Source organism: Bacteroides sp. AF20-13LB (assembly GCF_003603065.1).
GTDB lineage: Bacteria > Bacteroidota > Bacteroidia > Bacteroidales > Bacteroidaceae > Bacteroides > Bacteroides uniformis.
Genome location: NZ_QTMH01000012.1, coordinates 1 through 85,044, shown reverse-complemented (window position 1 = coordinate 85,044; position 85,044 = coordinate 1). Strand labels below are relative to the sequence as shown.

Genomic DNA, 85,044 nt, shown 5'->3' with positions numbered 1-85,044 from the left:
TGACCATATTGGGCAAATTTAATACATTATAGGTAATTGTACTAATTCCCTTGTTTAAATCTTTAGTTAAATTTCCATTGGAATCGTAAGTGTATTCGTTCGCCTGCTTCACGCCGTCCTTGAACTCGAAGCCGCCACCGTAGGCGGAAGCCGCTGCCGCATCGTCCACGCGGTTCAACAGATTGCCACCGAGGGTGAAAGTCAGGTTATCAATCAGTCCGTAACCGGAAGCGGCGGTCTGACCGTAACGTTGCAAGGTCTTGATGTTGCCGTTTTTGTCATAGGCGGTTACATTCTCACTGAAACGGTTGGTGTTTGTATTGATGCCGGCTGTTTCGCCGTAAGTGGCGTTCATCAGACGGCTTAATCCGTCGTAAGTGAACTTATAGCCACGGATAGTGCTCTCATTTCCAGCCTTCCACGTCATGCTGCTGATGCTGCCGTTGTATTTGGCGGTGCCGGTGCCGGTGTTGTAGTACAGATTCTGTGTAAACTTGCTTCCACTAATTCCCGTCAGCCAGCCACGGACATTATAGGCATACGTCAGCTTGTTGGTGGCACTTCCGTGCAGAGACTTGGACTGCAGTCTGCCCAAGTTGTCATACGCATAGTCGGCAAGGGTTATCTTGGTGCCGCCTAATGTATGCTCTACTTTCAAGAGTCTGTCCGCGTGGTTGTAGCTGTAAGTATACATTTCAGTACGAGTGGGCTTTCCGCTTGCAGTATGCGTATGCGTTACAGTAGCGGGCTTATCGGTGAAGGTATATATGGTAGCCGTCACATCATAGCCCCCCAAGAGATTGCTTTGCACGGTCTTTGCCACACGTCCCTTGATGTCATAGTAGTATGCGGTATAAATCTTGTTACTACTACCAAGTACCGTTGCCACACTTGCAGTCAAGGCACCTTTTCCATTGCCCGAAGCATCATCAGGGAAATTGCTGTTATTGAAACCTGCTTGCGAACGGAAAGCGTAACTGTCATAGAAGTGCTGCACAAGTACATTCGTTCCAGAAGTGGTCACTTTGTTGGTACAAGTCCCCTGTTCCGTCAGGCGGTTCAGCCCGTCGTACTTGTAGTACGTCCAGTTACCGGATGTAAGGGCACGCTGGTTGCCGTCCTGCGAGAATACCAGGCGGTCGGCATTGTCATACACCATTTCCATATATCCCGCACCGGGAAGCTTCTTCCAGATACAGCGGTTGCGTCCGTCGTATTTGTACTGAAAAGCATACAAGTCGAGATTGGCCGAGCTCTGGTACATAGGCTGGAGTACGAAACAAAGATTACTTTTGTCGTCATACACATAGTAAGTGTCGTGCGTTTCACTGCCTTTCATCTGACGCGTCAATACAACATGTCCCATCTCATCGGTAAAGGTGTAGCTCACGTTCAGGTCTTCATCGGTGGTTTTAATAACCGAAAGCTGACCGGAAAAATTGCGTATAGAAAGCAAAAGGCAGATGATTCACGAAGCCAAACTGAAAAACAAATTCCCTGCTTATATTCAAAAGACATAAGCAGGGAATCATTTAGTTTATTGAATCAGAGATTCGGGGACTTGGGAACAATGGGGGAAGAACATACACTGAAACAGAATATTTTATCTTATCAAGAAACGTCCAAATATAAAATACCATTCTTCAGAAAGTGCATTATTCGTTTTTTGCCAACTTCCTTCAGTGGATAGGAGTATTTTTTTTATTAACTTATCGTAATTATACTTGGAGTTATTATACCCTGCCCTTTTCACAATTTTTATTTCTCTAATTTTAAGTTTTCTGTCAAAAAGAATAGTGTATAAACAAGAGGCATTCTGTTCATCACCATTGTAGTTTTCCCAATAAAGACTATCTTGGTATTTCCTTAATGATTCGTTTCCACCAATATAAGAAATTTCCGTTGAGACTTCTCGCAACCGCTTCCTAAAATAATAAGAAGTATACATTTTAGAAGATCTTGCAGTATCCAATATCAATTCAAAAACTGGTAAGTTGGTCTCAGTATCAAAAAAGATAGTTTTTTCTATCTTCTTTTTATAGGAACTTATATCACTTGAATATATTATACTTTCTTCCACCAACTTATTTTGTCCGTACAATAATGGCGGAAGCATAATAAACATGAAAAATAGTTTTAATTTAATAGTCATATCCTAATCGTTTTGACATTACATCAGCTCTTTTATTGTATATAAAATTATTGACCCCTGGCTGTCCGTGGCTAAACGGTACATTCCTCAAGTATAAAATAACATGCCCAAATTCGTGTGCAATCCCAACTGTTCGATGATTCAAAGTGCCATTCTTATTAATTATGACTTGTACATGGCTATTGGTTGAACTCTTACCGGAAGCTAACCTCTTGTCAGGTACTAATGTCTGACCTAAATTTCCTTGAATATGTTTTCCAAAAGGGACTCCAGCCTTTGAATACTCTTCTTTTTGATGAGCAGGTATTTCGCTATCATCATCGTCATAAGGAGTACCAAAAGTTTCTTCTACAGTCTTCCCATTCATTTTATATGTATTCTTATCAGATAATGACAGTTCTACCATTTTCTCACTATTGGCAATCTCAAATAAGTCTTTCAGAAAGAAATCATTACTACTATTAGCTTGTTTCGCAATGGAAGTTGGATCCAATATACCATTATTGAATTGCATCTTTATGTTACTACCATCCTGCAAACCATTGTAAATAGCTTCAATAGCTGCTGGAGTTACAATAAGCAAGCTATCTCCATTGATGTCAATGGTATTCACTGGATTATTCGCTCCATACTGATACGGAGACAATGAATGATACTTCTCAGCAAATCTGTCATTTGTCGTAAACCTCCCCAACGCCGCATCATAATGCCTTGCACCGTAGTCATACCAGTTCAACCCTTTCTTCGCATCAAGCTCCTTGCCGTTATACTTGTAAGGCTGCACATTGCCTGTACTTGCAAACACACCACCGAACGGATAGTAATGGTTCGTCTCCTCTACAGTGCCGCTCTGGTTGATGACTACCCGGTTGTTCCCCTGGTGCAAGTAGTAATGATACTTGCCGTCGCTCAAAGTAACATAGCCCTCATCGGTCAGCAACAACTTCCGAACACCGTTCTCATAGACCACGTTTCCGCAATAGTCCGTCGTGGTGGTAGTACTGCCTGTCTTATGGACAGTTTTCAGCTTCGTGCCGTCGGCACCGTATGTATGACTTATCCTACTGCCGTCACTGAAAGTCACCGTACTTGGCAAATTTAAGCAATTATACGATATGTTGCTAATTCCCTTGTTCAAATCTTTAGTTAAATTTCCATTGGCATCGTAGGCGTACTCATTTGCCTGCTTCACGGCATCTTTGAACTCGAAACCGCCACCGTAGGCAGAAGCCGCTACCGCATCGTCCACACGGGTCGGGCGGTTGCCCGCAAACGTGAAGGTGAGGTTTTCAATCAGACCGTCGTAAGTGAGCTTAGAAATTCTTATCATAGAAATAATACTATATGAAATTCCCTGCCTACATCGCTGTATGTAAGCAGGGAATCATTTAGATTATTGAATCAGAAGATTCTGATATTCAGAAGTAGTAAACAAATAACATCCGTTACAACAAAATTTATCTGATTACTAAACTATAATTTCTAATTTTTGAGAGTAGCGCTTCTATTTATATATATATCACCTGATTCACAATCTCTTCTAACAGATAAACCATGTTGCAATAATACATAAATAACATACCTTTGTTCCGATAAACTTAATACACTATTCTCATTATAACACGGAGTAAACCATATATCATCAAAATAAGCTGAAAACAAACCTTTTATTCCTTCACGTTTACAAATAGAATCTATACGATATTCCGGAACAACGACATAGTCTTTCAATTGTATATACGAGAGACTGTCCATTATTAAAGTGTCTTTATCAGATAACTTGATAAAATTTTCATAAAAAGGTTTCGTTATATAGTCCTCTTCATCTATAACTGATACCAATTCAATCTCATCTAATACAACCTTACAAATAGAATCATGCCACGCTATATTAGTTGTTATCATACAAGGCGCAGTAGTAATTAAGTTATTAGAATCTATCGTAGCTTTTTCAGAATAATCATACTTTATGTATAAATATAAAGATATCCCTCCGATAATAATTACTATTAAAATCAGCATCCTACTCCAATAATTCTTTCGGTACTTTTTGGGTTCCATACATCGTTCTTTTAGGTTCACCTATTACTTTTCTTATTCGGTTCTCGGTATTGATAGCGCGTATATCCATTAATAAAATACCGTTTTTCGTCCTTTCATAAGTAGCCACCTTCTTATCAACATCAAATGAATGTTGAAGTTCATGAGCTAAACCTATTCTTGGTGTTCTCATGTCGCTGTCATTTCGGCCTCTTCTCCGATTATAGGGGTTATAATAAATTTCACTACCTTGTGAAATATTCTTTTTTACCTTGTCTGCATTAAACCCAGTAGAGTTATACTCTCCTTTTTTAGGCATTGTGATATAATGTATATTCTTACTCTCTTCTAATTTTCCAATAATATCAGCTACCTTTTTATCATCTTGTTTAAGTTGGAAAAGATCTGCTTTTACATCTTTTTGGAATTTTGTATCATACCCAAAGAGCACTTTTATCTGATCAATTATTCCATTCGCATTAGGTTTAATAATTATGCTATCCCCATTCACATCAATATTCCCAACTGGACTATTCGCCCCATACTGATACGGAGACATCGAATAATATTTCTCGGCAAATCTGTCATTCGTCGTAAACCTACCCAATACCGCATCATAATGCCTTGCACCATAATCATACCAGTTCAAACCTTTCTTCGAGTCATACTCCTTGCCGTTATACTTGTAAGGCTGCACATTGCCTGAGCTTGCAAACACACCACCGAAGGGATAGTAATGGTTCGCTTCCTCTACCGTGCCGCTTTGGTTAATCACAACCCGGTTATTACCCTGATGGTCTTTCAAGTAGTAATGATACTTGCCGTCGCTCAAAGTAACATAGCCTTCATCGGTCAGCAGCAACTTCTGAACACCGTTCTCATAGACCACGTTTCCGCAATAGTCCGTCGTGGTAGTAGTGCTGCCTGTCTTATGGACAGTTTTCAGCTTTGTGCCGTCGGCACCATAAGTATAGGCAATCGTACTACCGTCACTGAACGTGACCATATTGGGCAAATTTAATACATTATAGGTAATTGTACTAATTCCCTTGTTTAAATCTTTAGTTAAATTTCCATTGGAATCGTAAGTGTATTCGTTCGCCTGCTTCACACCGTCCTTGAACTCGAAACCACCATTGTAGGCAGAAGCTGCTGCCGCATCGTCCACACGGCTCAACTGATTGCCGGCGAGGGTGAAAGTCAGGTTATCAATCAAACCGTAACTGGAAGCAGCGGTCTGACCGTAACGTTGCAAGGTCTTGATGTTGCCGTTCTTGTCATAGGCGGTTACATTCTCACTGAAACGGTTGGTGTTCGTATTGATGCCGGCTGTTTCGCCGTAAGTGGCGTTCATCAGACGGCTTAATCCGTCGTAAGTGAACTTATAGCCACGGATAGTGCTCTCATTTCCAGCCTTCCACGTCATGCTGCTGATGCTGCCGTTGTATTTGGCGGTGCCGGTGCCGGTGTTGTAGTACAGATTCTGTGTAAACTTGCTTCCACTAATTCCCGTCAGCCAGCCACGGACATTATAGGCATACGTCAGCTTGTTGGTGGCACTTCCGTGCAGGGACTTTGATTGCAGTCTGCCCAAGTTGTCATACGCATAGTCGGCAAGGGTTATCTTGGTGCCACCTAGCGTATGCTCCACCTTCAAGAGTCTGTCCGCATGGTCGTAGCTGTAAGTATACACTTCCGTGCGGGTTGTTTTTCCGCTTGCCGTGTGGGTATGGGTCACTGTAGCAGGCTTGTTTGTAAAAGTATAGACGGTAGCTGCTACATCATAACCACCCAAAGGATTACTTTGTACAGTCTTCACCACACGTCCCTTGATGTCATAGTAGTATGCGGTATAAATCTTGTTACTACTACCAAGTACCGTTGCCACACTTGCAGTCAAGGCACCTTTTCCATTGCCCGAAGCATCATCAGGGAAATTGCTGTTATTGAAACCTGCTTGCGAACGGAAAGCGTAACTGTCATAGAAGTGCTGCACAAGTACATTCGTTCCAGAAGTGGTCACTTTGTTGGTACAAGTCCCCTGTTCCGTCAGGCGGTTCAGCCCGTCGTACTTGTAGTACGTCCAGTTACCGGATGTAAGGGCACGCTGGTTGCCGTCCTGCGAGAATACCAGGCGGTCGGCATTGTCATACACCATTTCCATATATCCCGCACCGGGAAGCTTCTTCCAGATACAACGGTTACGTCCGTCGTATTTGTACTGGAAGGCATACAAGTCGAGATTGGCCAAGCTTTGGTACATAGGCTGGAGCACGAAACAAAGATTGCTTTTGTCGTCATACACATAGTAAGTGTCGTGCGTTTCGCTGCCCTTCATCTGACGGGACAATACAACATGTCCCATCTTGTCGGTGAAGGTGTAGCTCACGTTCAGGTCTTCATCGGTGGTTTTAACGACCGAAAGCTGGCCGGAAGCATAGCTGCCGTTGCTCGTCAGTGCGCCTGCACTGCTTACGCCATAGTTGATGCAGTTCAACTGCGCGTTAGCCGTACTGTTGGCCAGATAGTCCGTATTGACGGAATGCCCGCCATGCCATGCGGCTCCCGGTCCGTATTCCTTGACGGTACGGTTCAGCGGAGAAGCCTCGTACACCGGCTGGCCGTAAGGACGCGAGTCGTTGCCATAGTTGCTGGGCGCACTGCTCTTGAATGCAGCAGGCGCCACATACTCGGCAGACGAGACTATCGGCAGCCAGGAATTCACGGCACGTCCTGCAACGTCGTACTCCTGCAGCGTCACCAGATTGCTGTTGCTTGCCGTCACCTTCTTCAATACCGTCTGGAACGGACGTCCCAGGCCATCAAAATACTCCACCTTATCCAGGTATTTACCTCCCATTTCATCCAGCATGCTACGGGTACGCACATAATTGTGGCTGGCATCCTGCGCCGCTGTTGTCAGTGCATAGCACAGCAACGCCATGAACATATATTTTCGTTTCATACAATTCTTTCGTTTCATTGGGGTTTGTAATTATACTGATATTCATTCACTACCTTTCCATTATGCTCCTTAACCTGGAACAAGCGGTTGAAGTCATCATAGGTAAAGGTCGCTTTCTCTTTATTCGGTTCTACAATTTCCGTAACACCCACAAGCGGGCGATAGAGATAGGTAGTAACCAAAGCATTGTCGTTGGCAAGCCCGTTTCGCACTGTGTTCAGGACAGCTGTAATGGACGCAGTATTCGCATTGGCCGGCAGTTGGCTGATGCTCGCCGACGAGATTTTCTCTACAGCCTCATACGTCTTTCCTTCTATCTTGGCCACCGGATAAAGATTGTTATAGGCCCATAGGAAGCTCACCGGCAAATTGTTGCGTATATAACCCAGCAGCCGGCCTCTTGAAGTGTACTTGCCAAACCAAATATCCTGCACATAGGCTCCCGCATAATCGGCCAGTGTCTTGGGAGTAGTAGAGCTGAATTTCAACGTACGTTTGGGCAATATCATGTTGAGCGTGTCTTTATATTCCGTCTTCGACGCATTCACCACTTTGCCGGCAGAGAGTTCGACGCGTTCTATGGGTATGCCCACCATATATTTCCCTTTCATCTTGACGGAAACGGCATCCGTAAAGCTGTTTGCATATTTAAACTGCTTTTCTTTCTCCACCCCGTGCTTGTTGCTCTTCAAGGAAGAAAGTACCCCATAGTCAGTATAGGCATATCTCTCTTCGTCCACTATATTGCCTTCAGCGCGATAGTCGGTAGTCACTTTCTTGCTGAGATAGTACGATTGTGCCCACAGATTGTAAGGCTGCATGGTACGGGTAGGATGGGAATAATCCGGATTGAAATAATAGTTGCGTATTTTCGGTGCCCAAACCTCTTCCGAAGAAGAAGGTGAGTAGGTGTACTCCTCTCTCTTCAGCAGTTTATGATTTTTATCCCTATATTCTACCGACGAAAGTTTACCGTTCTCATAGTCAGGCACCGTAGGAATGCCGGCCAGGTATATATCAGTAACCTCATCCGGAACGTTATGGTATCTGTAAGTGGTATATCCCTGAGTATCCATGTCGCCATATGATTCACTGACCGCCGTATATCCCACAAGGTTTCCTCTGGAAAGATTCGTCAAAGGGATATAAGGAGCAGATTGAATCAGTTCATAGTAAGCATTCATCCAGTTTCCCGCCCAACTTTGCATTTGTTCTACATAGACCGGTGCGTTGAATACCGGCTTCACCATCAGCTTTGCATCCTGATATTCAAACTTACGCCAACTCTGGTTACCGTTGCCGTCCGTATTCGTGATGGACTTGATGCGCAGCCCGGCACCCAGGTAATCCTTATCCAAGGGAGCATTCGTTTTGCCTACTATCTCTACCGAAATATTGATAGGATACTCCAACCTTACATTCTGCACTGCCAATGTCACACGATACGTACCTCTGTCCAGTTGCTTTTCAGTGTCATCAGGCCAGGGCTCCATCACATCATAATCGGGAGAAGAGAACAAGGTTCTATAACCATTACCCTCTTTCTTTTCGAGTTGTGTTGTGTAAGTAAGCGACGAAGCAAGATGTTCACTGGGATGAGGTTCGTCATGTCTTCTGCGGATGATAATCTTGGGATTGGCATCGTCCACTTCAAAAGGCTCGCCAATATACATAAGGACAGGAGCTCCGGGTGCCACGGGCGGCATACCGTTGTCTACCAGGTTAAGGGTTCCTTCGCGCAAGGGGGGCATCATAGGCAAAGTTTCAAAACGATGTCCTTCATACTCAAAGGTAGTTGTGCCACCCGTAGGATAGGTGATAGTGCGCAGCGTCCCTATCTTGCACAACGCCTCATTGAATGAACGGTCCATACCTTCTTTAAACAAACTCGTCTTACTGCTCGGCTTTATCGACTCCGACCAATAAATGCTGGGGCTAATCTTTAAAGAAGCAGTCATTGGTGACGCACCGTTGTAGAATCCCCAGGCATCTACAGACAGAGAGCGTTTGGGCGGCAATTTCCCCATATTGTAATCCATGGTATATACATTGTTCTTCTTCGAACCAGCCACATCATATACCTTCGACAATAACAAACGGTCATCATAACCATTGGTAGTGGCAGCCATTCCGCTAAGCAGATATTTATACTCCAGCATGGTGGTCTTGATAAGGTTACCGGCAGTATCACTCACCTTGATACTCGACAGCTTCTGTACCTTTTTTCCGGTTTCCGCACTCTCTATATCCTCACGATCAGTTGTACCGAATTCTACTTTACCCCCTTCAAAAGTAATAGCCGACAATGTCCATTGCTCTATCTTGGAGTATGAGTAATTGTAGTTGAACTTATTGGTGAAATACTGCGGAGATTGTGAAGACAATTGGCCATTCACTATTTTAGACAAAGATATAACGTCTTCTGTAGTAGAAATGGGAGTAAAAATACTTTCTTTTTTGTAACTAAACGTAATCTTTCCACCGTTGGGAGATGTCACAGAGTCAAGCATCCAGGCTGTTACAATCTGCGGTTCGTTATAGTATGGAAATATATGACTTCTAGTTATATCTGTTTGAAAAAAATCAATGGTATTTAAGAAATAGTATGTGATTTCTTTTGTCGAGAAGGAATAGACATATCCTTCCAAGTCCGTCATGGTCCATGTTTTGTTACTTGTATTGTATACCATCTTTACCACTTTTTCTTGTGTTTGGATGGTAGGGACGGCATTCAGTTGTCGGTTGTTCTTCAATACGTCGAAATACATGGAGCCCGAATGTCCGCCTGCATTGAAGTAAAACATATCAGGTTCGGCATCATAGTCACCTTTGAAATAACCCATATACTTCTCCAAATTCTGGTCGGTCACTTCAAATCTGGGATTGGTCAGCCACGGAGCATCAGTAAGGTTATAGCATCCACGTGCTGCAAAGTCGTCCGTACCCTGCACTTGTCTGACGACGCACCCTCCTGCCTGGAGGGTCCATCCAAGGCCAATCCAAGTAGCTTCTTGTGCAACACGTGTTCCGTCCGTATGGTACGATAGTGCAATGGGGAACTTCTTTCCGTCAAGGTCAATCTCGTAAATGGGAATGCTGATTCGGGCTTGCCCCACATAATTGTCAGTAGGTATCAGTCCATACGTTCCCAATGAAGCTGCATTGGGAGATACCGGAACAATCCGGAAGTTGGTTTCAGGATGGCCATCCTGCGAATACATAACCGTTGCCTTCAGTAAAAGGAACAGTAATAAAAACAAGGATATTCTTTTCATGATAAATCGTTGTTATTAGAAAAATTATTCAATATGTTTTGCGGGATAAGGGATGGGGGAGGCTGTTTTCCAAGCCTCTCCCATTCCCTTGCTGGCTTTTCAGCCTCCTACAGTGGCATCGCCTGCACGCCCAGCACACTGGCTATGGTGGCAATGATGGTGCCCACAATTTTCAAGATATCTTTCCAGGTTTCTTTGCTTATTTTCATAATTCCATGTTTTAAGGATGATTGTTTTAAAATTCTTTACTTACCTCGAAGCACGGACACTGCTTCACCCACTCCCACGGCTCCACCGTCCCATCTCCGTCCAAATCGGGACTGAGGTCGCGGTGGCCGCATACACGGGCATTCCGGAACTGTTGTAGCAGCTGGTACACCAGCAGGTGCAGGGCCGAACGCTGCTCCGGCGTACGGGTATCCTTCGGATTTCCCCGGGCATCCAGCCCGCCTTCGTAGCAGATACCTATCGAATACTTGTTGTGACCGCGGCAATGCGCACCGGGCAGTTCCAAGGAACGGGTTCCGAGCACAGTACCGTCTCTCCGGATATAGTAGTGATAGCCCGTCGTGCGGAAGCCACGGCGGCGGTGCTCTGCCTCCAGAGCCTCGGAAGTAAGCGTACAGCCCTCCCGCGTGGCGCTGCAATGCACCACGATGTAGTTGATTTTTCGCATAAGATTAGTTAGTGATTAATGATTGAAGATTAGTAATTTATGATTTGACGATTTACGATGTACGATTACTTTTCGTATCATAAATGCCTGCATAGGCGCGGTTATTTAGCAGTACGAATTTCAATCGTACATCGTAAATCGTCAAATCGTAAATGGCCTTATCCCAACGGATTTTCACCTTGGTCACCGTCGTTACCGCCCGAGCCACCGTCGTTGCCGCCCGAACCTGCCGTGTCCTGAAGGTCGAAGCGCACGCACTTCACCCCGGTCACCAGCGAACGGGTAGACACCGTATGGTCCAGATTACGCTTGGAGGTGGGCAGAAAACGCACTCGTAGTGTGGACTGGGTAGCCGATACCTTCAGAGGGTCTTCCACACCGTTCATGGTGGACTTCATCGTAAGGCGGAAAGTACCCAGACCGTCCAGCGTCACGCTCTCGGAAGACTGCAGGTGGCGAGTCATCACGGTCACCAGGTTGTCGATGACATTCTTCGAGTCACCCGTAGAGAGGGAAGACAATTCCGCAATCTCCTTGGCCACCTGCTCGGTGTCCACATTCCCCGTCAGCACCACGCGGGGATAGAAAAGCTTCTTGCCCTCTTTGTTGGCAAGAACCGACTGAAATGATTTGTAAATTACTGGCATAGTAGTTTTGTTTTAAAAATTAATAGTTTGTCTTGAAATTCAAGGATTCGTTTTTTTCAAATGAAACAGCATTGTTTTATTTTTGTGTATTAAGCTTAACCACATTGCAAAGATAACGCTATCCGGAAAAGTGTGCAAATTAAAAAAACCGTTTTTCTTCATGAATTTATTCACAAATCGAAAACTTTACTTACAGCACAGGCTCAGCAGGTATCGCCCCGGTTGCCGTATCTTGCCATGACTCTCGCGCAAGGCATAGAAGCCCTTCCACAAAGGGTGGCCGATAGCACCGAAATTACTTTTGAGGATAATGGCATACTGCTCTTGCGGAGGAATATGGAACTGCTTCAGATTGAAAAGCAACCCGTCCAGGTTGCGGTCCGTGCCATCCTGCGGCGGTTGCAGTTGCTCTATTTTCCGAAGATATTCCCCCTCCGCGGATGGCACATCCGCGCCCTCAGTGCCCCCGGTTCCGGGGGAACTATGGAGGAGGGGATTTTCTTTGCTGTGTTGTGATGTGCTATGCTCTGCTGTGCTATATGTACCCGATGTCGCATTTTCGGGCTTAAATGCTGCACTTTCGGCAGCGGACGGCACGCTTCCATTGGCAGACGGCACTCTCCCGGCGGCAGTCGGCGCGGCCTCGTCATCGCTCTGAGAATCATCCACCAGACAATAACGTGTGTCTATGGCGGAAGATTTCCGGCGCTTGGTACTGAACAGATACTGCCGCTGTATCTCAGCAGAAGTCAAGATGGCGTATTTGCCGAAAAGGGCGGCATTGAAAATGCCGTACTCCACAGCCAGGGCAAGAATGCGCTTCACGTCGGCAGCCGTCTTTTCATAGAGGCAGGCGGAAAGGTCTTCGTAGAAAAGCTCGTCGGCACACACGTAATAGCCTTCGTCGGCATAAATGCAGGAGAGGGCGCCCAGCAGAATGGCAAAGGAGCCGTCACCCTCACGTTTCATGATGCGGCGCACCAGACGGTCGTGCATGAAGTCTGTGTTCAAGGGGAAATAGTCAAGTCCCCGTTTTTTGATTCTGGACATGGTTTGATGATTAGGGGTTAGTGATTAGGGGGAGAGAGCGGCTTGTATCATTCTATATCACCTGCTTCGCATAGGCGTTTCCGCTTGCGGAGCACGCTTTCGCGCACTACCTTCAAAGCATTCAGAATAAGATACATACGAAGGGTACAGTCCGAAATTTCAGTGATGACCGGATAACGGAGGGGATTGCTTGCTGGAAGTGAGCGACGGTAGCGGGCGTTGCTCATCGCCCTACGGCATTCCTTGCAATAATTGTCGGGGGCAAGCGTACGCTTGTCTACATAAAAAGAATCAACGGGCAGTTCTCTGTGGCAACATCCACAGAAACGAACATTTTTTTCAATAATCTGTTCCATAACCATTTTTTGTTAAGAATTAGTACAATAATATTTTTTCGGCACGCCCCTGCCAAAGATGCTTGTAGGGGCTGTTTGCTGGAAGTATATATCCAGCGTATTCTATCTATACATCCAGCGCGTTGCATCTATACTTCCAACGCACCTCATCTATACATCCGGCAAGGCGGATGCCCATTTTTTCAAATTCGTAAGTATTTTTGCTAAATTCGGATGCTTCCGGATAAAAGACCAGATGTGTATTTTCCATAAATCCCTCCCTTTTATTTGCATTTATAAAACATGATATGTATTTTTGTCCCAACAAAGATAATGCTGTTTTCATTTACAAAACAAACAAATCGGGAATTAAATTCTTAAATAAGACGTAAGACAGTATAAATGAGGAGATAATATTTTCTGAATAATTTACACGTAAAAACTGAAGAATATGGCGAATGACAAAGACCCGGTATTTTGTGCGGCAGACATCATAAAACGTGCCAAACTGGCGAAAGAATTCAAGACAGACAGCGAACTTGCCGCCTTTCTGGGTATATCACGCTCCACACTGAGCAACTGGAACGCCCGCAACAGCATCGACTTCCCCCTGCTGCTGGGCAGCCTGGACGACGTGGACTACAACTGGCTGCTGACGGGAAAGGGCTCGCCTGCACATCATTCAAAATTCTGTGACAATGACTTGGTACAAGGTGAAGTGGAAATACTTCACACACCGAAAACAGCCGACCCTATGGACGACCGTAGCGTGACCCTCTATGACATCTCTGCCGCCGCCAACCTGAAGACACTGCTGGCTGACCGCCCGCAGTACGCCTTGGGGCGGATTGTAATTCCCAATATCCCTGTGTGCGACGGTGCCGTCTACGTCTCGGGCGACTCGATGTATCCCATCCTCAAGTCCGGTGACATCGTAGGCTTTAAGTCCATCCGCGACTTCACCGACGTCATCTACGGTGAAATGTATCTCGTCTCCTTCGAACGGGGCGGCGACGAATACCTGGCAGTGAAATACGTCAACCACTCGGAACGGCCGGACTGCATCCGTCTGGTGAGCTACAACAACCACCACGACCCCATGGACCTGCCGCTGGCGGCAGTCAATGCAATGGCCATCGTGAAGTTCTCGATAAGGAAGAATATGATGATGTAGAGGGCGGCATTATCACCGGAAATTTCGTAAGAAAGCTCCTGGCAAGGACTATTTAACAAGCAAACAGAGAAATTATACAAAAAAAGCTTGTAATTTATTCTTTTATCTTATTTTTGCGATGCCATAGGCATAATAATAAGTATCCGGAAAAAAACATGCTTATTCCATCCAATAGAACAAAGAGGGAGTGCATTCTTTCAAGGTTATGTTTTCTAGTGCTTTCAGTATGGGTGTTCCTACCTTCCGCAGCACAGAACAATCCCTACAAGATAGACGATGCACTCTACCCCATCTACCAGCGGGCTTCCAAGCAGGCACGCCAGCAGGAGGGGTTGCTGGTGGCCGACACTTTGTATCAACAGGCTCTGAAGCTCGGTGACAAAAAAGCACAATGCCTGGCATACATCATCCCCCTGCAGTTCTATATATCCCAAAAAGATGATAGCAAAATAGAAAAGGCATCCACTGACCTGAAAGAGATTTCACGTGCCAATAACTATCTGCAATATTATTATCACGCTTGGAGCAGCGAAATCATCTACTTCCTGAACCAACAACGCTCATTGCTCGCCTTGCAGAAAGCGGAAAAAATGAAAAAGCAAGCTTTTGCCGACAGATACCCTTACGGTATCTTCAGCTGTATCCGAACCATGGGCCATATCTACAAATCACGCGGAAACTTCGACCTCTCCGCCCAATACTATCAGGAAGCCTTGGACTATATGCTGAAGAATATGCCCGACCAAGATCCCAGCCAACTATACTCAAGCCTTGCCGAATATTACCGTAACACCCAAAAAGATTACGCCACCGCACTGGACTATTGCGAAAAAGCCTTGAAGAGCGCCAAAACAGAACGGAACATAGCCCAAGCCATGATAGAGAAATGCCTGGTACTATTCCGGCAGGGACGTATAGATGAATTCAACGACTGCTATAAAGAAGCCGTACAAATGGCGGACCGTTGCAAGCTCTCTGCCAGCGTTTCCCTACTGATAGCCCACATCAGCAAGAACATACTGGACAAACAGTATGAGCAGGCCCATGCCCACGCTGACCAATTGTCCGAGAAAGGCTTGCAACAACATGCCTACATTTACGAATGCGCCAAAGACTATCCCAATGCCATCAAATATCTGAAAAAATACCACCAGCAGTTGGATTCGACGAACAATCTCCTGCAACTGTCGGACATCGCCGAACTGAACACCCAGATAGGCGCCGAACGTCTGAAAATGGAAAACATACAGGCCACCTCGCGCTACCGCATCACTCTTTTCAGCATTGTCACCGGCTTTTTGCTGTTATCCCTGCTTTTCCTGATGCTCTACCTCCACCGCAAACGTAAAGTCAACCTCGAACTATGCCACAAGAACGAGGAACTTTCCGAAGCGCGCGACCAAGCCGAAGCAGCCAACAAGGCAAAGAGCATCTTCCTGCAGAACATGAGTCACGAAATACGGACACCGCTCAACTCTATCGTGGGCTTCTCACAACTCATCACTTCCCCCGACGCGAACCTTTCCCAAGAGGAAAGGCAGGATTTCTGCCATCTCATACAGCACAATTCCGACCTCCTCCTTACACTGGTGGGGGACATCCTCAGCGCAGCCGAGTTGGAAAGCAACAGATACACCATGAAGATAGCGCCGCACAGTTGCAACAAGCTCTGCCGGGAAGCCATAACCACCGTTGAACACCGCAAGCCCGAAGGCGTGAAGCTCTACTACACCTCCGAAGTGGACGACTGCTACGAACTGAGCACCGACGGGCAACGTGTGTGCCAGATACTCATCAACTTCCTTACCAATGCAGAGAAACACACCACACAAGGCGAAATCCGCCTGCACTGCTCTCTCACAGAGAATCCCGGATACGTCACCTTCTCCGTCACCGATACCGGTACCGGCATTCCCCCGGAATACTCCGAGACCATCTTCGAACGCTTTGAAAAGGCCGACAGCTTCGGGCAAGGCACCGGTCTGGGACTCAATATCTGCCGCCTCATCGCCGAACGGCTGAAAGGGAAAGTGCTGCTGGACAAGGAGTACAAGGAGGGGGCAAGGTTCGTGTTTGTACTGCCGGTGGAGGAAAAAAATAAGAGTTATCTCAAAACTTGAAAGAATAGGTCAGCGAAGGGACGATGCCATAAAGATACAGTTTATAGATACGCCCGTTTCCTACAGAAAAGTGCCCTTGCCTCCCTGCATAAATAGAGAACACATTTTTCCGGCTATAAGCATTGATGATGGAAAGGCTCAAGTTGCGGTCTTGCCTGATACGCCACGTCGCCGAAAAGTCCAACTGGTGGAAAGCCGGAGCACGATAACCGTTCCGGGCAGAATAAATATAGACCAGTACATGTTCCGATTCATACTTTCCAATGGGGAGCGTAAGATTCATCCCCGATGCATAGGAGAAAGTGGAAGACAGAGACCAATGTCTGTTCATTTCCCAGTTTACGAACAATTTCAGGTTATGGGGACGGTCGTACACCGGTCTGTACTCCTCTCCTCCTATACGGTTACGCGCACGAGAGAGAGTATAACTAATCCATCCGGTCACGGCTCCTTTATTCTTTGACAAGTAGAATTCCAATCCACACCCTCTGGCAGAACCGGTTTCGACTTCATCCTCTATCCAGTCATTCTGAAAAATATCGGCATTTTTCCGATAATCCACCACATGGCTTGTCCGGCGCATATATGCCTCCAGCGACAATGTATATTCCTTATCAGGAAAATTGTACTCATATCCCAATGCCAGTTGGCGCATGACGGAGGGCTTCAACAGTGCATTGGCAGGCATCCACATGTCCGAGGGGATACCTACCGAAGAGGTGGTGAGCATGTGTATGCTCTGTGCCGCTTGTGTATACGATGCAGAAAACCGGTGCGAGGCATTCGGAATAAAAGAGAGCTCGGCACGGGGTTCGGGCATCACAAATGTCTTGGCTGCATAATAGGCAGAGGCCGGTGCATGCAGTACGGACAGCCTGACCCCGGCATTCAGAAGAAAACGGGGCAAGAATTTATAATTTGCCTCTGCATACAATGCCGCATCCCACAAACTCTTGCGCGGCATTTGCGAAGGAGTGATGTTAGAATCCTTACCGGACTTGCCCACCTCACCGGGCATCGTAGTGAAATAATGTAGGTTCACCCCTCCCTTCAAGGTCAGCAGATTGTTCTGATACCTCTCCCAATCCGACTTCAACTGATACGACTGCATGTTCGACTTCCACACATATCTCAATCCGTCCGACAACGATTTATACTTATAATAATAGTTGCTGAAGACAGCACTCGTATTCACATTCGTCTTATCATTCAGTATATGGTTCCAACGTATGGTAGCCGTGGCATTTCCCCAATCCATCCCATAGCCTTTCACCAGCTTGTTGAACACGGTATGGTCGCCTCCGCTATACAAGGAAAAGAACATCCGGTTCCGAGCATCCAGCGTTCTGTTCACTTTGGCATTGACATCATAAAACCACATCTGCGGTTTGGATGTCAGATTACTTCCCAACAGTCCGGCTACTACCCCCGGATATCCAAACCGGCCGGAAAGCAGATAAGACCCTTCTTTCTTCTTCAAAGGTCCCTCCAACAGCACTTTCGAGGCTATCAACCCCAAGCTGGCACTCCGTTCACGTTCCTTGCTGTTGCCTTCGCGCATACGCACGTCTATGACGGATGAAGAACGACCGCCATACTTCAGCGGGAAGAACGATTTGTACAAGTTCACCTCACGGATAGCATCGTTGTTGAACACCGAGAAGAAGGACAATACATGGCTGGGGTTATAAACTACAGCCTCATCCAGCAAGACCAGATTTCCCCATTGGTTACTGCCCCGTACAGAAATATTGTTTGCCCCTTCATTGCCACTCTGCACTCCGGGTAGAAATTGCAATGACTTCATCAAATCCGGTTCTCCTCCCACAGATGGCAATGCTTGTATTTCCTTTGCTTCTAAAGCAAATTGTCCGCTATGCTTGCGGCTTCCCACTATCTCGATACCTTTCAGCCAATAATCATCGGGAGTCAATGCGATATTCACCACCATGTTTCCTGATAAAGTCAAGGTATCCCTCCAAGTAACATACCCCAACATGGAACATTGCAATATACATTCCCCCTTGGGAAGTAATATGGAATAAAGTCCGTAAGCATTGGTTGCCATTCCCGTTCCCGACCTTCGTTCCAGCACATTGGCATCCGAAAGAATCTCACCCGTTTTGGCATCCGTCACACACCCTCGTACAACAACCTTTTGGGCAACCACTGCCTGACAGCTCAAAAACAAAATACAGAAATAAATCAGCGACCGTTTCATTAGCTTTATCTTCTTACGATTACAAAACAACACATCATCTTTCCCCCGTTGCAATGCCTTTTTCAGAAACTGCACTCACACGGAAGCAACCATACGCCCCGCCACTTATATTGCTGCCCACCGATGACGGTGCAGGCGTATAAGCACCACCATCCGACCGAAACTGGCGTATCATCTGGTCGAAAACGTCATAACAACTCTTGGAAATGGTCTGCGCCCATACATATAGGGAATCTCCCATGGGATAATCCCAACCCGGAGGATAACCCAAAGGATTTTCTCCGTCGTCAATCAGAAAATCAACCACATTCTCTTCAAGATACTCATCGCTCAAGATAGAATATCCCCAGAATTGGCCACTACTTAATAGAAACTGAGGATGCTTAAGAGAATAATTTGTATAACTATTTGCATTCAATTGAAACAGATAGTAATTGTCTACTCCAAAGGGATTGATAAAACTGATACAAGGTGCCCATGTATGCCCTTTCTCGTTAAAGTCAAAACGCTTCAATTTCATATCAGTAATAGGCAATGCAGATTCCATTCTTTGAATATCAGACTTATAATGTTTTCCTCCATAAAAAATATCCAACTGATAAGAATGCCCTTCTATACCATAAATCTTGGTAGTGGCATACATACCCCGGCAAGAAATATTATCATGCCCGGGATTCACTGCCACACGTGCAGACTTCTTCTGATAATAATCGTAATAGTCATAAAAGACCCCACCATAGTCATCATACGGATGAAGCACCTGCATTGTGTCCTTAATGCCATCCGTACAATCAGTCACTATCATAGTAGCATCTTCTATTCCTTCGTATTGTCCGTCTTGACCCGATATTAAAGCAGGTTTTCTCAAAAGGAAAAAGTAAGGTGGATTCTCACTGGTTATCACCCCGTTAAAAACAATTCCATCAAGCATAGAATCTGGAATATCAACATCAAACTCCTCCTCACAACCTGACAAAAGAAAAAGCAGACACAACGTCCATATAATACTGAAATACCTCACCATAATAGCCAAGATTTATTTTACAGTTCCAATTCCTGCTTCAAGAGTCTAGTCAGCTCTTCATAAGAATTTGTGATATATATCAATCTGTCATTAATGATAATGGTAGGAGTGGCAAATAGTCCCCGTTCCATCAATTTGTTGATGGTATGATTTACCCTATCATAATTCACCGCAGACAGCAGTTCTTGCTTATATTCTTCGACATCCAGACCCAGTCTACTGGCAGTAGCAAAAACAAACGCAGAATCGACCAAAGCCTCATGTTCAAAAATGGCATCATGAAACTCCCAGAATTTATTGTATTTGACGGCAGCTTCACATGACAAAGATGCAAGAGTAGGCTCATCGGCGAAATTAATAAAGCCGAATCTCACTTTATCCTTGTATTCACTATAAATCTGTTTCAACGTCTTTTCAAAGTCAACACAACGTTTGCAATCAAAGTCGGACGCTACAATAAAAGTGGTAGCAGCATTAAGATTCCCTCTATAATGTACATTCAAGTCACTAATAACACATTGAGGCTGTTTGGGAGGATAAAGATATCTTTTTATATCTGCTTTATTATACAGTGAATCTGCCAAATGCTGAATTACAGCAGCCCTTATATCATTTCTCAAAGAAATATTCCCTTCAATACTTCCTGAAGACACTTTGCTAAGCCTTTCTCTTGAATGGAGGACACGTTCATCTACTGAGCCGAACATCATAAGCAGGCTGTCTTCTTTACCATTTATCATCTCTTTTACATAATCATCAAGAAAAACATTGAACGTTTTCCCCACGGCAGCAGCTTCCTGCTCAATCAGTTTATGCTTAATCAAATCGTCCAAGGCTTTCAACTTTATTTCGTAAGCTGTATTCAATAAATCAAAAGTTTCCTGAGTAGTTAGTCGGGACAACTCTGAAGCACTGATTTCATAGCCATTCACTTCTGCCACAATGCTCTTGTCCCGATTGGAACAAGAGCACAGAAAAAAGAAATATAAAAAAATAAGATACTTCATATCGCTACGGCAGAGGGACTCTTCCAAAATTAGGATGATACAGATTTCTTAACACAAAGTCCTCCTTATCCGTATTCAAGACAACATAATATCTTGTATTATCTGTTCCTTCTATTCCATGCATACCCGATGATATACTTGAAGTATCTTCTTTATATCCTTTATAGTGCTTCAACCAATTTTTGTTACTGGAATCTTCATCATCAACATAAATTATTCCTCTATCAGTAAATGCTGGACCATCCAATAAAACCCCATATGTGATAGATTGTTTTGGACCAAGTCCAAAAGGTGGTGTCCATTGAGGACGAGGGTAAGGAGGATAGGCCCAAGCTAAAGCAGCATTAGTATCCACTATTGTATAACCAGCAAGATCTTTAACTGACGAAAATCTTGTATCAGTACTACTTATGCTATTCTTATTATGCTTATCATCACAATCATGATAACGAACAAGAACATCCATTGTACCACCAAACTGAGAATAATTTATATGATTAACAAGAAATACCCCACCTGGATAATACCTATTTGCTTCAGTCAAACAAAATTTAAAATTCACATTACCATTACCATCCACATATGTATCTCCCACTGGACCTGAAACTTTAGAATTCTGTCTAGTATCTTCTGCATCTAGATGAAGAGTTAACTCTTTGTACGTACCACATGAACCAACCTTGAAAACTCCTACTACGTCAGTTGTTGCGGCATAAGCTGTACGCATAACCCTTTCTTTAGCAACAGACAATCTGTTCATCAATTTCTGTTCATACTCATCCATCGTAGCCTGAATGGCCTGTTCGTCGGCTATTGTCTCAATTTTGGCAGAATCAGCTTCAGCGCTGGCGGCTCTGGTCGACAATTCATAATCCTCGGCAGCCCTGGCAAGCTCTGCATCGTTCTCCAATAAATCGTAGCTGTTGCTGCATGAGCAACAAGCCAGCGCGCCCAAAAAGGCGAACAGCAAATGTTTCTTCATTTTTTCTTGAATTATAGTGTTAGTACGTAAAATCCCCGTATAATACGGTATCTCCGATAGTAATTTCTATACGGTAAGCTTCTCCTTCATTTAATAAACCTGCTAAATTTAGTATTATCTCAGAAGTAGAAGTAGAGTACGAATCAGAAAGAATGGTTTCATTAGTAAAAAGGCTGGTAACTGAAACCTCAACATCAGCAGTACTCTTTAAATCTACTGATATTAATTCGTAATCCGAATTCAAATAAGCAAATACTTCGAATGGAATAGTAGAACGTCCTGCTTTCTCCGGAGAATTTTTAGAATCGTGCTTTTCCAATCTTATTTTCCTTTCATTCTTTTGATATTGTCCTGCATTTACACTCATAGAAATAAAGGAAAATAGACATAACAATAGTAGTTCTCTTGTCTTCATATTAATTAATTCAATGGTTTCGAGACAAAGGAAGATTACTTTCTTATACTAACAAAGAAAAAAGAGGTAATAAAGGTAACAACAACGGGTAACAAAAGTAACAAAGGAGAAGATATGCCATTGATTATCAACAATCAAAGATATGAGAGAACTGCTCAGCATCAATTTTGCCCTTAATACGGTTTTTCCTTACTTTTATGGCATCTGCAGAAACATTGGTGATATGCAGAATGACATCTTTGGGGCAACGAAGCAGAGACAACACACAATAAAGCAGGTCGTCATTCGTCAAATTGGGGTAACGTTCTTTCAGGTTACCCATGACATCGGCAAATGATTTCCGGATATTACTTACAATCAATGCTCTGTATGTATCTGCTATCTTGATTTGCATTGAAGGAGTGGCCTTCTTCAGTTCATCCAGTCTTTTACTTCCTGCCGTTGTTTCAAACAAAGACAGACAAATTTGAAAACGTTCTTTTTCCAATTTCTCCAGTTCTGCATTCCTGTCATCGGAAGATGCTTCGGTAACTTCACTCAGGAATATGGCTTCCGCACGGTTCTCCATCAATCGCTGCTGCAAATCTACATATTTCTTTTTCCTACGACCATCACGCCACAGATAAAGAATAATCAATATCGCTACCAGAACAAGAAAAGCGGCAACCAAACCTACAATAATCCATTGATTTCTGGCAGACAACTCGCGTTTATGCAACTCCACCAGATGATTATCCATCAGTTTATCAAGCTCTGCACGGTCATTCATCGCTTGGATAGAATCATAATAGATAAAGAAAGAATCAGCATACAAAGTAGACTCCTTCCATAATTTCATTTTCTTGTATTCCCGAAACAAGCAGTCATAAGACGATGCCTTTACATATATGTTGGAGGATTCAGCACCTATCTTCCAATAATAAATGGCAGAATCGCTTTGGTTTAAGTCACCTAAAATATCCCCTTTGGTAGAACAAGCTAAAGTATAATCTTTTTTGGAAGATTGATATGACAATGCTTTCGATATATAAAATTCAGCTTCGGCATATCTGTCTTGTTCATTATAGAGAGCAGCTATATCGCTACATATAGCAAATAGCAAATCGGAACGCTGAAGAGCAGAAGCCATTTCTAACACTTGCCGATAATACACCAAAGCACTATCCAATTGATATTCCACCAAGAAAGTATCTCCAATATCATTCAAGAGATAACAAGCCCGGGCAGAATCTTTACCCACACAAAAGGCATACCCTTTTTTATACATGTCTCTTGCGATAGAGCGCAGTTTTTGTCCACTATAGCAACTCCCTAAATGGGTGTACAGCATCGCCACGAATATAGAGTCCTTCTCTGGTATCAGTTCCAGCGACTTCAGATAGAGGCTTATCGCCTTCGGAAACTCTTTATTTTCCAGATAGACACATCCCCAATAGAAGTATGCTTGCGCCAGCCGTTCCTGCTTTCTGCCTCCGTCGTAATAGTCTACCGCTATCTGTATCAGCGAATCGTTCTCCAGCAGCACACAACTCTTGTATCGGGCTTGTGTCAGCAGCAACGCATACAAGGCGCGTTCTTCTCCCCGCAACTCGCGGGAATCCGGTATCTGTTCCAACACCAGCAAAGCACTGTCGGGATTGCTCCACATCATGGAATCGGCAGAAAGAAGCGCAGGATATACAGAAGCAATCTCCCTCCTGCAAGAATGACACAGAAAGACAAGGCCTGAACAAAAGCAGAAAATATATAGAAGGTGTCTCATATATCAGTATTATTGTCGTCTCTGCTGCAAAAATACATAATTTAAGACAGAATGCCGTCACTTCATTTCAATTTATAACTTACAAAGCACGGCTCTTTCATTTAAGGGAGTTATCGGGGGAGGTAGAAGGAGTTAAAGGGCGATAACTCCTTCTACCTCCCCTGATAACTCCCCGACTATGAACACCTCCTTCTGACTCCTGCAAATAGAATATTCGTTTGCTGGTAAACTACGAAATCATTTGTTAGTAACAAACGATTTCGTATATTTGCAGGAATCAATCCCCTAACAAGATGATCAGACAAGAAGAAATATCGGCTATATTGGATGCGCAAGCCGAGATATTCCGCAAAAAAGAAAACGGACTGACGCGCGAGGCACTGGCCGGCGTACCGGCAGTACCTTCGTTTGCCACCATCATCACCGGCATCCGCCGTTGTGGCAAGAGCACCCTCTTGCGGCAACTCATGTCCCGGAAGTACGACCAGGCGCTCTACCTGAACTTTGAGGACATCCGCCTTGCCAACTTCGATGCCGATGACTTCACCCGCCTATTGCGGGAGATAGAACGCCGCGGCATCCGCGTACTGTTCTTCGACGAGATACAGATTATCCCCAAATGGGAAATCTTTATCCATCAGATGCTCAATGCAGAATATACCATATTCATCAGCGGCTCCAACGCCTCGTTGCTGAGCAGGGAACTGGGCACCCACCTCACCGGCCGACACATCCCGATGGAGCTTTTTCCCTTCTCTTATTCAGAGTTCTTGTCGTTCAGAAACCTGCCTGCCGGTGAAGATTCGCTTTCGGCCTATATGCACGATGGGGGCATCCCGGAATATGTGAAGTATCATGCCGAGATTATCCTGAACACACTGATTGACGACATCCTGATACGGGACATCGCCATACGCAATTCGATAAAGGATGTGAACTCACTACGCGCACTTGCCGTCTACCTGCTATCCAATGTAGGCAACCTTGTATCGGCGGGGAAACTGACCGGGATGTTCGATATAAAGGCAACGTCTACCTTCTTGGATTACTTCTCGTTCTATCAAAGTTCCTATCTGCTGGAGTTCGTGCCCATCTTCAATTATTCGCTGAAGGTGCAAGCTCGGAATCCGAAAAAAGTATATGCCATGGACTTAGGGTTGGTGAACGAAGCTGCGGCCAACTTCTCGGACGCTACCGGGCATAAGCTGGAGAACCTTATCTTCCTGCATCTGCGCAGGCAACCGGGCAGCATCTGCTACTATAAAGACAAGGGGGAATGCGACTTCATAGTCAGCGAGAAAGGCAAAGTGTGCCGCGCCGTCCAAGTCTGCCACCAGATAACCGAACTGAACTTCACCCGCGAATACAACGGACTGCTGGAAGCCATGAAGGCACTCAACCTTACGGAGGGTGTCATCGTGACCACCAATCAGGCCGATCGTTTCGAAGAAGACGGGAAGACAATCCGAATGATACCTGCCAGCGAGTTCCTGCTCGGATAGCCAAATTAAGGAAATCAAAGGCTGCCACTTCCGTCCCGATACTTCGGAGCAGAAGGGCAGCCTTCTATATAAATAGCCGTAAAGCTACGCTGATTACTTTTTCAATGGATAATTGATAATTGACAATTAGGGGAGGCTATAGGCTGAAGGCGGCTTTTACCTTCTCCACATAGTCCAGCTTTTCCCAGGTGAAGAGCTCTACCTCTATGTCCTTGTCGCCTTCGTAGCGGCTACGGAAGTGCTTGACGACGGTCTGCGGCTCGCGGCCCATGTGTCCGTAGGCGGCAGTCTCCTGATAGATGGGGTTGCGCAGTTTCAGGCGGTCTTCTATCGCCTTGGGGCGGAGGTCGAACAGCTCGTCAATTTTACGGGCAATCTCACCGTCGCTCATATTGACGTGGCTGCGGCCATAAGTATCTACGAAGATATTGATGGGGCGTGCCACACCGATAGCGTAACTTACCTGTACCAGCATTTCGTCGGCAACGCCGGCAGCTACCAGATTCTTGGCAATGTGGCGGGCTGCATAAGCTGCGCTGCGGTCTACCTTAGAGGGGTCCTTTCCGGAGAAAGCGCCGCCGCCGTGGGCACCCTTGCCGCCGTAGGTATCTACGATAATCTTGCGTCCCGTCAGCCCGGTGTCACCGTGGGGACCACCGATTACGAACTTGCCCGTGGGGTTGACGTGATATGTGATACGGTCGTTGAACAGTGCCAGCACCTTTTCATGATGGATGGAAGCAATGACACGCGGCATCAGAATCTCGATTACATCCCGGCGGATTTGGGCGAGCATTTCCTCGTCGGCCTTCAGCTGGGCGGCATCGCTGTCGTCGGCAGGCTGTACGAAGTCGTCGTGCTGGGTGGAAACTACGATGGTATCGATGCGTACGGGTGTGCCGTTGTCATCATATTCGATGGTCACCTGGCTCTTGGCGTCGGGACGGAGGTAGGTCATCACCTTGCCTTCGCGACGGACATCTGCCAGCACTTGCAGGATGCGGTGTGCAAGGTCCAGTGAAAGCGGCATGTAATTCTCCGTTTCGTTGGTGGCGTAGCCGAACATCATTCCCTGGTCTCCGGCACCTTGTTCCATGGGGTCCTGTCGCTCCACGCCGCGGTTGATGTCGGGGCTCTGCTCGTGGATGGCGCTCAGCACGCCGCACGAATTGCTCTCGAACATATACTCGCCTTTGGTATAGCCGATTTTCTTGATTACTTCGCGTGCGATGAGAGGCATGTCAACGTACGCTTTGGTTTTCACTTCTCCAGCCAGCACTACCTGACCGGTAGTAACCAGAGTTTCGCAAGCTACTTTCGAACTGGGGTCGTAGGCCAACAGTTTGTCAAGCACAGCGTCCGATATTTGATCGGCCACTTTGTCGGGGTGTCCTTCAGACACCGATTCGGATGTGAATAAATATCCCATTTCAGTTGAGAATTGATAGTTGATAATTGATAATTCAACGAATGGCGGAAGGAGGTGTGTGGAGTAGATGCATCCGGCACACAAACGTGCCGTCAGAAAAGGATGTGTTTTAGCATTTTTTTCTGTGGTTGCAAGCTACTCAAATCTCTCCACATATCGTTTTTCGGAGGCAAAGATAAAAAAGAAATCTTGTATCTGCGCTACAGATAGCAGAGATTAACACTGATTTTGCAACAATTCCCCGATTGTCTTTCCCAATACCGGATGCACCACGCCTGAAGCAATCTCCGCCAACGGCTCCATCACGAAACGGCGTTCCTGCATCAGCGGATGAGGAAGTTTCAGTTCGGGAGTATCCAGCAAAACGGGAGTACCGTCATCGGCAAAACAGAGCAACAGGTCGATGTCTATCACACGGTCGCTATACACTGCATTGACAGACTTATGCGTACGCCCCATCTCCCGCTCGATTTCCTGCGTCGTTTGCAACACCTCCAAAGGCGCCAAAGCAGTGTCTACGCAGAGTGCGGCATTCAGAAAAGTATTATCGGAAGAAAAGCCCCACGGAGCAGTAGCATAAAAAGCAGATAGGGAAATCACTTCACCTATCTGCTTTCTTATCTTTTGGACGGCCATGCGGAGATTCTGCTCCTTATCGCCGAGATTGGTACCAAGACTGAAATAAACAACCATAATTACCGGTCTGTAATCAGCATCGCATCTCCATACGTACCAAAGCGGTACTCTTCCTTCAATGCCACATTGTATGCCTCCATCACCTGCTCGTAACCGCCGAAAGCGGCAACAATCATCAGCAGGGTACTGAGCGGCATGTGGAAGTTGGATATCATGGCATTGGCCACGGTAAAGTCGTACGGCGGGAAGATGAACTTGTTGGTCCAACCCTCGTATTCCTTCAAATGTCCGTCGGTGCTGACAGTGCTCTCGATGGCACGCATCACGGTGGTACCTACGGCACAGACTTGGCGGTTCAGGTCTTTGGCATGGTTCACAATCCGTACGGCTTCCTCGTTCACAATCATCTGCTCGGAGTCTGTCTTGTGCTTGGTGAGGTCTTCCACATCAATGTCGCGGAAGTTACCCAAGCCAGCATGCAGGGTGATGTAGGCAAAGTCAATACCCTTGATTTCCATACGCTTCATCAGCTCGCGGCTGAAGTGCAGGCTGGCGGTAGGCGCCGTAACAGCTCCTTCGTTGCGTGCAAAAATAGACTGGAAACGTTCGGCATCGTCCGGCTCTACGGGACGGTTGATGATACTGTGGGGCAGCGGCGTTTCGCCCAGCGCATAGAGCGCCTTCTTGAACTCATCGTGCGGACCGTCGTAAAGGAAACGAAGCGTACGCCCACGCGAAGTGGTGTTGTCGATAACCTCAGCCACCATGGAGTCGTCGTCACCGAAGTAGAGCTTATTGCCGATACGTATTTTACGGGCAGGATCCACCAGTACATCCCACAACCGGAGCTCTTCGTTCAACTCACGCAACAAGAACACTTCAATACGCGCACCGGTCTTTTCCTTGTTACCGTACAAGCGGGCAGGGAAAACCTTGGTGTCGTTGAAGATAAACACATCTTTGTCATCAAAATAGTCCAGAACATCCTTGAACATCTTGTGCTCAATCTCACCCGTCTTACGGTGCAACACCAACAGACGTGACTCGTCTCTGTACTTCGTGGGGTGCAAAGCTATCTTCTCTTCGGGAAGCTTGAATTTGAATTGCGACAGTTTCATAATTAGTTATGAGTTATAAGTTATTTATTATTTATATCAGTCTGTTTTAGTCATAAGAGGGTATGAGTTATCCGGCAGTATGCTACACTTCATAGCAAATAACTCATAACTTATAACTAAATATCTATCTCCTGCGCCTCTATCCACTCTTTAAAATCGAGGGGATTGAGGCAGTCTGCCAGCCGGACGTCGCCTACGCGGGTACGCTCCAGGGCGGTGAGGTGAGCGCCGCTCTGCAGGGCTTCGCCGATGTCACGTGCCAGGGCGCGGATATAGGTTCCTTTGCTGCATACTACGCGTACCTTTATCCACGGTTCGGCAATACCCAGCCCGTCGTCCAGCAGCTCTATCTCGTCGATGACGAGCAACTTGGGTTTCAGCTCTACCTCCTCTCCCTTGCGGGCAAGGTCGTAGGCACGTTTCCCGTTCACCATACATGCCGAGAAGGCGGGAGGCACTTGCTGTATCTCGCCGATGAACTTCTTCAGCGTCTCCTCCACCAGTCCGCGGGTGATGTGCTCCGTGGGATAGGTGGCATCTATCTCATGTTCCAGGTCGTAAGAGGGAGTGGTGGCACCCAACCGGATGGTGGCAACGTACTCCTTCGTGTGATACTGGAATTCCTCAATCCGTTTCGTGGCCTTGCCCGTACAGACTATCATCACCCCCGTAGCAAGCGGGTCGAGGGTACCGGCATGGCCTACTTTCAACTTCTTCTCCTTTATCCGCCGGCAGATGTGGTAACGCGCATGTCCCACAACCTTGAACGATGTCCATCCCAGCGGTTTATTGAAATAGAGGACTTCTCCTTCTTTAAAATTCATTGGCCTCTCCCCTAACCCCTCCCCGGTAGGGAGGGGGATAAAATGGTACAACTTAATATTTTTCTCTTATTGATTTCCGGAGTAATCAGTCTTTCCCCCCACACAAGGAGGGGACTTTAGCTTAATATGAGCGTTATGACACCGGCTATCGCGCAATAGATGGCAAAATAAATCAGCTTGCCCTTCTTCACAATATTTATCATCCACTTGCAGGCCAGGCAGCCCGAAACAAAAGCAGCCAGGAAACCTACCACCAGCGAAAGTGTCGGAATATCCCCTGCAACCGCCTCACCTTTCATCATCTTCATTCCATCCAGCAGTGCCTCGCCCAGGATGGGAGGCATCACCATCAGGAAAGAGAACTGTGCCAGCTTCGCCTTGTTGTCGCCCAGCAACAGACCGGTTGCAATGGTGCTGCCCGAACGGGAAAGCCCCGGAAGCACCGCGCATGCTTGTGCCAGACCGATGATAAAGGCATCCTTCATGCTGATGTTCTCCTTCTGCTTCGGCTTATAATAATAGGAGAAAGACAGCAGCAGAGCTGTCAGCAGCAGGCAGCAGCCCACAACGACCAGTCCCGAACCGAAAATGGCCTCTACTTCGTCCTTGAAAAATACCCCCACAATGCCGATAGGTATCATGGATACCAGTATATTGATGACGTAACGTGTCTCCTCGTTCATCTGCCACTTGAACAGTCCCTTGAAAATCCAGTCAATCTCTTTCCAGAGTATCACCAGCGTACTGAACACCGTAGCCACATGTACCACTATCGTAAAAGCAAGATTCTCCTCTCCCTCAATACCGAACAATGCCGAACCGATGGCGAGGTGTCCGCTACTGCTCACCGGCAGATATTCGGTCAGTCCTTGAATAAGCCCAAGGATAAGCGCTTCAAACCATTCCAATTTGTTTAAGTTTTTAAGTTCTTGAGTTGCCGGAGGGGCTGTCCGGAAGCTCTGTTACTACTTTCTTTCTGATTATTTTTCAGACGCAGATAACGCAGATGACACGGATTTCTAATATTCCAATCTGCGTCATCTGTGTAATCCGCGTCTGAAAGTTTACTCCTCTGCACGACAGCTTTTAGGCTTGCGCAGCACGGCATATATCATGAACACAAACCCCAGCAGGCAAACTACCGGAGCCACCTTGATGCGCCTCACACTAAAAATGTCCGGCTCAAAGGTCGTCGGGGTAGACACGGGGCCGGTCATCAGAAGAAAACCAATGATAACCACCGCCATTCCGATGCCAAGCAGGATAAAATTGGTCTTATCAAAAGCGAATTTCTCTTTACTCATCTATACATTTACTATTTTACTATTTACAATTTACTATTTGGAGGCTGCGATAACAGTACTTTCTCTCTATGCACTTCAAGGCGTTAAATATAATACAGTGTGCTTGCCTTCATCCTCAGATATTTGTTGATGGAAAGCAAAGCGCACAGCCACGTAATAAGTACACCGAACACCAGCACGGCACCCGACACCAGCACCATCACCTCGGGCGTAATCACCTTGACCAACTCCGGTTCGTAGGACACCAGCCAATAGGCGGCTCCCCACAGAATGCTGTCGGCTATGAAAGCGGCCAGCACACCTATCCAGAAATTGCGCCGCAGAAACGGACGACGGATGAATGCCCAGCTTGCTCCCACCAGCTTCATGGTGTGGATAAGGAAACGCTTGGAATATATAGCCAGACGGATGGTGTTGTTTATCAGCGCAAAGGAGATAAACGTCAGTATCACAGCCAGCCCCAGCAGCATCAAGCTGATATTCCTTATATTATCGTTCACGGCATCTATCAAGTCTTTCTGATAGAGCACTTCCTGGATATTGGTATTCTTTTTAATCAGTTTCTCTATTTTGGCGATGCTGTCCGAATTGGCATAGTCGGAATGCAGCTTGATTTCGATGGAGGCAGTGAAAGGATTGTAGCCGAGGAACTCTTGCGGGTCCGTACCCATCGCCTCAGTCTGCTCGCGGAGTGCCTGCTTCTTGGAAATGTATTCCGTCTGCTTCACAAAAGCCTCCTTGTCCAGCCTCTTCTGAAGCTTCAGGATGTCGCTCTCCTTCATGTCGTCACTGACAAGCACGGAGAAACTGATGTTCTCCTTGACGTACACGGAAAGATTATGAGCCGCGAGCACAAAGAATACGACCAGCCCCAACAGCAGTAACACCAGCGTCGTACTGATGCTGGACGTAATGAACTGCATGTCAAAATAGGATACCGAGTTATTCTTTGCTTTCATTATACCAATTATAAGTTACGAGTTACAAGCTACAAGTTATGTAAATCAGTCGCTATTAATCATTAATCCCTAATCCCTTTTCTCACCCTTTCTTCCTGAACACGTAAATCATGGAACTGCTGCGTTCCTTCTTCACCAACGCGCTGAACCAGGCCAGTGTACCGGTCACCATTCCCCGCAGGAAAGTACACGAGTGCCTCATGTGCTTTTCTGTCAGCATGGAGACGTAGAAGGCATCGAACGGCATGGGATGCCGCTCTGCCATGATGAAGCCATGCTTGGAACCGAATTGCTGGATGGTGCCCGGTGTGAAGTGCCACAAATGGCGGGGCACATCGTAGGCAGCCCAGTAAGCCCCGTATTTCTTTGCGTCGAAGGAGGAACAGTTGGGCACAGCTACAATCAGCACCCCCTTTTCAGTCAGCAGGGAGTGCAGGGTTTCCCACGTTTCGTTAAGGGGTTCCAGATGTTCCATGACATGCCATAGGGTGATGACGTCGAAACTGCCCGGTGCAAAATCTTTCAATGCCGTATGGGGTTTCACATCCAGATTGAAGTGTTCTTTGGCAAAGGCACGCGCCTGCGCACTCTTTTCCACAGCTTCCACCTGCCAGCCGCGACGCTGCATGGCATCGGCAAAGTAACCGGTCCCCGTACCCAAATCCAGCAGACGGCCCTCCTTGCGGTGTGCTTCACGGACCACAAGACGTGCCTTGCGTCCCAGCATATAGTTGCGCACCCAGTGGTACACGGAGTTCATCGCCCCCTTGCGGGTATCGGTATGTGAAATGTAATCAGGAGTTTCGTAGTAACGACCGATTTCAGCCTCCACGGGAAAGTCTTGCGTGAAAAGGAAACCGCAATCCCGGCAGCGGCACAAGTGGAACATTTCGCCCGAGGCATAATGGTCTACACATGTCAGGGCACGCTCCAAATGCGTTCCACCACATAACGGACAAGCTTTTATAGTGAGTTTATTCATCGAACGTTCTGCCAATAAGGAAGTGCAGCCCAAATGAAACAGACCACACTATACCTAAATTTGGTGCAAAATAACAAATAAAAAGTGATTTATAGGGCTTCCATTAAGGAGATTTAAGAAAACAAACGCTTACTCCGGCCAGCCGGCGGAACGAATGACCGACTGTTCGATATTAAGCGGACAACTGTCCGATAATGAACAGTTTTCGAAAGCATTTATTCATTGATTATCAACAACTTAAATATTTGGCATGGGAATTGACTATAATTAGGCGAAGGCGTTTGAGAAAAAGATTAGTTGGAATGCAACCTTTTAATCGGGAACAACGTCTAAAAGAAACAGAGTAAGTAACAACAATTAAAAATAAAGATTATGAAAACTACAAATTTATTCAAGGCAGTCGCATTCGTAGCAATGACTATCGTAAGCGTTATGAATACAGAAGTGAAAGCTCAGGAAAACAACTTCATCACCAATGAAGAAGTGAAAAACGAATTAGTAGTTGCCAAGACCATCTTTAAGCAAGACGGCGCACAACTTTACCGGCACATCCGTTATGAATACTCTTATGACGACCAGAAACGCCTGACCTGCAAGGAAGCCTCCAAGTGGGACGGTGCAAAAGATGAATGGATACCTTACTTTAAAATGACATACCAATATGGCAATGATGAAATCACCATGTCCTACGCACGTTGGAACGAGTCTCACAAGGCTTATGACAAAGACATGAAGAAAAGTGTGTATGAATTGAACGATGAAAACATGCCGGTAGCTTACAAACTCTACAACCAGGACGTTCCAAAGTCCGAATTGACCTTGGTAAGCTACAACAAGACCGACTACGTAGCGAATATTCTGGCCATGACAGAATAAAATTTAAAGTTTATAATATGGAAAAGCACGGACCGTGAGGTTCGTGCTTTTATTTTTATACCGATAGTGTCATCGAGACTGTACTCTGTCATATCCCGTCAGCCGGCTACCTCTTCTCCTTTCAGCGTAGCCGAACTGGATTCGGTAACCTTCACCATCACAAAATCGCCCACACGGTGCGTGCCACGGTCAAACACCACCACACGGTTCTGCTCCGTACGGCCGAACAACTGGTCGCGGCTGCGTTTGGAAACACCTTCCACCAGCACCTCGTACGTCTTGCCCACGCAACGGGCATTCGCCTCGGCAGAGAGACGGTTTTGCAAGGCGATGATTTCATTCAGACGGCGAATCTTCACCTCCTCGGGCACATCGTCCGGCAGATGCTTGGAAGCATGCGTACCGGGGCGTTCGCTGTACTTGAACATGAAGGCGGAATCGTATCCGCACTCCTCCATCAGCGAGAGGGAAAGCTGGTGGTCCTCCTCCGTCTCACTATGGAAACCGGAGAATATATCCGTAGATAAGCCACAATCGGGGATGATGCGGCGGATGGCTGCCACGCGGTCCATATACCACTCGCGGTCGTACTTGCGGTTCATCAGCTTCAGGATGCGGCTGCTCCCACTCTGTACCGGCAGGTGGATGTGCTTGCATACGTTGGGCATGTCGGCAATGACCTGGAGAGTTTCGTCGCTCATGTCTTTAGGGTGCGAGGTAGTGAAACGGATACGTACGCCCGGCGCTGCCTCTGCCACGGTGCGCAGCAGCATTGGGAAAGTAATCGTCTCTCCGTCCGGCTTCTCGAAGCGGTAGGAATTGACGTTCTGTCCCAGCAGGGTGACTTCCTTGTAACCCTTTGCCACGAGGTCGGCCACTTCATTGAGGATGCTTTCCACATCACGGCTACGCTCACGGCCACGGGTGTAGGGAACGATGCAGTAAGTACAGAAATTATTGCACCCACGCATGATGGAGACGAAGCCGGAGATGTGGTTTCCGCAAATGCGCGAGGGGATGACATCCCGATAGGTCTCTGTGGTGGAGAGCTCCACGTTCATTGCTTTCTCACCGGCCTCTACCGAGGCAATCAGTTCGGGCAGAGTAAGGTAGGCATCCGGCCCCACCACCAGGTCCACATGATGGTTGGTGATTAAGTCGTCCTTCACACGCTCTGCCATACAGCCCAGCACACCCACTATCAAGCCGCGTTTCTTCTTCTTGAGCGAGTGGAAGAACTCCAGACGGTTCAGAATCTTCTGCTCCGCATTGTCGCGGATGGAGCAGGTGTTCATAAACACTGCATCGGCTTCCTCCAGGGTGTCGGCCACCGAATATCCCGCCATCTGCATGACGGATGCAATCACTTCACTGTCGGCCACATTCATCTGGCAGCCGTAAGTCTCGATAAACAACTTCTTGTTGTCATCAGCAGTTGCAGATTTAAAGTCTGCTCCCGTTACTTTTTCCATAATCAGTTCGTTTAAAATCAGTTTATATCATAAGTTGGTATCTGTCATTCGGAGCGCAAAGATACTTCTTCCCTCCCAATAAACGGATGAAATGAAAGAAAAATGCCATTACAAGTTGTCAATCTGCGCCTTATCAGCTAATTTATGTTAAGAGAGCAAACATTTTCCGAGTGTTAATTTGGCATAGAGCAAATTAATTCACAAATTTGTGGAATGAAAGAAACATTAGATTTTTTCATAGTTAAGGTTTAGGTTAAAAAAATTAAGGGGAGCTGTGAAGCTGCCCTTTTTTATTACCAATTCCTTGGCTGTAATCAGATTAAATAATTAACTTTGCCCAAAAGCAAAGATAAGAGATAATTGCACTATCTTTGGGTGGAAAATCAAAAAGAATATGGAAGATGTCTTCAAGTTTCTGTTAGTTGCGGCTGTCATAGTAATCGGACTCGTCAAGCAGTTTAAGAAAGAAGCAAATAAAAATGCTGACAAGAGTCCCGATATACCTATGCCCGACGTTGACAACCCATTGCCCGAATACTGGGGCGGAGATACTTACGGAGGCTTTATTCCCAAAGGCCCCAAGCCGGCAGAAAAGCCCAAGCCGGTATCCAAACCGTCTGCCAAATCCAAGCACACTTCCATAAAGGCTTCCCCTCCCTCCCCGGCATCCCGTCCGCAGGAATCCGATGAAGTAACGTCCGAATACGGCATCCACTCGGCAGAAGAAGCGAGGAAAGCCATCATCTGGTCAGAAATACTTCAACGGAAATATTAAAGACAGTCGATAATTGCAGAACCAATTACGAGCCCCTTCAGAATCTTTACACGAAAAAATAACTATTTATATTATGGCACTCAATTACATTTCGGCAGCAGAAGCTGCGAGCCTGATTAAACATGGCTACAACATCGGCTTGAGCGGATTTACTCCCGCAGGAACAGCCAAAGCCGTTACGGCTGAATTAGCAAAAATCGCGGAAGCAGAACATGCAAAAGGAAACCCGTTCCAGATAGGTATCTTCACCGGTGCTTCTACCGGAGATTCCTGCGACGGTATCCTTTCACGCGCCAAAGCTATCCGCTACCGTGCTCCTTACACCACCAACGCCGATTTCCGCAAAGCCGTGAACAATGGCGAAATAGCCTACAACGACATCCATCTCTCACAGATGGCGCAGGAAGTACGCTATGGTTTCATGGGAAAAGTGAATGTTGCTATCATCGAGGCATGTGAAGTTACTCCCGACGGTAAAATCTACCTGACGGCTGCCGGCGGTATCGCTCCGACTGTCTGCCGCCTGGCCGACCAGATTATCGTGGAACTGAATGCCGCCCACAGCAAGAGTGCCATGGGTCTGCACGACGTCTACGAACCCCTCGACCCTCCTTGCCGCCGCGAAATCCCCATCTACAAACCGAGTGACCGTATCGGCCTGCCCTACATCCAGGTAGACCCGAAAAAGATTGTCGGCGTAGTGGAGACTAACTGGCCGGACGAGGCACGTTCGTTTGCCGCCGCCGACCCGCTGACCGACAAAATCGGACAGAACGTGGCCGACTTCCTTGCCGCCGACATGAAACGCGGAATCATTCCGCCTACCTTCCTGCCGCTGCAATCTGGTGTGGGCAACATTGCCAATGCCGTACTGGGTGCTTTGGGACGTGACAAGACCATCCCGCCGTTTGAAATGTACACAGAAGTTATCCAGAACTCCGTTATCGGACTTATCCGCGAAGGCCGCGTGAAATTCGGAAGCGCCTGCTCACTGACCGTAACGAACGACTGCCTGGAAGGCATCTACCAGGATATGGACTTCTTCCGCGACAAGCTGGTGCTCCGTCCGTCGGAAATCTCCAACAGCCCGGAAGTGGTGCGCCGACTCGGTGTTATCTCCATCAACACCGCCATCGAAGCCGACATCTACGGCAACGTGAACTCCACGCACATCGGCGGTACGAAGATGATGAACGGTATCGGTGGAAGCGGTGACTTCACCCGCAATGCCTATATCTCCATCTTCACCTGTCCGTCCGTTGCCAAGGAAGGTAAAATCTCGGCTATCGTGCCGATGGTTTCGCACATGGACCACACGGAGCATGACGTCAACATCATCATCACCGAACAAGGTGTGGCCGACCTCCGCGGCAAGAGTCCGAAAGAACGTGCACAAGCCATCATCGAAAACTGTGTTCATCCGGACTACAAGAACATTCTGTGGGATTACCTGAAACTGACCGACGGCAAGTCACAGACTCCCCATGCCCTGCGCGCCGCACTGGCTATGCACGCTGAGCTGGCCAAAAGTGGAGACATGAAGAATGTAGACTGGGCACAGTATAAATAAACTGCTCCCTAAAAAGGCGGAGAAAAACCGCCCGAAAGATATACCGCGTTGCATGTATATTTCCGGTTTGCTGGATCTATATATGCAACGCGTTGCATATATAGATGGAACACGCTGCATCTATAGATCCAACAACAAGCTATTTCAGTACCTACTACATCCCTGCATCAATTCCTGGCAAAACCTCCTTCTTACCGGTAAACTCACTATCTTTTGCTTCAGTTTCCTTTTCAGTTTCTTCAATCGATCTCTCACCGAGCCAACACTTATCGTTCGCATTGAGTGAAAAACTGCAATAATTTGTCTAGAGAAATACTTGCCTCCATTTAATCCCTCCTATTCATTGAAAGCGGGCTGCCCCGGAATCACTTCCCAGACAGCCCTTCCTTCACATTTAAAATGAAGATGCAGAGAGAGTAGTATGATGACACTCTATTCCTGACCTCCCCCTAACGCCTTGTAGAGGTTAATCAGGCTTTGTATTTCAGAAAATCGATTTGCCGTCTGTGCCAGTTGTGCGTTGAGCAATGTCTGCCGGGCGGTAAGCACCTCCAGATAGGTGGTGTTGCCATGCTCCATCAGCAGGGAAGTGCTGCGGGCAGCTGTCTGCAAGGAAGCTACCTGCTTGTCCAGCAGTTCGCTTTTGGATAGGCTTGTCTGCCAGGCAGTCAAGGCATCGTTCACCTCGCTGCCTGCATTCAGCAATGTCTGCTGGAAGGCAAGGGAAGCCTCCTCCTGCTGGGCACGGGCTATGCGGTACTGTGCAATGACCTGCCCGCGGGCAAAGAGCGGCTGCGTCAGCGAACCCACTGCCGAAGCCAGGAACTTGCCGGGATTCACAATCATTGAACCGGCAGAATTGGTCCAGCCCGCACTCCCGCCCAGCGTGATGGAGGGATAGAAGGCAGAGCGCGCCGCATTGGTGCCGTAGAACGCCGCTTCCAGTGTCCGCTCAGCCGAACGGACATCAGGACGGCAGGAAAGCATCTGAACAGGAATCCCTATAGAAAAGCCCACGGGGAACTGCTGCTCTGCCAGCACACCGCGCTCGTAATGACGGGGCGTCTCTGCCAGCAACAGCGCAAGGCTGTTCTCCACCTGGTTTATCTGTTCTTCCAAATCGAGCACGGAAGTCTGCACCTGATAGTACGTGGCCTCCATCTGCGACACGGCGGATTCGTTCGCCATGCCCGCATTCATCAGGGCACGGGTGGAAGCAACGGTTTCCCGCCACGTCTCTTCGGTCTGCCTGGAGATGGCAAGCTGCTGGTCCAGCATCAGCAGGGTATAGTAAGTATTGGCTATCCCGGCAATGAGCTGGGTACGCACGGCCTGGCGATAGTCCTGACTCTGCGCATAGAGCGCCTTCGACTGTTTCTTGGCATTGCGCATGCGGCCGAAAATATCCAGCTCCCAACTGGCAGTGACGGGCAGCGAATAGGTCTGTGTGGCCTTGCGGCTGTCAAAGCTGCTCACCGTGCCCTGCGGCGCAAGGGCAAAGGAGGGCAGGAAGGCAAGCTTTGCGGACAGCAGGGTAGCTTCGGCTTCCTCCACGCGGAGCTGTGCCGACTGGTAGTCGGTATTGTTCTGCAACCCTTGTCCGATGAGTGCCTGCAGATGTGGGTCGGTGAAAAGCTCGTGCCAGTCCATGCCGCCCAGGCCAAGGTCCAGGCTGTCTTCGGTGGCAGCCGGAGAACCGGCGAGGCTCTCCGTAAAAGCTGCCATTTCTTCCCCATAGAGGCCGTCGGGGACCTCGGTAGCGGGTTTGTATTTGGTGTACACGCCGCAACTGCTGAACAGCAAACCGGCGGCGGACAATAGGATGATATGTTTCTTCATTTTTTCCAATCTGTTTTTTTATTCCGTTTCCTCTGCATAAACTCAATTCTTCGCCCGTTCGGCCTCACTTTTCTGCTTTTCGAGCAATACCTGCACATCGGCTTCCTCCTCCATCGGCGGACGGATTTTCTCCTGCAGATACTCGAAAATGATGTAGAACACCGGAACGACGAAAAGCAATGCCAATGTTCCTACAAGCATACCGCCTACTACACCCGTACCCAGCGAAGAGTTGCCGTTGGCGCCCGCACCGCTGGAGAACATCAACGGAAGCATACCGAATATCATCGTCAGTACCGTCATCAGGATAGGACGCAGGCGGACCTGGGCAGCCGAGTAAGCCGATTCCACAATGCCCATTCCCTTGCGGCGGCGCTCGATGGCATACTCCGTAATCAGAATGGCTGTCTTGGCAAGCAGACCAATCAACATAATCACACCCGTCTGCAGATAGATGTTGTTTTCCAATCCCAGTACTTTGGCAAAGAGGAACGAACCCATCAGCCCGAACGGTACGGAGAAGATGACCGCAAACGGCACCAGGAAGCTCTCGTAGAGACATGCCAGAATGAGATAGATGAGGAAGATACACACGGCATAGATAAAGACCGTCTGCGCACCACCGGTGCTGGCTTCCTCGCGTGCCATGCCACCGTACTCGTAACCGTAGCCCAACGGCAATGTCTGTTCCGCCACTTCCTCAATCACTTTCTGCACTTCGCCGGAGGAATATCCTTCTGCCGGATTCACGTTGGCAGAGATGGCACTATACAGATTGAAGCGGTTGGCCGTCTCCGGACCAAGCACCCGGTTCAATGTCACAAACTGACTGACCGGAGCCATCTCCGCACCGTTGCGTACAAACATATTGCTCAACGCCTGCTCGTCCAGACGATATTCGGGCGATGCCTGCATCATGACGCGGTACACCTTACCGAACTGGTTGTAGTTGGAGATATAAGCTCCACCGCAATAACTGCCCAACGCATCGAGCACCGCACTCGGCGAGATGCCTGCACGCTTGCACTTGGCCGCATCCACATCTACCGATACCTGCGGGAAGTTCATGGCATAAGAGGTATACGCCATCGCCACTTCGGGCCGCTGGTTCAAGGCACCCAAGAACTGCATCACCGACTCGTAGAACACCGTTCTGTCACCGCCCGTCCTGTCCTGCAGGTTCAGCTCAAGGGAGTTACCCATACCGTAGCCCGGAATCATACCCGGCTGGAAGCTGAATATCTGTGCCTCCTTCACACCGTAGAACTGGGCATTGAGGCGTGCCACCACAGCATCGGACGTGTGTTCGCTTCCCTTTCGCTCACTCCAGTCCTTCAGACGAATGATGATGGTACCGTAGGAAGTTCCCTGGCCGGACATCAGCCCGTAGCCTGCCACCTTAGAATAGTGCTCTATCTCAGGGGTATGTTTCAAAATGTCCTCCAGCTTGTCCATCACCTTCGTGGTTTCTTCCAGTGTGCTGCCCGGCGAGGTGCTGACGTTCACCATGATGACACCCTGGTCCTCCTGCGGCACAAGCCCCGTCTTGGTGGTACTCATCAAGTAGACCAGCAGCACGATGGCGGCTACCAATGAAGTCCATACCATCCAACGGTGGCGGATGAAGAACATGACACCTTTCTTATACTTGCCCAGCACGGCGTTGAACGAAGCATTGTATGCCGCACGTACCCGTCCGTTGATGCTCTTCGCACTCTTCGTACCGTCCGACGGACGCATCATGATGGCACACAAGGCGGGACAAAGCGTCAATGCCGAAATCATGGAGATGCCCACTGCCGTTGCCATCGTAATGCCGAACTGCGTATAAAACACACCCGAAGTACCACCCATAAACGTCACGGGGATAAACACCGCCATGAACACGCAGGTACAAGAGATGATAGCCATCGTCACATCGCCCATCGCATCCTTCGTGGCAAGGTAGGGAGACTTATATCCGGCGTCGAACTTGGACTGCACAGCCTCCACCACCACGATGGCATCGTCCACCACCGTACCGATGGCAAGCACCAGCGCAAACAGCGTCAGGATGTTGAGACTGAACCCCGCAGCCACCAGGCAGGCAAACGTACCGACCAGCGACACGATGATGGAGATGGACGGTATAAGCGTACTCTTGAGGTCCTGCAAGAAGAAGTACACTACCAGAATCACCAGGATAATGGCAATGACCAGCGTCTCCACCACATTGTGTATGGAAGCGAAGAGGAAGTCGTTGGAGCTCATCATCGTCACAAACTCCGTCCCTTCGGGCAGGCTCTTCCTCATCTCGTCTATCTGTGCGGTAATCTGCTTGTTGACGGCGGTTGCGTTGGAGCCTGCCGTCTGGAACATCATGAAAAGTACAGCCGGCTTGCTGTCCATCTCACTGCGGAAACTGTAAGTCAGCGTGCCCAACGCCACATCCGCCACGTCCTTCAGACGGAGCACGGAACCGTCGCTCTGCGAACGGACCACCGTGTTCTGGAATTCCTCCACACTCTTCAGGCGTCCGCGATATTTCATCGTAAACTGGAATACGTTCTTTGAATTTTCGCCCAGCGAACCGGTGGGCGCTTCGATGTTCTGCTCGCCCAATACGGCAGTCACATCCGAGGGAACCAGTCCATACTGCGCCATCCGTTCCGGTTTCAGCCAGATACGCATACTGTAAGTATCGCCCAGCTCCATTACATCACCCACACCCTCGATACGCTTGATTTGCGGAATCACGTTGATGTCGAGGTAATTGGCAAGGAAGGTCTGGTCGTAGCGTCCGTCGGTGCTTACCAAAGCACCGATTTGCAGGAAGCTGGTCTGTCGCTTCTGGGTAGTCACACCGATTTTCGTTACTTCGGCAGGCAGCAGTCCCTGCGCTTTGGATACGCGGTTCTGTACGTTCACCGCAGCCATGTCGGGGTCCGTGCCCTGCTTGAAGTAGACCTGTATGGTGGCAGAACCGGCATTGGTGGCGGTAGAGCTGATGTACATCATGTTCTCCACACCGTTGATACTCTCTTCCAACGGCATGATGACACTGTTCAGTACGGCTTCGGCATCGGCACCGGTGTAGTTGGCGCTGACGTACACCGTGGGAGGTGCAATATCAGGATACTGTTCCACCGGCAGCGTAAAGAGCGAGATAAGCCCTATCACCAGAATCAGTACGGAGATGGAGATAGCCATCACCGGCCGCTTTATAAATATATTTCCTTTCATCTTAATGGGTCATTGATAGTTGATAAATAGCAGTTCATCATTTCACTTGCGTCCCTTCGCGCAGCAGTCCGGCACCGGTGGATACAATCTCGTCGCCGACTTCCAGTCCGTCCAGCACTACGTATTCGCGTCCGTCATTTATTCCGGCCACGGTAATCAAGGCGGAAACGGCTTTGCCATCCACTACCTTATATACCACCGTCTTGTCCTGCAACTGCACGGTGGCCTCTTGCGGAATCACAATACAGTTCTTATAAGTGGTAGGCACCACCACCGTGCCCGACGCCCCACTGTGGAGCAGGCGCGATTCATTGGGAAATACCACACGTGCCACTACCGTACCCGTCTGACGGTCAATGACGCCACTGATGGACTCGATGGTTCCTTTCTTGTCATAGACGGAATTGTCGTTCAGTCTCAGTTCCGCTTGAGGCATGTTCTTCAATGCCTCGTCCATGCTGCCGTACTGGCGTATCAGGGCGAGCAACTGGTTCTCGGTCATGGAAAAGTAAACGTACATGTCGCTGTTGTCACTGACCGTTGTCAGCGGTTGCGGCAAGCTGGGGCTGACCAATGCCCCTGCACGGTAGGGCAATGCCCCCACCACCCCGTCGCTGGGACTCTTCACTTCCGTATAGGAGAGGTTGTTGCGTGCGCTTATCTCCTGGGCCTCGGCCTGCGAGAGTTGCGCCTTGGCGGTAAGGTAGCTGTTTTCGGCAGTCTTCAGGCTGAATTCCGAAACCACTTTCTGCGCATACAGTTCCTTGTTGCTGTTATAAGTCAGTTCGGCAGTAGCCAGTGCGGCACGTGCCGCTTCCACATTGGCAACGGCCGTTTTGAGTGCAGCCTTGTAGGGAACCTGGTCGATGATGAAAAGCAGTTGTCCCCGGCGCACCTTCTGCCCCTCGGTCACACACAACTTCTCGATGGTACCCGACACTTGCGGATAGATATCTATGTCCTGCCGTCCGCGTATCGTTGCTGAGTACGAAGTGGAAAGCTCTTTGTCCGTCGCCTCCACTTTCATGGTAGCATAAGAAGGTTTCATTCCGGAAGCATCCGATGCCTGCTTGCAAGATGCCAAACACATTGTACAACCGACAATCCCTATCAGCCGTATCCATTTCCTGTTCAATGTAATCATACTTTTTCTCATTGTCTTTTTGTTAAAACTGGTGGCAAAAGTAGGAGAAAGGAACAACGCCATAATGACCAATTACACTCCAAAGATGTTCCTTTTTCGACATTCATCTTTTTTAAGGCTAATGAATTGTCTATAAATGACATATAGAACAAGAAAGCCGCATAATGGAACATCCCATATTTCCCATTATTCACCAACTTTGCAAAACGAAAAAGGAAGAATATGGAGAAAGGGAACATAAAAATCGTAGAAATCGCGGACTTTAAAAACAGCGAACATGTCCTTGACTATGTAGACAATGACTTTGTCATAATCAACAGTCTGGAGGGAAGCCCCTACAATGAAGATACAATAAGATTGGGATGCTTCCTTATCGCTATCTGTCTAGAAGGCTGCATCCAGTTGGACGTCAACTACAAAACCTACCAACTGGAAGCAGGCGACTTACTGCTCGGCCTTCCCAATACCATTATCAGCCACGCGATGGTAAGCCCGAAGCACAAGATAAGGCTTGCCGCATTCTCCACACAGTTCCTACAACGCGTGGTCAAGATGGAGAAGGATACATGGAATACCGTTATGCATATCCACAACAATCCCATAAAGTCTGTCGGGGAGGAAGGGGACAAGGAAATCTTCAAATTCTACCGAGAACTGCTTATGGCAAAGATAAACGACGAGCCTCATCACTATCACAGGGAAGTGATGCAATACTTGTTTTCTGCCATTTTCTGTGAGATGTTGGGACACCTCAACAAAGAAGTGAACCCTTCAGAAATGACAGTCGATACAAAAGAAAGCATCAAACAGTCCGACTATATCCTGCGTAAGTTTATAGAGATGTTGTCCAAAGACAACGGCATACACCGTTCTGTAGGATATTATGCCGATGCACTCTGCTATAGTCCCAAACACTTTTCGAAGGTCATCAAGCAGGCATGCGGACGTACACCGCTGGACTTGATTAACGAAAGTGCCATCGAGCACATCAAGTACCGGCTGAAGCATTCGGACAAGTCCATCAAGGAGATTGCAGAAGAATTTAATTTCCCCAACCAGTCTTTCTTCGGGAAGTATGTGAAGTCTTATCTGGGTATGTCTCCGGCACGCTACCGCAATACGAAAGAGGAATGATTTCCCCTACTCTTGGGGCTCACTCCGTAAAGGTCTGCATTAGGAAGCTAAACCTTAACTTTACGACGCTAAAGGTCAACTTTACGATGGCTAAACCTCAACGTATCACTTCATCACACACCGCATCCTGGAAAGCGCGTGCTTCCCTGCCCGACAGTGCATTCTGGTTCATGATGGCAAAGGCTATCTCGTGTCCGTTGCGGGCTTTAAGGTAGCCGGCCAGACAGTTGATGGCGGTAAAGGAACCCGTCTTGGCATGTACATTTCTGTGGGAAAGGGTGCCTTTCTTCATGCGGAACTCCAGTGTACCGTCCACGCCGCCAATGGGCAAAGCCTTATAAAGTTTCTGGAAAACATCCGTACGCGAGTAGGCATATCGCAGGAAAGAAACCAAGAGTTCCGGTGAAATGTAGTTGTAATTGGAAAGGCCGCAACCATCTGCCAGATTATACCTATCGGGGTTATATCCCATCTCTTTTATCAGCATGCGGATGGCAGAAAGCCCGTCCTCGGCAGAGACACGCTTCTTTCCGCTGCTCTGCACACCCAACCGGCAGAGCATGGCTTCGGCATTGAGATTATCGCTCTCCTTCATTATCTGTTTCACCACATCCTGCACGGAAGTTTCATAGGAAGCCATCCGTACGGAGAGGCTGTCTTGCCGGAACTCACCGAAGAGGTAAGAGACTTCCGCTTCTGCCGCCGGAATGCACCGGATGCCCCGTGCCTGCAACCGTTCCATAAAGGTATGCATGAAGAAGTCCTGCGAAGAAAATATATTGACCGTACCTGCACGGCGGGCATCGACGTTGCCCGTCACGGTGATGTTGTTCCCGTTCACCAGCCAGTCGCGCGACACACGGAAACGTCCGGCAGAAGGGGTACGGCTTTGGGTCTTGTTCGTCAGTGTATAATAGGAAGAGGCGGGAGTGCATTCAAGGCGTGCGCTGTCGCCCCGTTCGCCGGGTGTGGCGGTAACCTTCACCACTCCTTTATTCAGCATCAGCGGTGAGAGGTAGGGCTGGAAGGAATAGGGAGTATCATCCCACAACCAGCCGCTGCCCCAGTACAAGGAGTCTTTCATGGAGACATCTCCATACACCTTGCCTTTGATGACAGAGAAGGGGAAACGGGCCACGGCAGCCACCAGGGAATCCAATGCCTCTTCATCAAACTCCGGGTCGTAACCGCCTATCACATACATATCCCCCTGCAAGGTATCGCGCTCAATGGTTCCCTGATACCACACTTCCGTACGGAACGGCTCGTCGGCTTCGGGACGGGAAAGGGCGGTAATGGTGGTCAGCAGCTTCATGGTGGAAGCGGGACGGGAAAGCTTGTCCGCCTGATAGCCGTACAAGGGCTTTCCGGCAGTCAGGTCATAGACCGAAATGGCCACATTAGAGCCTACGGGAAGTTTGTGTTCTATCAACGCATCAATCCGCGCAGAGAGCGGCTTCACCGGAGTTACCGTCTCTTGGGACCACAATGGGAGCAGGCAGACGGATAAAATTAACAGCAACAATATCCTTTTCATAAATATATTTATCTTTAAAGGCAAAAGTACGACAATCTTACAAATGAACAACAACGAGGTAGTCTTTTCATAAATTATATCCAGCCATCCATCTTAATATTCCTTTAAAAATACTACTTTTGCATAGATTGCATAGGCAAAATCTCCCAGTTACTATCACTCTAAAATTGATGTACCATGAAACTACAACTTACAATTGCCAGCTTTACAATATGCCTCCTTTTCTCCCCCATGCTTCGGGCACAAGAATCTCCGCGCATTGTCAGTTATGACTTAACCGTACAGATTGATGTACCGAACCGACAAGTCGAAGTTGGCGGTTCGTTTGAAGTCGATTTCCATGACAGTGACTCAATCTCGTTAGTACTATGGCGCCATGCCCGTATCGACACACTACGCCACAGCAGCCGGGAGATAACCTACCGTTTCGATACGCTTGCCCCAGCACCTGCCCAATTCATTCCCGACGGACGGACCTTGACCCTCTACCGGCCGGCAGGAGCCGATGACCGCTGCCGCATAAATACCCGTTACACACTCTACATGCAGGAAGTGCAGGGCCCTGCAAAATCATTCAATGACCATTGGATTGAACTTGGTTACTATACGGGATGGTATCCTGTCTGCAACGGTAACCGGGCAGATTATTCGCACTTACGAATCGGCATCACTGACGGTTATACGGTGAGCGGCTCAGGTATTATTTCCCATACAGAAGAAGGGATGTGGGAAATGGAGCAACCTTGGGAGAATTTCGACAATGTTATCCTGGCTTCACCCATGCTGAAAAGCCGCCGCATCAATGATAACGGAACTACCATTGAACTTATCTATACAGACTTCCCGGATACCGGTGCAGACTCGGCACTTCAATGTTGCCACAATGCCTTGAAATTCTTCCGACGCCTTTATAAAATTGCGGGAGATGAGGATATTTACATGAAATTCCTGCTTTCAGCTTCCGGCACCTCAGGAGGGTACAGCCGTAAAAATTTCATTATGCTCAGTTCCCGAACATTCAATGAATATGTACTCAAGAACACCGCCCACGAAATCGGCCACTTCTGGTGGAACAAGGCTCCGGTGGAATCTTGGCACGACTGGCTGAACGAATCTTTTGCCGAATTCAGTGCTTTGCAATACATACGCCACGCCCGCGGCGAAAAAGCCTATGCCGCTTACATCGACGCCTACCGTAAGGAAACACGCCATATCCGTCCTATCTGGGGTATTGACCGCAACGACCGCGAAGCGCATCTTGCCCTCTATAGGAAAGGGTCAGTACTACTCGCCGACCTGCTTGTCCGAGTGGGTGAAGAACCTTTCTTCAACTTTCTGGCAGGTGTCATCCAAGCCCATATAACAGACACATCGGCTTTCCTGGATTTTGCGGAAAGCCGATTGGGACGTAAAAACCGGGACTGGATTGAAAAGCGGTTAAAAGAATAAACACCTGATTATTCTTCAACTGTTCCTTTCGCCACCGGCTTCTCAAAATGAGTGCCGCACTTCCTGCATACATACTCCCAATGCTCAGTGCCCGGAGGTGCGGCCGACAATGCCGCAATAACAGCAGCCACCACAGCACGCACCCGATGGCTCTTCTTCAGCACAAACTTAATCTCATCCGAACCGCAATGGGGGCAGTACCTCAACTGTTCCGGAATCATCTGGTTCCGTTCAAGCAGACGGAGGGCATTGTCATATTCGTCCTCATAGACAAATATATCCACTCCCGTGACATCACGGACATATCCGCGCATCACGGAAGACATGTTTTCATTATGCAAAACAGACGCAATGCCCTCATTCTTCAAGGCACCCTGAATAACATGTGCCTGAAAGGCATCGTCGCAGGTGATTAGCTTTACGGTTTTCATCTTTTATGTTTATATGAAACAATAGTCATGGGTTCTACAATGCCTCCTTGAATATCTCTCCCACCGTGGGGTGCGGAAAGACAATCTTCTTCCATTCATCGGCAGTAAGTTTCAGTTCAATAGCCATGCCTGCCAGCGTGATGATTTCCGAAGCGGGATTACCCAAGACATGTGCCCCCAATACGGTATCGTCACTGCCCAACAGTAACTTGCAGACGCCATTCACTCCTTCATTCTCTGCTACAAAGCGACCACTGTACGCCATCGGCAGCTTCACGGCACGATAGGCAACGCCTCTCTTCTGCAGGGATTCTTCTGTCTCGCCCACACCGGCTATTTCGGGATTGGTATATACCACGCCGGGGATGGCACGGTAGCTCATGGCATCCTTCTTGCCAATGATGGAATGTATGGCTACTTCTGCCTCGCGGACGGCTGTATGCGCCAGCAAGGAATATCCCGTCAAGTCGCCGCAAGCATATACTCCGGGAACTGAAGTCTGCATCTGTCCGTTGACAAAGACATTTCCGCGCTCCGTTCTTTCCAAGCCCAGATTCTCCAATCCGAAGCCTTTCATTACCGGACGGCGCCCGACACTCATCAGAAGCCGTTCGGCAACGACGGAACCGGGACCGTCGGCTGTTTCATAATTCACCTGGATAAGGGAAGAAGCTTCGGCAGTATCCGGCATGACAGACACTACTTTTGCACTCAGCATGAACTTGATTCCCCGCTTGGCGTACTCTGCACGGAGCATACCCGCCAGCTCTCGGTCCATACCGCCTCCCAGTATCTCGTCCAGCATCTCGACGACGGTTACCTGCACTCCCAGGCTGTTGAAGAAAGAAGCGAACTCCATACCGATGACACCGCCGCCGATGATGGCAAGCGAAGCGGGCAGTTCCTTGTTATCCAGTGCATCACGATGAGTCCAATAGGACACTTTGTCTATGCCGGGAATGGCAGGGACAAAGGTTTCGGAACCGGTGCAGAGCAGCAGGTTCTCGCATTCGTAGGTTTCTCCGCCGCACTCCACATGATTCTTGTCCGTCACTGTGGCCTCTCCGCTGACAATCGTCACACCATGGGCAGTCAGCTTTCCTTTGACTCCCAATACCAGCTTGCGCACTACCTTCTGCTTGCGGGCAATAATCTTGGGCAAATCGAACGATACTTCGGGCACACTGACCGCATACTTTGCAGCATGGCGGGCTCCGTCATAGGTCTTGGCCGAATACAACAAGGTCTTGGTAGGGATACACCCTTCATTCAGGCACACTCCACCGAGACTCTGCTTCTCAAATAGTACGACACTCAATCCTGCTTTTCCGGCAGCTTCGGCAGCAGTATATCCCGCAGGACCTCCACCGATAATGGCAACTTGGTATTTCATGGAATTAATGGTTAGTGGTTAATGATTAGCGATAATTTGTGCGCAAGTTAATAAAACCCGTATTATCCGGCAAAAAAGAGTACTTCTTTCTTTCGGAGAATACAGCGTAAAGAGGAAATAATTATCTTTGTCGTGCAGCATTTACAAAGAATGCCACGTCCAATGGACATAATCAAATAATAACCAACATGAAAACGACTGACTTATTCCAATCCATCCTTTTGTTCGCTCTTTTCCTTTGCGGCCTGACGGCTTGCAATGATAGCGATGAAATCCGCCTCTCGCCCTTTCAGGAAACTACCGTGAAGGGCGAAGCCTCTACCCTGCAGATAGACCTAACACGCGGCGACTGGCGCATAACCTCCATCACCACCCCATGGGGAGACCTCATGATGGATGGCAACAAGCTCCCACAACTGGAAGGTACGGGAAGCCTGCATTATAAATGGTGGGACTTGGAACGGGACACCGACAGCCATCTCATCCTGCACTTTAAAGACAACTTTGACTTAGGTGAATCCCGTAGCCTCATCATCAACCTTGAGATGAAAACGGGACTCTACAAGGAACAAATCATCATACACCAAGAACCGTGCACTAACTTCTATCAGATAGAGTCCATCGAATACAGCGTGGAAGAAGGTGACGGAGTGAAAGAAGCCGGAACAGGACCTGATAAGAGTACCTATAAAAATGAAAATCTGGGAAACACAACCGACAAGCATGACTACTATCCATTCATCAATAAATGGACAGAATACGCATTCATACCCGATGGGCACTCTGATGAAACCTTCAAAAGCATAGACCCGGAGAAACGTAGCATCTATCTGCCCAACCACATAGAAGACGGAAAAATAATCATGGGACAACAACTGTTATTCTTCATCAACCAAGGCAAGTATTACAAAGAAGACGAACTGAGATATAAACATTTTGAAGTAGACATAGTAGGTATGAAATGGAACATATACACTTCAACCATCTACTACAAACGGCTTCAAGTGACATTCACCGCCACTCTTTCACGTCCCGGTAGCGATACAAAGAAGGTACTCAAGGGTAAATTCATGCAGAGATACCCTTATGACTGCTCGGAAATACATCACGAAGTAAAGGATTCTTTAGAAGATTAGAGTCCGGTGTCTGTCAGACAAGACTCCACCTCCTCCCTGCTCAATGCCGGAGCTTGCCCATCGGCAAGCTTGCGGCATACCAACCGACCGGCCGCCAGCGCTTCCACCTTTGTTGCAAATGGCAGGCGACCGCTCAAAGCAGGTATAAAAGGTTGATATATCAGGGTATCGGCTCCATGCAGCACCACGTAGCCGTAACCGCCTTCCACCTCCATCACCCGGCATTTCAACTCATTGCCACCGCCGGCAGTATGACCCGAACAGCAAGAAAGGCATACCGCCATCACAGCCGGTACACCTATCTTTATCATAATAAACATCAGCTTCATAAGTTCCGTTCAGTTATGGGGCGAATCAGACTTCCTCTTCCTCATCGGGTAGAAGTTCGTACACATCATCAAAGTAGCTGGTACCACTTGTTCCCGTCAGCACAAAACCACGTTCGCCGGTAGAGAAACCAACGGCAGCCCTGCGCGAAGAAGCACCGGAAGGATAATTATGTACATCTGTAATGGGGGTAAAGTCGTCATCGGAATCGCCGTACCATAAGTCCTTGTCAGGGTCGTACAGCCAGTAGTCGCTGCTCAAGGAAGTGCTGTTACGTATTCCCGTAGCCACAAATCCCCTTCCACCGATGACGAAGGATACGGCTTCGGACCGTGTGATGGCGTAGTCATCGTCATAGTCATTGTCGGAGTCCGTATCGGCAATGTCACGCAACTGGGTCCAGTTGCTTCCGTCGAACTTCCAGAAATCCACCAGATCGGTACTGTTGTTTCGCCCGCAACAGATGTAGGCCACCTCATCGATGACGAATGCCGTACCGAAGTAGCGCTTCTCGCCTCCATACCCGCTCACCGCTTCCCATTGCGAACCTTCGGCGCCATTGGGGTTGAAACGGTAGAAGTCCATCTTGTAGGCACTCTCGCTGCCGGTAGCGTCGCTGTTGCAGCCCGTACCGACATAGCCATATCCGCCTATACTGAAAGCCAGGGCACCATCGCGTACTCCACCTTTGAAGTCGTCTTTCCGTGTCCAGGTATCCGTGGCAGGGTCATACTCCCAGGTATCTGCTACACAGTAGGACGAGGAGCCGTCCTTTACGGAACCGGTCGTAATGTATCCCTTGCCATTCACGGCAAAGCCCACGGCAGCCTTGCGCCCGGCAACGGGCATGTCGGCACACTGCGTCCAGCTGTTCCGGCTCATGTCATACTCCCAAAGGTCGTTCAGGTAATCCTTGTTCGCTCCGTAGAAGCCGCCACACAAATATCCATAATTGCCGATGGTGAAGCCGGAGGCATAAGCGCGGTACACACCGTTATAGCTGGCTTTCTTCATCCACTGCCCCTGAGTGTATTCATCCTCGTCCGTACAACTGCCGGCAATGCACACGATGGCCAGCAACATTATTCCTACCAATAGTCTGTTCATTGTTTATTGTTTTTTTAATGATTAAGCTTTATACTTCCCACTTTCCAAAACAAGAAGCTGCGGGAGGTCCTTTTTGTCTGTCCGCAAAAGTAAACCACCGCAACCACACCGACAAAAATAACCGACGAACAGTCCGAAATTCCCGTTAAACGCCTTTACCGATAAAAACCGTCCGAACGCCGATTTTTGTAGGAAGATATAAAAGTTTTGCCTTTCCTTTGCCGCCAACTAAAAGAACAGAAATGAAGAAGTCATTGTACAGCTTATTCGCAGTCCTCGCTATCTTCTGCGCCTGCCAGGACGAGAACTCGCAGCTTGGAAAGAGCCTCGTGGAAAGCTCCTTCTATAATGTATACGCAGACACCTGCTCGGTAGACATCAGCACCATCCTGCTAGACTCCATAGAGACCCGGGGCGACAGCATCTGCCAGCTAGGACATTACCGGAGCAGCGCCTGGGGAGAAGTATCCGCCACCTACTATGCCGAATACTCCACGTCCGACTTCACCCCCAACACAGACTATACCTATACCCTCGACTCCCTCGTACTGCGAATGATACCTTCGGGCCATTTCTGGGGAGATACCCTGACGCAACAGCGCATCTCCATCTACCGGCTGAAAAAACCTATCGTGCTGGACAACGACGAGGACCTTTACAACAGCACCGTACTCCCGACGGAAGATACCCCGCTCTTCAGCTTTACCTTCACCCCCTGCCCGGGGCGAAAGAAGGAAGTAAGCGTCCGCCTGCCCGACTCATGGGGACAGCAACTGCTGAATGACCTCGTGGCCCAGGACGACAACTTCGATACCCAAGACAAGTTCAAGAAGAAATTCCCCGGACTGGTCTTTGTTCCCGAAAACGACGGGCAGTGTATCACCGGATTCATGGTGAATGATTCTGCCATGAGCATCAACCTCCACTACCAGGAAGTCTCCAACCAGCGGACCGGACAAGTGCTGACTTTCAGCGTAAACACCGACTATGCCTATACCGGTATCCGGCACGACCCCACCGGCACCCACCTTGCTTCCCTGAAAAGCGGAATAGAGAACCTCGTCCACTCCAGCGACATGGGTTGCCTGGCCTATATGCAGGGATTGACGGGTTACTACAACCAACTGGAATTCCCCTACCTCAACAGCCTCGGAAGTGCCGGACAGATAGTCTCCATAGAGAGCGCCACACTCTACCTCTATCCTCTGGCCCGGAGCTACAACGAAGTGAGCCAGCTTCCCAATGACATCCGCCTTTATATCACGGACGAGAACAATGTGCTGGAGGACTACGTATACGGCAGTGACGGCGTAACCGTACAGACCGGCGACCTGACCATCGACGAGATGTACGGGAAAGAGACCTACTACTCCTTCGACCTCACCGAATTCATCCGCAACAACTACGGCACTTCGGGCATCAAGCGGCAGAAACTGCTGATGAGTCTGACAGACGAAGAAAGCACCACCACCTTCAACCAGGTAATCTTCACCAACGACCCCGAACAAGAAAACCAATGCAGATTAGACGTAAGATTCAAAATATACAACGAGCAATGAAACGCCATTACCGGATTCCCCTTCTGCTGTGCAGTCTGTGTACGGCAAGCCTCACCGCCGTGGCCCAGAACACCACCAACCTGCCCACCTCCATGTACGGAGTGGGCGAACTGAGTGCCGGTGACGGCGGACGTTATGCCGGCATGGGCAACACGGGCATCGCCCTGAACCGTACCGGATTTCTGAACACGCTGAACCCCGCAGCCATCACCCGCATGGACACCGCCTGCTTCACGTTCGATGTGGGTGTATCTGCCTCATATGCCCGCTACTCCTTTCTGAGCGAACACAGCTCCAACTTCACCGGCAACCCCAACCGCATCAGCATGGGCTTCCGTGTCCTGCCGCGCTGGTATGCCCTTGTAGGTGCAGCACCATACAGCAGTGTGGGCTATGTCATCCAGACCGAAGAAGAGATAGAGGGAATGCCCGGCAACTACACCTACTCGCTCTTTGAGGGTACGGGCGGACTATACCGGTGCTACGTCACCAATGCCTTTGCACTGAGCAGGCAACTGTCGGTCGGCATCAACCTGGGGATGATAGCGGGCACAGTGACGCAAAGCGAAACGCAGGAAAGCGCCGTCGTAAAGTACGAATCTTCTAAACAGGCCTTTTATGCGGACTTCGGCATACATTACGAATGGGGTGCGACCGGACAACGGAAGTGGGCGGCAGGGCTGGTATTTGCTCCCTCCCTTCCCATCAGCCACGACAATACACTGACTTACAGCAACTCATCTACCAGCGAGAACCTCGATAAAGGATACCACAGCCGTACACAATATCTGCCCATGCACCTCGGCACCGGCCTCAGCATAACCACCGAACGCTGGGTGCTGACCGCCGACTACAACTACCTGGACTGGAGCCGCAACTCCTCCTCCTACACTTCCATGAAATACGAGAACCAGCACAAAGTGAACCTGGGAGGCAGCTACATTACCAAGCCACGTCTGGCACGTTCCACCGAGCTGATGGGTGGAATAGGTTTCGGCAACTCCTATATCAACCTGAAAGGCGGGAAGATGCAGTATCTGGAAGCCAGTGTAGGGGCGAGCTTCCCCATCCGGTACTCCTATCTTTCGCTGGGCGCCACCTGGCGGAAACAACTGAACACACGCAGCAATCTGATGCAGGAAAGCCGATTCAGCCTGAATCTGAACTTGACGTTCGGGGAAAGGATTTCGAGAGCAAAACTAAAGTAATACAAGGTTCCGGTTCACCACAGATTACACGGATTTTACACCGAATGATTATCATTTGTTGGATCTATATATGCAACGCGTTGCATATATAGATGCAGCACGCTGGAACTATAGATCCAACAAACAAAGTATATAGTATCTGAAAACAGGGTATTACAACACTGCCAGCCTGGACACATACCCTTTCACCCTTTCGCGGTAAGCATCGCCAATGGGGACATCCTTCTGCTCGATGAGCAATGTGCTGCGCCCGATGGCGCTGATGCAGTCCATGCGGACAATAAAAGAACGGTGCACGCGGATAAATTCGTTCGCCGGAAGTTTTTCCTCCATGTACTTCATACTGCATAGGCTCAAGATAGGCTTAGGGGAATCTTTACAGAAAATCTTCACATAATCGCCCATACCTTCTATATAGTTTATCCGTTCCAGGTCGAGCCGCATGATGCGGTTGTCACACCGCATGTAAATCACCTTCGGAACCTCTTCCGGACCTTGCCTGTGTTTGGAGTCGGACGTACCTGCATCCTGCAAAGAGAACCAGCGTGCCGCTTTGCTGACAGACTGGAAAAACGTGGAGAAATTGAGCCCGTCCATCAGATAGTCCAACGCATCCAGACGGAAACATTCGGCAGCATAGCGGTCGGTGTCTGTAATGAAAATGACACGAGTGGACGAGGACAAGAGCCTGCAAAAATCCATTCCGTTGATTTCACCTTCTTCCACCGGATAGATGCCGATAAAATAAACTTCCACTTTTGTCTCATAATAATCCTTCAGCGCTTCAAGAGGATTGCCGTACTTTCCGTGCAAAGAGAGAAAAGGAACCTTGTCGATATACTCTTCCAACCTTCCGGCAATCTCCGGGTCTGCATGTAAAATGGCGCAATTCAAATTCATATTCGTTTCTCTTTTACATAATGGACGCTGCCATATCCGAAAAACTGCAAACAGAAGAGCTAAAATTAAGCTTTATTTATGATTCAAAGATTACCTGCATCTACGGAAAGACAGATAAAGGGAAAGTTCATACAAACAACTCCGGAAAGCTACACAGGAGACATTACCATGGAAGCGATAACGACAGATTAAAACGGAATTGCATACGTGGGCACACCATATTGCTCATCCTCTCCGTTCCTCCAGTAACCGGATAAACTCCTCCTCCTTGACGGGAAGAAGCACTACACACTTACCCTCGCCATATTTCACGAGCACATAGCGCATCACCGCAAACCGCCCTACCTGCATGGAAGAAGCACGCTCCACAGAAGTGATGTCTTTCATCAGAATTTCCTTACTCCGGGAGAAACGGCCGAAGGACAGCACCAACTTCCCGTCGGGCGTTACGGTATAGGTGGTATGAATCAGCTTCTCGATAATAACCACCAGCCAAAGCATGAAAATAGCAGCCAGGAACGGAGACTTGTACCAAAGCATATAGACGGCGAGAATACCTATCAGGATGAGAAACAGATACTGCCCCATAGCAATGCGCGCATGAAAGATTCGATTCATTTTATCTGATTTTTGCCGCTAAGGTACGTATTTTTATGATAACAACTTCTTCATTAGCATCTCCATTTCTCGAACTTCCGTCACATTCATCTTGCGGCAGACCGAAGCACATAACAATTCTACCCGTTCCGGCGAAAAATAAATCAGTTCTGCAATCTCCTTTACAGACTGTCCAAGAGCTACCAGCATACATATCAGTTCTTCATCCTTATCCACCTCCGGAATAGACTGATAAAGTTTCTCTAAAAAAGAAGGATAATGAAAAATAAAGATTTCACGGAATACAGCCTCACGAGTTCCGGACAACAAAGCCTCCGAAGCATTGGGAGAATCTTCCGAAATCATTTCGCGCAAAGCTCTGGCAATCTCCTGCATATTAAAAGGTGTCACTGTTTTCTTTGTTTTCATTGTATCTTATTTCACCATTATACATATTTACAATCGTTTTATACAAATTTGCAAAATATGCACAACCTAACCATAAGAATACGATATACAATCTGATATACAATTTCATATTATATTTATTATCAAATAATTAACAAGAAACAAAAAACAAGTCTATTGTTGTAAATTTTAAATTAAGAAATTATATCTTTGCCTTACAAAACAAACAGTCCACAAAATATGAATGCCAAAAAACTTTCATTTTTACTTCTGATTCTCGTAGCTGTAGCCTGCACCAACCGCTCCACCTCTTCGGAACAAGACGAAGTGAGGCATTGGAACAATGTCCTTCAACAAATCAATGCCTTACTACTCGAAAACAAAGCGCAACAAACGTTGGATCTTGCCAAACAGACCTTGCCCGAAATCCTGGAATCGGCAGAAAAAAACGGAACTACAGATACCCTGATTTACTATGCCCGCAAGATATTTAATGCCTGCGGGAACAATTACATAAACACCAAACAATACAAAGACGGCATCGACTATATGGACAGCATTGGAAACCATCCCCTCATCCGCGAACATTGCCCACACGAACTGCTGAGCTTCAAGGCCGGACTGAACCAACTGTATGGCAATAACCCGGAAGCTGTCCGACTGGCAGAAGACTACCTCCAGTTACCGGTCTGTACCAGTGCCAATGACTTTATCCGGCAGGCAGAAATCATAAGCGGTGTCTACATGTACTCCGGAAACAATCTACCCAAAGCTATCCAAATTTTGGAAAAAGCAATAGATGTCTACCGGAAAGGTGGAAACTTCCCGAACATGCTGCGGATAATGTCACGGTTGGGCATCTATTACCACCTCAGTGGCGAATACGAGAAAGCTATAGCCACTAACCAAGAAGCCATAGCCACTTACAACGACAGCATAGCACCTGGAAATGTAGTGATTGCCTACGGAGAACAAGCTAATCTCTACGCCGAACTGGGTATGTACGACCAGGCCCTGGAAATGAACAAAAAAGCCCAATACTACTCCATGCTGAAAGACAGCTTCGGACTGGGAGACTTGTACCGCTACCGTGCCCAGATCTTTCGTAACATGAATCAAAAGGACTCTGTATTCCACTACCTCAGGCTGGGAGAAAAGTTGTCAATGATACAAAACAGCTTTAAGGGCGTATTCGTAAACAAAGTAGAAACGGTAAACAGTTATCTGGACTATCCCGACTCTTTGGAAAAAGCACTGCAACTTGCCCTTAGCATCTGTCCCGATACCGTGCGGATGCCCCAATGGGCCAAATACCAACTCAACCTCCACCTAGGCCGGGCCTTACTGCAAACCGGGAAGGAGCAAAACGGCATACACCTGATAGACCGGGCTGCACAAGACCTCATCAACATGAAGTTCATGGAAGGCCGCGATGCCAACGAGATATTAATGGATTACTATCTGGCCAAAGGCATGAACGACGATTTTGCTCGTTGCTACATCCGTAACCGACAGTTTGCCGATTCTCTGGACAATAACGAAAAGAAACGTGCTGTGGCAGCAGCCAACATCCGGTTTGATGCCAACCAAAAAGAGAAAGAAAACAAACTGCTCTCGGCACAAGTGCAATGGCAGCAACAGCAGTTGTTCTACAACATCTGCATCTCCATTACATTACTGTTGCTACTTATCACCACTACAGCCTATTTCATCATCCGAAGGAAGGCCAACCACCAGCTTATAGAAAACAACAAACGGGAAATACAGACCCTCATTACCCGGCAGCAAGACCTGAACCGCCGCAACGAACAACTGACGGAAGAAATAGAACGGGCCATGGCTACCAATAACCTCAACTCCATTCGCCAGCTCACCGTGCAAAGCCTGCTCAGCAGGGAAGATGAGAACACATTCCGCCGGTCGTTTGCCACCATACATCCTTCTTATCTGCCCAAGCTCCGCGAAAGTTATCCTCAACTGACCCGCAACGAAGAATTGCTGGCCATGCTCATCTGCATGAACCAAAGTACCGACGAAATAGCCCTTATCATGGGAATCAACCGGAATAGTGTAAACGTAGTCCGTTCGCGCATGCGCAAGAACATGGAATTGCCCAAAGAAAAATCCCTGGATGAAGTATTGAAACAATACCTTACATAACAAATAAAAATAAGCCCGCTTATTTTGCTCTACGTTTGGTTTACACTATCTTTGCGGCGTTTAATACACAAAACCTATGGTAAGAAAGTTCGATTTTCTCGTTATCGGCTCCGGACTTGCCGGTATGAGTTTTGCGCTGAAAGTAGCGCATAAAGGAACAGTAGCCCTCATTTGTAAGGCAGGTTTGGAAGAGGCAAACACTTATTTTGCACAAGGAGGTATCGCCTCTGTCACCAATCTGGCCGTAGACAATTTTGAAAAGCATATCGAAGATACCATGATTGCGGGTGACTGGATAAGCGACCGTGAAGCCGTAGAGAAGGTGGTGCGCAATGCCCCCGAACAAATCAAGGAGCTTATCAAATGGGGAGTGAACTTCGACAAAAAGGAGGACGGAGAGTTTGACCTGCACAAAGAAGGCGGCCACTCCGAATTCCGCATCCTCCACCATAAGGACAATACGGGTGCAGAGATACAGACCAGCCTCATTGAAGCTGTAAAGCAACACCCCAACATCACCGTACTGACCGACCATTACGCTGTGGAAATCATTACCCAGCATCACCAGGGAATCATCGTTACCCGCCACACCCCCGGCATCAAGTGCTACGGTGCCTATGTGCTGAACGAAGCGACGGGCGAGGTGGATACCTTCCTTTCCAAAGTCACCATCATGGCAACGGGCGGTTGCGAAGCCGTTTACCGCCATACCACCAACCCGCTGGTGGCCACGGGAGACGGCATTGCCATGGTCTACCGTGCCAAGGGAGCAGTGAAAGACATGGAATTCATCCAGTTCCATCCCACAGCCCTTTTCCATCCGGGAGACCGCCCCTCGTTCCTCATCACCGAAGCCATGCGCGGTTATGGCGGCGTGCTGCGTACCAAAGACGGAAAAGAATTCATGCAGAAGTACGACCCGCGACTCTCACTGGCCCCGCGTGACATTGTGGCGCGTGCCATCGACAACGAAATGAAACAGCGCGGTGAGGACCATGTGTATCTGGACGTCACCCACAAAGACCCCGAAGAAACCAAGAAGCACTTCCCTAACATATACAAGAAATGCCTCAGCATCGGTATCGACATCACAAAGGAATACATACCGGTAGCCCCCGCCGCCCATTATCTCTGCGGTGGCATCAAGGTGGATTTGGACGGACAGAGCAGCATCCGCCGTCTGTACGCCATCGGCGAATGTTCGTGCACCGGACTGCATGGCGGCAACCGTCTGGCAAGCAACTCACTGATTGAAGCCGTGGTTTATGCCGACGCGGCAGCCAAACACGCGCTGAGCGTACTGGAACGTTATGACTTCAACGAAGACATTCCCGAATGGAACGACGAAGGTACCATCTCCACCGAAGAACGTGTCCTCATCACACAAAGCATGAAGGAAGTGAACCAGATTATGGAGGCATACGTAGGCATTGTCCGCAGCAATACCCGGTTGACACGTGCATGGAACCGACTGGACATCCTTTACGAGGAGACAGAAGCACTCTTCAAGCGTAGCAAGGCTACCCGAGAGCTGTGCGAACTGCGCAACATGATAAACGTAGGATACCTGATAACAAAGCAAGCCATGGAACGCAAGGAAAGCCGCGGACTGCACTACACGATAGACTATCCGCACGCCAAGAAATAAACATAAATCCTCTCCATCATGAGGAAACAATATTTCTCTTTCATTTTTTTGTATATTTTCTCAAGCTGTCTCTACAGTCAGACGATGGACGACAATATCATCATCAACTGCTGTGAAGACAGCTATGTTTTTAAAGAAGGCCCGGGAAACAACCCCATCGTACAAAACACCCGAAAGACCGAATATGAAGCTTCACGAATGGGAGCTACCGTACAACCTCATATGTTCTATGGCGAATTCATCTCCCTGGACGAAGCCAGGGCCAAGGGAGTACTTGCCCCCAAAGCCATCCACCGCCATGCCACACCGGAAAATGTATTCTTCGATGATACCCGCATCTGCTACTTCAACCTCTCCCTAAGCCGGCAGGGGAAAAAGGCGGCCGTACAGTTCAGCCGTACCTTCCATGACCTGCGCTACTTTACACGTATCTACTTTCCGGAGGAATACTTCATCCGCGAGAAACGTATCACCGTCACCATTCCTGCCGCATTGTCCCGTTTCCGGCTGGTGGAGAAGAACTTCGGTCCCGGTATCCGGTGTGAAAAGAGCGTGAACAAGGAAGGGGATTCCCTTTTTGTCTACACCTTAAAAGGAGTACCTGCCACCCGAAAGGAAGAAGCTGCTCCCGCAGACAACTGCCTCTATCCCCATCTGCTGGTAACCGGTTCCTTTGCGGATGTGCAGGATATGTACCGCTGGCTGAACGGACTGGCCGAGGTGGACTGCACTCTCCCCCAAGCCGAAATGCTAACGGATGAAATTACTGCCGGATGCACCGATGAACTGGAGAAGATACACCGTACCTATGCCTACGTACAGCAGAACATATGCTACATCGCCTTTGAAAACGGGTTGGCAGGACATCGGCCCGACCGGCCTGCCGAAGTGCTGCGCAAACGTTACGGCGACTGCAAGGGAATGGCACTCCTGCTGCGCACATTGCTGAAAGCCCAAGGATTCGATGCCCGAATGGCCTATATCGGTACGGACGACATCGCCAGTTCTCCCGACGAAGTACCGACACTGGCTGCCATCAACCATGCCTTCTGCCTTCTTTTCCATCAAGGGAAAAGATATTGCCTGGATGCCACCTACCGATACCTACCGCCCGAAGACATCCCCCAAGGTATACAAGGCCGAAAAGCACTGGTAGAAAACGGAGACAGCTGCCTGATACTGACTCTTCCCCAGCAGGATGCCTCCGCCTCTACGGACAGTCTCAATTATCACTATCGCTTGATGACGGACAGCAATCCCCCTACCCTGAAAGGCACCGCCACCCGCGTAAGTACGGGCGAATACAAGGAATACCTGCTCAGTCTCTACCATGACACCCCCAAGGAGAAGCAGACAGACCTGCTAAACAATCAGATAAACAATACCGCTGCCGTACAATCGGCCGATGGAGAGTACTGCCTCGAAGCAGACCCGCACGAAGATTTCTTCCACCAGCCCATTGACACCACCCGCCGCAAGCAGGATTACCTACTGCCGTGGAGATGCCGTATTGTACGCGAGGTAACGATTGATATTCCACAAGGATATGCCGTGTCTTATTTGCCTGCAGACTTTCACATTGAAACGAATCAGGGCATCCTCAGTTGCTCCTACCGCGCCGGAGCAGGATATATCCACTTCCGAAAAGTGATGGAGATACGCAGAAAACGTATTCCACTTGCTCTTATCCCTGCTTGGAATGATGCCCTGCGACAATGGAAAAAAGCCTGCAACGAACAGATAGTAATCCGGCAAAGCACCCTTTAAACAAATAATTGAACATAAAACGCCATCACCATGAAAACAACACGTTCTTTCCTACTGCTGCTGATGTTACTTGCCACTTCGGGACTAAATGCCCAAAAGGAAGAAGACAAATATGCTGCGCTCGTAAGCGAAGTGCGCAATGAAGTATGGTCGCTGAACCTGCCCGACTTTAAAAATATGACTGTACCCGAGAAATACAGAAACGAACCCGCCGTTATCCTTGCCGCACACAGCCGTCTGGAGGTAACCCGGAAAACCAAGTTGGACTGGTGGGGAATGGGATTGACCAAACAACAGATAACCTGCCGCAGCATCTACCGCCAAATGGTATACATCAACAGCCAAAGTGCACTGGAAGAGATGTCACAGTTCAGCTTCCTTTCCCAGGAAAAAGAACGCTACACCCGCAATGAACAACAGCGTATACTGGGTGTGCGCATCATCAAACCGGACGGAACAATTCAGGAAACAGCCCCGCAGGAGTACATGGAAACCGATGAAGGCGGCCACCCACGTAGCCACAACATCCAAGAGAAATGGAACAAGCTGGCCGTACCCGGACTGGAAATCGGAGACATCATCGACTTGTTCTTCGTACGATACACCATACTGAACAACCAGAACCCCGAACCTTTCGGTTTTTACTTTATGGACAGCTATCCTCTGCTTGCCTATTCCGTCCATTGCGAGATAGACCCCAAGCTGAGCACTTTCTACCGTTGCCTGAACGGAGCAAGGAACTTCGACCATAGCACCGATACCGAAGGAAACCATATCCTCGACTTGCATACCGGAGACTCCGGACGTGTCATTCCCGACTTCTGGTACAACAGTGCCCGGCAAACGCCCATGATTCTGATGTACATCTACAACAGCAAGACACCCTATGCCTGGATGCCACCCAGCGCCCGCAAGCCGGGACTATATGCCAACCCCAATCCAAAACTGATGACAGATGACACACGTGCCTCCATGAAGGCTCCCGGCACCAACTGGTCCGGTCTGCGCAGCGGACGGAAAGGCGAAATATCCAAAGCCCTCAAAGCCCGTCAAGCCGAAGGATGGAGCGATAAGAAACTGATGGACTACCTCTACCAATACTGCTATTACCGGTATATGGAAAACGGTGCAGACTATACTCCCGCCAGTTTCATCCTGCTGATGCACGAACTTCTGGAAAAAGCAGGTATTCCCCACCGGACAGGAATCACGACCAAAGATACCCGGGAGCCTCTGGACCAGCTCATCAACTACAGCAATACCACTTGGTTTATCTATCTGGAATCCAACGGAAAATGCTATACTCCACCGGCCTGCTATGCTGTTCCCGGTGAAGTGCCTGCCAGCCTGCAAGGCGAAGAAGCCATACTGGAAGACAACACATGCCTTACCCTTCCCTCCACCACCCCCCAAGACAACCGGGATATGGCTACCATAAACGCTTCTATAAGCGGCACCACTCTCCACATCAGCCGCCGGGAAGAGATGAGCGGTGCACTGAAAGAACACTTCCAACCCTACCTCATTATGGATGAGGACCTTTACAACTCCGTTCGTCGCCAACTGGGTATTACAGCCACCATCTACGACGAAACCAAAGAAAAATTCCATGCCGACCTGCGCGAAAGTTACCGCCGTGAACGGGAGCAGGAGAAAGAGCGTTACCGTAATGAAATCATCGGTTATCATGGCTCGGAAGAAGGACTGGAAACACTCCTCGGCTACCAGCTTTTCAGCATCGGAAACCGGGCAGACAGTGCGGCACTTGCCTATCAAGTGGACTATGTACTGGACGGATACGTAAAGAAAGCGGGTACAAACTTTGTTCTCTCCGTAGGTCGGTTGATAGGGTCACAGCCAGAGCTGAAAGGCGAACAACGCCTGCGCAAGGAGGACATTTATTGGGAGATGCCCCGTTGTTACCAATGGGACATCACAGTCAATCTGCCGGAAGGTTATCGAATTTCTCCCGAAGGCCTGGAAAGACTGAACGTAAAAGTAGAAAACGACTGCGGCGCTTTCATTGTCCAAGCCACCACTGAAGACGGAACATTAAGAATAAAAGCCGAAAAACGCATCAACCACAAGACGGAACCGGTAGCCAACTGGGAGAAACTGCTTGAAATAACCGATGCTGCCAACAGTTATGAAGCACTTTCAATAGTGTTCCAAGCAACCATTAATCCCCCTACATCTCCAACAACCGGCTATTAATCCTTCTCTGCCCGCTGCAGCATCGCCATACACAGCTTGCTGTCGTACTGTACAGCCACTGCAAAACGACTGCATACTTTTTGCAGCGTCACTGCATACCGGTTTGCAGCAGTACTGCAATTGATTTGCAGCAGCACTGCAACAGTTTTGCAGTCGCACTGCAATTTGTTTGCAGTGACGCTGCAGCAAATGTGCAGCAATTACAAGCTATATGACTGTCACAGCAAACAAAAAGCCCCGCAGAGCTTGCTTTCGCTCTGCGGGACTTTGTTCTCTCTATGAGGAAATTATCATCAATAGTTTGACTTCTTTACTTCGAAATAAGCCTGCGGATGCAAGCAAGCCGGACATACCTGAGGAGCTTCCTTACCGGTGTAGATGAAACCACAGTTGCGGCACTGCCATACCACTTCGCCTTCCTTGGCAAATACGCTGGCAGTCTCTATATTCTGGATAAAAGCGCGATAACGTTCTTCGTGTCCCTTTTCGGCAATGGCGATGTTACGGTACATAAGAGCGATTTCGGGGAAACCTTCTTCGTCTGCAATATCAGCAAACTTAGGATAATCCAATGACCATTCTTCGTGTTCGCCGGCAGCAGCTTCCTGAAGATTTTCCAGGGTAGTGCCGATAACACCTGCAGGATAAGAAGCGGTGATTTCCACCATACCGCCTTCCAGCCACTTGAACATACGTTTAGCGTGTTCCTTTTCCTGGTCAGCCGTTTCTGTGAAAATAGCGGCGATTTGTTCGTAACCTTCTTTCTTGGCTACACTTGCAAAATAAGTGTAACGCATTCTTGCTTGTGATTCACCAGCGAATGAAGTCAGCAGATTCTTCTCAGTCTGAGTTCCTTTAACACTTTTAGCCATAGTCTCTTTTTTTATTAGTTAATATAATTACGTATAAATGTCGTTCGTACTGTTTATAAACAACACAAAATTACGAATTTAGTTTGGAATAATCACACCTCTGCCCCATCGGATTTATTTATCGTCTTATAGAAAGAATCTATCTTCACCGATAACCCGAAGAGGTATTTCAGACATAATTAATAGCACATATCTGATAAGGAAAACAAAATACATCACAGTTGTGTTCACTAATATCCATTATTTTATCTACTTTTGCAGGCAATTTGCAATATATACATTACATTCTGTATAAAAAAACGTATAAAAAAGTAGATTATAATGAAAGCGTTCGGATTCAGACCAAAGCTATACACGGCTTTAAAAAATTACTCTAAAGAACTGTTCATGGCAGACCTGATGGCAGGTATCATTGTAGGTATCGTTGCCCTCCCGCTTGCCATTGCATTCGGTATCGCCTCCGGCGTATCACCGGAGAAAGGTATCATTACGGCTATCATAGCCGGTTTCATCATCTCCCTGATGGGTGGGAGCAAGGTACAGATTGGAGGACCGACCGGTGCGTTCATCGTCATTATCTATGGCATCATCCAGCAATACGGTGAATCGGGGCTTATTGTCGCCACACTGATGGCAGGCGTACTGCTCATCCTGCTGGGAGTTTTCAAACTGGGAGCTGTCATTAAGTTTATCCCCTATCCCATCATCGTAGGTTTTACAAGCGGTATTGCCGTCACCATCTTCACTACGCAGATTGCCGATATTTTCGGGTTGACGTTCGGAGGAGAGAAAGTTCCGGGAGACTTTGTAGGAAAATGGATGATTTATTTCCGACATTTCGATACCGTAAACTGGTGGAACACGATTGTAAGTATTGTCAGCATCTTCATCATTGCCATTACACCGCGGTTCTCGAAGAAGATTCCGGGGTCACTTATTGCCATCATCGTGGTGACAGTGGCAGTCTGGCTGATGAAAGTATATGGAGGCATTGATTGTATCGATACCATCGGCGACCGTTTCAGCATCCGTGCCGAACTGCCGGATGCCGTGATACCTGCCCTGGATTGGGAAGCGATAAAGAACTTGTTCCCCGTAGCCATTACAATCGCTGTACTGGGTGCCATCGAATCTTTGCTGTCTGCCACCGTGGCCGATGGTGTGATAGGCGACAAACACGATTCCAACACGGAACTGATAGCACAAGGTGTTGCCAACATGGCTACCCCGCTGTTTGGCGGTATCCCTGCCACCGGAGCCATCGCGCGTACCATGGCAAACATCAACAACGGAGGAAAAACTCCCGTAGCAGGCATGGTGCATGCAGTGGTATTGCTGCTTATCCTACTGTTCCTCATGCCGCTGGCACAGTATATCCCAATGGCTTGCCTGGCGGGTGTACTGGTCATAGTATCCTATAACATGAGTGGTTGGCGTACGTTCAAGGCATTATTGAAGAATCCTAAATCGGATGTCACGGTACTGCTGATTACTTTCTTCCTGACCGTCATCTTCGACCTGACTATTGCCATTGAAGTAGGTCTGGTGATTGCCTGCGTGCTGTTTATGCGCCGCGTCATGGAGACTACCGAAATATCCGTCATCAAAGATGAAATAGACCCGAATGCAGAATCGGACATTGCAAGCAATGACGAGCACCTGATAATCCCCGAGGATGTGGAAGTATATGAAATAAACGGTCCTTACTTCTTCGGCATCGCCACCAAATTCGAAGAAATCATGGCGCGGCTGGGCGACCGCCCCAAAGTGCGCATCATCCGCATGCGTAAAGTTCCGTTCATCGATTCTACCGGTATCCACAACTTGACAAGCCTTTGTGAGATGTCCCAAAAGGAAAAAATAACCATTGTGCTCTCCGGTGTCAATGAAAAGGTACATAAGGTACTGGAAAAATCGGGCTTCTATGAGCTGTTGGGCGAAGAAAATATCTGTCCGAACATAAATGTGGCACTGGAAAGGGCCAAAATGATTATCCAACACTAATCCCGGCATGGCACGAAAAAAAAAGAAACAATCGCAAGGCGTCTATTATCTTATATTGTTTATATGTGCGGTCTGCCTTGCCTATGAACCCGTTGCAAAGATACTTTCGGATGCCAGGCAAAAGAGTTCTACGCCTGCCAAGATAGAACTCACGGCAGGCACACGCCTTGAAATACCGGCAAAGCTGAAGAACGTCTCCGAACAGATTCTCCAGCGGAAAGGCTACACAGTATCCTACAACAAAGATTTAAAGATACCCAATTGGGTAGCCTGGGAACTCACTCCCGAAAAACTGATGGAGCGTGAAAGCCGTACAGACAAGTTCCTGCCCGACCCCGACCTGCCTGAGCACGAGGCAGTAACCACCGATGACTACAAAGGAGCCGGCATGGACCGCGGACATATGTGTCCGGCCGGTGACAACCGCTGGCACTGGAAAGCCATGCAAGAGAGCTTCTACATGACAAACATTTGCCCGCAGAACCACAATCTAAACCGTGGCGACTGGAAAGAACTGGAAGAGTCATGCCGCCGTTGGGCACAAGAAGAAGGCAAGATATACATTGTATGCGGTCCTATTCTCTATGACCAACGTCACCGCACCATTGGTAAGAAGCACAAAATTACAGTGCCCGAAGCATTCTTCAAGGTCGTTCTGTGTGCAGACAGCAATCCCCCCAAAGCCATCGGCTTCATTTATAAGAATGCATCAGGCAATCATCCATTGGACAGCTACGTCAATACAGTGGACGAAGTGGAACGTATTACAGGTATCGACTTCTTCCCCGCCCTTCCGGATGAAATAGAAGAGAAGGTGGAAGCCGAATATGACTTGAAACTGTGGTAAAGGAGCTATTCCTTTACCCAGGCATCTACAATCTCGGCTACATAAACCCGGTGCAATCCACCGTGGTCACCGCCATACCAACGCTCGTAGACGGAATGGTCGAGAAAGAGTTCTTCTTTCATATCGGTAATGAAAAGCTTGCGGCACTCCAATCCCAGGCGGTCCTGCTCAAAGAGAATGTTTCCCCGCTCGGTAACGATAGAATTCAGACCAGTTTCCTTTACCTTATCCACTTCCCTACCCGATTTACTGCCACAAAGGTTGTAAATACTCCGGTTTTCCTTCCCTAAAAAAGAAAGGGTGAAATATTCGTTCTCCTCCATAAACTCATACGTATAGCGCTCGGAACGAATAAAGACAAACACCACCGGCTTGTTCCAAAGCCAGCCAATACCTCCCCAACTGGCAGTCATGGTGTTGAAATGTTCTTTACTGCCTGCCGTAACCAGCATCCACTCTTTGCCTATCACTTCGAAGAAGTTCTCGCTTAAATCTTTAATTGCTATTGATTTCATAAGTATATTATTAATAAGAAACACTTACCGGTATACCCGTTTCACGTATCCGTTCCGCAATGCGATCCAGTTCCTCATGAGTGGCCTTCTGCAAATCATGGTCGGGCGTTTCACGGTCGATGGTATAAATCATCACTTGGCGGGGAGCAATCTCCTTGACAGCTTCCAGCCAGGGAAGAACAAATTTATCGGATGTATTATCCATATCTTGTCCTTTATAACTTCCTTTGAGAAACATGGTCTGGATAATGCAGTTCCCTTTGAACGCTTTCATCCCTTCTATAATCTCCCGGATGGAGTAATGTCCGGTAGGACGGTCAAGTACACGGATATACTCTTCATCCACCGTATCCAGTTTAAGGATGTTGTTGTCAATCTTGTTCAAAGCCTCGAATACGGCAGGACGATGAATAAAGGTAGAATTGCTCAGTACGCTCACCTTTGCATTCGGAAAATACTTGTCGCGCAAGGCAAGTGTATCTTCTATGATTTCGGGGAAACGGGGATGTGCCGTCGGTTCTCCATTACCGGCAAAAGTCAGAACATCCGGTGTAGGTCCGTTTTGCTGCATGTCCCGCAGGCGGGCTTCAAGGGCCGAACGGACTTTTTCGCGTGTGGGCAGCGGCTGTTTGGGACGATGGTCGGCATTGAAACCACATTCACAGTAAATGCAGTCGAAAGTGCATACTTTGCCGTCTGCCGGCAATAAATTTATTCCCAAAGATACTCCCAGACGGCGAGAATGAACGGGACCGAATATGGGAGACGGATAAATGACAGTCATACTATTTATGATTTGACGATTTACGGTTTGATTAATGCTTAAACAATCTTACCGCTCCAAAGTTAAGTGAAAACTATGGTATCTGGCAATGTTCGGCTTGCAAAAGTTTACCCATAAAAGAAAATATTCCCTTTATAAAGCATACATTTCATGTTAAAAAAGTAAATCATACATTACATTTTATCTATTTTAGTTGTTTATATGTAAAGTATACATTACATTTTATCTATTTTACTTGTTTATATGTAAAGTATACATTACATTTGCAGATAGCATCTAAATGCATAGTATTATGAGAAAGAACTATTTATTTCCAACCACTTTCAGAAAGATAGGTTGGTGTTTATTTGTCCCATTCGCCATCACGTCCTTCATCTGCCTTTTCGACGGCAGCAATGAAGATTGGTTGAAGGTAAACGCGTTGTCAGTAATTCCCTGGGGTATTATCAAGAACTCTTTATTCGACGAGTTGAGTATGATAGGGCTTACGGTTTCACTCTTGTTCATAGCTTTCTCAAAAGAAAAGGACGAAGATGAATGCATTGCCAATATTCGTTCAAACTCTCTTATCTGGGCTACCATAACAGCGTATTCCCTACTGATAGTATGCACTATGCTGATTTATGACATGCAATATCTTAATTTTGTATTTATAGACTTGTTCATGATATTGTTTCTGTTCATCATAAAGTACAACATTGAACTTTATAAATTTAGGAGGAGCAACAATGACTAATACATTAAGGGTAGAAAGAGCCATCAAGCATATGACCCAACAGCAATTGGCTGAAGCCATAGGAGTGAGCCGGCAAACCATCAATGCCATAGAATCGGGAAAGTATGTCCCTTCCACCTTGCTGTCATTGAAAATATCAGAGATATTCGGAAAGACTGTAAATGAAATTTTCATGTTGGAAGAAAGTGACAGATAAAGAGAAGACTCTAAAAAACTGTTTTAATTTTATTTCAGTTTTCTTCTGAGGCAACCTGAAAAATAAAATTAAAACAGTTTCTAAAACTTGATACGCAGTTGCATCTGCAAGTCCGCTCTCCTATTTCCCGGTATCTCATCATTGCCCGAACCAATCGTCTCCCTATCCTGATAAACCGTCTGTCCGAATTTGGCAAGAAACATGAAGTTCTTACTCAAATCATATCGCAGATGAGCGGAGTAACGGAACCCTTTGCCATAGAAGGAAGGGGTATAGAAAGTATATAACAATCCACGCTCGGAGGCGTAAACACGCGAATCGTAATCGTCCGTATGAAACCAGGTTCCCTGCACGGAAACTGACAGAGGGAAGGGGAAAGTGTACGAGCAAAATTGAGTACACTGATAACCTTGCCGTCTATCAAAGCGATACCCTTCCCCATCCTGCTGACGGAAGTGGTTATAATCTATTGTAGTACGAAAGATATATCTTCCCGGCATATAGGTCAGCCGATAACGGAGTTTATGGTGATAGATAGGTTCGATAACTGCACCGCTTGTACCCGTCACGTCTCTTTCTTTCTGTTTGTACCGATAATTAAAATACATCGAAAGGCTCTTTCGAGGAGTATAAGTAACCTGAAACATGGCATCCACTCCCTTTGAGGGCTTACTTATACGGTATTTCCACCAAGGAAAAGAAAACACATCCAGTGAAGTGAAAAACTTCCACCGGGCGAAAGGTGTGGCCTCTGCTGCCAGATACCATCCGTTCTCATTCTGCGGCATACTGCTTTCGCCAAAGGAACGCCCAAACAAAGTCCAATAATCATATGAATAATACCGGTGAACAAGTAGCAGATGATAATCGGAAGAAAGATTATACTTCAGCCGGTTCAGCAACGCATAGCCTTTACTGCCGGTTGCCGCTTCCCCCACCCAGACAAAACGGCCCAGACGATACCTATAATCCATGCCCACATTATAGAAATCACTTCCATGAAGATTGTACTTTGCATACTTGTTCAACCGAGGCTTGTAAGGATGGTTGAAAAAATAGTAAATCCCCGTCACTCCCACCTTCAGAGAGTTCTTTTCATAGGTCATGTTTCCACCTATCACCTGCAAGGCAAAGGCATTCATTTTATCTGCCTCCTTCTGCGTGCGATGCAATCCCGTCTTGTAAATGGAAGTTATCTCGCCATCCTCCACCACACCGTCCATGGAGCGATGCGAATAGAAAGCCGAAATATCCAAGTAAGGCAATACTCCCACCGTTGCCGCCACTCCCCGGAAATAATTGTACTCATCGGTAGAACTATGCTTACGGATGCCTCCGGTACGATATTCTGTTGTAGACATAGAGAATGTTTTTCCTAAACGAAAATCCGTACTAAGTACCAGTCCCTGCCCGAAGCTCAGACGGTAATTGCCCAATGCCAAAGCCTTCAGCCGCCCCAGATTCTTTATCAGAAAATAGAAAGAATAGTAATCATAGCCTTTTCTGTTGTGCAGGGCAAAGAAGGGTTCTCCGGCATCCTTCTCTCCCGTCACGCCTATTTGGAGATAATCTCCATAATGAAAATTATAGCGCAAAGAATGGTAAAGGGAAGGTCCCAGGTAATTCTTCTCATATCCTTTACGGATATAGAACGGTACATCCAAACGTGCCAATGTTTCGTGTTTCCCGTATTTCAGTATAGATTTTAAAGCAGGATACCCCCTACCCGCTTTCACTGCCCGCACACAGACAAAGGGCAGCAGTAGGTCGATGGTACGTTTATCCATCTCCTCCACCAGTTGCAATTCATAAATGGTCTGCATCTGTCCGTGTATATAGACATAAGCCAGAAGATTCTCTATCTGTATATCCGTAAGAAAAGGAAACTGCTCCAATTGCCGTTTAGTGGCGGCATTGAGGTTGACAGGCTCTTGCAGACGTCGGGACAACTCCTCCAATTCATCTTCCCAACCGTATTCTTCCTCATTCCCGATGGAAAGTTGTTCCAAATTTTCTTCCAAAAGAAGTAAAGGCTGTTCTTTCTGAAGGCCGGATATATTTTGAGCTTCAAGCATAGGAGTCATTGACAGCATACTTACAAAAACTCCTATCTTGAGTAATTCCATTAATAGTAGGTCACTTTCATGTTTTGGGAAGCGAAGTTACCTTAAATAAGTTAATTGAGCAAGGAAAAATCAACATGATGCAACAACATTACACAGAATGGTGTACTTTTGCAACATGAACGCAAGGCTTAACATAGTAATACTCATCATGTTTCTTTCTCTCGGAAGCCTGAAATGCTTTGCACAGCAGCAACCACAGTCTGCTGCGCAAAAGAGTGTCTATCTTACTCCCATGTGCGTTTACGAAGGAGATACCATCCCTTATGTCAAGCTCCCCACTGTCTACATCTTCAAGCCGCTTAAATTCAAGAACAAGCGCGACATGAACAAGTACTACAAACTCATTCGTGACGTAAAGAAGGTACTTCCCATCTCCAAGGAGATTAACCGTGCCATCATTGAAACCTACGAATACATGATGACCCTGCCCACCGAGAAAGCCCGCCAGAAACACATGAAAGCAGTAGAGAAAAGCTTGAAGGAGCAATACACTCCCCGCATGAAGAAACTTACCTTTGCCCAAGGCAAACTGTTAATAAAACTGGTAGACCGACAGACCAACTCCACCGGATATGAACTGGTAAAAGCTTTTATGGGCCCTTTCAAAGCCGGTTTCTACCAGACTTTTGCCGCACTCTTCGGCGCCAGTCTAAAAAAACAATACGACCCTATGGGAGACGATGCATTGACCGAACGGGTGATATTGATGGTAGAAAGCGGACAATTATAAACTGATGTTTATTCCCGCCTTGCGTGCCTGCGAATGTTGAAATTGGCGTTTCACATTATATGTCTTTCCGTCTTTGACGAACTTAGAACCGGTCTGCTTGAACCAGAAGTCCACTTTATTTTCCACACAAATTCTGCGAAGGTCCATCACCCATTCAAAATCACAAGGGCGGGCTTCGTAACCGGATTCTCCCCCTGCAACTATCTGTTCAATCCATTCGCCAACAGCATAAGTACTTAAATCTATCCTTTCCAGCAGCGGTTCACAGATTATTATCTTATGCTTTATGGGAGCCCTCTTATAAATGGGCAAGCGATAATCGGCGCAAGCCTGGTTTTCAACCGTACAGCAGATGGTTACATTATCATATCCGTCTCCCCAATCATCGGGCAGACAGTCAGAAAAACGGTCTATACGCTTGGTAATCATCATAAAATGCAGGTCACTGCGACAACGAATCATCTCCCATGCTTCGGCCCGCCATTTGTCAGCATCTTCCACAAAGAAATCGGAAGTAAAGCAGGTGTAGACAAATGTTCCAGGTGGTATCTTGAATTCTCCGTTACGCTTTTTACGCAAAGGCAGGTCAAAGTTTTTTGTCCGCACCACCACCGAACTGTCCACCTCTCGCCGGGCATCACCACGATAAACATAACAATGCTTACAACCTGCACTCAATTTATGGCAACCATGCCATAAGTTCCACATCATCGACTTCGCAACAATACCGTTCATTCAAACAAAAAACTTATCGTTAACACCATGTTGAAAACTATGTTAGCAACATAAATAATTAGTTATTAAACAATTGATATTAAGCTATATATTCAGTTAATAATAGAATGAACAATTGTTTATTACTACCTATTCGGGTTGTACCTCTCCTGCCATCGGAAGCTCTTTCCAACCTTCACCAAATGCATCATAAGCATCGGTAACCACTACAAAAGCCTTTGGGTCTACTTCCCTTATCTTCTGCTTGATACCTACCACTTCCTTGTAACTCACCACAAGAAACAGCATTTCCTTGTCTACATTGGTATAAAGACCACTACTCTTGATGCAAGTGGCTGTACGGTCCAAATCTTTAAGAATATAGTCGTGCAAAGCGGTAAGGCGCATATCACTGATGACAAACAGTATCTTGTCATTCTTCTCCCCATTTATCACATAGGCCAATACCCTCGAAGTGACAAAAATAGCTATCAGTGAATAGAAAGACAAATGCCACGAAGGTTGTGTAGCATCATCCGGATTTCCGATACCGAAACCGATAACCAATAGGCCGAATCCCACCACAATACCATCTACCAGCAGTATCGCCTTTGAAAAACGTATATGGCAATATTTCTGCAATATCATCGCCACAATATCCGTACCTCCTGTAGTAGCCCGGCTACGCACTACAATACCACAGCCTATACCGATAACCACCGCACCAATCACAGAAGTCAGCATCAAATGGTCGGACATATTCAGACTGCCACCCAGCAACTGTGTAGGGTCCAACTGATGGAGCGCTTCTTCAGAAGGATAGGAGAGGAGAGACAGCACATTCATGGCAAGCGGAGTGAATAGTGCCGCCACGATAGTACGTGCTCCCAATTTTGCTCCCAGTACCAGCACGGAAATGATAAGCAAAGGAATATCAAACATATAACCGAAAGTACCTACCTGAATAGAAGGGAACAGATTATGAAGCACAATACTGGCTCCATACACCCCGCCAGGAACAAGATTATAAGGATTGATAAAGTAAACAAAACCTGCTGCCAGAATAGTACAACCTACAAAAATGCCTATCCATGAAGATATTATCTTTTTCATATCGATATGATTTATATATATTCAGCAAATATACAAAAAATAAGAAAAGACACCAACTGTACAGCAAGTTTTCCACATACAACCGATATGTGTTGAATACATGGTTAACAAAAAGGATAAATTAGGAGATAAAGCATTAATTTACAATGAATGAAGTGGTTGATTATAAAAATAAACCACTGTTCATAAAATCTCTCATCATACCTATATAGAACTAGTTTATTGGAGCTATAGATGCAACACGCTGGATCTATAGATGCACCGTGTTCGATCTATAGCTCCAACAAACCCGATATATTGACAGCTTATTAACAGCCCTGTTATTATCTCAGTTTCTTGAATAAATCCCAAATAACAATACCCGCCGTAACCGATACATTCAACGAATGCTTTGTGCCGTATTGAGGAATTTCAATGCAACCGTGCGAATGGTCAATCACTTCTTGTTGAACACCCTTCACTTCATTTCCCATTACCACAGCATACTTTTTAGTCTTGTCCAGCACCAGTTCGTCCAGCATCACACTACCTTCTGCCTGCTCTACAGAATAAACGATGTATCCCTCGGATTTTAGGTTATCAACAGCTTCAACAGAGTTATCAACATATTTCCAATCTACGGTAAATTCCGCTCCCAAAGCTGTTTTGTGCATCTCCGGATGGGGTGGGATAGCTGTAATGCCACAAAGATAAATGCACTCGATGCGGAAAGCATCCGAAGTACGGAAAACGGAACCTATATTATGGAGACTGCGGATATTATCCAATACCACTACCAAAGGCAGTTTTTCGGCTTCCTTAAATTCCTCTACACTAATACGATTCAGTTCAGTTATCTTCAGTTTACGCATGACAATATACTTTTAAATCTCCCTGCAAAGATACTTTTTTCCGTTTATATCCCGGTTAATAACCGTTGAAAAGGTGTCAATACAATAGGGAAACAATTTTAAAAATAATCCTTGCATTATTCAAAGGTCTGCATATTACAGCAGTGAAACGAACAAACCAAAAAAGTTAAGGAGAATTTTCCAGGCTTCATTCAACATATTTTTCAGCCTGGTTTCATCGGTTTATAACTCTAAAGTTATTAACTTTGCATATTATTAACAACATGTTAATGCTGTTTAGCAGAAGTCTTATTATCAACGGATAAACTTAAAAACCCCGGTTTATAAGCATAAGAGTAAAATTCAGCTTGATACTAATAACTTCATGGGCAAGAAAAATCGTATTTATTTGTCCACACTATTAACAGCCTATCATCACTATCAAAGGATTTTTAAAGAAGAAAGAGAAATTAAAAAATATAATTATGGATAATCTTATAGAAGCTATCAAGCAGCTGAAGAAGGAGAAGAACGCAATCATTCTGGGCCATTACTACCAGAAAGGTGAAATACAGGATATAGCCGATTACGTGGGCGACAGTCTGGCTTTGGCACAATGGGCAGCCCGGACGGAAGCGGACATTATCGTGATGTGCGGCGTTCACTTCATGGGAGAAACGGCAAAGGTGCTTTGTCCCGACAAGAAGGTGCTGGTGCCCGACATGGCGGCAGGCTGTTCGCTGGCGGACAGTTGTCCGGCGGACAAGTTCGGTCAGTTTGTCAAAGAGTATCCCGGATATACGGTCATATCCTACGTGAACACAACGGCTGCGGTGAAGGCGGTGACCGATGTGGTGGTGACTTCTACCAATGCAAAGCAGATTGTGGAAAGCTTCCCCAAAGATGAGAAAATAATCTTTGGCCCGGACCGGAACTTAGGTAATTATATCAACTCCATTACCGGAAGAAATATGTTATTATGGGATGGCGCATGCCATGTACACGAGGAATTCTCGGTTGAAAAGATTGTTGAAATAAAACAGCAGCATCCCGATGCGGTGGTACTGGCACATCCCGAATGCAAGAGTACAGTCTTGAAACTGGCTGATGTGGTAGGCTCTACGGCAGCTTTGCTGAAGTACGCAGTGGCACATCCCGAAAAGAGCTACATTGTAGCTACCGAAAGCGGTATCCTGCACGAGATGCAGAAACAATGCCCGCAGACAACATTTATTCCGGCTCCTCCCAACGACAGCACTTGTGCCTGCAATGAATGCAGTTACATGCGACTGAATACACTGGAAAAGCTTTATGATTGTTTGAAAAACGAATCACCGGAAATAAAGGTGGATGCTGAGATTGCAGAAAAAGCAGTGAAACCGATTAAGAGGATGTTGGAAATATCGGCTCAACTGGGGTTATAATGTGCTGATATGCCAATGTGCCAATGACCTTTCGGCGTGACAGCGCAGCCAATTAGCACATTGGCACATTAGCATATCAGCACATTAAAAACATTATCTCATTAAGAACTTACACAACTTGTTAGTGGCCAATGCCCGGTGACTGATTTTATTCTTCAGTTCATTCCCCATTTCTGCAAAAGTCTGCGTATATCCTTCGGGAATGAATATGGGATCGTAACCGAAACCTGAAGTACCTTTTCTGTTTTTTGTAATTTCTCCTTTCACGATGCCCTCAAACAGATGTTCCTTTCCGTCGATGATAAGTACAAATACGGTACGGAATTGTGCCTTACGGTTCTCGATGCCCTCCATATCTTTCAGCAACTTCTTCATGTTTGCTTCCGAATTGTGTGCATCGCCGGCATAACGGGCGGAATATACACCCGGTGCCCCACCAAGGGCCTCCACTTCCAAACCGGTATCGTCGGCAAAACAGTCCAGATGATAGTTATCGAAGATATATCTTGCTTTCAGCAAAGCATTTCCTTCAAGTGTGTCTGCAGTTTCCGGAATGTCAGTATCGCATTTGATATCCTTCATGCTGAGAAGTTCGACCTTCTCTCCCAAAATGGCAGTCACTTCTTCCAGTTTGTGTGAATTGTTGGTGGCAAATACAAATTTCTTTCTCATATTATGTTCTCCTTATACTTGTGGCTTATACAAGTCCCTATTTCACTTTCAACCGGTCGAAACCTTCTCCGTATACACCGATGACGGAACTTTGGGAAATGAAAGCGTTCGGGTCTATATCTTTCACCATCCGGAATATTTCTACCGATTGGCGTTTGTAGGCAAGGACGACCAGTACCTTCACGTTGTGTTTACTGTACCAGCCGATACCGTCGAGTACCGTTACACCGCGATGGGTTTCTTTGGTGATGCGGTCGGCAATCTTTTCATATTCTTTGGAGAAAATAAAGAACTGGACGGATTGCCGGGCACTGTTGACTATGTAATCCAGTACAAATCCGATGACAAACAAAGTTACAAAACCGAATATCACGCGTCGCCAGTCATGGAATACCACATAGCAGGAACTGATGATAATGAAGTCGCAAGCCATAATCATGCGTCCCAGCGTGACATCCTTGTATTTATGGATGATGGCTGCAATGATGTCCGTACCTCCCGTGCTGCCGTTGCAGTTGAACACGATACCCAGTCCGGCACCGCACATTGCCGCACCTATCAGGCAAGCCATGAAGTCTTGTCCTTCGCCCAGCAGTTGGGGAGGGACGCCGTCCGAACCGTTCACCAGCAACTGAAAAAACCATAAGAAGAAAGTGAGTCCGAAGATGGCAAACGTAGTCTTGATACTGAACTTCGGTCCGAGTATCTTGATGGCAAAAGTCATCAGTACGGCATTGATGATGAAGTATGACCACTGGATGGGAAATCCGGTGGCATAATAGATGATGGCACCGATACCGGTAGTACCTCCGGTCGTAATCTGATAGGGAATGAGGAATGCCGCCCATCCCAGTGCATAGCTGATGAGTCCCAGAGTGATGAAGATATAATCCTTCAGCTCTCTCGTCACTTCCGCTTTGGTTGGTTTTGTAATTTGCATATCTGTTATTTGACAACGATGTTCACAATCTTCTTCGGCACTACGATTACTTTGACGATGGACTTGCCTTCCATCCATTTTTCAGAACGTTCGTCGGCCAATACAGCAGTCTGGATGGCATCCGATGCCGCATCTGCCGGGAACTCCATGTTGAACCGTGCTTTTCCGTTGAAGGAAACCGTATAGTTGACCGTATCTTCCACCAGGTATTCTTCGTTGCATACCGGCCACTTGGCATCGCATACGGAGCCTGCATTGTCCAGTGTCTCCCACAACTCTTCGCATACATGCGGAGCAAAGGGAGCCAGAACGATGATAAACTGGTTCAGGATTTCCTTCTTGCTGCATTTCATTCCGAACAGCTCGTTTACACAAATCATAAAGGCACTGATACTTGTGTTGTAAGAGAATTGCTCGATGTCTCCCGTCACTTTCTTAATCAGTTTATGGAGGGATTTCAGTTCTTCCTTGGTGGCAGGTTCATCCGTTACCAGATAATTGTCGTTGCGGTCGTAGAACAGTGACCAGAACTTCTTGATGAAGCGGTGCACACCGTCTATTCCGTTTGTATCCCACGGCTTTGATTGTTCTACCGGGCCGAGGAACATTTCGTACATGCGGAGAGTGTCGGCACCGTATTTGTCGACAATCATATCGGGATTGACAACGTTGAACATGGATTTACTCATCTTTTCCACAGCCCATCCGCAGATGTACTTGCCGTCTTCCAGAATAAACTCGGCAGTTTCGTATTCTGGACGCCATGCCTTGAAGGCTTCAAGGTCCAGAACATCATTGGATACGATATTCACATCTACGTGGAGTGGGGTAGTGTCGTACTGGTCTTTCAGATTTAGGGACACGAATGTATTGGTATCTTTGATGCGATAGACGAAATTGCTCCGTCCTTGAATCATACCTTGGTTCACCAGCTTTTGGAACGGTTCTTCGGCTACGGAAATGCCGAGGTCGTACAGGAACTTATTCCAGAAACGGGAGTATATCAAGTGACCGGTGGCATGTTCGGTACCGCCTACGTAAAGGTCTACATTGTGCCAGTACTCATCCGTTTTCTTGTCTACAAGTGCCTGGTTGTTGTGTGGGTCCATGTAGCGCAGATAATAGGCGCTTGAACCGGCAAATCCGGGCATAGTATTGAGTTCCAGCGGGAAGACGGTGATGTTGTCTATCTTTTCGTTTTCTACGACGCATTTGTTTACGGTATCCCAAGCCCATTTTGCGGCATGTCCCAATGGAGGTTCACCGGTTTCGGTAGGCAGGAATTTGGCTACTTCGGGCAGTTCCAAGGGCAGGGCGCTCTCGTCAATCATGTAAGGCATGTTGTCCTTGTAGTAAACCGGGAACGGCTCGCCCCAATAGCGCTGGCGTGAGAAGATGGCATCGCGCAGACGGAAGTTCACCTTTACACGTCCCAAGTTATGCTCTTTCACATATTTCTTGGTAGCGGCAATCGCTTCCTTGATGGTCAGCCCGTTCAGTGAGAGGTCGCAATAGGGAGTAACGCCTTCGCGTGGAGAGTTGCATACAATGCCTTCCTTGGCATCGAAGCTCTCTTCGCTTACATCGCAGCCTTCTACCAACGGACGAATTTCGAGACCGAAGTGCTTGGCAAAAGCATAGTCACGGCTGTCGTGCGCAGGCACAGCCATGATGGCACCCGTACCGTATCCTGCAAGTACATAGTCGCTTATCCAGATGGGAACTGCCTCACCGGTAAAGGGATTGATGGCATAGCTTCCGGAGAATACACCGGTAACGCTACGGTCGGCAATACGTTCGCGTTCGGTACGTTTCTTGGTGCGTTCCAGATAAGCGTTTACTTCATCTTTCTGTGTGTCGGTGGTAAGTTGCTGTACCAGTTCGCTTTCGGGAGCCAATACCATGAAGGTGACGCCGAACATGGTATCTGCACGGGTGGTGAAGATAGTGAATTCCAAATCGCTGTCTTTTACCTTGAATTCTATTTCAGCGCCTTCGCTGCGTCCTATCCAGTTCTTTTGGGTTTCTTTCAGGGATTCGGTCCAGTCGATGGTATCGAGTCCGTCCAGCAAGCGTTGTGCATAGGCAGATACACGGAGACACCATTGACGCATCTTCTTTTGAATGACGGGGAAGCCGCCTCGTTCGCTTACGCCGTCCACCACTTCATCGTTGGCAAGTACGGTTCCCAGCTGAGGGCACCAGTTTACCATCGTCTCGCCCAGATAGGCTATACGGTAGTTCATCAGGATTTCCTGTTGTTCCTTTTCGCTCTTGGCATTCCACTCTGCGGCGGTGAAACTCAGTTCTTCGCTGCAAGCCACGTTTATTCCTTCGGTACCGGTTTGGCTGAATGCTTCAATCAGTTCCTGGATGGGACGTGCCTGCTTTTCATCGTTGCAGTAGTAGCTGTTGAACATCTTTTGGAATGCCCATTGGGTCCAATGGTAATATTCCGGTTCGCAGGTACGGATTTCGCGGTTCCAGTCGAAAGAGAAACCTATCTTATCCAACTGTTCACGGTATCGGTTGATATTGTTGACGGTCGTAATTGCAGGGTGCTGTCCCGTTTGTATGGCATATTGTTCTGCTGGAAGTCCGTAAGCGTCATATCCCATGGGATTCAGTACATTGAAACCTTGCAGTCGTTTGTAGCGGGCGTAAATATCCGAAGCAATATATCCCAGCGGATGACCTACATGCAATCCCGCACCGGAGGGGTAGGGGAACATGTTCAGTACATAGAATTTTTTCTTCGTTTCGTCTTCCGTCACTTGGTAGGTTTTGTTTTCCACCCACCTTTTCTGCCATTTCTTTTCAATTTCCCTGAAATTGTATTCCATAGTGGTACTTATTAATATTTTGTTGAAAACATTGTTTATTCAATGGTTAAAACCGGTTAGTATTCGGTTAATATCGGTGCAAAGTTACGGGTTTATTTTCAGATTTGTAGCGAAGTAACATAAAAAACAATGGCAAAGACTTGATAATTCACTTTTTATTACTTACATTTGTGATGTGCTTTTAAAACTAATTTTTTGTTTGTAATACAAATAATAGCTAAATTAATTCAATAGGATATTTACTAAAAGATTTTTAGGATATAGCGAAGGATGAAGTCTGGGAAGATTTCATCCTTTGTGTTTTTTGTCTGTGTATTCGGCAGATTGTTGTTTATTATTCTGCCGATAAATGAGAGTTCGTTCAATAGGCTTCTAATAAGGGGTTTAAAGATTTACTAAAACTCGAAGGAAGATTTACTAAATCTTTCCTCCCGTTTTAGTAAATCTTCCTTCGAGTTTTAGTAAATCCTCCCTGAACATTATTTATGGTTGGTTTCATTGTATTGAAAAAAGAAAGTACGTATATTTGTGCGACTTATCGGAAGTGTATGAACGCAATGAAAAATTATACTTATCATCTTGTCGCCGTCCTTACGGTAGGTATTTGGGGGCTGACCTTTATTTCAACGAAAGTATTGATTGGGCACGGTCTTTCTCCGCAGGAAATATTCTTGCTTCGTTTCCTGATAGCTTATATGGGCATTTGGCTTATTTCTCCCCGAAAACTGTTTGCCGACAATTGGAAAGATGAATTTTGGATGTTTTTAGGAGGCATAACAGGCGGTTCATTCTACTTTTTTACAGAAAATACAGCTTTGGAGATTACATTGGCGACGAATGTGTCGTTTATTGTCTGTACGGCTCCGTTGCTCACCACCATTCTTTCTTTGTGGATTTATAAAAAGGAAAAGGCTACCCGTGGATTGATGGCTGGTTCATTGCTGGCATTGGTTGGTGTGGCATTGGTGGTTTATAATGGTAGTTTTGTATTGAAGATTTCTCCTTTAGGTGATTTCCTTACTTTGCTTGCTGCTTTTTCCTGGGCATTCTATAGCTTGATAATGAGAAAAATGTCCAATTGTTATGGTATAACTTTCATTACCCGTAAGATATTTTTTTATGGAGTATTGACTATTCTTCCTGCATTTCTGATTCATCCCTGGAATTTCGACATTGCCCGTCTTCTCGAGCCGGCTATTCTGTTCAATTTACTTTTCCTGGGTGTATTGGCTTCCTTGATTTGTTTTGTAGTCTGGAACGTAGTATTAAAACAGCTGGGAACGATAAGAGCTTCCAACTATATTTATCTGAATCCTCTCTTCACTCTGGTAGGTTCTGCTTTTCTGCTTGGCGAACAGCTTACTATAGTTGCTTTGATGGGGGCGATACTGATATTGGGGGGAGTTTATTGGGCAGGAAAAAAATAAATACAAGATAAATGGGGTTGTGTCTGCAAAGACACAGCCCCATTATTAATGTGATTTAGCAAAATTCTTTTTATGGATTACATTTGAGTTCAGCAGACATTAAATAAGTATTATATGGTAGCCACATAGACATAATGAAATAAAGTATATTTCCTTTGAGTGATATGGGGTGAATATAAGAACCATACAATTGTGAATATTGCCAGCCATCGACTAGTTTTTGTGGTTTACTCCATTCCCCTATAATATGATCTGCTGTTCGGAATGAGATATCATAGCGTGTACTATTGAAATAGAGCAATATCCATTTTTTAAATTCTGGATGATAAGCGATGGAAAGTTCTCCAGATATATCATTGAATAATGGAGTGGCTGCAGTTTCATTTCCTTTAATCCATCCACTTCCATTCCAAAATTCGTATTCTGTTTGATTTTCAATATTTTCTTCTAAAAAACGAGCAAGATGAGGCTTATTGTCACGTCCAGTAATTGTACCCACCATATAAATATATCCGTCTTTTTTGAAATAGCTTACTTGACCAAAATTACTTGTTGAACCAAATTTTACATTTTGGCAACGTGTCCAAGTAATTCCATTGTCTGAAGATTTGTAAAGACTTGAAAAGTTAGTTATCCATCCTGCCCAATTACGAATATTCATGTAATGAACATAATCTATGCCATTGGCACGAATGGCTGCTGTGGGAATAGAAGTCCAATCTCCATTACCACTTCCATCTTTACCTCCATAACATATTTCACGAGCATTTTTACCACTTTCATCCATAGTAGCACCATTAATGGTGAGCCCATCAGAAAGATCTTGATCGTCAGAGAAAAGCAAAACATTACTTCTCCAGTTACTCCCATTGGGTCCTGGATTTACAAAATTTGGATAAAAGTCACTACCGAATGTATCGCCGAAAAAAAGTCCATAATGTCCGGGTTGTAATTCCCAAACAATACCTAAATCTGTACCACCTACATTGTATAATTCATTAGTACGATTATTTACTTCAAATTCTACAATAGGTAATCCGTTTGTGCCATTTATTTCAGCACCAGTAATACGGGATACACATTTTAAATTTGAAAATTTTAATTCTCTAGAATAATTGACGATACCTTTATTGACTATCAATTTGGAAATTTCTGATGACTGATTATTATTATCTACTGCAATAAATTCAAAATAAAATGTAGAAGAATCATCCTTTTTTATAATATATTCAAATATATATTCTGGTGATAAATTTGATTTTATATATTTCTCAGAAATATTATTAGTATCGTTAATTTTATTTATTACTAAATAAGCTAGTTGATCGAATTCTTTTATTGATACTTTGATAGATATTATACCATTAATCGCAGTAATTTCATTTTGAGAAAGGTTAACTTCTAAATTATAACTATTTACTTTATCTGTATCCGAATTTTCACAACTTGTAAGCCCCCATATAGAAAGGAGGCTTGCAAGTAATAATACATGTATTCGTATCATGATTTTTTATAATTTTGTAATATGTAATAGCGCTCCTCCATCCCTTGCCAGATTCAGTTCAATGATATCCTTCCTTGTAACTTTCCGCACCAGTCTGTCCAGATTGTTTGGATTCCGCTCCACATCCTCCGCATCGGTATAGATCGTTGCCTGGTAGTCCCCCTCACTAAGGAAGTCCAATTCCAATTTCAGATCCCTTTCCGTACCGTTGTTCAGCGAGCCCACCCACCAGTCCGAACCGCTCCTGCGGGCCACCGTGACATGCTCATTCATCCTTGCCAGCGGAACTCTTATC

The 85,044-nt window shown here is 47.0% G+C and carries 70 protein-coding genes and 2 pseudogenes; 22 read left to right on the top strand and 50 right to left on the bottom strand.

Annotated elements, in window-relative coordinates; translation table 11 throughout:
* From DWX62_RS22340 to DWX62_RS15530, 12 genes and pseudogenes are all read right to left on the bottom strand, one after another.
* Positions 1–1,456: pseudogene (locus DWX62_RS22340) on the bottom strand (RHS repeat-associated core domain-containing protein); the annotation flags it as partial.
* Between the two features lie 147 nt (positions 1,457–1,603).
* Positions 1,604–2,152, bottom strand: coding sequence for a hypothetical protein (locus tag DWX62_RS15575; RefSeq protein ID WP_005825326.1), 549 nt, complete (start codon positions 2,150–2,152; stop codon positions 1,604–1,606).
* A 580-nt stretch (positions 2,153–2,732) separates the two neighbouring features.
* Positions 2,733–3,458: pseudogene (locus DWX62_RS22335) on the bottom strand (RHS repeat-associated core domain-containing protein); the annotation flags it as partial.
* Positions 3,459–3,634: 176 nt separating this feature from the next.
* The gene (locus tag DWX62_RS15565; RefSeq protein ID WP_008662344.1) at positions 3,635–4,213 is read right to left on the bottom strand and encodes a hypothetical protein; all 579 of its coding nucleotides are present in this window, start codon (positions 4,211–4,213) and stop codon (positions 3,635–3,637) included.
* Positions 4,176–7,157, bottom strand: coding sequence for a DUF6443 domain-containing protein (locus DWX62_RS15560; RefSeq protein WP_243636279.1), 2,982 nt, complete (start codon positions 7,155–7,157; stop codon positions 4,176–4,178). Before DWX62_RS15560 ends, DWX62_RS15565 begins: the two co-directional genes overlap by 38 nt.
* A 14-nt stretch (positions 7,158–7,171) precedes the next feature.
* Positions 7,172–10,432, bottom strand: a complete 3,261-nt coding sequence (locus tag DWX62_RS15555) for a hypothetical protein (protein ID WP_117720869.1) — start codon at positions 10,430–10,432, stop codon at positions 7,172–7,174.
* Between the two features lie 107 nt (positions 10,433–10,539).
* Positions 10,540–10,641 carry a smalltalk protein gene (locus DWX62_RS22025; RefSeq protein WP_005825315.1) on the bottom strand — a complete coding sequence of 34 codons (102 nt, stop codon included), beginning with the start codon at positions 10,639–10,641 and terminating at the stop codon, positions 10,540–10,542.
* A 26-nt stretch (positions 10,642–10,667) separates the two neighbouring features.
* Positions 10,668–11,108, bottom strand: coding sequence for an N-acetylmuramoyl-L-alanine amidase (locus DWX62_RS15550; protein ID WP_005825313.1), 441 nt, complete (start codon positions 11,106–11,108; stop codon positions 10,668–10,670).
* Positions 11,109–11,266: 158 nt separating this feature from the next.
* Positions 11,267–11,755 (bottom strand): HU family DNA-binding protein, encoded by a 489-nt coding sequence (locus DWX62_RS15545; protein WP_005825310.1) that lies wholly within the window; start codon positions 11,753–11,755, stop codon positions 11,267–11,269.
* 186 nt (positions 11,756–11,941) lie between these two features.
* Complete coding sequence (locus DWX62_RS15540) at positions 11,942–12,805, bottom strand: DUF4373 domain-containing protein (RefSeq protein WP_005834029.1); 864 nt, start codon at positions 12,803–12,805, stop codon at positions 11,942–11,944.
* A gap of 47 nt (positions 12,806–12,852) precedes the next feature.
* A complete protein-coding gene (locus DWX62_RS15535) occupies positions 12,853–13,167 on the bottom strand; it encodes a hypothetical protein (RefSeq protein ID WP_008662326.1) in 315 nt (104 codons plus the stop codon).
* 100 nt (positions 13,168–13,267) lie between these two features.
* Positions 13,268–13,411, bottom strand: coding sequence for a hypothetical protein (locus DWX62_RS15530; RefSeq protein WP_225982629.1), 144 nt, complete (start codon positions 13,409–13,411; stop codon positions 13,268–13,270).
* Positions 13,412–13,591: 180 nt separating this feature from the next.
* Here DWX62_RS15530 and DWX62_RS15525 point away from each other — a divergent pair, with 180 nt between their 5' ends.
* Together DWX62_RS15525 and DWX62_RS15520 are read left to right on the top strand one after the other, a co-directional pair.
* The gene (locus tag DWX62_RS15525; RefSeq protein ID WP_005825301.1) at positions 13,592–14,314 is read left to right on the top strand and encodes a helix-turn-helix domain-containing protein; all 723 of its coding nucleotides are present in this window, start codon (positions 13,592–13,594) and stop codon (positions 14,312–14,314) included.
* Between the two features lie 155 nt (positions 14,315–14,469).
* Positions 14,470–16,434, top strand: coding sequence for an ATP-binding protein (locus tag DWX62_RS15520; protein ID WP_120172995.1), 1,965 nt, complete (start codon positions 14,470–14,472; stop codon positions 16,432–16,434).
* Here the strand turns inward: DWX62_RS15520 and DWX62_RS15515 are convergent.
* The 6 genes from DWX62_RS15515 to DWX62_RS15490 all read right to left on the bottom strand — a co-directional run bounded on the left by DWX62_RS15515 (position 16,424) and on the right by DWX62_RS15490 (position 23,845).
* Positions 16,424–18,655: a TonB-dependent receptor gene (locus DWX62_RS15515; RefSeq protein WP_120172994.1), complete on the bottom strand. Its 2,232-nt coding sequence runs from the start codon at positions 18,653–18,655 to the stop codon at positions 16,424–16,426. The two genes, DWX62_RS15520 and DWX62_RS15515, sit on opposite strands and share 11 nt — an antisense overlap.
* 34 nt (positions 18,656–18,689) lie before the next feature.
* Positions 18,690–19,679 carry a DUF4249 family protein gene (locus DWX62_RS15510; protein ID WP_120172993.1) on the bottom strand — a complete coding sequence of 330 codons (990 nt, stop codon included), beginning with the start codon at positions 19,677–19,679 and terminating at the stop codon, positions 18,690–18,692.
* Positions 19,680–19,696: 17 nt separating this feature from the next.
* Entirely contained in the window at positions 19,697–20,620 is a 924-nt protein-coding gene (locus tag DWX62_RS15505; RefSeq protein ID WP_310592613.1) for a thioredoxin domain-containing protein, read from the bottom strand.
* A gap of 70 nt (positions 20,621–20,690) precedes the next feature.
* Entirely contained in the window at positions 20,691–21,668 is a 978-nt protein-coding gene (locus DWX62_RS15500; protein ID WP_005834017.1) for a hypothetical protein, read from the bottom strand.
* 19 nt (positions 21,669–21,687) lie between these two features.
* Entirely contained in the window at positions 21,688–22,083 is a 396-nt protein-coding gene (locus tag DWX62_RS15495; RefSeq protein ID WP_005834014.1) for a DUF3244 domain-containing protein, read from the bottom strand.
* Positions 22,084–22,210: 127 nt separating this feature from the next.
* Positions 22,211–23,845: a tetratricopeptide repeat protein gene (locus tag DWX62_RS15490; protein ID WP_005834011.1), complete on the bottom strand. Its 1,635-nt coding sequence runs from the start codon at positions 23,843–23,845 to the stop codon at positions 22,211–22,213.
* Positions 23,846–24,138: 293 nt separating this feature from the next.
* On the opposite strand from DWX62_RS15490, the gene DWX62_RS15485 reads away from it, so the two are divergent.
* Positions 24,139–25,347 carry an ATP-binding protein gene (locus DWX62_RS15485; RefSeq protein WP_120172992.1) on the top strand — a complete coding sequence of 403 codons (1,209 nt, stop codon included), beginning with the start codon at positions 24,139–24,141 and terminating at the stop codon, positions 25,345–25,347.
* A gap of 136 nt (positions 25,348–25,483) precedes the next feature.
* Here the strand turns inward: DWX62_RS15485 and metK are convergent, their stop codons facing one another.
* The 8 genes from metK to DWX62_RS15445 form a co-directional block, all read right to left on the bottom strand.
* The gene (gene metK / locus DWX62_RS15480) at positions 25,484–26,776 is read right to left on the bottom strand and encodes a methionine adenosyltransferase (protein ID WP_118274275.1); all 1,293 of its coding nucleotides are present in this window, start codon (positions 26,774–26,776) and stop codon (positions 25,484–25,486) included.
* A 216-nt stretch (positions 26,777–26,992) separates the two neighbouring features.
* On the bottom strand, positions 26,993–27,469 hold the full coding sequence (folK, locus tag DWX62_RS15475; protein ID WP_005825297.1) for a 2-amino-4-hydroxy-6-hydroxymethyldihydropteridine diphosphokinase: 477 nt from the start codon (positions 27,467–27,469) through the stop codon (positions 26,993–26,995).
* A gap of 2 nt (positions 27,470–27,471) precedes the next feature.
* Positions 27,472–28,530 carry a tRNA preQ1(34) S-adenosylmethionine ribosyltransferase-isomerase QueA gene (gene queA / locus DWX62_RS15470; RefSeq protein ID WP_005825296.1) on the bottom strand — a complete coding sequence of 353 codons (1,059 nt, stop codon included), beginning with the start codon at positions 28,528–28,530 and terminating at the stop codon, positions 27,472–27,474.
* Between the two features lie 116 nt (positions 28,531–28,646).
* Entirely contained in the window at positions 28,647–29,354 is a 708-nt protein-coding gene (gene truB, locus DWX62_RS15465; RefSeq protein WP_120172991.1) for a tRNA pseudouridine(55) synthase TruB, read from the bottom strand.
* Between the two features lie 116 nt (positions 29,355–29,470).
* The gene (locus tag DWX62_RS15460) at positions 29,471–30,262 is read right to left on the bottom strand and encodes an undecaprenyl-diphosphate phosphatase (protein WP_005825291.1); all 792 of its coding nucleotides are present in this window, start codon (positions 30,260–30,262) and stop codon (positions 29,471–29,473) included.
* 156 nt (positions 30,263–30,418) lie between these two features.
* Complete coding sequence (locus DWX62_RS15455) at positions 30,419–30,658, bottom strand: DUF3098 domain-containing protein (protein ID WP_005833999.1); 240 nt, start codon at positions 30,656–30,658, stop codon at positions 30,419–30,421.
* Positions 30,659–30,741: 83 nt separating this feature from the next.
* The gene (locus tag DWX62_RS15450; protein ID WP_005825286.1) at positions 30,742–31,617 is read right to left on the bottom strand and encodes a permease-like cell division protein FtsX; all 876 of its coding nucleotides are present in this window, start codon (positions 31,615–31,617) and stop codon (positions 30,742–30,744) included.
* 82 nt (positions 31,618–31,699) lie between these two features.
* Complete coding sequence (locus DWX62_RS15445; protein ID WP_005833996.1) at positions 31,700–32,599, bottom strand: class I SAM-dependent methyltransferase; 900 nt, start codon at positions 32,597–32,599, stop codon at positions 31,700–31,702.
* A 372-nt stretch (positions 32,600–32,971) separates the two neighbouring features.
* On the opposite strand from DWX62_RS15445, the gene DWX62_RS15440 reads away from it, so the two are divergent.
* Positions 32,972–33,475, top strand: a complete 504-nt coding sequence (locus DWX62_RS15440; RefSeq protein WP_005833994.1) for a DUF3836 domain-containing protein — start codon at positions 32,972–32,974, stop codon at positions 33,473–33,475.
* Between the two features lie 98 nt (positions 33,476–33,573).
* Here DWX62_RS15440 and miaB read toward each other — a convergent pair whose 3' ends face one another.
* A complete protein-coding gene (gene miaB, locus DWX62_RS15435) occupies positions 33,574–34,947 on the bottom strand; it encodes a tRNA (N6-isopentenyl adenosine(37)-C2)-methylthiotransferase MiaB (RefSeq protein WP_005833992.1) in 1,374 nt (457 codons plus the stop codon).
* Positions 34,948–35,341: 394 nt separating this feature from the next.
* On the opposite strand from miaB, the gene DWX62_RS15430 reads away from it, so the two are divergent.
* Positions 35,342–35,722, top strand: a complete 381-nt coding sequence (locus DWX62_RS15430) for a hypothetical protein (RefSeq protein WP_057254107.1) — start codon at positions 35,342–35,344, stop codon at positions 35,720–35,722.
* Between the two features lie 73 nt (positions 35,723–35,795).
* Entirely contained in the window at positions 35,796–37,292 is a 1,497-nt protein-coding gene (locus DWX62_RS15425; RefSeq protein WP_009037535.1) for an acetyl-CoA hydrolase/transferase family protein, read from the top strand.
* A 432-nt stretch (positions 37,293–37,724) separates the two neighbouring features.
* On the opposite strand, the gene DWX62_RS15420 is transcribed toward DWX62_RS15425, so the two are convergent.
* Genes DWX62_RS15420 through DWX62_RS15410 form a run of 3 tightly spaced genes read right to left on the bottom strand, consistent with a single transcriptional unit; the run spans position 37,725 to position 43,497 of the window.
* Positions 37,725–39,131, bottom strand: coding sequence for a TolC family protein (locus tag DWX62_RS15420; protein ID WP_117719978.1), 1,407 nt, complete (start codon positions 39,129–39,131; stop codon positions 37,725–37,727).
* Positions 39,132–39,173: 42 nt separating this feature from the next.
* A complete protein-coding gene (locus tag DWX62_RS15415) occupies positions 39,174–42,353 on the bottom strand; it encodes an efflux RND transporter permease subunit (RefSeq protein WP_057281500.1) in 3,180 nt (1,059 codons plus the stop codon).
* A gap of 37 nt (positions 42,354–42,390) precedes the next feature.
* Positions 42,391–43,497 (bottom strand): efflux RND transporter periplasmic adaptor subunit, encoded by a 1,107-nt coding sequence (locus DWX62_RS15410; protein ID WP_120137252.1) that lies wholly within the window; start codon positions 43,495–43,497, stop codon positions 42,391–42,393.
* Positions 43,498–43,719: 222 nt separating this feature from the next.
* On the opposite strand from DWX62_RS15410, the gene DWX62_RS15400 reads away from it, so the two are divergent.
* Positions 43,720–44,631, top strand: a complete 912-nt coding sequence (locus tag DWX62_RS15400; protein WP_005825269.1) for a helix-turn-helix domain-containing protein — start codon at positions 43,720–43,722, stop codon at positions 44,629–44,631.
* A gap of 97 nt (positions 44,632–44,728) precedes the next feature.
* Here the strand turns inward: DWX62_RS15400 and dacB are convergent, their stop codons facing one another.
* A complete protein-coding gene (gene dacB, locus DWX62_RS15395; RefSeq protein WP_120172990.1) occupies positions 44,729–46,168 on the bottom strand; it encodes a D-alanyl-D-alanine carboxypeptidase/D-alanyl-D-alanine-endopeptidase in 1,440 nt (479 codons plus the stop codon).
* A gap of 177 nt (positions 46,169–46,345) precedes the next feature.
* Here dacB and DWX62_RS15390 point away from each other — a divergent pair, with 177 nt between their 5' ends.
* The gene (locus DWX62_RS15390) at positions 46,346–47,617 is read left to right on the top strand and encodes a M1 family aminopeptidase (RefSeq protein WP_120172989.1); all 1,272 of its coding nucleotides are present in this window, start codon (positions 46,346–46,348) and stop codon (positions 47,615–47,617) included.
* A gap of 8 nt (positions 47,618–47,625) precedes the next feature.
* Here the strand turns inward: DWX62_RS15390 and DWX62_RS15385 are convergent, their stop codons facing one another.
* Positions 47,626–48,048, bottom strand: a complete 423-nt coding sequence (locus tag DWX62_RS15385) for a DUF2007 domain-containing protein (RefSeq protein ID WP_005825260.1) — start codon at positions 48,046–48,048, stop codon at positions 47,626–47,628.
* A 34-nt stretch (positions 48,049–48,082) separates the two neighbouring features.
* Entirely contained in the window at positions 48,083–49,441 is a 1,359-nt protein-coding gene (gene lpdA / locus DWX62_RS15380) for a dihydrolipoyl dehydrogenase (RefSeq protein WP_057256728.1), read from the bottom strand.
* Between the two features lie 188 nt (positions 49,442–49,629).
* Here lpdA and DWX62_RS15375 point away from each other — a divergent pair, with 188 nt between their 5' ends.
* Positions 49,630–50,577: a hypothetical protein gene (locus DWX62_RS15375; protein ID WP_061412812.1), complete on the top strand. Its 948-nt coding sequence runs from the start codon at positions 49,630–49,632 to the stop codon at positions 50,575–50,577.
* Here the strand turns inward: DWX62_RS15375 and DWX62_RS15370 are convergent.
* Together DWX62_RS15370 and DWX62_RS15365 are read right to left on the bottom strand one after the other, a co-directional pair.
* A complete protein-coding gene (locus tag DWX62_RS15370) occupies positions 50,574–50,906 on the bottom strand; it encodes a DUF4907 domain-containing protein (protein WP_005825250.1) in 333 nt (110 codons plus the stop codon). The genes DWX62_RS15375 and DWX62_RS15370 overlap by 4 nt on opposite strands.
* A gap of 25 nt (positions 50,907–50,931) precedes the next feature.
* Positions 50,932–52,011 (bottom strand): kelch repeat-containing protein, encoded by a 1,080-nt coding sequence (locus DWX62_RS15365; protein WP_005825248.1) that lies wholly within the window; start codon positions 52,009–52,011, stop codon positions 50,932–50,934.
* Between the two features lie 242 nt (positions 52,012–52,253).
* Here DWX62_RS15365 and DWX62_RS15360 point away from each other — a divergent pair, with 242 nt between their 5' ends.
* The gene (locus DWX62_RS15360) at positions 52,254–53,570 is read left to right on the top strand and encodes a DUF4270 family protein (protein WP_120172988.1); all 1,317 of its coding nucleotides are present in this window, start codon (positions 52,254–52,256) and stop codon (positions 53,568–53,570) included.
* Entirely contained in the window at positions 53,567–54,778 is a 1,212-nt protein-coding gene (locus DWX62_RS15355; RefSeq protein WP_022400619.1) for a hypothetical protein, read from the top strand. Before DWX62_RS15360 ends, DWX62_RS15355 begins: the two co-directional genes overlap by 4 nt.
* Positions 54,779–54,931: 153 nt before the next feature.
* Here DWX62_RS15355 and DWX62_RS15350 read toward each other — a convergent pair whose 3' ends face one another.
* From DWX62_RS15350 to DWX62_RS15340, 3 genes are all read right to left on the bottom strand, one after another.
* The gene (locus DWX62_RS15350) at positions 54,932–55,678 is read right to left on the bottom strand and encodes a LytTR family DNA-binding domain-containing protein (RefSeq protein WP_008662289.1); all 747 of its coding nucleotides are present in this window, start codon (positions 55,676–55,678) and stop codon (positions 54,932–54,934) included.
* Between the two features lie 225 nt (positions 55,679–55,903).
* Positions 55,904–56,296 (bottom strand): PH domain-containing protein, encoded by a 393-nt coding sequence (locus DWX62_RS15345; RefSeq protein WP_005825240.1) that lies wholly within the window; start codon positions 56,294–56,296, stop codon positions 55,904–55,906.
* Between the two features lie 33 nt (positions 56,297–56,329).
* Positions 56,330–56,704, bottom strand: coding sequence for a hypothetical protein (locus DWX62_RS15340; protein WP_005825238.1), 375 nt, complete (start codon positions 56,702–56,704; stop codon positions 56,330–56,332).
* Positions 56,705–56,923: 219 nt separating this feature from the next.
* On the opposite strand from DWX62_RS15340, the gene DWX62_RS15335 reads away from it, so the two are divergent.
* From DWX62_RS15335 to DWX62_RS15320, 4 genes are all read left to right on the top strand, one after another.
* On the top strand, positions 56,924–58,843 hold the full coding sequence (locus DWX62_RS15335; protein ID WP_009037522.1) for a tetratricopeptide repeat protein: 1,920 nt from the start codon (positions 56,924–56,926) through the stop codon (positions 58,841–58,843).
* Positions 58,844–58,919: 76 nt separating this feature from the next.
* Positions 58,920–60,491 (top strand): L-aspartate oxidase, encoded by a 1,572-nt coding sequence (gene nadB, locus DWX62_RS15330; protein ID WP_005825234.1) that lies wholly within the window; start codon positions 58,920–58,922, stop codon positions 60,489–60,491.
* Positions 60,492–60,509: 18 nt separating this feature from the next.
* Positions 60,510–62,258, top strand: coding sequence for a transglutaminase domain-containing protein (locus tag DWX62_RS15325; protein ID WP_120172987.1), 1,749 nt, complete (start codon positions 60,510–60,512; stop codon positions 62,256–62,258).
* 30 nt (positions 62,259–62,288) lie between these two features.
* Positions 62,289–64,472 (top strand): DUF3857 domain-containing protein, encoded by a 2,184-nt coding sequence (locus tag DWX62_RS15320; protein WP_009037520.1) that lies wholly within the window; start codon positions 62,289–62,291, stop codon positions 64,470–64,472.
* Positions 64,473–64,765: 293 nt separating this feature from the next.
* On the opposite strand, the gene rbr is transcribed toward DWX62_RS15320, so the two are convergent.
* Entirely contained in the window at positions 64,766–65,344 is a 579-nt protein-coding gene (gene rbr, locus DWX62_RS15315) for a rubrerythrin (protein ID WP_005825226.1), read from the bottom strand.
* A 321-nt stretch (positions 65,345–65,665) separates the two neighbouring features.
* Between rbr and sulP the strand changes: the two genes are divergently transcribed.
* Both sulP and DWX62_RS15305 read left to right on the top strand, forming a co-directional pair.
* A complete protein-coding gene (sulP, locus tag DWX62_RS15310) occupies positions 65,666–67,348 on the top strand; it encodes a sulfate permease (RefSeq protein ID WP_057281508.1) in 1,683 nt (560 codons plus the stop codon).
* 7 nt (positions 67,349–67,355) lie between these two features.
* Positions 67,356–68,195, top strand: a complete 840-nt coding sequence (locus DWX62_RS15305) for a DNA/RNA non-specific endonuclease (protein WP_009037518.1) — start codon at positions 67,356–67,358, stop codon at positions 68,193–68,195.
* A 5-nt stretch (positions 68,196–68,200) separates the two neighbouring features.
* Here the strand turns inward: DWX62_RS15305 and DWX62_RS15300 are convergent, their stop codons facing one another.
* Together DWX62_RS15300 and DWX62_RS15295 are read right to left on the bottom strand one after the other, a co-directional pair.
* Positions 68,201–68,710 (bottom strand): flavin reductase family protein, encoded by a 510-nt coding sequence (locus DWX62_RS15300; protein ID WP_057281509.1) that lies wholly within the window; start codon positions 68,708–68,710, stop codon positions 68,201–68,203.
* 10 nt (positions 68,711–68,720) lie between these two features.
* On the bottom strand, positions 68,721–69,494 hold the full coding sequence (locus tag DWX62_RS15295; RefSeq protein ID WP_008662280.1) for a radical SAM protein: 774 nt from the start codon (positions 69,492–69,494) through the stop codon (positions 68,721–68,723).
* A gap of 292 nt (positions 69,495–69,786) precedes the next feature.
* On the opposite strand from DWX62_RS15295, the gene DWX62_RS15290 reads away from it, so the two are divergent.
* Complete coding sequence (locus tag DWX62_RS15290; protein WP_117588639.1) at positions 69,787–70,230, top strand: hypothetical protein; 444 nt, start codon at positions 69,787–69,789, stop codon at positions 70,228–70,230.
* On the top strand, positions 70,223–70,426 hold the full coding sequence (locus tag DWX62_RS15285; protein ID WP_008662275.1) for a helix-turn-helix transcriptional regulator: 204 nt from the start codon (positions 70,223–70,225) through the stop codon (positions 70,424–70,426). Before DWX62_RS15290 ends, DWX62_RS15285 begins: the two co-directional genes overlap by 8 nt.
* Positions 70,427–70,506: 80 nt before the next feature.
* On the opposite strand, the gene DWX62_RS15280 is transcribed toward DWX62_RS15285, so the two are convergent.
* The gene (locus DWX62_RS15280; protein WP_120172986.1) at positions 70,507–72,552 is read right to left on the bottom strand and encodes a helix-hairpin-helix domain-containing protein; all 2,046 of its coding nucleotides are present in this window, start codon (positions 72,550–72,552) and stop codon (positions 70,507–70,509) included.
* 97 nt (positions 72,553–72,649) lie between these two features.
* On the opposite strand from DWX62_RS15280, the gene DWX62_RS15275 reads away from it, so the two are divergent.
* On the top strand, positions 72,650–73,282 hold the full coding sequence (locus tag DWX62_RS15275; protein ID WP_005833968.1) for a DUF4294 domain-containing protein: 633 nt from the start codon (positions 72,650–72,652) through the stop codon (positions 73,280–73,282).
* On the opposite strand, the gene DWX62_RS15270 is transcribed toward DWX62_RS15275, so the two are convergent.
* The 3 genes from DWX62_RS15270 to DWX62_RS15260 all read right to left on the bottom strand — a co-directional run bounded on the left by DWX62_RS15270 (position 73,277) and on the right by DWX62_RS15260 (position 75,960).
* Positions 73,277–74,017 (bottom strand): DUF5131 family protein, encoded by a 741-nt coding sequence (locus tag DWX62_RS15270; protein ID WP_009037514.1) that lies wholly within the window; start codon positions 74,015–74,017, stop codon positions 73,277–73,279. The two genes, DWX62_RS15275 and DWX62_RS15270, sit on opposite strands and share 6 nt — an antisense overlap.
* Positions 74,018–74,146: 129 nt before the next feature.
* Positions 74,147–75,109 (bottom strand): YitT family protein, encoded by a 963-nt coding sequence (locus DWX62_RS15265; RefSeq protein WP_005825206.1) that lies wholly within the window; start codon positions 75,107–75,109, stop codon positions 74,147–74,149.
* Positions 75,110–75,432: 323 nt separating this feature from the next.
* Positions 75,433–75,960 carry an RNA methyltransferase gene (locus DWX62_RS15260; protein ID WP_009037513.1) on the bottom strand — a complete coding sequence of 176 codons (528 nt, stop codon included), beginning with the start codon at positions 75,958–75,960 and terminating at the stop codon, positions 75,433–75,435.
* Positions 75,961–76,424: 464 nt separating this feature from the next.
* Here DWX62_RS15260 and nadA point away from each other — a divergent pair, with 464 nt between their 5' ends.
* A complete protein-coding gene (gene nadA, locus DWX62_RS15255) occupies positions 76,425–77,363 on the top strand; it encodes a quinolinate synthase NadA (RefSeq protein ID WP_120172985.1) in 939 nt (312 codons plus the stop codon).
* 93 nt (positions 77,364–77,456) lie between these two features.
* Here nadA and DWX62_RS15250 read toward each other — a convergent pair whose 3' ends face one another.
* The 3 genes from DWX62_RS15250 to leuS are packed head-to-tail and all read right to left on the bottom strand — an operon-like array spanning position 77,457 to position 81,818.
* Complete coding sequence (locus DWX62_RS15250; RefSeq protein WP_008662263.1) at positions 77,457–78,035, bottom strand: non-canonical purine NTP diphosphatase; 579 nt, start codon at positions 78,033–78,035, stop codon at positions 77,457–77,459.
* Between the two features lie 37 nt (positions 78,036–78,072).
* The gene (locus tag DWX62_RS15245; protein WP_005825197.1) at positions 78,073–78,975 is read right to left on the bottom strand and encodes a YitT family protein; all 903 of its coding nucleotides are present in this window, start codon (positions 78,973–78,975) and stop codon (positions 78,073–78,075) included.
* 5 nt (positions 78,976–78,980) lie between these two features.
* A complete protein-coding gene (gene leuS / locus DWX62_RS15240) occupies positions 78,981–81,818 on the bottom strand; it encodes a leucine--tRNA ligase (protein WP_120172984.1) in 2,838 nt (945 codons plus the stop codon).
* Positions 81,819–82,366: 548 nt separating this feature from the next.
* Here leuS and DWX62_RS15235 point away from each other — a divergent pair.
* The gene (locus tag DWX62_RS15235) at positions 82,367–83,245 is read left to right on the top strand and encodes a DMT family transporter (protein ID WP_034525442.1); all 879 of its coding nucleotides are present in this window, start codon (positions 82,367–82,369) and stop codon (positions 83,243–83,245) included.
* A 70-nt stretch (positions 83,246–83,315) separates the two neighbouring features.
* Here the strand turns inward: DWX62_RS15235 and DWX62_RS15230 are convergent, their stop codons facing one another.
* Together DWX62_RS15230 and DWX62_RS15225 are read right to left on the bottom strand one after the other, a co-directional pair.
* The gene (locus DWX62_RS15230) at positions 83,316–84,749 is read right to left on the bottom strand and encodes a DUF4185 domain-containing protein (RefSeq protein ID WP_005825193.1); all 1,434 of its coding nucleotides are present in this window, start codon (positions 84,747–84,749) and stop codon (positions 83,316–83,318) included.
* A gap of 6 nt (positions 84,750–84,755) precedes the next feature.
* A partial coding sequence (locus tag DWX62_RS15225; RefSeq protein WP_199670747.1) for a glycoside hydrolase family 97 C-terminal domain-containing protein occupies positions 84,756–85,044 on the bottom strand: 289 nt, incomplete at its 5' end.

Bases quoted from the DNA above. Each gene is read 5' to 3' on its own strand.
- DWX62_RS15550 (WP_005825313.1), bottom strand. From the start codon at position 11,108: ATGCGAAAAATCAACTACATCGTGGTGCATTGCAGCGCCACGCGGGAG.
- metK (WP_118274275.1), bottom strand. From the start codon at position 26,776: ATGGGATATTTATTCACATCCGAATCGGTGTCTGAAGGACACCCCGAC.
- DWX62_RS15410 (WP_120137252.1), bottom strand. From the start codon at position 43,497: ATGATTACATTGAACAGGAAATGGATACGGCTGATAGGGATTGTCGGT.
- DWX62_RS15530 (WP_225982629.1), bottom strand. From the start codon at position 13,411: ATGGAAAATACACATCTGGTCTTTTATCCGGAAGCATCCGAATTTAGC.
- DWX62_RS15250 (WP_008662263.1), bottom strand. From the start codon at position 78,035: ATGAGAAAGAAATTTGTATTTGCCACCAACAATTCACACAAACTGGAA.
- DWX62_RS15415 (WP_057281500.1), bottom strand. From the start codon at position 42,353: ATGAAAGGAAATATATTTATAAAGCGGCCGGTGATGGCTATCTCCATC.
- DWX62_RS15355 (WP_022400619.1), top strand. From the start codon at position 53,567: ATGAAACGCCATTACCGGATTCCCCTTCTGCTGTGCAGTCTGTGTACG.
- DWX62_RS15300 (WP_057281509.1), bottom strand. From the start codon at position 68,710: ATGAAATCAATAGCAATTAAAGATTTAAGCGAGAACTTCTTCGAAGTG.
- DWX62_RS22025 (WP_005825315.1), bottom strand. From the start codon at position 10,641: ATGAAAATAAGCAAAGAAACCTGGAAAGATATCTTGAAAATTGTGGGC.
- DWX62_RS15325 (WP_120172987.1), top strand. From the start codon at position 60,510: ATGAGGAAACAATATTTCTCTTTCATTTTTTTGTATATTTTCTCAAGC.
- DWX62_RS15340 (WP_005825238.1), bottom strand. From the start codon at position 56,704: ATGAAAACAAAGAAAACAGTGACACCTTTTAATATGCAGGAGATTGCC.
- DWX62_RS15500 (WP_005834017.1), bottom strand. From the start codon at position 21,668: ATGAAGAAACATTTGCTGTTCGCCTTTTTGGGCGCGCTGGCTTGTTGC.
- nadA (WP_120172985.1), top strand. From the start codon at position 76,425: ATGGATAATCTTATAGAAGCTATCAAGCAGCTGAAGAAGGAGAAGAAC.
- folK (WP_005825297.1), bottom strand. From the start codon at position 27,469: ATGGTTGTTTATTTCAGTCTTGGTACCAATCTCGGCGATAAGGAGCAG.
- DWX62_RS15575 (WP_005825326.1), bottom strand. From the start codon at position 2,152: ATGACTATTAAATTAAAACTATTTTTCATGTTTATTATGCTTCCGCCA.
- DWX62_RS15390 (WP_120172989.1), top strand. From the start codon at position 46,346: ATGAAACTACAACTTACAATTGCCAGCTTTACAATATGCCTCCTTTTC.
- rbr (WP_005825226.1), bottom strand. From the start codon at position 65,344: ATGGCTAAAAGTGTTAAAGGAACTCAGACTGAGAAGAATCTGCTGACT.
- DWX62_RS15545 (WP_005825310.1), bottom strand. From the start codon at position 11,755: ATGCCAGTAATTTACAAATCATTTCAGTCGGTTCTTGCCAACAAAGAG.
- DWX62_RS15350 (WP_008662289.1), bottom strand. From the start codon at position 55,678: ATGAATTTGAATTGCGCCATTTTACATGCAGACCCGGAGATTGCCGGA.
- DWX62_RS15455 (WP_005833999.1), bottom strand. From the start codon at position 30,658: ATGAGTAAAGAGAAATTCGCTTTTGATAAGACCAATTTTATCCTGCTT.
- DWX62_RS15370 (WP_005825250.1), bottom strand. From the start codon at position 50,906: ATGAAGCTGATGTTTATTATGATAAAGATAGGTGTACCGGCTGTGATG.
- dacB (WP_120172990.1), bottom strand. From the start codon at position 46,168: ATGAAAAGGATATTGTTGCTGTTAATTTTATCCGTCTGCCTGCTCCCA.
- miaB (WP_005833992.1), bottom strand. From the start codon at position 34,947: ATGGAAAAAGTAACGGGAGCAGACTTTAAATCTGCAACTGCTGATGAC.
- DWX62_RS15485 (WP_120172992.1), top strand. From the start codon at position 24,139: ATGATCAGACAAGAAGAAATATCGGCTATATTGGATGCGCAAGCCGAG.
- DWX62_RS15270 (WP_009037514.1), bottom strand. From the start codon at position 74,017: ATGAACGGTATTGTTGCGAAGTCGATGATGTGGAACTTATGGCATGGT.
- DWX62_RS15525 (WP_005825301.1), top strand. From the start codon at position 13,592: ATGGCGAATGACAAAGACCCGGTATTTTGTGCGGCAGACATCATAAAA.
- DWX62_RS15400 (WP_005825269.1), top strand. From the start codon at position 43,720: ATGGAGAAAGGGAACATAAAAATCGTAGAAATCGCGGACTTTAAAAAC.
- lpdA (WP_057256728.1), bottom strand. From the start codon at position 49,441: ATGAAATACCAAGTTGCCATTATCGGTGGAGGTCCTGCGGGATATACT.
- DWX62_RS15565 (WP_008662344.1), bottom strand. From the start codon at position 4,213: ATGGAACCCAAAAAGTACCGAAAGAATTATTGGAGTAGGATGCTGATT.
- DWX62_RS15305 (WP_009037518.1), top strand. From the start codon at position 67,356: ATGGCACGAAAAAAAAAGAAACAATCGCAAGGCGTCTATTATCTTATA.
- DWX62_RS15335 (WP_009037522.1), top strand. From the start codon at position 56,924: ATGAATGCCAAAAAACTTTCATTTTTACTTCTGATTCTCGTAGCTGTA.
- nadB (WP_005825234.1), top strand. From the start codon at position 58,920: ATGGTAAGAAAGTTCGATTTTCTCGTTATCGGCTCCGGACTTGCCGGT.
- sulP (WP_057281508.1), top strand. From the start codon at position 65,666: ATGAAAGCGTTCGGATTCAGACCAAAGCTATACACGGCTTTAAAAAAT.
- DWX62_RS15515 (WP_120172994.1), bottom strand. From the start codon at position 18,655: ATGAAACGGTCGCTGATTTATTTCTGTATTTTGTTTTTGAGCTGTCAG.
- DWX62_RS15265 (WP_005825206.1), bottom strand. From the start codon at position 75,109: ATGAAAAAGATAATATCTTCATGGATAGGCATTTTTGTAGGTTGTACT.
- DWX62_RS15440 (WP_005833994.1), top strand. From the start codon at position 32,972: ATGAAAACTACAAATTTATTCAAGGCAGTCGCATTCGTAGCAATGACT.
- truB (WP_120172991.1), bottom strand. From the start codon at position 29,354: ATGAATTTTAAAGAAGGAGAAGTCCTCTATTTCAATAAACCGCTGGGA.
- DWX62_RS15245 (WP_005825197.1), bottom strand. From the start codon at position 78,975: ATGCAAATTACAAAACCAACCAAAGCGGAAGTGACGAGAGAGCTGAAG.
- DWX62_RS15445 (WP_005833996.1), bottom strand. From the start codon at position 32,599: ATGAATAAACTCACTATAAAAGCTTGTCCGTTATGTGGTGGAACGCAT.
- leuS (WP_120172984.1), bottom strand. From the start codon at position 81,818: ATGGAATACAATTTCAGGGAAATTGAAAAGAAATGGCAGAAAAGGTGG.
- queA (WP_005825296.1), bottom strand. From the start codon at position 28,530: ATGAAACTGTCGCAATTCAAATTCAAGCTTCCCGAAGAGAAGATAGCT.
- DWX62_RS15285 (WP_008662275.1), top strand. From the start codon at position 70,223: ATGACTAATACATTAAGGGTAGAAAGAGCCATCAAGCATATGACCCAA.
- DWX62_RS15430 (WP_057254107.1), top strand. From the start codon at position 35,342: ATGGAAGATGTCTTCAAGTTTCTGTTAGTTGCGGCTGTCATAGTAATC.
- DWX62_RS15495 (WP_005834014.1), bottom strand. From the start codon at position 22,083: ATGAAGACAAGAGAACTACTATTGTTATGTCTATTTTCCTTTATTTCT.
- DWX62_RS15365 (WP_005825248.1), bottom strand. From the start codon at position 52,011: ATGAACAGACTATTGGTAGGAATAATGTTGCTGGCCATCGTGTGCATT.
- DWX62_RS15260 (WP_009037513.1), bottom strand. From the start codon at position 75,960: ATGCGTAAACTGAAGATAACTGAACTGAATCGTATTAGTGTAGAGGAA.
- DWX62_RS15360 (WP_120172988.1), top strand. From the start codon at position 52,254: ATGAAGAAGTCATTGTACAGCTTATTCGCAGTCCTCGCTATCTTCTGC.
- DWX62_RS15345 (WP_005825240.1), bottom strand. From the start codon at position 56,296: ATGAATCGAATCTTTCATGCGCGCATTGCTATGGGGCAGTATCTGTTT.
- DWX62_RS15275 (WP_005833968.1), top strand. From the start codon at position 72,650: ATGGTGTACTTTTGCAACATGAACGCAAGGCTTAACATAGTAATACTC.
- DWX62_RS15450 (WP_005825286.1), bottom strand. From the start codon at position 31,617: ATGAAAGCAAAGAATAACTCGGTATCCTATTTTGACATGCAGTTCATT.
- DWX62_RS15520 (WP_120172995.1), top strand. From the start codon at position 14,470: ATGCTTATTCCATCCAATAGAACAAAGAGGGAGTGCATTCTTTCAAGG.
- DWX62_RS15375 (WP_061412812.1), top strand. From the start codon at position 49,630: ATGAAAACGACTGACTTATTCCAATCCATCCTTTTGTTCGCTCTTTTC.
- DWX62_RS15290 (WP_117588639.1), top strand. From the start codon at position 69,787: ATGAGAAAGAACTATTTATTTCCAACCACTTTCAGAAAGATAGGTTGG.
- DWX62_RS15535 (WP_008662326.1), bottom strand. From the start codon at position 13,167: ATGGTTATGGAACAGATTATTGAAAAAAATGTTCGTTTCTGTGGATGT.
- DWX62_RS15420 (WP_117719978.1), bottom strand. From the start codon at position 39,131: ATGAAGAAACATATCATCCTATTGTCCGCCGCCGGTTTGCTGTTCAGC.
- DWX62_RS15230 (WP_005825193.1), bottom strand. From the start codon at position 84,749: ATGATACGAATACATGTATTATTACTTGCAAGCCTCCTTTCTATATGG.
- DWX62_RS15555 (WP_117720869.1), bottom strand. From the start codon at position 10,432: ATGAAAAGAATATCCTTGTTTTTATTACTGTTCCTTTTACTGAAGGCA.
- DWX62_RS15540 (WP_005834029.1), bottom strand. From the start codon at position 12,805: ATGTCCAGAATCAAAAAACGGGGACTTGACTATTTCCCCTTGAACACA.
- DWX62_RS15295 (WP_008662280.1), bottom strand. From the start codon at position 69,494: ATGACTGTCATTTATCCGTCTCCCATATTCGGTCCCGTTCATTCTCGC.
- DWX62_RS15510 (WP_120172993.1), bottom strand. From the start codon at position 19,679: ATGGTGAGGTATTTCAGTATTATATGGACGTTGTGTCTGCTTTTTCTT.
- DWX62_RS15320 (WP_009037520.1), top strand. From the start codon at position 62,289: ATGAAAACAACACGTTCTTTCCTACTGCTGCTGATGTTACTTGCCACT.
- DWX62_RS15280 (WP_120172986.1), bottom strand. From the start codon at position 72,552: ATGGAATTACTCAAGATAGGAGTTTTTGTAAGTATGCTGTCAATGACT.
- DWX62_RS15235 (WP_034525442.1), top strand. From the start codon at position 82,367: ATGAACGCAATGAAAAATTATACTTATCATCTTGTCGCCGTCCTTACG.
- DWX62_RS15490 (WP_005834011.1), bottom strand. From the start codon at position 23,845: ATGAGACACCTTCTATATATTTTCTGCTTTTGTTCAGGCCTTGTCTTT.
- DWX62_RS15560 (WP_243636279.1), bottom strand. From the start codon at position 7,157: ATGAAACGAAAATATATGTTCATGGCGTTGCTGTGCTATGCACTGACA.
- DWX62_RS15385 (WP_005825260.1), bottom strand. From the start codon at position 48,048: ATGAAAACCGTAAAGCTAATCACCTGCGACGATGCCTTTCAGGCACAT.
- DWX62_RS15425 (WP_009037535.1), top strand. From the start codon at position 35,796: ATGGCACTCAATTACATTTCGGCAGCAGAAGCTGCGAGCCTGATTAAA.